The organism is Vibrio gallaecicus (assembly GCF_024347495.1).
GTDB lineage: Bacteria > Pseudomonadota > Gammaproteobacteria > Enterobacterales > Vibrionaceae > Vibrio > Vibrio gallaecicus.
This window is the reverse complement of record NZ_AP025490.1, coordinates 1,845,486-1,960,828: the sequence shown is the minus strand read 5'-3', so window position 1 is coordinate 1,960,828 and position 115,343 is coordinate 1,845,486. Positions and strand designations below refer to the sequence as shown.

The 115,343-nt window shown below is 40.4% G+C and carries 104 protein-coding genes (2 of these 104 cut by a window edge); 55 read left to right on the top strand and 49 right to left on the bottom strand.

The features are described 5' to 3' along the window. Positions 1-2,166: the 3' portion of a trimethylamine-N-oxide reductase TorA gene (gene torA, locus OCU78_RS08440; protein WP_137373001.1), read on the top strand. Its footprint begins 297 nt before the window's first position; the window shows 2,166 of its 2,463 coding nt (coding positions 298-2,463); the start codon falls outside the window, past its left edge; its stop codon occupies positions 2,164-2,166. Positions 2,167-3,001: 835 nt separating this feature from the next. After that, a complete protein-coding gene (locus tag OCU78_RS08435; protein WP_137373002.1) occupies positions 3,002-3,934 on the top strand; it encodes a porin family protein in 933 nt (310 codons plus the stop codon). 160 nt (positions 3,935-4,094) lie between these two features. Here OCU78_RS08435 and OCU78_RS08430 read toward each other — a convergent pair whose 3' ends face one another. Next, positions 4,095-5,216: a putative manganese transporter gene (locus OCU78_RS08430; RefSeq protein WP_446697932.1), complete on the bottom strand. Its 1,122-nt coding sequence runs from the start codon at positions 5,214-5,216 to the stop codon at positions 4,095-4,097. Positions 5,217-5,517: 301 nt separating this feature from the next. On the opposite strand from OCU78_RS08430, the gene OCU78_RS08425 reads away from it, so the two are divergent. Both OCU78_RS08425 and OCU78_RS08420 read left to right on the top strand, forming a co-directional pair. Next, complete coding sequence (locus tag OCU78_RS08425) at positions 5,518-6,423, top strand: manganese-dependent inorganic pyrophosphatase (protein ID WP_137373004.1); 906 nt, start codon at positions 5,518-5,520, stop codon at positions 6,421-6,423. 125 nt (positions 6,424-6,548) lie between these two features. Then, a complete protein-coding gene (locus tag OCU78_RS08420) occupies positions 6,549-6,938 on the top strand; it encodes a DUF2750 domain-containing protein (protein WP_137373005.1) in 390 nt (129 codons plus the stop codon). Between the two features lie 26 nt (positions 6,939-6,964). Here the strand turns inward: OCU78_RS08420 and OCU78_RS08415 are convergent, their stop codons facing one another. From OCU78_RS08415 to pspF, 7 genes are all read right to left on the bottom strand, one after another. Beyond that, a complete protein-coding gene (locus tag OCU78_RS08415) occupies positions 6,965-7,744 on the bottom strand; it encodes a DUF2927 domain-containing protein (protein WP_137373006.1) in 780 nt (259 codons plus the stop codon). Between the two features lie 126 nt (positions 7,745-7,870). Continuing rightward, positions 7,871-8,668, bottom strand: a complete 798-nt coding sequence (locus tag OCU78_RS08410) for a peptide ABC transporter ATP-binding protein (RefSeq protein ID WP_137373007.1) — start codon at positions 8,666-8,668, stop codon at positions 7,871-7,873. Then, on the bottom strand, positions 8,665-9,666 hold the full coding sequence (locus tag OCU78_RS08405) for a peptide ABC transporter ATP-binding protein (RefSeq protein ID WP_137373008.1): 1,002 nt from the start codon (positions 9,664-9,666) through the stop codon (positions 8,665-8,667). Before OCU78_RS08405 ends, OCU78_RS08410 begins: the two co-directional genes overlap by 4 nt. Continuing rightward, positions 9,666-10,553, bottom strand: a complete 888-nt coding sequence (gene sapC, locus OCU78_RS08400; protein ID WP_137373009.1) for a putrescine export ABC transporter permease SapC — start codon at positions 10,551-10,553, stop codon at positions 9,666-9,668. The genes OCU78_RS08405 and sapC overlap by 1 nt, the downstream gene beginning before the upstream one ends. Next, positions 10,540-11,502, bottom strand: a complete 963-nt coding sequence (locus OCU78_RS08395; protein ID WP_137373010.1) for an ABC transporter permease — start codon at positions 11,500-11,502, stop codon at positions 10,540-10,542. The genes sapC and OCU78_RS08395 overlap by 14 nt, the downstream gene beginning before the upstream one ends. After that, on the bottom strand, positions 11,502-13,124 hold the full coding sequence (sapA, locus tag OCU78_RS08390) for an ABC transporter substrate-binding protein SapA (protein WP_137373011.1): 1,623 nt from the start codon (positions 13,122-13,124) through the stop codon (positions 11,502-11,504). Before sapA ends, OCU78_RS08395 begins: the two co-directional genes overlap by 1 nt. A gap of 99 nt (positions 13,125-13,223) precedes the next feature. Beyond that, on the bottom strand, positions 13,224-14,270 hold the full coding sequence (gene pspF, locus OCU78_RS08385) for a phage shock protein operon transcriptional activator (protein WP_137373012.1): 1,047 nt from the start codon (positions 14,268-14,270) through the stop codon (positions 13,224-13,226). Positions 14,271-14,563: 293 nt separating this feature from the next. On the opposite strand from pspF, the gene pspA reads away from it, so the two are divergent. The 7 genes from pspA (at position 14,564) to OCU78_RS08350 (ending at position 21,870) form a co-directional block, all read left to right on the top strand. After that, a complete protein-coding gene (gene pspA / locus OCU78_RS08380) occupies positions 14,564-15,235 on the top strand; it encodes a phage shock protein PspA (RefSeq protein ID WP_137373013.1) in 672 nt (223 codons plus the stop codon). A 14-nt stretch (positions 15,236-15,249) separates the two neighbouring features. Continuing rightward, entirely contained in the window at positions 15,250-15,483 is a 234-nt protein-coding gene (pspB, locus tag OCU78_RS08375) for an envelope stress response membrane protein PspB (protein ID WP_137373014.1), read from the top strand. Continuing rightward, positions 15,476-15,862: an envelope stress response membrane protein PspC gene (pspC, locus tag OCU78_RS08370; RefSeq protein WP_137373015.1), complete on the top strand. Its 387-nt coding sequence runs from the start codon at positions 15,476-15,478 to the stop codon at positions 15,860-15,862. The genes pspB and pspC overlap by 8 nt, the downstream gene beginning before the upstream one ends. 157 nt (positions 15,863-16,019) lie before the next feature. Further along, the gene (locus OCU78_RS08365) at positions 16,020-17,054 is read left to right on the top strand and encodes an efflux RND transporter periplasmic adaptor subunit (RefSeq protein ID WP_137373016.1); all 1,035 of its coding nucleotides are present in this window, start codon (positions 16,020-16,022) and stop codon (positions 17,052-17,054) included. Position 17,055: 1 nt separating this feature from the next. Then, positions 17,056-18,141: an efflux RND transporter periplasmic adaptor subunit gene (locus OCU78_RS08360; RefSeq protein ID WP_137373017.1), complete on the top strand. Its 1,086-nt coding sequence runs from the start codon at positions 17,056-17,058 to the stop codon at positions 18,139-18,141. After that, complete coding sequence (locus tag OCU78_RS08355; RefSeq protein WP_137373018.1) at positions 18,134-21,229, top strand: efflux RND transporter permease subunit; 3,096 nt, start codon at positions 18,134-18,136, stop codon at positions 21,227-21,229. The genes OCU78_RS08360 and OCU78_RS08355 overlap by 8 nt, the downstream gene beginning before the upstream one ends. 47 nt (positions 21,230-21,276) lie before the next feature. Next, positions 21,277-21,870: a DNA-3-methyladenine glycosylase I gene (locus OCU78_RS08350; protein ID WP_137373019.1), complete on the top strand. Its 594-nt coding sequence runs from the start codon at positions 21,277-21,279 to the stop codon at positions 21,868-21,870. A gap of 117 nt (positions 21,871-21,987) precedes the next feature. On the opposite strand, the gene OCU78_RS08345 is transcribed toward OCU78_RS08350, so the two are convergent. Beyond that, a complete protein-coding gene (locus OCU78_RS08345) occupies positions 21,988-23,196 on the bottom strand; it encodes a cystathionine beta-lyase (RefSeq protein ID WP_137373020.1) in 1,209 nt (402 codons plus the stop codon). 360 nt (positions 23,197-23,556) lie between these two features. Continuing rightward, positions 23,557-25,011, bottom strand: coding sequence for a cardiolipin synthase (gene cls, locus OCU78_RS08340; protein ID WP_137373021.1), 1,455 nt, complete (start codon positions 25,009-25,011; stop codon positions 23,557-23,559). A 441-nt stretch (positions 25,012-25,452) separates the two neighbouring features. On the opposite strand from cls, the gene OCU78_RS08335 reads away from it, so the two are divergent. From OCU78_RS08335 to OCU78_RS08320, 4 genes are all read left to right on the top strand, one after another. After that, positions 25,453-26,823 carry a sodium-dependent transporter gene (locus tag OCU78_RS08335; RefSeq protein ID WP_218941007.1) on the top strand — a complete coding sequence of 457 codons (1,371 nt, stop codon included), beginning with the start codon at positions 25,453-25,455 and terminating at the stop codon, positions 26,821-26,823. 234 nt (positions 26,824-27,057) lie between these two features. Beyond that, the gene (locus OCU78_RS08330; protein WP_137373023.1) at positions 27,058-28,671 is read left to right on the top strand and encodes a methyl-accepting chemotaxis protein; all 1,614 of its coding nucleotides are present in this window, start codon (positions 27,058-27,060) and stop codon (positions 28,669-28,671) included. A gap of 185 nt (positions 28,672-28,856) precedes the next feature. Next, a complete protein-coding gene (locus OCU78_RS08325; protein WP_137373024.1) occupies positions 28,857-29,555 on the top strand; it encodes a TIGR01621 family pseudouridine synthase in 699 nt (232 codons plus the stop codon). Between the two features lie 8 nt (positions 29,556-29,563). Then, on the top strand, positions 29,564-30,505 hold the full coding sequence (locus OCU78_RS08320; protein ID WP_137373025.1) for a class I SAM-dependent methyltransferase: 942 nt from the start codon (positions 29,564-29,566) through the stop codon (positions 30,503-30,505). A 56-nt stretch (positions 30,506-30,561) separates the two neighbouring features. Here the strand turns inward: OCU78_RS08320 and OCU78_RS08315 are convergent, their stop codons facing one another. The 5 genes from OCU78_RS08315 to OCU78_RS08295 all read right to left on the bottom strand — a co-directional run bounded on the left by OCU78_RS08315 (position 30,562) and on the right by OCU78_RS08295 (position 35,506). After that, positions 30,562-31,173 carry a CDP-alcohol phosphatidyltransferase family protein gene (locus OCU78_RS08315; protein WP_137373026.1) on the bottom strand — a complete coding sequence of 204 codons (612 nt, stop codon included), beginning with the start codon at positions 31,171-31,173 and terminating at the stop codon, positions 30,562-30,564. Further along, positions 31,166-31,813, bottom strand: coding sequence for an ATP-binding cassette domain-containing protein (locus OCU78_RS08310; RefSeq protein ID WP_137373027.1), 648 nt, complete (start codon positions 31,811-31,813; stop codon positions 31,166-31,168). Before OCU78_RS08310 ends, OCU78_RS08315 begins: the two co-directional genes overlap by 8 nt. Beyond that, positions 31,779-33,485 (bottom strand): ABC transporter permease, encoded by a 1,707-nt coding sequence (locus OCU78_RS08305; protein WP_137373028.1) that lies wholly within the window; start codon positions 33,483-33,485, stop codon positions 31,779-31,781. The genes OCU78_RS08310 and OCU78_RS08305 overlap by 35 nt, the downstream gene beginning before the upstream one ends. Positions 33,486-33,491: 6 nt before the next feature. After that, entirely contained in the window at positions 33,492-34,652 is a 1,161-nt protein-coding gene (locus OCU78_RS08300) for an ABC transporter substrate-binding protein (RefSeq protein WP_137373029.1), read from the bottom strand. A 407-nt stretch (positions 34,653-35,059) separates the two neighbouring features. Beyond that, positions 35,060-35,506, bottom strand: coding sequence for an META domain-containing protein (locus tag OCU78_RS08295; protein WP_137373030.1), 447 nt, complete (start codon positions 35,504-35,506; stop codon positions 35,060-35,062). A 192-nt stretch (positions 35,507-35,698) separates the two neighbouring features. Here OCU78_RS08295 and OCU78_RS08290 point away from each other — a divergent pair, with 192 nt between their 5' ends. Next, complete coding sequence (locus tag OCU78_RS08290) at positions 35,699-35,947, top strand: DUF1289 domain-containing protein (protein WP_137373031.1); 249 nt, start codon at positions 35,699-35,701, stop codon at positions 35,945-35,947. A 126-nt stretch (positions 35,948-36,073) separates the two neighbouring features. Continuing rightward, positions 36,074-36,247, top strand: coding sequence for a hypothetical protein (locus OCU78_RS08285; RefSeq protein ID WP_180033697.1), 174 nt, complete (start codon positions 36,074-36,076; stop codon positions 36,245-36,247). 154 nt (positions 36,248-36,401) lie between these two features. Here the strand turns inward: OCU78_RS08285 and OCU78_RS08280 are convergent, their stop codons facing one another. After that, complete coding sequence (locus OCU78_RS08280) at positions 36,402-36,623, bottom strand: hypothetical protein (protein ID WP_137373032.1); 222 nt, start codon at positions 36,621-36,623, stop codon at positions 36,402-36,404. 227 nt (positions 36,624-36,850) lie between these two features. Further along, complete coding sequence (locus tag OCU78_RS08275; protein ID WP_137373033.1) at positions 36,851-38,122, bottom strand: DEAD/DEAH box helicase; 1,272 nt, start codon at positions 38,120-38,122, stop codon at positions 36,851-36,853. A 271-nt stretch (positions 38,123-38,393) separates the two neighbouring features. Here OCU78_RS08275 and OCU78_RS08270 point away from each other — a divergent pair, with 271 nt between their 5' ends. Together OCU78_RS08270 and OCU78_RS08265 are read left to right on the top strand one after the other, a co-directional pair. Further along, positions 38,394-38,750 carry a PilZ domain-containing protein gene (locus OCU78_RS08270; RefSeq protein WP_137373034.1) on the top strand — a complete coding sequence of 119 codons (357 nt, stop codon included), beginning with the start codon at positions 38,394-38,396 and terminating at the stop codon, positions 38,748-38,750. A 188-nt stretch (positions 38,751-38,938) separates the two neighbouring features. After that, positions 38,939-39,277, top strand: coding sequence for a Fis family transcriptional regulator (locus OCU78_RS08265; protein WP_137373035.1), 339 nt, complete (start codon positions 38,939-38,941; stop codon positions 39,275-39,277). A 127-nt stretch (positions 39,278-39,404) separates the two neighbouring features. Here the strand turns inward: OCU78_RS08265 and OCU78_RS08260 are convergent, their stop codons facing one another. Together OCU78_RS08260 and OCU78_RS08255 are read right to left on the bottom strand one after the other, a co-directional pair. Beyond that, positions 39,405-40,529 carry a M14 family metallopeptidase gene (locus tag OCU78_RS08260; RefSeq protein ID WP_137373036.1) on the bottom strand — a complete coding sequence of 375 codons (1,125 nt, stop codon included), beginning with the start codon at positions 40,527-40,529 and terminating at the stop codon, positions 39,405-39,407. 313 nt (positions 40,530-40,842) lie between these two features. After that, positions 40,843-41,262, bottom strand: a complete 420-nt coding sequence (locus tag OCU78_RS08255) for a BLUF domain-containing protein (protein ID WP_137373037.1) — start codon at positions 41,260-41,262, stop codon at positions 40,843-40,845. Positions 41,263-41,779: 517 nt separating this feature from the next. Here OCU78_RS08255 and proV point away from each other — a divergent pair. From proV to OCU78_RS08235, 4 genes are all read left to right on the top strand, one after another. Then, positions 41,780-42,967 carry a glycine betaine/L-proline ABC transporter ATP-binding protein ProV gene (gene proV, locus OCU78_RS08250; protein WP_137373038.1) on the top strand — a complete coding sequence of 396 codons (1,188 nt, stop codon included), beginning with the start codon at positions 41,780-41,782 and terminating at the stop codon, positions 42,965-42,967. A gap of 4 nt (positions 42,968-42,971) precedes the next feature. Beyond that, positions 42,972-44,057, top strand: a complete 1,086-nt coding sequence (gene proW, locus OCU78_RS08245) for a glycine betaine/L-proline ABC transporter permease ProW (RefSeq protein ID WP_137373039.1) — start codon at positions 42,972-42,974, stop codon at positions 44,055-44,057. Continuing rightward, positions 44,050-45,057, top strand: a complete 1,008-nt coding sequence (gene proX, locus OCU78_RS08240; protein WP_137373040.1) for a glycine betaine/L-proline ABC transporter substrate-binding protein ProX — start codon at positions 44,050-44,052, stop codon at positions 45,055-45,057. The genes proW and proX overlap by 8 nt, the downstream gene beginning before the upstream one ends. A 184-nt stretch (positions 45,058-45,241) precedes the next feature. Further along, entirely contained in the window at positions 45,242-45,757 is a 516-nt protein-coding gene (locus OCU78_RS08235) for a lipocalin family protein (protein WP_137373041.1), read from the top strand. 110 nt (positions 45,758-45,867) lie between these two features. Here the strand turns inward: OCU78_RS08235 and OCU78_RS08230 are convergent, their stop codons facing one another. Further along, a complete protein-coding gene (locus OCU78_RS08230) occupies positions 45,868-47,499 on the bottom strand; it encodes a methyl-accepting chemotaxis protein (RefSeq protein WP_137373042.1) in 1,632 nt (543 codons plus the stop codon). A 405-nt stretch (positions 47,500-47,904) separates the two neighbouring features. Here OCU78_RS08230 and OCU78_RS08225 point away from each other — a divergent pair, with 405 nt between their 5' ends. The 3 genes from OCU78_RS08225 (at position 47,905) to OCU78_RS08215 (ending at position 49,351) form a co-directional block, all read left to right on the top strand. Further along, positions 47,905-48,648 carry a class I SAM-dependent DNA methyltransferase gene (locus tag OCU78_RS08225; protein ID WP_137373043.1) on the top strand — a complete coding sequence of 248 codons (744 nt, stop codon included), beginning with the start codon at positions 47,905-47,907 and terminating at the stop codon, positions 48,646-48,648. 76 nt (positions 48,649-48,724) lie between these two features. Next, positions 48,725-48,898 (top strand): hypothetical protein, encoded by a 174-nt coding sequence (locus tag OCU78_RS08220; protein ID WP_167494017.1) that lies wholly within the window; start codon positions 48,725-48,727, stop codon positions 48,896-48,898. Between the two features lie 51 nt (positions 48,899-48,949). After that, positions 48,950-49,351, top strand: a complete 402-nt coding sequence (locus OCU78_RS08215) for a YkgJ family cysteine cluster protein (protein ID WP_137373044.1) — start codon at positions 48,950-48,952, stop codon at positions 49,349-49,351. A 26-nt stretch (positions 49,352-49,377) separates the two neighbouring features. On the opposite strand, the gene OCU78_RS08210 is transcribed toward OCU78_RS08215, so the two are convergent. The 3 genes from OCU78_RS08210 to OCU78_RS08200 all read right to left on the bottom strand — a co-directional run bounded on the left by OCU78_RS08210 (position 49,378) and on the right by OCU78_RS08200 (position 50,750). Continuing rightward, the gene (locus tag OCU78_RS08210) at positions 49,378-49,707 is read right to left on the bottom strand and encodes a DUF4144 family protein (protein WP_137373045.1); all 330 of its coding nucleotides are present in this window, start codon (positions 49,705-49,707) and stop codon (positions 49,378-49,380) included. Positions 49,708-49,809: 102 nt separating this feature from the next. Continuing rightward, positions 49,810-50,271 carry an NUDIX hydrolase gene (locus OCU78_RS08205; RefSeq protein ID WP_137373046.1) on the bottom strand — a complete coding sequence of 154 codons (462 nt, stop codon included), beginning with the start codon at positions 50,269-50,271 and terminating at the stop codon, positions 49,810-49,812. A 77-nt stretch (positions 50,272-50,348) separates the two neighbouring features. Continuing rightward, the gene (locus OCU78_RS08200; RefSeq protein ID WP_137373047.1) at positions 50,349-50,750 is read right to left on the bottom strand and encodes a hypothetical protein; all 402 of its coding nucleotides are present in this window, start codon (positions 50,748-50,750) and stop codon (positions 50,349-50,351) included. Positions 50,751-50,917: 167 nt separating this feature from the next. On the opposite strand from OCU78_RS08200, the gene OCU78_RS08195 reads away from it, so the two are divergent. Both OCU78_RS08195 and OCU78_RS08190 read left to right on the top strand, forming a co-directional pair. Then, positions 50,918-51,349, top strand: coding sequence for a hypothetical protein (locus tag OCU78_RS08195; protein ID WP_137373048.1), 432 nt, complete (start codon positions 50,918-50,920; stop codon positions 51,347-51,349). A 40-nt stretch (positions 51,350-51,389) separates the two neighbouring features. Beyond that, positions 51,390-51,671, top strand: coding sequence for a putative quinol monooxygenase (locus OCU78_RS08190; RefSeq protein WP_137373049.1), 282 nt, complete (start codon positions 51,390-51,392; stop codon positions 51,669-51,671). Positions 51,672-51,751: 80 nt separating this feature from the next. On the opposite strand, the gene OCU78_RS08185 is transcribed toward OCU78_RS08190, so the two are convergent. Continuing rightward, the gene (locus OCU78_RS08185) at positions 51,752-53,617 is read right to left on the bottom strand and encodes a metallophosphoesterase (protein WP_137373050.1); all 1,866 of its coding nucleotides are present in this window, start codon (positions 53,615-53,617) and stop codon (positions 51,752-51,754) included. Positions 53,618-53,971: 354 nt separating this feature from the next. On the opposite strand from OCU78_RS08185, the gene OCU78_RS08180 reads away from it, so the two are divergent. Next, positions 53,972-55,501, top strand: coding sequence for a phospholipase D family protein (locus OCU78_RS08180; RefSeq protein WP_137373051.1), 1,530 nt, complete (start codon positions 53,972-53,974; stop codon positions 55,499-55,501). 144 nt (positions 55,502-55,645) lie between these two features. Here the strand turns inward: OCU78_RS08180 and OCU78_RS08175 are convergent, their stop codons facing one another. Then, complete coding sequence (locus tag OCU78_RS08175; protein WP_167494018.1) at positions 55,646-56,557, bottom strand: DMT family transporter; 912 nt, start codon at positions 56,555-56,557, stop codon at positions 55,646-55,648. Positions 56,558-56,754: 197 nt separating this feature from the next. Then, positions 56,755-58,692: an amidohydrolase gene (locus OCU78_RS08170; protein WP_137373053.1), complete on the bottom strand. Its 1,938-nt coding sequence runs from the start codon at positions 58,690-58,692 to the stop codon at positions 56,755-56,757. A gap of 382 nt (positions 58,693-59,074) precedes the next feature. Between OCU78_RS08170 and OCU78_RS08165 the strand changes: the two genes are divergently transcribed. Then, complete coding sequence (locus OCU78_RS08165) at positions 59,075-59,965, top strand: LysR family transcriptional regulator (RefSeq protein ID WP_137373054.1); 891 nt, start codon at positions 59,075-59,077, stop codon at positions 59,963-59,965. Between the two features lie 75 nt (positions 59,966-60,040). On the opposite strand, the gene OCU78_RS08160 is transcribed toward OCU78_RS08165, so the two are convergent. Beyond that, complete coding sequence (locus OCU78_RS08160) at positions 60,041-61,078, bottom strand: linear amide C-N hydrolase (protein ID WP_137373055.1); 1,038 nt, start codon at positions 61,076-61,078, stop codon at positions 60,041-60,043. A gap of 382 nt (positions 61,079-61,460) precedes the next feature. On the opposite strand from OCU78_RS08160, the gene OCU78_RS08155 reads away from it, so the two are divergent. The 3 genes from OCU78_RS08155 to OCU78_RS08145 all read left to right on the top strand — a co-directional run bounded on the left by OCU78_RS08155 (position 61,461) and on the right by OCU78_RS08145 (position 65,368). Further along, a complete protein-coding gene (locus OCU78_RS08155; protein ID WP_137373056.1) occupies positions 61,461-63,062 on the top strand; it encodes an amidase in 1,602 nt (533 codons plus the stop codon). Between the two features lie 123 nt (positions 63,063-63,185). Next, positions 63,186-64,184 (top strand): DUF2860 family protein, encoded by a 999-nt coding sequence (locus tag OCU78_RS08150; protein ID WP_137373057.1) that lies wholly within the window; start codon positions 63,186-63,188, stop codon positions 64,182-64,184. Between the two features lie 143 nt (positions 64,185-64,327). After that, positions 64,328-65,368 carry a helix-turn-helix domain-containing protein gene (locus tag OCU78_RS08145; RefSeq protein WP_137373058.1) on the top strand — a complete coding sequence of 347 codons (1,041 nt, stop codon included), beginning with the start codon at positions 64,328-64,330 and terminating at the stop codon, positions 65,366-65,368. Between the two features lie 172 nt (positions 65,369-65,540). Here OCU78_RS08145 and OCU78_RS08140 read toward each other — a convergent pair whose 3' ends face one another. Then, positions 65,541-66,500 (bottom strand): GlxA family transcriptional regulator, encoded by a 960-nt coding sequence (locus OCU78_RS08140; RefSeq protein WP_137373059.1) that lies wholly within the window; start codon positions 66,498-66,500, stop codon positions 65,541-65,543. A gap of 115 nt (positions 66,501-66,615) precedes the next feature. Here OCU78_RS08140 and OCU78_RS08135 point away from each other — a divergent pair, with 115 nt between their 5' ends. Further along, positions 66,616-67,407: an MBL fold metallo-hydrolase gene (locus OCU78_RS08135; RefSeq protein ID WP_137373060.1), complete on the top strand. Its 792-nt coding sequence runs from the start codon at positions 66,616-66,618 to the stop codon at positions 67,405-67,407. A gap of 167 nt (positions 67,408-67,574) precedes the next feature. Here the strand turns inward: OCU78_RS08135 and OCU78_RS08130 are convergent, their stop codons facing one another. Continuing rightward, on the bottom strand, positions 67,575-68,192 hold the full coding sequence (locus OCU78_RS08130) for a hypothetical protein (RefSeq protein ID WP_180033703.1): 618 nt from the start codon (positions 68,190-68,192) through the stop codon (positions 67,575-67,577). Positions 68,193-68,406: 214 nt separating this feature from the next. On the opposite strand from OCU78_RS08130, the gene OCU78_RS08125 reads away from it, so the two are divergent. Both OCU78_RS08125 and OCU78_RS08120 read left to right on the top strand, forming a co-directional pair. Beyond that, entirely contained in the window at positions 68,407-68,952 is a 546-nt protein-coding gene (locus tag OCU78_RS08125) for a TetR/AcrR family transcriptional regulator (RefSeq protein ID WP_137373062.1), read from the top strand. Between the two features lie 41 nt (positions 68,953-68,993). Further along, positions 68,994-69,875, top strand: a complete 882-nt coding sequence (locus OCU78_RS08120; RefSeq protein WP_137373063.1) for an aminoglycoside phosphotransferase family protein — start codon at positions 68,994-68,996, stop codon at positions 69,873-69,875. Positions 69,876-70,039: 164 nt separating this feature from the next. Here OCU78_RS08120 and OCU78_RS08115 read toward each other — a convergent pair whose 3' ends face one another. Beyond that, positions 70,040-70,690, bottom strand: coding sequence for a DsbA family oxidoreductase (locus tag OCU78_RS08115; RefSeq protein ID WP_137373064.1), 651 nt, complete (start codon positions 70,688-70,690; stop codon positions 70,040-70,042). A 360-nt stretch (positions 70,691-71,050) separates the two neighbouring features. Here OCU78_RS08115 and OCU78_RS08110 point away from each other — a divergent pair, with 360 nt between their 5' ends. The 3 genes from OCU78_RS08110 to OCU78_RS08100 all read left to right on the top strand — a co-directional run bounded on the left by OCU78_RS08110 (position 71,051) and on the right by OCU78_RS08100 (position 73,092). Continuing rightward, the gene (locus OCU78_RS08110) at positions 71,051-71,728 is read left to right on the top strand and encodes a glutathione S-transferase family protein (protein ID WP_137373065.1); all 678 of its coding nucleotides are present in this window, start codon (positions 71,051-71,053) and stop codon (positions 71,726-71,728) included. 192 nt (positions 71,729-71,920) lie between these two features. Next, positions 71,921-72,262, top strand: coding sequence for a hypothetical protein (locus tag OCU78_RS08105; RefSeq protein WP_137373066.1), 342 nt, complete (start codon positions 71,921-71,923; stop codon positions 72,260-72,262). Positions 72,263-72,606: 344 nt separating this feature from the next. Then, positions 72,607-73,092, top strand: a complete 486-nt coding sequence (locus tag OCU78_RS08100; RefSeq protein WP_137373067.1) for a VOC family protein — start codon at positions 72,607-72,609, stop codon at positions 73,090-73,092. Positions 73,093-73,269: 177 nt separating this feature from the next. On the opposite strand, the gene OCU78_RS08095 is transcribed toward OCU78_RS08100, so the two are convergent. Then, a complete protein-coding gene (locus OCU78_RS08095) occupies positions 73,270-73,764 on the bottom strand; it encodes a YcxB family protein (RefSeq protein ID WP_137373068.1) in 495 nt (164 codons plus the stop codon). Positions 73,765-74,158: 394 nt separating this feature from the next. Between OCU78_RS08095 and OCU78_RS08090 the strand changes: the two genes are divergently transcribed. After that, complete coding sequence (locus OCU78_RS08090; RefSeq protein WP_137373069.1) at positions 74,159-75,043, top strand: MBL fold metallo-hydrolase; 885 nt, start codon at positions 74,159-74,161, stop codon at positions 75,041-75,043. 677 nt (positions 75,044-75,720) lie between these two features. Here OCU78_RS08090 and rplY read toward each other — a convergent pair. After that, complete coding sequence (gene rplY, locus OCU78_RS08085) at positions 75,721-75,999, bottom strand: 50S ribosomal protein L25 (RefSeq protein ID WP_137373070.1); 279 nt, start codon at positions 75,997-75,999, stop codon at positions 75,721-75,723. A gap of 354 nt (positions 76,000-76,353) precedes the next feature. On the opposite strand from rplY, the gene OCU78_RS08080 reads away from it, so the two are divergent. After that, entirely contained in the window at positions 76,354-77,088 is a 735-nt protein-coding gene (locus tag OCU78_RS08080; RefSeq protein ID WP_137373071.1) for a glycosyltransferase family 2 protein, read from the top strand. Between the two features lie 8 nt (positions 77,089-77,096). Continuing rightward, positions 77,097-78,353 (top strand): LssY C-terminal domain-containing protein, encoded by a 1,257-nt coding sequence (locus OCU78_RS08075; protein WP_137373072.1) that lies wholly within the window; start codon positions 77,097-77,099, stop codon positions 78,351-78,353. A 205-nt stretch (positions 78,354-78,558) separates the two neighbouring features. Here OCU78_RS08075 and OCU78_RS08070 read toward each other — a convergent pair whose 3' ends face one another. The 4 genes from OCU78_RS08070 to OCU78_RS08055 form a co-directional block, all read right to left on the bottom strand. Then, positions 78,559-79,914 (bottom strand): ATP-binding protein, encoded by a 1,356-nt coding sequence (locus tag OCU78_RS08070; RefSeq protein WP_137373073.1) that lies wholly within the window; start codon positions 79,912-79,914, stop codon positions 78,559-78,561. 112 nt (positions 79,915-80,026) lie between these two features. Further along, a complete protein-coding gene (locus OCU78_RS08065) occupies positions 80,027-80,686 on the bottom strand; it encodes a response regulator transcription factor (protein WP_137373074.1) in 660 nt (219 codons plus the stop codon). A gap of 92 nt (positions 80,687-80,778) precedes the next feature. Next, entirely contained in the window at positions 80,779-81,171 is a 393-nt protein-coding gene (locus OCU78_RS08060) for a PepSY domain-containing protein (protein WP_137373075.1), read from the bottom strand. A 73-nt stretch (positions 81,172-81,244) separates the two neighbouring features. Further along, positions 81,245-82,987 carry a DEAD/DEAH box helicase gene (locus OCU78_RS08055; protein WP_137373076.1) on the bottom strand — a complete coding sequence of 581 codons (1,743 nt, stop codon included), beginning with the start codon at positions 82,985-82,987 and terminating at the stop codon, positions 81,245-81,247. 109 nt (positions 82,988-83,096) lie between these two features. On the opposite strand from OCU78_RS08055, the gene rsuA reads away from it, so the two are divergent. The 3 genes from rsuA (at position 83,097) to OCU78_RS08040 (ending at position 86,005) form a co-directional block, all read left to right on the top strand. Next, a complete protein-coding gene (rsuA, locus tag OCU78_RS08050) occupies positions 83,097-83,792 on the top strand; it encodes a 16S rRNA pseudouridine(516) synthase RsuA (protein ID WP_137373077.1) in 696 nt (231 codons plus the stop codon). A gap of 336 nt (positions 83,793-84,128) precedes the next feature. Beyond that, positions 84,129-85,343 carry a Bcr/CflA family multidrug efflux MFS transporter gene (locus OCU78_RS08045; RefSeq protein ID WP_137373078.1) on the top strand — a complete coding sequence of 405 codons (1,215 nt, stop codon included), beginning with the start codon at positions 84,129-84,131 and terminating at the stop codon, positions 85,341-85,343. Then, the gene (locus tag OCU78_RS08040) at positions 85,343-86,005 is read left to right on the top strand and encodes a DUF2913 family protein (RefSeq protein WP_137373079.1); all 663 of its coding nucleotides are present in this window, start codon (positions 85,343-85,345) and stop codon (positions 86,003-86,005) included. The genes OCU78_RS08045 and OCU78_RS08040 overlap by 1 nt, the downstream gene beginning before the upstream one ends. Positions 86,006-86,126: 121 nt before the next feature. Here OCU78_RS08040 and OCU78_RS08035 read toward each other — a convergent pair whose 3' ends face one another. Continuing rightward, positions 86,127-87,566: a DUF2867 domain-containing protein gene (locus OCU78_RS08035; RefSeq protein WP_137373080.1), complete on the bottom strand. Its 1,440-nt coding sequence runs from the start codon at positions 87,564-87,566 to the stop codon at positions 86,127-86,129. Positions 87,567-87,665: 99 nt separating this feature from the next. On the opposite strand from OCU78_RS08035, the gene OCU78_RS08030 reads away from it, so the two are divergent. The 5 genes from OCU78_RS08030 to nhaA all read left to right on the top strand — a co-directional run bounded on the left by OCU78_RS08030 (position 87,666) and on the right by nhaA (position 94,848). Then, positions 87,666-89,039, top strand: coding sequence for an MATE family efflux transporter (locus OCU78_RS08030; protein WP_137373081.1), 1,374 nt, complete (start codon positions 87,666-87,668; stop codon positions 89,037-89,039). A gap of 123 nt (positions 89,040-89,162) precedes the next feature. Further along, positions 89,163-89,834 carry an ABC transporter ATP-binding protein gene (locus OCU78_RS08025; protein ID WP_137373082.1) on the top strand — a complete coding sequence of 224 codons (672 nt, stop codon included), beginning with the start codon at positions 89,163-89,165 and terminating at the stop codon, positions 89,832-89,834. Continuing rightward, complete coding sequence (locus OCU78_RS08020; protein WP_167494019.1) at positions 89,815-92,268, top strand: ABC transporter permease; 2,454 nt, start codon at positions 89,815-89,817, stop codon at positions 92,266-92,268. Before OCU78_RS08025 ends, OCU78_RS08020 begins: the two co-directional genes overlap by 20 nt. 2 nt (positions 92,269-92,270) lie before the next feature. After that, positions 92,271-93,407, top strand: a complete 1,137-nt coding sequence (locus OCU78_RS08015) for a lipocalin-like domain-containing protein (RefSeq protein WP_137373084.1) — start codon at positions 92,271-92,273, stop codon at positions 93,405-93,407. A gap of 268 nt (positions 93,408-93,675) precedes the next feature. Next, on the top strand, positions 93,676-94,848 hold the full coding sequence (gene nhaA / locus OCU78_RS08010; protein ID WP_137373085.1) for a Na+/H+ antiporter NhaA: 1,173 nt from the start codon (positions 93,676-93,678) through the stop codon (positions 94,846-94,848). 76 nt (positions 94,849-94,924) lie between these two features. Here nhaA and OCU78_RS08005 read toward each other — a convergent pair whose 3' ends face one another. Both OCU78_RS08005 and OCU78_RS08000 read right to left on the bottom strand, forming a co-directional pair. Then, on the bottom strand, positions 94,925-95,536 hold the full coding sequence (locus tag OCU78_RS08005) for an OmpA family protein (RefSeq protein ID WP_137373086.1): 612 nt from the start codon (positions 95,534-95,536) through the stop codon (positions 94,925-94,927). After that, on the bottom strand, positions 95,536-96,846 hold the full coding sequence (locus OCU78_RS08000) for a TolC family outer membrane protein (protein ID WP_137373087.1): 1,311 nt from the start codon (positions 96,844-96,846) through the stop codon (positions 95,536-95,538). The genes OCU78_RS08005 and OCU78_RS08000 overlap by 1 nt, the downstream gene beginning before the upstream one ends. An 838-nt stretch (positions 96,847-97,684) precedes the next feature. On the opposite strand from OCU78_RS08000, the gene OCU78_RS07995 reads away from it, so the two are divergent. The 3 genes from OCU78_RS07995 (at position 97,685) to fabV (ending at position 102,132) form a co-directional block, all read left to right on the top strand. Then, complete coding sequence (locus OCU78_RS07995) at positions 97,685-98,314, top strand: TetR/AcrR family transcriptional regulator (protein ID WP_167494020.1); 630 nt, start codon at positions 97,685-97,687, stop codon at positions 98,312-98,314. 80 nt (positions 98,315-98,394) lie between these two features. Then, positions 98,395-100,677, top strand: a complete 2,283-nt coding sequence (locus OCU78_RS07990; RefSeq protein WP_137373089.1) for an acyl-CoA dehydrogenase — start codon at positions 98,395-98,397, stop codon at positions 100,675-100,677. A gap of 252 nt (positions 100,678-100,929) precedes the next feature. Beyond that, positions 100,930-102,132, top strand: coding sequence for an enoyl-ACP reductase FabV (gene fabV / locus OCU78_RS07985; protein WP_137373090.1), 1,203 nt, complete (start codon positions 100,930-100,932; stop codon positions 102,130-102,132). Between the two features lie 86 nt (positions 102,133-102,218). Here the strand turns inward: fabV and OCU78_RS07980 are convergent, their stop codons facing one another. Together OCU78_RS07980 and OCU78_RS07975 are read right to left on the bottom strand one after the other, a co-directional pair. After that, positions 102,219-103,901 (bottom strand): aspartate:alanine antiporter, encoded by a 1,683-nt coding sequence (locus tag OCU78_RS07980; RefSeq protein ID WP_137373091.1) that lies wholly within the window; start codon positions 103,899-103,901, stop codon positions 102,219-102,221. A gap of 203 nt (positions 103,902-104,104) precedes the next feature. Next, positions 104,105-104,368, bottom strand: a complete 264-nt coding sequence (locus OCU78_RS07975; protein WP_137373092.1) for a GrxA family glutaredoxin — start codon at positions 104,366-104,368, stop codon at positions 104,105-104,107. 468 nt (positions 104,369-104,836) lie between these two features. Between OCU78_RS07975 and OCU78_RS07970 the strand changes: the two genes are divergently transcribed. Continuing rightward, positions 104,837-106,096, top strand: a complete 1,260-nt coding sequence (locus OCU78_RS07970; RefSeq protein WP_137373093.1) for an iron-containing alcohol dehydrogenase — start codon at positions 104,837-104,839, stop codon at positions 106,094-106,096. Between the two features lie 196 nt (positions 106,097-106,292). On the opposite strand, the gene OCU78_RS07965 is transcribed toward OCU78_RS07970, so the two are convergent. From OCU78_RS07965 to OCU78_RS07945, 5 genes are all read right to left on the bottom strand, one after another. Then, positions 106,293-107,147: a MurR/RpiR family transcriptional regulator gene (locus OCU78_RS07965; RefSeq protein WP_137373094.1), complete on the bottom strand. Its 855-nt coding sequence runs from the start codon at positions 107,145-107,147 to the stop codon at positions 106,293-106,295. 363 nt (positions 107,148-107,510) lie between these two features. Further along, positions 107,511-109,154 (bottom strand): pyridoxal-dependent aspartate 1-decarboxylase PanP, encoded by a 1,644-nt coding sequence (gene panP / locus OCU78_RS07960; protein ID WP_137373095.1) that lies wholly within the window; start codon positions 109,152-109,154, stop codon positions 107,511-107,513. A gap of 117 nt (positions 109,155-109,271) precedes the next feature. Next, positions 109,272-109,784 (bottom strand): hypothetical protein, encoded by a 513-nt coding sequence (locus OCU78_RS07955; RefSeq protein ID WP_137373096.1) that lies wholly within the window; start codon positions 109,782-109,784, stop codon positions 109,272-109,274. 194 nt (positions 109,785-109,978) lie between these two features. Continuing rightward, entirely contained in the window at positions 109,979-110,884 is a 906-nt protein-coding gene (locus OCU78_RS07950; protein WP_137373097.1) for a lysine exporter LysO family protein, read from the bottom strand. 18 nt (positions 110,885-110,902) lie between these two features. Continuing rightward, positions 110,903-111,823 carry an HDOD domain-containing protein gene (locus tag OCU78_RS07945; RefSeq protein WP_137373098.1) on the bottom strand — a complete coding sequence of 307 codons (921 nt, stop codon included), beginning with the start codon at positions 111,821-111,823 and terminating at the stop codon, positions 110,903-110,905. Between the two features lie 371 nt (positions 111,824-112,194). Here OCU78_RS07945 and OCU78_RS07940 point away from each other — a divergent pair, with 371 nt between their 5' ends. Then, entirely contained in the window at positions 112,195-112,776 is a 582-nt protein-coding gene (locus OCU78_RS07940) for a TfoX/Sxy family DNA transformation protein (RefSeq protein ID WP_137373099.1), read from the top strand. Between the two features lie 95 nt (positions 112,777-112,871). On the opposite strand, the gene OCU78_RS07935 is transcribed toward OCU78_RS07940, so the two are convergent. From OCU78_RS07935 to OCU78_RS07925, 3 genes are all read right to left on the bottom strand, one after another. Further along, entirely contained in the window at positions 112,872-113,423 is a 552-nt protein-coding gene (locus OCU78_RS07935; RefSeq protein WP_137373100.1) for a hypothetical protein, read from the bottom strand. 185 nt (positions 113,424-113,608) lie between these two features. Then, entirely contained in the window at positions 113,609-114,106 is a 498-nt protein-coding gene (locus OCU78_RS07930) for a response regulator (RefSeq protein ID WP_137373101.1), read from the bottom strand. Next, positions 114,099-115,343, bottom strand: partial view of an ATP-binding protein gene (locus OCU78_RS07925; RefSeq protein ID WP_137373102.1) — the 3' portion only. 720 nt of this gene lie beyond the right edge of the window; only the last 1,245 of its 1,965 coding nucleotides appear in the window; the start codon falls outside the window, past its right edge; the stop codon is at positions 114,099-114,101. The genes OCU78_RS07930 and OCU78_RS07925 overlap by 8 nt, the downstream gene beginning before the upstream one ends.

The following is a 115,343-nucleotide window of genomic DNA, read 5'->3' as shown; positions in this document are numbered from 1 at the left end:
AAGCACAAATACAGCGCAGACACACGCGGTAATAACCGTTTCATTCGTGTGACTTGGGATGAGGCACTAGACCTTGTTTACCGCGAGCTAGAGCGCGTACAGAAAGATTACGGTCCATGGGCGCTTCACACTGGTCAAACTGGTTGGAGACAGACAGGTCAGTTCCACAGCTGTACTAACCACATGCAACGTGCAATGGCACTTCACGGTTATTCTGTGAAGAAAATCGGTGACTACTCAACAGGTGCTGGTCAAACGATCATGCCTTATGTACTAGGTTCTACTGAAGTTTATGCACAAGGTACATCTTGGGAACTTATCCTAGAAAACAGTGACAACATTGTCCTTTGGGGTAACGATCCTGTTAAAAACCTTCAAGTAGGTTGGACATGTGAGACTCACGAGTCGTTTGCATACCTAGAACAGCTGAAAGATAAAGTTGCTAAGAAAGAGATCAACGTTGTTTCTGTTGACCCTGTTAAAAACAAAACAGGTCGTTACCTAGAAAACGAGCAAATGTACATTAACCCACAAACTGATGTGGCGTTTATGCTTGGTGTTGCTCACGTTCTTTACAACGAAGACCTATACGACAAGAAATTCATTGAAACGTACTGTCTAGGCTTTGAAGATTTCATCAAATACGTTCAAGGTGAAACGAAAGATAAAGTTGAGAAGACACCTGAGTGGGCTTCTGCTATCTGTGGCGCAAGCGCGGACTCAATCCGTGACTTTGCTAAGATGCTAGTTAACGGTCGTACACAGATTCTTGTTGGTTGGAGTATTCAGCGTCAAGAGCACGGTGAACAGCCTTACTGGATGTGTGCGGTTATCGCAGCAATGATTGGTCAAATAGGTCTACCAGGTGGTGGTATTTCTTACGGTCACCACTATTCAGGTATCGGTGTGTCTTCAACTGGTTTCGCTGCTCCGGGTTCGTTCCCGTTGAACATCGATCAAGGTCAATCACCTAAGCACACGAACACAGATTACAACGGTTACAGCCGCGTAATCCCAGTTGCACGTTGGGTTGATAGCTTGCTAGAACCTGGTAAGAAGATCAAAGCAAATGGTGGAACGGTAACACTGCCTGACATCAAGATGATGGTATTCAGTGGTAATAACCCGTGGCATCACCACCAAGACCGTAACAAGATGCGTAAAGCATTCAAGAGCCTACAAACTGTAGTCGCTGTTGATTTCGCTTGGACTGCAACTTGTCGTCACTCTGACATCGTGCTTCCAGCATGTACACAGTGGGAGCGTAACGATATCGATGGTTACGGCGCGTACTCTGGTCGTGGTTTGATTGCGATGCACAAACTGGTGGATCCTCTGTTCCAATCTAAGACTGACTTCGAAATCATGTCTAGCCTAACTAAACGTTGGGGTCGTTACGACGATTACACGCGTGGTATGGATGAAATGCAGTGGGTTAAATCTCTGTACGATAACTGCCGCGCAGCAAATGAAGGCACTATCGAAATGCCAGAGTTTGCTGAATTCTGGGAAAAAGGTTTCCTAGACTTTGGTAAAGGTAAGCCATGGACTCGTCACGCTTCATTCCGTGAAGATCCAGAGATCAACGCACTAGGTACACCTTCTGGTTTCATCGAAATCACCAGCCGTACTGTTGGTAATATGGGTTACGAGCACTGTCAAGAACACCCAATGTGGTTCGAGAAATCTGAACGCTCACACGGTGGTCCAGGCTCTGACAAACACCCGTACTGGCTACAATCTTGTCACCCGGATAAGCGTCTTCACTCTCAGATGTGTGAATCTGAAGAGTGGCGTGCGACTTACGCGGTACAAGGGCGTGAGCCAATCTACATCAACCCAACGGATGCTAAGAAGAAAGGCATTAAAGATGGCGATGTAGTACGAGTGTTCAACGACCGTGGTCAACTACTAGCAGGTGCTGTTCTTATGGATAGCTACGCTCCTGGTGTTGTACGTATCGAAGAAGGTGCTTGGTACGGTCCAATGAACGAGAAAGTGGGTGCGCTAGATACGTACGGCGATCCAAACACACTAACTCAAGATATTGGCTCATCTGAACTGGCTCAAGCGACATCAGCAAACACATGTTTGGTTGATTTCGAGAAGTTCCAGGGCAAACTGCCTCCAGTAACTTCATTTGGTGGCCCTATTGAAGTAGCGTAGTTTACATATGAACTAGTGCTGTAACGATAGTCTTCAATTTAAGCCCGAGAGTAATATGCTCTTGGGCTTTTTTGTAAGCTCAGGAAAGAATGGAGATTGAAGTACCAAAGTAATTAAGCGAAAGCGTAGTCGCTTGGTTTCTCTGAATCTATCAAGCCGAGATATTGATACATAGCCAAGCTAGCGGCTCAACGTACTCAACTCAACTCAACTTATAGCATTAGACCTGCCTGAAAGCCTCCAGTGTATCAGGCAGACTTATAACCAGTTTGGATGATAATGATTGTGAATGGTCTGATCGTGAGTTGCTTTTGGGCTATTCCTCAGCCTTACATTTTCCTTCTCAATATTATTCCAAGTTAACCAAGTGAAACCTGTAAAGAGTGAAAGGCTTAAATGAGAATAGTGAAGATCAGTTCATACATCAGGTCTTGTTAAAGAGAGGAATGGGAAGAAGGTTAAGTGTAATAAGACCCCTTACTTTATAAAGAATGAACGCTTTAACATGATGCGTGAAAATGAGTAAATCAAATGCCAACCCACTAAATGTGCTTTTTGTTCGTTTTTGTCAAAACACCTAAAATGTAACATTTCAAATAAATATATTTTTACTTTTTATTGAGGCTATATCGACATTTCTTTGAGATCGGGCTCACTGAATTTATAGGGTATTGTGTTTTTATTGTTCGAATTTTATGTTTTTTGATGTTTGTGCTTAATTTTAAATCATTTGGTTTAGGTTTTTTATTTGTATTGATTCATTTTTTTACCTAAATTCTGCCTCAGAAAAGGGTGTGTTAACTCCCTCGCATAAATAATACTTATAGGTATAAAAATGAAAAAAACAGCAGTAGCTATCGCATTATCACTTGTAACGGGTTCGACATTTGCAGCAGAAGCACTAACAGGAGAGCAATTTACTGTATCTGGTGAATTAGCAGCTGGTTTCTATTCTGATTCAAGCCGTACTGAAGATGAAGTTTACAATGGTGGTGTTACTGGTTTCGATATCTTCGCTGATTACGAAAACGGTAAGATTGTAGGTAAATTTGGCGGTGAGTTCGACGTAGAAGACGACTACGCAACAACTGATTCGACTTTCACAATCACTGATACTTGGGTTGGTTACAAAACAGGTTTTGGTATCGCTTCTGTAGGTTATGCAAATGACACTGCTCTAGATGCAGTAGATGGCGCAGCTGACCAAACAATTGAATTCTTATGGTCTCCATCTGATGCTTCAGATGCACGTCAAGTTGTAAAATTTGAAGGCGAGAAAGAAGGCATCAAATACGGTATTTCTTACTTCGGTGACCGTAACTACGAGTCTCTAGACGCTCAAAGTGGTTTCAACGGTTACGTTGGCTACGCAACTGAAACTTTCTCTATCAATGCTGGTTACGAAGATAACGATCAAAAAGAAGGCAGCACTGATAAGCTATACCTAGTAAACGGTACTGTTACTGTTGGTGAAATCGGTCTAGGTGCTACTTTCGCTGAAGAAGAAGATTCTGCTGGTCTTAAAACTCAGTTAGTAAACGCTTCTGCTGGTTACACTATGGCAGAACTATACTTAGCTATGGGTTACGTTAAAGTTGAAGATATTCGTGAAGCAATCAACGTTGGTGGTTCTTACGCAATCACTGAAAACTTCAAAGCTTTAGTTGATATCGCATACCACATCTCTGATGAAGGTTATGTTTCGGCTAATAAAGGTTGGGAAAAAGGTGACGTTGAGTCATTCGTTAAACTTGCTTACGCATTTTAATTAATCGTTTAAATTTATGGTCCGAATAGGACCATTTATCAGCAGGATGCTTAGAAGTTAATCCACTGCCTTTTTGTGCCCTCCGGAGTTGGAGGGCCTTTTTCGTTTTGTACTTCCGTAGCCGCTATTACTTAATAAAAGTTAAGTGCAGAGGTACATCCTACATTTCAAAAATAAACCAGTAACCATAAGCAAACAGTAGGGCAGGGATAGCAGAATAGATTGTCGCAACAAGCGCTGCTTTAGGCGCCATTGCAATAGCAGGGAATAGGGCATCCCCGTCATTAGAAATCGCATTACCAATTTGTGCCGAAAGAGGCAATGCTCCTGATAGATATAGGCTAGTTACAAGTAATTGAGGTCCGCAACCTGGCAATAGCCCCATTAATACGCCAGCTAAGGGAAGAAGCATTCCCCAACTTGAAAATACCGTAGCAAAATCAATTTGAGCTATCTCTGCTCCAAATTCAAAAATTAAGAAGGCTATAACAACCCAAGCGGTAACAAAGTTAGTATCTTGCGCAGTTTTCTGCATCGGATGTGAGCTAACTGATTTTTCATCTTCACTCACTACGGAGCGGTAGTCATCTATTTCTTTTGTCAGTGCCCATAGAGACATAGAAATGAGCAACAGTATTGCTCCACTCCACTCAATAGTCATCTCTGGCAAGGCAAACATCGAATTTACATCAACTTGAAATGAGCCAAGAAGTGCTACAACTGCCCCCGGAATGATCAATAAAGCCCAAAGCATACCTTGGAGGTTAATTGCATTCCTCATTATGTTTTGTTTGCTTTCAGATTCATCATCCTGAGCACAATGAGGGAACATTTTTTGGACAGTTTCATTTGCGTTATCGGGTCTTAAAAAGTCATCTTTATGAAAAGCATTAATGATTAGCCCTGATATTGAACCTACAATAATCCCCATTGCTACCATCGCGAAGCCAGTTTTAGGCTCGCTGGCTAGTAGAAGGAAAGCTGCGTCTCCCATAGTGGAAACTAATACAGCTACGACCGAGCCAAAACCTAGTCGCCCAGAGATAAATTGCGTGGTGACAACAATGGCTCCACCACAGCCAGGCAAGGCACCCATTAAGGCTGAGAAAATGACCTGGTGAGAGCGAGTTTTGTATGCCATCCGTGTGAAAAGGTTATTACTTGAGACGTGCTTACTTAGCCAATGATAAACAGCAAGCGTTAGTGCTACGTAGCATGAAACTGCCCAAAATGCGTCAGAAAGCGTTGCGACAGTCAATTCACGGGTGGCTGGTGCCACCATTAAAGCAAGTAGAAAAACGGGTAAAAGTACACGCTTGAATGAGAAAGAAAACTGACTTTTATCCACAATGTTTCTTGGAAGTTGGGTGACAAATTGGCTCATAAAATACAATCCTAAATGATAACTATTTACAACTATATACCAATGATAATAATTCTCAATTGTATTTGGTGTTTTTTTATAGTCAGTGACTCGAAGAGGGGTAACGAACAAATGATCATTGTAAAAAAATAAGGTAAAGTACCGCCCATATAAAAAAGCTCTTAAATAGAGCGGTACTTGATAGGTAATAGGAAGCAAAATGATTTTAGTTGTTGGTCATAAGAACCCAGATAGCGATAGTATTTGTAGTGCACTTGTTGCGACGGAGCTTTTACAAGCTCGTGGTCTAGAAGCAATGCCAATCCGTCAAGGTGAAATCAATCGCGAAACTCAACACATTTTAGAAGTTGCAGATGCAGAGTCTCCAGAACTTCGCACCTCTGTTGCTGGCGAAAAAATCTGGTTAGTAGACTACTCAGATCTAGCGCAAGCACCTGATGATGTTGCTGATGCTGAAATCTTAGGTATTGTTGACCACCACCGTCTTGGTGATGTAATGACAGTGAATCCAATGGAAGCGTGGATTTGGCCTGTTGGCTGTACTAACACTGTTCTCTTCAATATGTTCAAAATTGAAGGTCACTCTATCTCTCAGAAGATTGCCAAACTTATGATGTCAGCAATTTTATCTGACACCGTTGGTTTTGCTTCTCCAACATGTACTCAAAAAGATAAAGATGCAGTGGCAGAACTTGCTGAAATCGCAGGTGTGACTGACATTGACACTTTCATTAAAGATCTTTTGATTGCTAAAACAAACATTGAAGGTCTGTCTGCTGCTGAACTAGTAGAGAAAGATTTAAAAGGCTACCCATTCAACGGTCGCGACGTGGTTGTTGGTCAAGTTGAACTTGCTACTCTTGAGCAAGTAGATGGCATGATTGAAGCTCTTGAGGCTGACTTAGAAGCTCGTTGTGAAAAAGACGGTCTAGCGTTTGCTGCAGTAATGCTAACGGACATTACAACGGCTCAGACTCAACTTCTTTACAAAGGTGAGTGGGCAGAGAAATTAGTGAAGCATGAAGTAAACGGTCAGTTAATGATGGAAAATACTTTAAGCCGTAAGAAGCAAGGCTGGCCTTGGCTTCAAGGTGAACTAGCTTAAGTTTCACCACGAACATATGTTAAAACGCCTACTGATTTCAGTGGGCGTTTTTATTTTAATCTATCTTTACTTGTTCGCTATCCTTGCTATAAGTAAATGCAGAAAATAAGCCGCAGGAAAATAAAATGACAAAACAGTTAGATGACAAGCAAATAGCTGATATCAATAAACTCGATGGTGAACAGCGTTTGAAATACTGTGTTAAAGAGATCGTTGCAAACCGTGAAGTTTGGATCTTAAAAGATGAACACGGCTGTGTAATGCTGAATACTGAAGAAGAAGATTGCGTACCAGTTTGGCCTAACCAAGAGTTTGCAAAACAATGGGCGACTGGTGAATGGGCTGACTGTACTGCTGAATCTATTTCATTAAACAAATGGCATAGTCGCTGGACAGTGGGCTTAGAAGACGATGAATTGGCTATCGTGGTTTTTCCAAATCAAAATGAAGAGGGTGTTATTCTGTTCCCTGATGAATTCGATTTTGAATTAAAGAAACAAGCTTCTAAGCGTTAACAAAACAAGTAAACGTTACCTGAAGATCAGTATCCCACAAGTTTATATAAAGGTGCTTGTGTGGATACTTTAGACGCATTTTGTAATACACCTTCGGCTTGGTAGCGCTTTAGTATCCTCTGAATTGTCGGCTTTAATTGCGTTTTAGTTAACCCTATCTTTAGTTCCGGCTCATATAATAATTTGAGCAAAACGACATCAAGCGGTGATAAAAGATCATTAGGTGTTTGGTCATTAAAAATTGAAGGGTAGGCGAGTTCAGAGTCATTTGGTAGACCGAGAACTTGGGTTATTTCCTCGACTATACATGCGAGAAGCTTCCCTCTTTCTCGTGCGAGATCTACCGGTATCGCAATTCCCGCTTTAACAATTTCGCCTCTATGATTCATTTGGTAACCAGCTGTACAAATAGCGGTTTTTAGGTGATCCGTAGATTTAATACCTATTGCATTCTTTGCGTCTTGATACCAAGTAGATTCTGAAGTGAACACCCATTTTATATTGGCTTCAGACTTTTGGTTCACAATCGTGATGTTCAGACCCGTAATAGTTGAAAGGTGAGCGAGATGAAGTTCAACTAACTCTTGATGAAGCTCTTTATCTGTAACTTTATGTTGAATCCAAATCTTTAATGGTTGATTCCACTTGGTCAGTGATTTTTGACCTTTTGAATATTCATTTTTTAATGCCACCTCATAAAAGGCAGTCTCGACAAATTTGGGGTCAAGCCAGGTTAGCCCTGTAGCCAAGCTTGGAAAGGACAAAGTCGAAAGCAATAAAGTTAGCATGTATATAAGCCGAATCATCGAAGCTCTAATAACTTAGCAGTTTTTATTTTGTTAGGTTGATTCAAACGTAATACCTCAGACGAGAATTGAAGTGAAAGTGTTCACTTCAATTCGTTACACTACTATCTATTGTTTTTATTTGTTCTATTTACACTTGGACAAATGACTCGGAGCTTTGAAGAAATGGCTTTCTACTAATCTCTGTGTAATTTGATGAGACGGTTCAGTGAGTACTTGCTGTGTATTGCCGGACTCTACAACATTCCCTTCATGCATGACCATGATCTTATCTGTGATGTGTTTTACTACGCCAATATGTTGAGAAACGTAAACAAATGACACCCCCATCTCTTCTTGAAGCTCAAGAAAGAGGTTGATGATTTGAGAACGCATCGCCATATCAAGTCCGTTAAGAGCTTCATCCGCGACGATGATAGACGGCTGCAAGATTAAAGCTCTAGCAAGACAGACCCTTTGCTTTTGACCTGTCGCAAGCATCTGAGGGTAAAAATACGCATGTTCAGGAAGTAGACCAACTCGTAGAAGTGTGTCTTTTACGCGTCTCATGCGAGCTTCAGGTGTCATGTTGGTGTTTCGTTTTAATGGACCTTCAAGTATTCGACCAATCTGAATTCTTGGGTTTAAAGACGTATTGGGATCTTGGAAGATCATTCGAATTAATTTACAGCGAGTAGAATAATCTTTGTGTTCTAATTTCTCACCATTGACTCTTATTTCACCGGAAGTTGGTTCCACCATCCCAGAAAGCATGCGTGCTAAAGTAGATTTCCCCGATCCATTTTGCCCAATAAACCCGATGGTTTGTCCTGCCTCTAAAGTAAAACTTACTGGTTTTACAGCATGGTGGATCTTTTTACGGAAAAGACCAGAGCGTGTTGTAAAGTCTTTTGCTAATCCGTTGACTTCTAATAGTGCACTCATGATTTCTTTTTCTTCTCCATATTTAAAGGGAAGTGGCAGCTAAACTTATGATTTTTTACTCGTTTTGTATATGGAATTTCTACACATTGCCTTTGTGCATATGGGCAGCGAGGACCAAGTCTACACCCTATAGGTAAATGCTGTAGTGGAGGAATAGAGCCAGGTAAAGATTGGAGTTTTTCTTTATGAGGAATCCAATCACTGAAATCAGGCATCGCTTTTAGTAAAGCAACGGTATAAGGGTGTTTCGGAACTGAGAGAATCTTTGCAGTATCTGCAGACTCAACAGACTGACCGCAGTACATTACTGTAATTCGGTTTGCCCACTGAGTGATGGTTGTTAAATCATGCCCAATCAATACAATGGTAGTGTTGTTTACTTGGTTCATACGACTCAAAAGGCGCAATATTTGTGACTGTGTAATAGGGTCTAAGTCATTCGTTGGTTCGTCAGCAATGAGTATTTTTGGTTTAGCGGCAATAGCCATCGCAATCATTACTTTTTGGCACTCTCCATCTGTAAGCTCATAAGAATAGCTATCCATCAGGCGAGAGTGGTCTTTTATACCCACTTTATGCAGTAAACCTATCGCTTGCTTTTTACGCCATTTAAAACGTTCCCACCATTTACCATCAAAAGATCGTGATGGGATGGCTTCGATAAGCTGACGCCCCACTTTTTCTGATGGGTCAAGGCAAGTTGATGGCTCTTGGAAAATCATGGCAATATCACGAGCAATAACACGGCGTCTTTCTTTCGGAGTAAGCTGCAATAAATCTATGCTGCCGAGGCGCATTCTATCAGCCGTTACCTTCCAGTTTTCTTTGCAAACGCCCACAATCGCTTTAGCAACTAAACTTTTTCCTGATCCAGACTCACCTACTAGTCCCCTGATCTCACCTTCATTGAGAGTGATACTCATGCGGTCAACCGCTTTGACTAACCCTTGAGGGGTTTCAATTTCAATCGTTAGGTGTCGGATATCCAGTAATGGCATTATTCGATTCCCGCATTGAGGGCTTGGCGCACGCCTTCACCAACTAAGTTGATAACAATTACTGTAAACATGATGGCGAGTCCGGGTAAAGTAACGGTCCAAGGTGCTAAGTAAATCAATTCTACAGAGTCTCCAAGAATAGAACCCCATTCAGTACTCGGAGCTTGTGCACCTAGACCTAAAAAGCCCAAAGCAGTGATATCCAAAATCGCAACTGAGAGTGCCAATGTCACTTCTAAAGCAACTACTGTAAGTATATTAGGTAAGATGGAATTCCAAAGTAGGTAGAAGTCGTTTGCCCCGTCCAACCTTGAAGCAAGGATATAATCTTTCTCTACTTCAGTATGAACCGCAATATAAACAGAGCGAATAAACCTTGGTATTAAAGCCAAACAAATCGCGAGTAAAATATTGAATTCCCCAAACCCCAGAAAAGCAACGAAAATAATTGCTAGGAGGAGAGATGGAATGGACATTACAGTATCAAGAAGGTGATTAAGGGTGCTTGAAAGTAGCCCACGAGTCATACCTGCGAGCACGCCAATTAAACACCCAACGACAGCCGCAATAGTCGTTATGATGACGGCGGCACCAAAAGTCAGCTGAGAACCAATAATTAAACGGGATAAAATATCTCGCCCAAGATCGTCGGTTCCTAAAAAATACTCAACAGTGCCAGCTGGGTCCCAAGATGGCGGGATCAGTAGATGACCTGTCTGATCTTGTGCATCATGAGGAGCAAGCCAAGGGGAGGTGACTGTAATAATTACGATAAAGGCTAAACACCATAGTCCAAACATCGCGAGGTTATTACCACGAAAGCTGCGCCAAAACCGTTCATATTGGGTTGGTATTTGTTCTTCTTGGTAAACATTATTTGTTAGCATACCATTCCTTCCTTACCAGAGGGTTTATCGCCGCACCCAGCAAATCAGATAAAATGTTAGCAGTGAGTACAAGGGTCGCCACGACCATAACTCCAGCTTGAATTGAGACATAGTCTTGATTGGATAAAGCATCCAGCAACCATCTGCCGATACCTGGCCAGTTAAAAATCGATTCAGTGATTATTGCTAAAGTGAGCATACTGGAAAGCTGTACCCCAACCTTTGGGATAATAGGTGGGATAGCATTTCTTAATACGTGCTGAGTAACAATTTCTCGCGTTGATAAACCCTTAATTCGAGCCGCTCGAATGTAGTTTTCCGTCATGACTTCTGCAACGGAACTTCTCATTAACCGGATAACTTGAGTAGTAGGAGCTAGTGCAAGAACTAAACAAGGTAACACCATATGCTGGATGACACTTTCTAACGCATGCGCTCGATACTTACCTTCAGAAAAGAAAGCATCAATAATAGCAAAACCTGTAACGTGCTGAATTTCATAAAGAAGGTCATAGCGCCCTCCAACAGGAAAGACTTCAAAGTTTAGGGAAAATATCATGATCATCAATAAAGCGACCCAAAAAATAGGAGCGGAGTAGCCTGACATTGAGGTGAATGAGATTACCGTATCAATGAATTTTCCTTGCCTCATTCCAGCAATTGTCCCGAAAGGGATGCCTAATGATAGGGCGAGGACAAATGCAAAAAAACACAGTTCTAATGTGGCTGGAAAGACAATGGCGAGCTCATCAATAATAGGTACACCATGCTTACTGATACCAAAGTTTAGTGTCGATAGCTCACCGATGTAGTTAACCCAACCGGGCCAAAAGTCTTGAATTGCCCATGGGGAAGTCTGGTCTAAACGCAGTAAAGAGAAGCCAACCAAAGTCAGAATAGCGAGTGTAATAACGAAGAGGTTGATTCGTCTTAATGTATACCAAAACATTATTTAGGCTCCCGAACAACTTGATCAAAAGGCTGCGAATTAAATGGGCTCTGTTTAAAACCACTTAGCGAAGTGTCGTGAACTCGGAATTGAACGCCATGCGCTAATGGAATTACAGGGAACTCTTCATTTAGTATGTTTTGAGCTTGGTGATACAAATTCACGCGATGCCTTTGTTGATTGATCTCCAATGCGAGGTCGAGTAGAAAATCAAAATCTGAGTTACACCACATTGCAACATTTAGACCTGCTCTGTCTGAACTGCATGAAAGCAACGGTCGTAAGAAGTTGTCAGGATCACCAGTATTTCCAATCCAACCCGTTAACAGTAGATCTGTTGAGGATATGGAAGACAATTGAGTACGGTCAAAACGGTCATCAGTGAACAGTTTCAATTCAACTCCAATGTCGGCTAAATTTGCCTGAATTAACTCTGCCGTTTTACGCGGACTTGGGTTATAAGCTCTAGGTTCCAAAGGAACCCACATAGTGAGCTTGAGACCTTGCTCTACTCCTGCTTCCCTCAGTAAAGCAATGGCATAGTTGCGATCGTAACGAACATGTACGCTGTCTTTAGGGTAAGCCCAAGAGGTTGGGGGAAGTAAGGTATAAGCTTTAGTTCCTGTGCCGTAGTAGACAGAGTCCAGGATGTTTTGGCGATTGATTGCAAGATTCAGGGCCTTTCGCACTCGAGAATCATTCAGTGCTGGGTGCACTGTATTTAAGGCAATGAAAGAGACATTAACCGCAGGCGTCGCGCTTATTTCAAGTTCTTCTCTCGCTTGAATAATGGGAATCTGACTCGAAATTGGCGAGTTGAGTACGTCACATTCATTACGCAGTAATTTTGCTAATGTGCCAGTCCCGCGCTGTGAGGTATCAAAGACAACTTGGTCCATCTTGACCTCATTTTTCCAATACTTATCGTGCTTTTTAAGCCTGACAAGGTCATTAATTTGATATTCACTTAAATAAAATGGTCCAGTTCCTACTGGGAAAGCATCTAGTTGACCTTTTTCGTCTTCAAGCTCAAGCTGATTAGCATATTCCTTAGAATGAATGACGGCGTAACTTGTCGCGATATTATTCAAAAATGAGTTATTTGGGTGGCTAAGGGTGAACTTGACCGTTAAATCATCAAGGGCAACTACATCGACCAAAGAATTTTGGAAATCAATGCCTGCAAACCAAGGATACAGACCACCACCGACATAATGATATGGGTGAGAAGTGTCGAAAATTCGCTGGAAGCTAAACACTACATCTTGAGCGTTCAAAGATCTTGTTGGTGTGAACCATTCAGTTGTTTGAAACTCGACATTTGGTCTTAAATGAAAGGTATATTCCGTACCCGACTTATCCACTTTCCAGTGAGTCGCTAAGTTTGCGGTAGGTCTGTATGTACCAGAGTCTAACTGCAAAAGCGTGTCGAATATTTGAGGGCTGAGTGACTCAGAAGTTATGCCGCTATCCACTAACTGCGGATTAAAGGTATTTGGGTTACCTTGCCCACAATAGACAAAACCTTTTTCGCGGATCTTCTCATGGTCCACCTCTTTTCCGCAGCCAGCTAAAAGACCAACCGTACAAAGACCGAACACTAATCTGGATAATACTTTCATAGAAAGAAATACTTTTTGAAACGAAGCTTATAAGATGCCTCAAGAGCCGGACAATTTATCATTTTATTTATTTCGCTCCAAATGATTATCTATTTATACCTACGATTTGTCGCCAGTTTGCCCAACAATCGCATATTTTCTTACCATGCCTCTAAGTTGGTGGTAGCTGAGACCTAATAATTCGGCAGCATCCTTCTGATTATATTTACTTTGTTCTAATGCTTGTGTGAGCAGATGAACATCTTGCTGTTCTTGCCACGCTTTATAATTTAATGGAAATGAAAAGCTATTACCTAATGAAGTATGGCTGTTGGTGGCATTATTGTCAGGGTTTTGTGAAAGGCTGTCCGTATGTTCTGAACCTTCATCTTTCTGTCCCCAAGTTTGTTTAAACGGGTCGAAAACTAATGAGTCGATAGGGTAATCGGACTTTCCATTTTGATATATTGCTCGCTCAACTACATTTTTTAATTCTCGAACATTCCCTGGCCAGTGGTAATCAAGTAATGATTGTAGAGCTGCATCTGAAAAACCAATGAATAAATCCAGTTGCAGTTCGCGGCACATCCTAATTGCGTAATGCTCCGCAAGTAAAAGTATGTCTTCTTTTCGTTCACGAAGTGGTGGAATGGAAATGACATCAAAGGCAAGCCTATCGAGTAAATCTGCTCGAAATTCACCTATCTGAGCAAGTTGAGGTAAGTCAGCGTTGGTTGCACATACTAGACGAACATTGGCATTTAATATTTTTTGTCCGCCAACTCGTTCATATTGACCATACTCTATGACTCTAAGTAGCTTCTCTTGTACTGATAACGGTGCGGTTGCGAGTTCATCTAAAAATAATGTGCCGCCTTCTGCTCTTTCAAAACGTCCTTGGTGGCGACCTTTAGACCCTGTGAATGAACCTGATTCATGTCCAAATAGTTCCGAGTCAATCAATCCCTCACTTAAAGTTGAGCAGTTTAAAGTGACTAAAGGTTGATCCCAACGTTTTGACAGGTAGTGTAGACGTTGAGCAATTAACTCTTTACCCGTTCCTCTTTCACCTATTATGAGTACTGGTCTTTCAATAGGGGCAAGCTGAGAAACTTTATCGAGTACAGAAAGAAAAGTGGGTGACTCACCAATAAGGTTCTGCTGCATACTGTGGCCTTTAAATTGGAAATTAAGTGGGATTAAACCTTGGTAGTGCTAATAGTGACTAAGGTAGTTTTTATTAATTTGCTTGGTTAAAATAACCAAAAAATGGTTTATTTCATCATATCATGATTGTGTGAAAAGAGTTGGTAAGTTTATCTTATTGAAAAATAACAAGTTTTAACTTGGCACGCGAATTGATACTAGATAGTAGCTAAACAAGTTTATGAAACACTGATTTAAGCTTAACAATAGCTAAAGTGTTTTAACCAGCGGTCAATTATTTTAAGGAGAACCCCATGGGTATTTTTTCTCGTTTCGCAGACATTGTTAACTCAAACATTAGTGCTTTACTTGATAAAGCCGAAGACCCTGAAAAGATGATTCGTCTTATTATTCAGGAAATGGAAGATACCTTAGTGGAAGTTCGCACTAACTCAGCAAAAGCCATTGCCGACAAAAAAGAATTGGCTCGAAGAGTGGAAGGTATGGATTCTCAAATTGCTGAATGGGCGAATAAAGCGACGCTAGCCTTGACCAGAAATCGTGAAGATCTTGCAAGAGCAGCACTGATTGAAAAGAAAAAGTTAGAAGACTTAATTAAAGGTCTACACACAGAGCAAACGTTAGTTGAAGAAACCATCGAAAAATTAACTGGTGAAATCGGTAAGTTGGAAACAAAAATTGCAGAAACACGCGCCAAACAACAAGCGTTAGCAATTCGTAACCAAGCGGCAACTAACCGACGAGATGTACAGAAGCACCTACACTCAAGCCGTTCACATGAAGCAATGGCTAAGTTTGAACAATACTCTCGTAAAGTTGATGAACTTGAAGCCGAAGCTGATGTGTATGCTAAAACAGGCAATGCAAAATCACTTGATCAAGAATTTGCAGAACTACAAGCACAAGATGCCATTGAGCAAGAGCTAGAAAAACTGAAGCAGCAAGTTGAAAACCGCGATAAATAACTAAGGAGCTTTATATGTCAACATTTCTGATTGCCGGACCGCTGACCGTATTTTTGATATTTGTTGCTCCGCTGTGGCTCTTTTTACACTATCGCAGTAAGCGCAAATCTGGAGACGGTCTATCAACTGAGGATCTAGAGCGCCTAAATGTATTGTCTGAGCGCGCAGAAGCGATGCAAGACAGGGTAAAAACGCTTGAAAAAATTCTAGATGCGGAGTCCCCAAGCTGGAGACGAAATTATGAGTAGAGACTTATATCGAGACCCGATTAATGGGAAGCTTTCAGGTGTTTGTGCTGGCATGGCTAATTACTTTGGTCTCGAAGTGTGGTTAGTTAGGATTTTAGTGATATCAGCGGCTTTATTGGGTGGGAGCTTTTTAGTTATCCTCGCGTATGTAGCTATGACATTTATGCTAGAGAAGCAGCCTACTCAATATGTGAATGAACTCAAGGCGAAACAAGAACACAAACTGAAAAATAAGCCATGGGAACAAGGTCAGTCTGCTGAGTCGTTGCTCACGACTTTAGAAGGTGACTTTGAACATCTTGAGCAGACGGTAAGAAACATGGAAGCCTATGTTACTTCTGATGCATTTAAGGTGAATCGAGAATTTAAAAACATGTAACTGGTTTGCTGGTTGGTATCAAAGTAACGGTTCGGGTGAATATTATCCAAGCCGTTATTTTTTTTGACAATTTTCAGCGTTAAATCATCCTATCAACTGGTAAGTTTCAAATGATTAATCTATGTTATAGAATATTTCTAGATATGGATGATCGCCAATGTATAAAGCCTCCCTAGTCCTTTTGATGACCATAACAGGGTTGTCTGGGTGTGGTAAGGAGCTTCCCCCGGTTCCCGAACCTGAATCTCGCCCCGCTAAAATATTCACTGTCTCCGTTGGTAACAACAATTTTGAACGAGACTTCCCCGCGACAACAGAAGCCGGTGATAAAGCAGTGTTAGCTTTTCGTGTCCCTGGTTTGCTAGAAAGTATTGACGTAACAGCGGGTCAAGCTGTGTCGAAGGGCGATGTTTTAGCTGCATTAAATCCTGATGAGTATCAGCTGCTTGAAAAACAAGCGCGTGCAAATTTCAAATTGGCTGATGTTCAATATCAGCGTTCTAAAAAACTCCGTAAAGATCGTGTTGTCTCAGAACAAGATTTTGACCAAGCTAAAGCGAACCATAACTCAGCGCGAGCTGTTCTTGAACAAGCTAAAGCTAACTTGCGTTATACGCGTCTTGTCGCGCCTTATGACGGCACCGTATCTTTAATTCCGGCCGAAAATCACGAGTACATCAGCGCCAAGAAAGGTGTCATGAATATTCAAACGAATCAGATCCTAAAAGTAGTTTTTCTTCTACCTGACCAACTCTTAAATCGCTTTTCGACAGGTGTTGAAACAACAGCAACAATGGTATTTGATGCTTTTCCACAGAACAGTTACCCGCTTACTTTCCAAGAAGTGGATACCGAAGCGGATCCAAAAACTGGCTCTTATAAAGTTACTATGGTGATGGAACGCCCAACTGATGTGGGGATTTTACCGGGTATGTCTGGAAATGTGACTGTCGTTGCGGAGAAGCAGTCGGCAACTCGTATCCCTAAAACAGCAATTGTTAATGAAAATGGAAAAACGTCCGTTTGGCGAGTAGACAGTGAAGGTATTGTTGAAAAAGCAAATGTGAATTTAGACGAACAGCACCATATTTTATCCGGTTTGAATGATGGCGATAGAATCGTCACTTCTGGTGTTAATGGTATAGAAGCGGGTATTAAAGTTCGCGAGTGGGTTAAGGAAAGGGGGCTATAGTATGAAGCATTTTAAAACGATAGCGTGTTTATCCAGCCTAGCTTTCTTGAGTGCATGTAGTGATAGCAGAACGGAATCAGTGGTTGCCACACCAAAAGTGAAAGCAATAGAGATCCAAAAGTCAGATAAGCATGACAAATTGTATTTCCCTGCGGTGGCGAATGCGGCTGAAAAGTCACACCTTAGTTTCCGTGTGTCTGGTGAAATTAACAAACTTACGATCAAAGAAGGGGCAAGAGTTAACCAAGGTGACATTCTTGCTGAGCTTGATCCTACGGATTATAAGCTAGATGTTGATAACGCTCGCGCTAGATTTACCGTAATTGATAGCCAATATAAACGTTCAAGCCCACTTGTGAAAAAAGGTCTATTAGCTAAATCTCAATTTGATGAGATAGCGGCTCAGCGACAAATTGCTTTTTCAGAGCTAGAACTGGCAAAACTGCGTTTATCATTCACTAAGCTTCGAGCTCCTGTTGATGGGATTATTTCTCGTGTCAGTGTTGATCAGTTTGAAAATATACAAGTCGGTCAGCAAATTGTGAATATTCACAGCGTAGAAGATGTGGAAGTCGTCATCCAATTACCTGATCAAATTTATGTTAACCAACCTAGCCAAGCGAGCACAGCAAAAGTAGATGCTTTAGTTCGTGTGCCAAGTGGCAATGAATATAAAGCGTCTATTAAAGAGTTCACTACAGAGCCAGATCCAACGACAGGAACTTTCACCGTTACTTTGTCACTTCCAATGCCTGAAACTGAATATATTCTTGATGGTATGGCAGTAGAAGTGACTTCGAGTGGTCGTAACATGGGGCTAAAACTCAATCTTGGTGTTCTTATTCCAATTGAAGCTATTTTCAATGCAGATGGCGATACATTAGATAGAAAGCAATCGTATGTATGGGTTGTTAATCAAGATAGTACCGTTTCCAAGCAACAAGTTGAAATAGGGAAAGCGAATCAAAAGACGCTGCAAGTTATCAGTGGATTAGAGTTAGGACAAACCATCGTAACTGCTGGGTTATCAAGGTTAAGAGACGGAATGACAGTGGAAGTATTGTCTCAGGAGACGGGTAATGAGTGATATTAATAATAAGCCTCAAACAGACGATGAAATTACTGGTGTTGCGGCCTATTTCATCCGTAACAAAGTTATTAGTTGGATGCTCGCACTGATCTTTTTAATTGGTGGTGTTTCAGCATTTTTCGGACTGGGACGTTTAGAAGACCCTGCCTTTACCATAAAAGATGCCATGGTAGTCACTTCTTATCCTGGTGCTACGCCTCAGCAAGTTGAAGAAGAGGTGACTTATCCATTAGAGAAAGCGATTCAGCAATTAACGTATGTTGATGAAGTGAACTCTATTTCCAGCCGTGGCTTGTCCCAAATAACGGTGACAATGAAAAACAACTATGGCCCTGATGATTTGCCCCAAATTTGGGATGAACTGCGTCGTAAAGTTAATGATTTGGATGGGCAACTGCCTCCGGGGGTAAATACGCCTCAGGTCATCGATGACTTTGGTGATGTATACGGGATTTTGTTAGCGGTTACAGGTGAAGGTTACAGCTATAAAGAGTTACTTGATTATATTGACTACCTAAGGCGTGAACTTGAATTAGTTGATGGCGTCAGTAAAGTTTCTGTTTCTGGTCAACAGCAAGAGCAGGTGTTCATTGAAATATCGATGAAACGCATCAGTTCGTTGGGCTTATCACCCTCAACAGTATTCAATTTATTATCGACTCAAAATGTTGTATCTGATGCTGGCGCGGTGAGAATCGGTGATGAGTTTATTCGGATCCACCCTACTGGTGAGTTTAAAAATGTTGAACAGTTAGGTGATTTGATCCTGACGGAAGGTGGCGCGCAAGGTCTTATTTATCTAAAAGATGTTGCTGAAGTCACGAGAGGTTATGTTGAAGTACCAAGTAATATTATCGGCTATAACGGAAAGTTGGCTCTAAACCTTGGTGTGTCCTTTGCACAAGGCGTTAACGTTGTAGCGGTTGGTGAAATGTTTGACCGACGCTTAGCAGAGCTTAAGTTCCAACAGCCAATCGGTATCGATATTGCTGAAGTTTATAATCAACCGAAAGAAGTAGACAAATCTGTAAGTGGCTTTGTTGTCAGTCTTGGTCAAGCGGTTGCAATCGTAATTATTGTACTATTGTTCTTCATGGGGCTTCGTTCTGGTCTATTGATCGGATTGATACTTCTACTGACCGTTTTTGGCACCTTTATATTCATGCAATACTTCAAAATCGACCTTCAACGAATCTCGTTAGGGGCGCTGGTTATTGCGTTAGGTATGCTGGTGGATAACGCCATAGTGGTGGTCGAAGGGATACTAATAGGAACACAAAAAGGCAGGACACGTTTACAAGCGGCGACTGATATTGTGACGCAAACTAAATGGCCACTACTGGGTGCGACTGTCATTGCGGTAACGGCTTTTGCTCCAATTGGTCTGTCTCAAGATGCGACCGGTGAGTATTGTGGAACACTATTTACGGTATTGCTCATCTCGTTGATGCTTAGCTGGTTCACCGCTATTTCAATCACGCCATTCTTTGCCAATATGTTCTTTAAGGGACAAAAAGTTGATGGTGGCGGTGAAGACAATGATCCATACAAAGGAATGGTTTTTGTCGTGTACAAAAACTTCCTAGAATTTTGTATGAAACGAGCTTGGTTAACCGTAATTGTATTAATTGTCGGCTTAGCTGTGAGCTTGTATGGTTTTATGTTTGTTAAGCAAGCGTTCTTCCCATCTTCTACTACTCCAATGTTCCAAGTTGATGTTTGGATGCCTGAAGGTACAGACATTCGAGCGACTAATACTAAGCTTAAAGTGCTAGAAGGTTGGTTATCAGAACAAGACGAAGTAGACCATATCACTACAACTGCGGGTAAAGGTTTGCAGCGTTTTATGCTTACTTACGCTCCTGAAAAAAGTTATGCAGGTTATGGCGAAATTACGGTTCGAGTGAAAGATTACGAAGTACTTGATCAGTTAATGATTCGCTTTCGTGAACACGTTAATGCGCAGTTCCCTGAAATTAACTACAAACTTAAGAAGATAGAGTTAGGTCCAGGCGGTGGTGCAAAAATTGAAGCAAGAATCGTAGGTTCTGATCCAACTGTATTACGTTCACTAGCATCACAAGTTATGGATATTATGTACGCCGATGCTGGTGCATATAATGTACGTCATGACTGGCGTGAAAGAACCAAAGTTTTGGAACCTCAATTTAATGAAAGCCAAGCGCGTCGTTATGGTATCAGTAAATCAGATGTCGATGAGTTTCTTGCGATGTCATTCTCTGGAAAATCTGTAGGTGTATACCGTGATGGCACAACATTGATGCCAATTGTGGCTCGTCTACCTGAAGATGAGCGAGTTGATATTCGTAACATCGAAGGTATGAAAATTTGGAGCCCGGCATTAAGTGAATACATTCCATTGCAGCAAGTGACTTTAGGCTACGAGCTAATTTGGGAAGACCCGTTGATTGTTCGTAAGAACAGAAAGCGTATGCTGACGGTAATGGCAGACCCTGACTTGTTGGGAGAAGAAACTGCATCAACGCTTCAAAAACGCTTACAGCCACAAATTGAAGCAATTGAAATGCCTTCTGGCTACTCATTAGAGTGGGGCGGGGAGTATGAATCATCTCGTGACGCGCAAGCATCTTTGTTTACGACAATGCCACTTGGCTACTTATTCATGTTCTTGATTACAGTCTTCCTATTTAACTCCGTCAAAGAGCCTTTGATTGTCTGGCTAACGGTGCCATTAGCAGTAATAGGGGTAACTACAGGGTTGTTAGCCTTAGATACACCATTTGGCTTTATGGCACTGCTTGGGTTCCTAAGTTTGTCGGGTATGTTGCTCAAGAACGGGATTGTGTTACTGGATCAAATTGAAATTGAGATGAAATCTGGTAAAGACCCTTATATTGCCGTTGTTGATGCAGCCCTGAGCCGTGTTCGCCCAGTTTGTATGGCAGCAATTACAACAATTTTAGGTATGATCCCGCTACTACCTGATATTTTCTTTAAACCTATGGCTGTAACCATCATGTTCGGTCTTGGTTTTGCAACAGTGTTAACGTTAATTGTTGTGCCGGTTTTGTACCGAATATTCCACAATATTAAAGTTGCATAAATAGATAACTGAATGCCCCGAATTAGGGGCATTTTTATGGATATTGTATGAGCTTATTAAACGAAGAATTTAACACTGAACAGGAAAGTGGACATCAAACATGTGCTTGGGCTTTGAAGCATGAATTAGAGCGTGAATACCACGATAAAGAATGGGGTATCCCTGTTTATGATGATTACGTGCTATTTGAATTCATAACCCTTGAAGGTGCTCAAGCGGGTCTTAGTTGGATCACTATTTTGAAAAAGCGTGAAGGTTATAGAGCTGCATTTGAAAATTATGATTTACTAAAGTTAGCAGATTTAAATGAAGAGGAAGTACCGCGTATTATCGAAAGCTTTGATGTTGTTAAGCATAAAGGGAAAATTGCATCAGTTTACAATAATGCTCGTGCTGCTATTGAGCTACAGAAAGAGTTCGGTTCGTTATCCAATGCTTTGTGGCAGTTTGTAGACGGAAAGCCAATGGTTAATCACTGGGAAGATATGAGTGATGTTCCAACTTCTACCGAAGAGTCAAAACAAATGAGTAAGTTCCTGAAAAAGCGCGGTTTCAAGTTTGTAGGAGAAACCATATGTTATGCATTCATGCAAGCAATGGGCATGGTGAATGATCATATGGTGAATTGCCCCAAAAGATAAAGTTCGTACTTTGCTAAGCTATAAAGCTATAAAGAAAGCCGCAGATTTGTTAACTGCGGCTTTTCTTATAATCCAATCTCAAAAACTTATTTCGCTAGAGCTCAGTCTTTCAAAAAACTAGCTAGCATTTGATTCGCGTTCCAGTACTAGCGCATTATGTCTTTCTAAGCCGCGTTCTAGATCAGCGATTAGGTCATTAACATCTTCTAGACCAATATGAACACGTATCAAAGTGCCTTCAAATTGCGGATGTGCCACGGTTCTCAAGCTATCAAAGCTTTTTGGTTCATTAGCTAGGATTAGGCTTTCAAACCCTCCCCATGAATAACCCATACTGAAGTGTTTCATACCATCTAGTAGTGCCGTTGTCGCTCTTGGGTAAGAAGACTTTAGTACAAAAGAAAACAGACCGTTACCACCAGTAAAGTCACGATTAAAAAACTGGTGCCCAGGGCAAGTTTCAAGAGCAGGGTGACGAACATGGTCGACTTCAGGTCTACTTTGCAGCCACTTTGCTACTTTAAGGCTGCTTTCTGCATGTTGACGTAATCTTACATCAAGAGTGCGAATGCCTCTTAAACCAAGGTAAGCATCATCAGGAGATACACATTGTCCCATTAGGTAACTTTGCTCGCGTAGCTGTTCCCAACATTTTTCATTAGCAACGGCTGTACCTAGCATGACATCAGAGTGACCGACGATGTATTTGGTCGCCGCTTGAATAGAGATATCAACACCGAACTCAAAAGGAGAGAAGTTCACGCCAGCAGCCCAAGTATTATCAAGCATAACGACAATATCAGTTTCATGAGCAATGCGTGACAAAGTAGGGATATCTTGGACTTCCATGGTTACAGAACCAGGAGATTCCGTGAACAAAACCGTGGTGTTTTCTTGAATAAGGTCACGAATACCTTCTCCAATAGTTGGGGCGTAGTAAGTCGTTTCGACCCCCATTTTCTTCAGCATGGTATCGCAGAAATCACGTGTAGGTTCATAGCAAGTATCAACCATCAAAAGGTGATCACCTGTTTTCACAAAAGACAAAATAGTATTTGAGATGGCAGCGGTACCACATGGGTAAAGTGCACAGCCAGCACCACCTTCGACTTCAACCATTGCATCTTGAAAAGCAAAATGAGTATTCGTACCACGACGACCGTAGAAAAGAGTTTTGTTAGCACGGTTGACGGTTGCTTTATGCTTTTCTTCGACTGTATTAAACACAACTGTTGAAGCACGTTGAACCGGTGGGTTAACCACACCATTTGTCCATTTTTTATCGCGACCAGCAGTTATGAGTTTGGTTGTCTTACTTTCAGACATGCTATGAATTCCTTATCAATCAGTTATGGTCTATTTAAAGCATGTAGGGAGGCGTGAATGCAATAGCTAATAATGACTTTTTCCTATTTAGAACAAAATTTCAGTCCAACACACCAAAAACGATGGTTTAAAGGTGGCAGCCAGTGCTAGTTGTGATTATGAATGAAGATAAAAGATAAAAGATAAAAGATAAAAGATAAAAGATAAAAGATAAAAGATAAGAGATAAGAAACAATTGGACGATTGAAGGGAGGTTTAGAAGCTTTCGTCCTTCAATCGACTAATAGCAGTAGTTAGTTCTTTTGCTCTTAGAGTCAAGTGTAAGAACTTAGATACTGGCTAGAGTGGCGGGTTAAATAGCTAGAGTAGCGGGTTAAAAAGGTAGAATAGCCTTTCAAAAAATCGTGCGGGTAAACCTCGTTTATTCCAATTTTCCAAATCCACGCAATACGAATTATCTATATATGATTGTTGAAGTTGAGACAGTTCAGTAGTGAACTTAACGTCATCAACTGCTAGCGTTACTTCAAAATTCAGCCACAAGCTACGCATATCAATATTGACAGTCCCTACTAAACAAAACTCTTCATCAATGACTACCGATTTTGTATGAAGTAACCCGCCATGAAATTCATAGATTTTCACTCCAGCTTCTAATAATTCAGTATAGAAAGCTTTGGATGCCCATTTAACCATTATAGAGTCATTAATATGAGGAATGATAAGTTCAACATTGACTCCTCGCTGGGCTGTCATCTTCAAGATTTCAAGTAAGTCTGCGCTAGGAACAAAGTAGGGTGTGGTAATGCGTACCGATTTGTTGGATTGATTGATCGCGATACTCAATACCTGCAATATCATATGTTCAGGCATGCCGGGGCCGGAAGGTACAACTTGAACAGGGTGTTGAGCCTCTGAGTCGTCAATTTGGCATTCGGGAAGTTGAGGAAGAATACGGTCACCCGTCTCTACTTCCCAATCCCAGCCATGAATGGCTGATAGTACATTCACCGTTGGTCCTGTTACTCGCACCATTATGTCTACCCATTGCCCAACGCCTGCACATTGTTTGAAATGAGCGGGGTCTACCATATTCATAGAACCGGTATACGCAATGGATTCGTCGATCACAATGATCTTCCTGTGCTGCCTAAGATCTAACCTTCTCAAAAAGATACGCCAAGGGCTTACTTCTAATGCTTGTACTACATGAATACCGGCATCTTTCATCATTGAATTCCAGTGACTCCTAAAAAATCTAGGGCTTCCAGCGGAATCAAGTAACACCTTAACTTCCACACCTCGTTTGGATGCTTGGATTAAAGCAGAGGCGACAGAGTCAGCTAAACCTCCAGGATGCCAGATATAAAAGACCATTTTGATGCTGGTTTGTGCACTTTCTATGTCTTTGATTATGGAGCGGAGTATTTCATCGGGGGATGCTTGTAGGGAAAGTGTATTACCACTTAAAGCAGGAATACCCATTCGATTATTGCAAAGCTCATCAATTTTATGGATAGGTGAGCCGACTTGAGCAGGTAAATGTGCTTGGCAGTGATTCAGCTGTCTGAACCAATCTCCAAAAGGGGTAAACATTTGTTTTGCTCGTTCTGCTCGTTTTCTACCTAAGTTGAGCTCTCCGAACAAAAAATAGCAGGCAACGCCAACGATTGGGACGATGTAAATGACCATCAACCACGCGAGAGACACACTGACAGCTCGTCTTTTAAGAACAACTCGAAGCGTGACACCTGCAACGAGAATCCAATACAGCACCAGTGAAGCGATAGTTAGAAAATGATAAACCTTATCCACATGCAAATACTCGAAAAAAGAGACACTTAGATAGTAATAGTATTTTAAAGCTATTGGAATTTTAGTTGTAACGAATTTATAAAAAGCAACAAACTGTTTACAAGTTAGAGTAAAGGCTGTAAATAGAGGAAAGTTGTTAAGTTTTAGTTAAACTAAGACGAAAACGATTGGTTTGTACGAAAAGTCGGCATTTAAACATATAAATTAACATCTAGGTGGGAATTTATACGGTGCGGGCTTCCAATTTTAATCTGAAACTGTTTTACTTGCTACACAACGAGCGTCAATCATACTTTTATAAAGTGTACTTAAATATTTACACTTCATCTTTTAAGACGCCAAACTCAAGCAAACACAACATAAAATATATCTGGAGAGAGCGTGGCTACTAACCCATCTACAAATTCCCGTGACACATGGGGCTCAAAACTTGGCTTCGTAATGGCCGCAGCAGGTTCTGCTGTTGGTCTAGGTAACATTTGGAAGTTCCCTTACACTGCAGGCGAAAGTGGCGGCGGTGCATTCGTTGCAATTTACCTGTTTTTTGTAATCTTTATTGGTTTCAGCGTTATGCTGACTGAATTTGCTATTGGCCGTCATACACAAAAATCTGCGGTTGGCGCTTTTAAATCGACAGATCGCCGCTGGACATTCGCTGGTGTGATTGGCGTAGTCAGTGGCCTACTTATTATGGGTTTCTACCCTGTAGTAGGTGGCTGGTCTATCGCTTATATCGGTAAAATTGCTGGTGGTCTTCTTGATACACCTGAAGCAATCGGTGACAGCTTTGGTGGTTTCATCTCTGATCCTATCCAACCACTAATGTGGATGGGCGCATACTTACTACTAAACATTATTATCGTAATGAAGGGTATTTCTGGCGGTATTGAGAAAGCAGGTAAGGTATTAATGCCTTTACTGTTCATCATCCTCATCGTTGTATCTATCAAAGGTTTAATGCTTCCAGGTTCAATGGCTGGCTTAGAGTTCCTGTTCAGCCCTGACTTTTCTAAAGTAGATAGCAATGTAATTCTTGCAGCTCTAGGTCAAGCGTTCTTCTCTCTAAGCCTTGGTATGGGTTGTATGATGACATACGGTTCTTACCTTAAGAAAAAAGAGAACCTAGTTCAGACAACTGCAATGGTTACCGCAATGGATACAGGTGTTGCTATCCTGGCTGGTGTTGCAATGTTCCCAGCAATGTTCGCATTCGGTATGGAACCAGCAGCTGGTCCAGGTCTAGTATTCGTAGTGGTACCTCAGTTATTTGCTGAAATGGGTGGCGTAATTGGTCTTCTGTTTGCACTTATGTTCTTTATTGGTCTAAGTGTTGCTGCTTTAACTTCTTCAGTGTCTCTATTAGAAGTAGTGGTTTCTTACCTAATCGATGAAAAAGGCATGAAGCGTGTTACTGCAGTACTTTCGGCAAGTGCTGTAATGGCTATTCTATGTATCTTTGCTTCTCTATCTCTAGGCGGCTTAGGTCCAACATTGTTCGATACTGGTGCATTTGACATCTTCGACCTGCTAACAGATAAAATCTTCCTAGCAGTTGGCGGTATGTTGGTATGTATCTTCGCTGGTTGGAGACTAAACCGTGCAGACCTTGAGAAAGAAATCACTAACGATGGTGAAGTATCTTTCCCACTATTTGGTCTTTGGTACAACCTTGTGAAATACGTAATTCCTGTAGCAATCGCAATCGTTGCATTTATGGGTGTATCTTCAGGCTTTGATAGCGGTAAAGGAGCAATCATGCTTCTGGGCTTAGGTATCATTGCTGGCTCTGCAGTTATTTCTAAGAAGTTCTAATTAGAACTCTCTTATTGAGTTTAACTACGGTTTAAAAGCCATGAACTTAAACGAGAATCTCTATCGAGATTCTCGTTTTTTTATGCGTATAAGAAAATTTAACCTTTATTAAAGAAAACCATCATTTATTTTAAATATTGACTATAAATATGATTAAAGGAAATACATAAAGTGTCGATAAGTTATATGAGGTAGTACACTGTAACTGCTACCATTATTCTAGGAAGGTGCTGTGTGAAATTATCAGTAAGAAAAAAGTTGTATGCAGGTTTTGGAGCAATACTTGCGGTTTTAGTTATCTTAGTGGCTATTGTTTGGATGGAAGTCAGTAAGTCTCACAATATTGCTGATGAAATCAGGACTGATGATGTGCCTGAGGTAGTGACATATCTTATCCTCATTGATGAAGCAGGTGACGTATACCGTGATGCTATGGGGGGCGTTACTCTTGTTAGTGGTTCACTTGATGATTACCGTGCGAATAAAGGTGAGTTTGCCGACGCTATTCGACAAGCTAAGCAACTAGAAAACCAAGGATCTTCAGATTATCGTCGAATTGAAAAAATTGAAGATTTGATGCAACGTTTTACGCAAGAGTTTGAGTCAAAGCTGATTTCGAATATTAGTGAAGACAAACTGTTGTCAAACATAAATCAACTACGAACTTTGTATACTCAATATTTAATGCCTATTGAGGCGTTATTAGATGAAGCATCAGAATTAGAGCGCGCTGCTGCAAATAATTCGCTACTGTCTCTAAATGACTCCTTTAATACCATGGAACGAACGATCCTGATTTTATCAGCGATTGCGATTGTTTTTGGTTGTGCAATTGCTTATATCTTATCTAGTTCAATTACTAACCGCTTAACTAAGCTTGAAAGCGTAGCAAGACGAGTTGCTGAAGGAGATTTAACGGCTGAAGCGATTGTGGATGAATCAGGTGATGAATTAGCGAATCTGGCTCAATCTGTGAACCAAATGCAGAATTCACTGGTGGGTCTAATTGGTTCTATTTCAACAGTTACGAAAGAAGTGCAAACGGCGACTGGTGAACTTTCGTCAATTAGCCAAGACATTGTAAGCGGTGCGACTGCTCAAGCTGATAAAGCTAACCTTATTGCAACAGCTGCTGAAGAGTTGAGCTTGACTATATCAGAAGTAGCGCAGCAAGGAACTTCAACTTATGAAGAAGCACGACGCTCAGAAACCTCTGCAGAAGATGGTCGTAAAGTCATTGTAGAAATGGTTGCAAGCATCCAGCAAGTTTCTAATCAGATGAGTGACATGTCGACTCAAATGAACACACTCGGTTCGCATGGTGAGCAAATCGGTAGTGTTATTAAAGTGATTGAAGATATAGCCGAGCAAACAAACCTACTTGCTCTAAATGCAGCGATTGAAGCGGCTCGTGCAGGTGAATTTGGACGTGGTTTCGCAGTGGTTGCTGATGAAGTGAGAGCTTTAGCTGAAAGAACAACAAAAGCTACTCAAGAAGTGTCAGGTATTATTCAAGCGATTCAATCTGGTACACAAGAAGCGGTGACTTATACTCAAGACAATTGCCGCCTAGTGGAAATCGGTGTTGAGCAAAGTTCTGGAGCGGTTGTGGCGTTAGAGGCTATTGTTACCGGCGCTGGCAACGTACAAAGTATGGTTAACTCTATTGCGACAGCAGCTGAAGAACAAACTGCAGTAACAAAGGAAATTGCTGCGGATATTACTGCAATCAGTGATATCTCTGAGCAATCTCTAAGTCTTGCAAACCAGAGTTCAAACAGTACTCATGGGCTAAATGGTCGAGTTTCTGAACTGGAAGCGTTGATCAGTAAGTTTAAACTTAAGTAACAACACTGAAGTGATATTGGTTGGGCAGCGAAAAAGCGAACTCTCGCTTTTTCGTTATTTATTATTAGCCAATAATCAGTAAATAAGGGGCTAATTTTCAAATCATACTTGTTTATTTAGCCCCGCTCATTACTGGTATCTCAAATTAGAATAGGTATACTCCTCGCTCTACAATGGAGCCTTAAATGTTCAATATCCTATTCACTCATCAAGACTTTCTCGTCATAAATAAACACCCCAATGTATCTGTCCACAAAGATGATGGCGACACTATGCTCCTGCATGAAGTGGCTAAAGAGAGTGGCGATAAACAGTTATTTTTGGTGCATCGATTAGATAAAATGACTTCTGGCATTTTGTTGCTAGCGCGAAACTCAAAAGCAGCTAGCGAACTTTCCCAAAGTTTTGCTAATCGAGACGTTGAAAAGTATTATTTGGCTATTGGTTCCAAGAAGCCTAAAAAGAAACAAGGCTTAATTTCTGGAGATATGGAACGCTCAAGACGCTCTAGCTGGAAGCTATTGAATAGTAAAAATAACCCCGCTGTTACACAGTTTTTATCTGCGTCTGCTGAGCCTGGTGAAAGGCTATTTTTGTGTAAGCCGTACACAGGTAAAACGCATCAAATTCGTGTTGCAATGAAGTCAATTGGCTCTGCCATTATTGGGGATTCAATTTATAACCCTTCTAGCCAGTCTGATAGAGGTTACTTACATGCGTTTGCTATTCGATTTACTTATCAGAATCAAAGCTATGATCTCGTGTGTGACCCTAGAGAGAATGACGTTCTCGGAATGAAATGGCATGTAGACCCTATAAAAACCAATTTAGATTCTTGGCTTAAGCCATGGTTACTAGATTGGCCTAAGTTAAATATTAAGTGAGTAATATAATGCAAGCATCCGCATTACCAGTGTTTTTTAAACATATAGAACAGCAACTTAATGATGTTCCTAATGAATTACGCCGAGTCTTCCATGGTCGAGGTAAATTTTGGCCTGAATTAGATCAGTTAACGTGTGACTGGGTAGACGGGCAACTGTTAGTTAATTTATTCAAAGAAGTAGATGAAGGCTTTATGAAAAGTCTTAAAGAAGGGCTGATTGAATTAACTGAAACGCCGCTTTGGCAAGACAAAAGTGGTCGTTGTATTATGCTGCAACACCGTTACTCAGATGGTGCACCGTCTGAAGTGTTATGGGGAGAATTGGATGCTTCTCCTGTTGTTGTTGAACATGGTTTACAGTACCAGCTAGATATCGGACGTAACCAGAACTTTGGTTTGTTCTTAGATATGCGATATGGGCGACAGTGGGTTCAAGACAACGCAAAAGAAAAGAATGTACTTAACCTATTTGCTTATACCTGTGGTTTTTCTGTTGCTGCCATTGCTGGTGGTGCGAACAAAGTCATGAATGTTGATATGTCACGTGGCTCATTGAATAAAGGTCGTGAAAACCATCGACTAAATGAACATGACATGCGTTCAGTGAGCTTTTTAGGTTACGATATCTTTAAGTCTTGGGGCAAAATCAAGAAAGGTGGACCTTATGAATTGGTGATTATTGATCCGCCATCATTTCAGAAAGGTAGCTTTGCTCTCACTAAAGATTACAAAAAGATCCTTCGCCGTTTACCTGAGTTGTTAACTGAAGGTGGCGAAGTGATTGCGTGTGTAAATTCACCGGCAGTATCGCCTGATTTCTTAGTCGAGACGATGGCAGAAGAAGCGCCGACAGTTATTTATCAAGAGCGATTAGAAAATCCACCAGAATTCATTGACGTCGATTTAGATTCAAGCTTGAAAGTGCTTAGATTCAAGCTGTCGGTCTAAGTACATAACCACATAGCTTTTCAATTTTAAACATGCCGCATTATTTGCGGCATTTTTTATTGATTCTGCAAAGTTTTAAATCCGAAGAAGATTCTCATGAAAGTGGTTATCCAACATGCCGCACCAAACACATAGGCAATAATCGCAAAATGCTGTGGCCAGATACAAAAGGCGATGAAGGAAGCAATGGTTTCTGTTCCTTCAGTTAGACCAGACATGTAATACAACGATTTATGCTTATATTCCGGGTTCTCAATCCCCAATTTTCCTGCCATAACAGCGAAAGCAAGAAAGCTGCTACCAGTGCCGATGAAAGCAAAAATCAAGAATGCACCTGCCACCGCATTTTGTTCAGGGTTTGCCAGCACGAAACCGAAAGGTATCAGGGAATAAAACAAGAAATCTAAACTGATATCTAAAAAGCCACCAGCGTCTGTAATGCCTTGGATCCTCGCAAGTGCCCCGTCTAATCCATCACATATTCGATTTAAAACAACGAATAACAGCGCTAAATCATATTCTTGATTGATTAAAGCAGGAAAAGCTAAACATCCAATAATAAAACCAAACAAAGTAGTTTGGTTAGCTGTGACACCGACTTTATTGAGAGTCGCGGCAGCTTGGTTTAACGGCCATTTAATGACTTGGACAGAATATTTATCAAGCATATTGTTTGCTCCATGGCCATTTTAGTACTTTGGCATTTTTCGGAATGTCTTCATCATCATGGGTGACTATTAAAGCTGGTATGTCGGCTTGCTTGAGTTGTTCGAAAACCCAATCTTTAAATTGCCCTCTTAGTGCTTTATCGAGCTTGCTAAATGGCTCATCAAGCAAGGCTACTTTGGGCTTGGCCAATAACATACGAGTTAAACTAATACGCGCTCGTTGTCCTCCAGAAAGCTGGTCTGGGAATGACTCAGCAAGCATAGATAACTCGATATTTTTAAGAGCAGCCATCGCTTGTGCTTTTCGGTTGCTTCCTTTGATCGAATTAGGCAGTGCAAAAGCGAGGTTTTCCCAAACCATCATGTGTGGGAATAAAAGGTCGTCTTGAAACAAGATTCCTACTTCACGAAGGTGAGCGGGAGTTTGGTCAATACGATTGTCATTTAAATAGACTGAACCACGATAATTAAACTCAGTAGATAAGTGACCAGCGATCACATCAAGTAGCGTCGATTTTCCACAGCCACTAGGCCCCATTATGGCCAGTATTTCACCTGAACCTAAGGTGTAATTTAAAGGCTCAAATAATTGTGAACCATCAGACTTATGGATGGTGAGGTCTTCGAGACAGAGACTCATGGGGTAATAAACCTTTAATTGAAAGACGGCGATATTTAACCTGAAGTCGGCTAACTAAAATTGCGAACGAGAAGAATAGTAAAGGCAGTAGAGCTTGCAATATCGCATAAATAGCAGTAACTCGACGGTCAAAGCCACTCGATAAAGCTACAGCTTCTGTTGTGATAGTACTAATTCTCCCAGCACCTAACATTAGGGTTGGTAAGTATTGCGCTAAGCTCACGCTTATTCCAACTGCCCAAGCAAATACGATAGCGGGGAGAAGAATCGGCGCTTTTATTTTAATCCAACTATAAAGCGGTGATTTACCCAAACTTAAAGAAGCTGTGATAATACGGTTATCAAAGCTTCTCCATGGTCCATCAAGAGAAAGGTAGACAAACGGGAATGCGAAGAATATATGCGACCAAATAACCCATAGCGAATAAGCATTGCTATTGAGGTATAAAGTAGATACTTGTAAACCAAACAAAATAGAGAGCTGCGGTACTAGCATAGGAATAGCAATGATGTAGCCAGGAAATTGCCATTTGTACTTAATGCGATACTCATGAGCGACTAAAGCAAGAAACAAAGCAATCGAAGAGGCGATTAAAGCTATCCATAAACTTTGACTAACAGTGCCGATAATCCCATCCCACTCATATTCCCAAAAACGTAACGTGTAGCGGCTAGGGGCTAGGTCTGGAAATCTCCAGCGCTGAGCAATACTCCAAATGAACATTAATGGAATCATTAGGATCGAGAGAAAGGCAATACCACTAAAAATGGTTCTTCCGGGTAAGCGAATTCCGGATCTTCCAGAAAACTGCCAACCTCGATTTACTTTCAAAATCATCCATTCAATGAAACGTGCTAAAGCAATCATCAATGAAGCAATACCGAATAGTACAATTGCACCAGCTGCCGCTCTTGGAAGTAGGTTTAAATCAGGGTCGCTAAACCATTGCCAAACTAAAACTGCAAAGGTAGGAGGGTTTGTCGGACCAATAATTAAAGCGATGTCCACAACTGAAAGGCTGTAAGCGATGACTGCAAGCATAGGAAAACGAAGCTTGGTAAACCACTGTGGGAGAATGCATTTCCACCAAGTTTGGGCTTTGCTATAGCCTAATGAAGCGCTAACCTTTGAAATTTTCTCCACATTAATTTGTTGAAGAATAGAAATACTCATTAATAACAGAAATGGCACTTCTTTCAGTGCCAGCATTATTATTAGCCCAGCAGAGTAGGGATCTTTGATGAGTAAAGCGAGCTCTGAGGAGTCACTTATATAACTACTTCCAAAAATGCTTTCAAATGTTCTTACACCTAAACCTGTTGGAGCGAAAAGAAAAGCAAATCCAATAGCAAAAGCCACATGAGGCATAGCCAGCAATGGGGATAAGGTCAGCTCTATCTTCTTCCAGAATGGGCTTCCCCATGTTGCGAGCAAAATAGCAAAAGTCAGTGCGCAAGCGAGGTAGCTGCTAATAAGCGCAGAACTGATCGTTAAACCGATTGAATGCCATACACCCTGCCATTGGAATACTTGCTCAAAACCATTAAGGGAAGGAGTATGTAAACCAATGGGAGGAATATAGCTTAGTGAGGAGACTACCACGCCAAGTAAACCTGGAATGGTAGGTAAAATACAAACGGCTATAACAACACAATATAGTACGCGTAGCATTTATGTTTAGCTTCCGTAGCGCTTAAGCCATTCTTTTTCAAGAGCCGCTTGCCAGCTTGGGTGAGGTTCACCGACAGACTTAAATTGCTGAGTATTCTTAGCACTTCCACTTAAGTATTGGCTACTTAAAACAGAAGGATCACCCCAAACATTTAAATCACCTTTACGCGACTGAGCTTCGGGGCTTAATAAGAAGTTAATAGCAACTTGAGCTCCGGCACTTGCATTACTATTCCACGGAATTGCCAGGAAATGAATGTTAGATAATGCACCGCTTTCTAAGGCATATGCTTTAGTGGTGTCCGCTAACTTACCGCTTGCTTGAGCAGAGTAGACTGCATTTGGGTTGAATGAGATTGCGAGATCAATCTGACCGTCATCAAGTAACTGAATCGTTTCTGAAGTACCTGCTGGGAACTGCTTACCACCACGCCAAGCGACTTTATGGAATTTATCTAAATACTGCCAAAGTGGAGCAGTTAATGTTTGAAAGTCATCGGCGTTAACGGGTTTCTGTAAAGTGGCGTCATTCTTAGTTAGCTCAATCAGTAATGACTTTAAGAAACTCGTTCCATGAAATTCTGGTGGACGTGGGTAGCTTAACTTATTAGGAAAAGCTTGAGCATAGCTAAGCATTTCAGAGAAAGACTTTGGTGGGTTATACAATGATTCAGAGTCATGGATAAACACTAACTGGCCCACGCCCCATGGTGCTTCTAAACCTTCTGTTGGTTCAGAGAAATCTACATCAATCGGCAGCGTTTTATCAACAAATTCCCAGCTTGGTAAATTTTGAGTAAAAGGACCAAATAACAACTCATTGTCTTTCATCGACTTGAAGTTTTCGCCGTTTATCCAAACCATATCGACACTGCCGCCAGTGTTTTTGTTTGCCGCTTTTTCAGCAACAAGACGTGTCGTTGTTTCAGCAATGTCCGTTACTTTTACATGCTTCAGCGTTACACCATACTGACTTTGTAATTCCTTACCAGCCCATTGTAAGTAGCGGTTAATTTCTTGGCTTCCGCCCCATGCGTGGAAATAGACGGTTTGACCTTCAGCTTGTTGTTTTATCTGAGTCCAATGATCATTTGTTGATGACTCCGCAAATGTTCCTGATGCATAGGCAGTTGCTAAAATACTTAACGTGCTAACTAATTTGTTCATAAACCTTTCCATTTTTTAGTGAACAGGGTGGGCGGCTAAGTGTGAATGATTCACCGCAGCTATTCTATCTGTTTCTAAGATTAATTTTAATTCAGAGCTAATTTTGATTTGATAATAGTTTCAATCAATTACAAAGAAAGTAGTTCAATAACTTAACATTAGACTAAGACCGGGCTTGAACCGAAATAATTACACAAGTTACTGCTTTTTCTTTGAAGTTTGAGCATTTGGTAGGTGCTGGGTGTTTAACTCAGCATATTGGAGCATGAGAGCCGTAGTTTGTATTGGGCTAAGGCGAGTAGTAAACAAATATGGTTTAACTGCATTTCTTGTTGTTTAGAACATATGAAAAAGGGACCAATTAAGGTCCCTTTAGCATATTAAATATCATTCACTTGAACGCGAAATTAGTTTACCCAGTCGCGTAAGGTGTAGGTCAACGTGTGATTTTCGTTAGAAAGAGTCAGAGTGTCTTGAGTTAAATTGATGTCACTCCACTCACTTAAAGTTGCAGAAACTGTTTGCTCAATATCCATTGCTTCACCAGCACACATCTTCATGGTCATACCCATTTGCTTGATGCGGAATTTACCGTCTTCTAGCTCAGCTTGACCAAAAAAGTTGTTACAACCTGCAAGTCCGTTAGCTGTCATTTTTTCACCAACTTCCAAACGCGGTGCTTGTTGATGCTCACTGATTTCAATTTGGTTCCCATCGATTTTAGCCAACTCCCAATTATGGTGTTGTAGATCTACGGGTGTAACTTGTTGAGCGTTATCTCCATTGCTTGAACAAGCTGCGAGCAAAATTGGCAATGCGGTAATTGCTAGTAATTTTTTTGAACTAAACTTCATATATAAAGACTCCAATGGAATAAACGAAGTCACCTATTTAGCAGGTCACTTAATTAGGAAGAAGTATAGGTTACAAAACTGCATTCTTGTCAGCATACGGTCATAGTTTAGTATGGTTTAATACCAATTCATTAGCCACCTGAGGTTGTTGGTTAAATAGAACTCTAGAACGAAAATTTAATGGGGGTAAAAATGGAGCAGCTAGAATTCTTTCAAGTACCGAGCCCTTGTGTTGGTGTTTGTTTAGCTGACGAGAAAGGTTATTGCAAAGGGTGCATGCGTAAACGCGAAGAGCGCTTTAATTGGATGTCGATGACAACCGCTCAGCAATTACATGTGATTAAACTGTGCCAACAACGCTATAAAAGAAAAGTAGCGAAAGCTAAATTAGCAGCGTCAGCTACAGATAATCCTGAAAGCCCGCAAAGGGAATTATTTTAGTGTAAACATATCGAGTGTAATCATAGGTATAACCGTGAATGAGCGACTGTGTTCACATTATTGCTTTACAGAATGATTAAGGTGTAATAATAATTACAGTCACTATACGGTTTTGGAAGCTTTACTATGAATAGGCATGGCATAAAGGATAAACAAGTGCCAATAAAGGCATTAGATAAAAAAACCGAAGCAGGTGACGTAAGTGAAGATCTTAAGGAACAAGGTCGAGATTGGCATTCTATGAGCGAAGAAGAAAGGTTAGAAATATTGTCACACTTATCTGATATTCCATTTCAATAAACGTTACCTCACCTAAGTCTTTCAGTATTTAATCTTTTGTACTGATATGGTGTCGAATCAGCTTGGTTGCCTTCCATACAAACTCTTTTTGAAAGGCAACTTTATTAGGGCACAAAGAATACTTAATTATTTTTAAAACAGTTTAAATCAGTATCTATTTCATTCCCCAATAATCACTGACCCATCCGCCAACGTGCTCATCAAAATGGCACCCACTGAAACGCTGATTCCGCTCGACTGAACGATCACCGTCATCTTGGTGATCTAATATTGTTTGGATATGACTAGACATAGGGTCATTGGACCGTAAACGATCACGGCGGGTTGCGACTTCTTTTATGAGTTGCAGTCGATATGCAGAGCTAGCACGTTTCATTTCAATGACCTCCTTGGTTTAGACACTAATAAAAAAATCTAGTTGCCGAAACTTAACGCGTCAACGTTATTAAGAAGTATTTTTTTTGCTCAAGATTAAATCAATGACTTGGGAACAAAAACGAGTTTATTGACAAGTTTGTGAGGAAAAGAAGCTTAACAAAGGGTCAAGCTTCGGATTTTTACGGGGCAGAAGATGATAAGCCGAAAGATAGAAAAATTGCGTACTTATTTCATATTATTTGGTTTATCTTTATTCAGCTTCGCTCTGTTAGGTTTAGCCTTAAATTGCGTTATGCTTTTCTTTTTTGCAGTTCTGCGGTTAGCTTGCTTATCTTTAGGTGGACGTTTTCGCTCGGTAGTATCTGATGACGCTGGTTTATCAGTCACTGGAAACCCATCTAAAGAAGTCGTCAGTAGCTCTTTTTGTGTGAGTTTTCTTATTGCTTCTAAATAAGCCGTTTCGCTATGGCTGACTAGTGATAAAGCTCGCCCTGTATTACCGGCTCGTGCAGTACGACCGACTCGATGTACATAAGTCTCAGCATTGGTTGGTAAGTCATAGTTGATAACTGTTGGCAAACTTTCTATGTGGATACCTCTCGCCATTACATCTGTGGCAATGAGAACATCCACATCCTTGCACTTAAACGAGTCTAATGTTTGAGAGCGTTCTTCTTGGCTTTTATTTCCATGAAGTGCCGCAGCTTTTATTTTGGCTTTAACGAGTTTCTTGACTAGTGCATCAGCATTATCTTTCGCTCCGATAAAGACTAATACCTGTTCCCATGTATTTCGTTGAAGTAGAGCAATCAATGCTTGAGCTTTACTGCCTTTGTTAATTAAGAATAGTGTTTCTTGAACCGTAGAGACAACGCTATTTTCTTGATGAGCGATGACCTTTACTGGATTGAAAAGTAACGTGTTGGCGATTTGTTCCAGTTCTTCTGGGAATGTAGCAGAAAACAGTGAAGTTTGGCGCTGGTTCGGCAGCTTGTTAAGGATGGACTGAATATCAGGCCAAAAACCCATATCAAGCAAGCGATCGGCTTCATCGAGAATCAACGACTTTAGATTCGATACATCTAGCGCTTCATCTTTTAATAGATCTAACAGACGACCTGGAGTCGCAATCGCAATATGAGGTTGTGATGCTAACTCTCGCTCCTGTTCTGAACGATCTTGCCCGCCAATCAATGTCACTAGCCGAATGCTTAATGGTTGCGCAATAGGATCTAATGCGTGGCTTACTTGTGTAGCAAGTTCACGAGTAGGGACAATAATTAACGTGTGTAATATAGAGCTATTGGGTTGAATACTGTTAAGAGCTGGTAGTCCGAATGCGTATGTTTTTCCACTGCCTGTTTGAGCCAATGCTAAAATATCTTGATGCTTTAGAGCGGGGGGGATAGTTGATTCTTGAATGTCGGTGGGTGTTTGTAATTGTTGAGGAAGAGCTCTCAGCAATTCAGATTTTAGCTTTAGTGCTTTGAAAGACATACGTTAGACCATGTAGAAATTTGGTGCTAAGTTTACCAGCCAGTTTTAGGATAGAGAACAACAATTACTGTTTGCCAAACTTAGATATGCTTAGCAATTTTTCGATTTAGCTTATCCAAAAGTGCTTTTATGCCTTTTTTTTACTAAAGTTTTTATAGGTAAGGTCGAAAGTCATAGGTAATATTTATGTATATCTAGCGCAGATGGTTTTCTATACATAACCTTTTATGATGGAATCTGCCTCTAAGACTAAAGGAATGGAGTGCTAACTATGAGTGAAGAATCGTTTGCACAAAAACGTCAATATTATCGTTTAAAGTATCCCAAACGAGCTCGTCCTGTTATCCGAATTCAAGATGAACTTTTTCATGTGAGTGAAGTGTCAGAAAAAGGAGTTCGACTTCTTATTCGAAATATTTCTGCTTTTTATCGAGGTTTATCAATGGCCGGAACCTTGAGTTTGCATGATGAAAGCAAAGTTAGTGTGAGTGGATCTGTTTTAAGGTTTGATGGTGATGAAGTGATTTTAAAACTAACGAAAGGACCATCATTCAAAAATATGGTAGCTGAGCAGCGTCATATTAGACAAAAGTACCCTTCGTTTTTTGCGAGTTTAAGAGCGGCATAAACGGCTTACATGCGTAACTAGCTTTTATGCTTAGGAGGGCAATAAAGGTATAGCCTTCCTTCAATGTAAAATAGATAGACAATTTATGAATTGAACTACGGATTTCCGTAGTTTTTTCATTTTTGCGTTGTGTGAATTAAGCAAACGGCTTAATTATCGTGAACTATTTAATTAATCGTAAAAGAATTATGACAAAGACAGAGAAAAAATTAGATAAACAAATCAGAGAAATACTTACAGATGTTTGCGATTCAGCGACAGAAACAATACAAGGATTCGAGTGGTTAACTCATGCTGTTAACTATTCACGTTTTCCTGCTAGTTTAAAGATTACGTGTGTCTTTAATACCATTCAAAACCTAGAACAATACCGAGCTTCTAGCTCACAAAACGATATTCAAAATCTGATTTTTGATTCATTAAAATCAGCAGGAATTATCTTACCTAAAGCTGAAAAACAGATTCAATTTGATACCGAAGAAGCTTGTGAAGTGATGCATGGTGGAAATTGGGCTAGAAGGTTATGAGAATTTGAAAGCTATGACAGATTAAGGTCATGAGCGCTACATTAATCAAATTCAATTAAAACTCATAGGGTGCATCGCGGTTTACTACGTAATCACTACCTAAGAGTCTTATTTATATTCGCTTGATTTATAACTTGTTCACCGTAGCCCAAACTGCAGCAAGCATGTCATGACCAAAATTAACACTTCGTTCTGGAGACCAACCATATAGTTCGTCAGCATGGCTAATATGATCTTTAAATGGCATTTCAACGGTATAAGATAAGCACTTAAACTCTTCTCCAACCCAATTAGAGCCAACAGTCAGGTTAGCTTTGCCAGGTTCGTCTTTGTCGTAGCCAATTTCGTCTTGAAATTCAGGAGTGATGGTCAATAGAGCTTGTTTGAAATGTTTTTCAAGTTCTGAAATCTTATCATTGTAAGATGGAATGCCCTCACTTCCAGCGACAAAATTGTATGGGATAGCCTCATCTCCATGGATATCAAGGAACATATCCACACCCGTTTCAAGCATACGCTGTCTTACATGAAAAACTTCCGGGCTCTTTTCAAGAGAAGGCGACTGCCACTCTCTATTAAGGTTTACACCAATGCCATTAGTACGTAAGTGTCCACGAATACTGCCATCAGGGTTCATGTTTGGAACCACTCGAATAGTCACGGAGTCTAGTAGATCGCGACCAACAGTGTCGGTTTCATCTAGAAGTCGTAGAAGTAGACCTTCAATAAACCATTCAGCCATAGTTTCACCAGGGTGCTGGCGACCAATTACCCAAATGTTTTTCTTCTCGGATGAAGGTTCACCAATAGTGAGTAGGCTAATGTCGTTTCCATCTAGAGTTGATCCTAATGTTTCAAGCTTACAGCTGTGATGCATTTGTGCGTTGTGCAATAGATCTAGATGGCGATCATAAGAATAAGGAGCAAAATATGCAAAGTACATTGAGCCGTATTCTGGAATGATATTGAAGCTTAATGTATCACCATCAAATTCTGCTGGAATACGAAACCATTCTTCTCGGTCATAAGATGCCACTACATCATAACCGTCCCAACCTTCAGGGTACGCTGACTTCGACAGGCCACTAATATTGAATGAGTGCGCCTGCTGAGCTTCACTTTCTAAACGGAAATGAAACCATTGGGAGATATCAGTCTGGTTGTCTGCTGGAATTGATAGTTGAATGTTATCTGCGGAGCTTGCTTGGACAACATTAATGTTGCCACTTTCGAAATTGCTGAATATTTTCATGTTCTTCATTATGTGTTTGTTATTGTGCCCTAAGATTAGCATATAAGAATACGGGCGGGAGAAGGTAAGTATTACTAGTTATTAAGAGAGTTATCATTGAGAGTGAGAAATGGCTTGGGTTTGTTCAAAGTGGCGATTAATGTCTCATAACGTCTATAATGTAAATTGTACAGTCTGAAGCCGCACGTATAGCTAGTGATTGGTATAGTTAGCTACGTTTAAAATTTATAGGCTAGTAAACATCTCCAGAAACCAAGATATTAATGTGAAAATTTGGCAGGTAGGGCAAAGAGGCTTTCTAAGCCCTAAAGATTTAATCTGAAGGTAGGTTTTTCTTAAGTTCTAACAACATCTGAAATGCACTCGCCCCAGACATTTCATAAGGTGTAAAACTGTCAGAACCTGAAAATTGAATGTTTAATAAAGCTGTTAGCTTAGATTTAGGCACATATCCCATAGACCAGTCTCCAAATACACGAGAGCTTATCTCTTCGTAATCTAAAATGATCACATTAGTGTGTCGCTTATCATTATGTATTCTGCTGTAAGCCTCATTTACTTTCGACCTCGACCCTTCCAAACATTGCAGGAAGTATTGTTCATCAAAACTGAGTATCCCTGTTATATGATCTTCTTCATTGTGCTTTCGGGAAGCAATTAAGATCTCGTCTAATGACTCAGGTCTGCACAGTTGCGTGATAGTGCTAACGTATATCAATCTGGTTAAGTACATAATCACCACATTTTTCCACATAAGTATCAATAAATATAAGCCATGAGTTAAGAAAAGCGAATTCCGCAGTTATATTCAGTCGCAGCTATTCCCATGTCACTCATTAAGCTTGCTATTGAGGGAGGCATAATATTTATATTCAAAAACCAATACAGGCTCTCCTTCAACTCTACACAAAGAACATTTCGTGAAAGTGAACGAATAATTAATTTAATTCGTACACGAATAATTAGAGCTTTAATTAATTTTATACCTATCAAATGTCAACTTCGATCTTCTAGTCTTTCCTATTGCATTCCTAATCCTAAAGAGCGGTTGTTAGTGAAGATGTATAAATATTTAACCCTTAATAAACAGTAGTTTGGGCTGGTGTGTTGTAGTGTTTAATAGGATGCCAAATCATTCAATATCTGTATTGATAAGAATATATAGTACTTTGTTCATTGATTGTTTTAGCTTATTTGATTAGAGTACTAAGTGTTTAAAGATGAATTAAACGCAAAAAAGGATTGTTTATATGGATCCCATACTAGAAGTTAAGGGACTGTACAAGGTGTTTGGAGAAGACACTGACCGCGCATTTTCAATGATCGAAAATGGTGCCGATAAAGATGAAGTCTTTGAGAAAACAGGGTTAACGATCGGCGTTAATGATGTCTCTTTAAGTATTCAGGAAGGAGAAATTTTCGTGATCATGGGGCTCTCCGGATCAGGGAAATCAACTCTAGTTCGCCTTCTTAATCGCCTCATTGAACCTACTCGGGGTAATGTACTGCTTAGGGGTAAAGATATTGCCCACATCTCAGAAGAAGAACTTCGCCAAGTTCGTCGTAATAACATTTCAATGGTCTTCCAAAACTTTGCTCTGATGCCACATATGACAGTGATTGAAAATGCTGCATTTGGTCTAGAGCTTGCTGGCGTAGATACCGATAAACGTAAAAAATCCGCATTAAGTGCTTTAGAACGAGTTGGTCTTGACCCTTATGCTGAGTCTTATCCTGATGAGTTATCAGGTGGTATGAAGCAGCGTGTTGGATTAGCAAGAGCATTGGCTTGTGACCCAGATATTCTTCTAATGGATGAAGCATTCTCAGCCCTTGACCCTCTTATCCGAACTGAAATGCAAGATGAGCTTATCAGGCTACAAAATGATGATAAGCGTACTATTGTTTTTATTTCTCATGATTTAGATGAAGCGATGAGAATCGGAGACCGTATCGCTATTATGCAAAATGGCGAGGTAGTTCAAGTCGGTACTCCTGATGATATTCTAAACAACCCAGCTAATGATTACGTAGAAGCTTTCTTCCGTGGTGTAAATGTTGCGAGTGTTTTAACTGCAAAAGATATAGCACGTAAAAAACCTGCTGCCGTATTCAAAAAATCAGAACACGACGGGCCGGCTTCTGCACTCCAGATCCTAATGGATAATGATAGAGAGTATGGGATTGTAGTAGAGAAGAGTAGTCACTTTTCTGGCATTGTTTCTATTGAATCACTTCGCAAAGCACATAAAGAAAATACTTCTTTGATTAGCGCTCAATTACCTGATGGTGTCACCCTCAAACCAAATCAACCAATTAACGATGTACTTGGTTTAGTCGCAAGTGTGCCGTACTCAGTTCCTGTGGTGGATGAAGACGGTAATTACTTTGGTGTTGTGACGAAATCACGACTACTTCAGACGTTAGATAAGGGGTAGGGAAATGTCATCTGAACAAACAAATAATGATCCATGGTCACAACCTGCAGCTGAATCAAGTGACCCATGGGGTCAAAGCGCAAGCTCTACTGCTAACGCTGATTGGTTGAGTAGTGAAGTCGTAGAAACTAAGCAATTCGATATCATGAACCCTTTTGAAGAGGCTGTACTGCCTGTTGATGTTTGGGTTGAATCTGGTTTGAATTGGCTTGTTGAACATGGTCGACCTTTATTTCAAGCGATTCGTGTACCGATTGATTTTATTCTTAGATCGTTCGAAACAGCGTTAGTTTCCACTCCGGCTCCATTTATGCTGATAATTCTATTTTTATTAGCTTGGCAATTCTCTAACTTAAGGTTAGGTCTAGCGACTGGAGTCTCGCTTGTTTTCATCGGTTTAATTGGAGCTTGGTCTGAAGCGATGACCACGTTATCACTAGTAATGACTTCGGTCTTTTTCTGCTTGCTAATTGGACTTCCCATGGGGATCTGGCTAGCCAGAAGTAATACAGCTGCGAAATTCGTAAGACCTATTCTTGATGCAATGCAAACCACACCAGCTTTTGTTTACTTAGTACCAATCGTTATGCTTTTTGGTATAGGTAATGTTCCTGGGGTAGTGGTAACTATTATTTTTGCTTTGCCTCCAGTTGTTCGCTTAACCATTTTAGGTATTCAACAAGTGCCTGAAGAGCTGATCGAAGCTGGTCATTCATTTGGCGCGAGCAAAAAACAAATGCTGTATCGAATTCAACTGCCATTAGCACTTCCGACAATTATGGCTGGTGTTAACCAAACTTTAATGCTGTCGCTTTCGATGGTGGTTATTGCTTCAATGATTGCCGTTGGTGGTTTAGGGCAAATGGTACTGAGAGGTATTGGTCGCTTGGATATGGGGCTTGCCGCTGTTGGTGGTCTTGGCATAGTTATTCTCGCTATCTTGCTAGACCGTATTACTCAAGTATTAGGTGCTAATGCAGGTAATACTAAATTGCGTTGGTACCACATGGGTCCCGTAGCAATAGTACTGCGCGCTTTTAACCGTGGTAATCAATCAGAAATAAAACTAAGGAAAAAAACGAATGAATAATTCATGGAAGAAGACTCTAACGGTAAGTATTGTTTCTGCACTTACTATTTCTAGTAACGTTTGGGCTGAAAAATTACCAGGTGAAGGTGTTTCAATTCAACCGTTGCAGTCAACTGTTGCTGAAGAGACATTTCAAACTTTGATTGTAAACCGAGCTTTAGAAAAGTTGGGTTATGAGGTTCAACCAACGAAAGAAGTAGATTACAACGTTGGTTACACTTCTATCGCAAAGGGTGATGCAACGTTTTTGGCGGTAGGTTGGTTCCCATTACATGCTGATAAGTACAAAATGTCAGGTGGTGATGAGAAGTTTTACCGTGAAGGTCAGTACATCAGTGGCGCAGCTCAAGGTTATCTAATTGATAAGAAAACTGCCGAGCAATATGGCATCACTAATATTGGTCAATTATCTGATCCAAAAATCGCTAAGCTATTTGATGCGGATGGTGATGGTAAAGCAGACTTAACCGGTTGTAACCCAGGCTGGGGTTGTGAGCTTGTGATTGAAGAGCAGTTATCTGCGTACAAACTGCGTGATACGGTTTCACATAATCAAGGTAACTATGCCGCAATTATTGCAGATACAATTTCACGCTATAAAAAAGGTGATCCAGTTCTTTATTACACATGGACACCTTATTGGGTAAGTGGTGTTCTTGTACCAAATGAAGACGTAGTTTGGTTAGAAGTTCCATTCTCTGCGCTACCTGGAGAGCGTAAAAATGTAGATACAACGCTATCGAATGGTAAAAATTACGGGTTTGAAATGAACTCTATGCGTATCATTGCGAACAAAGAATTTGCGGCTCAAAACCCTGCGGCAGCCAAACTATTTGAAATCATCAAACTGAATATTAATGATGTTAGTGCTCAAAATATGATGATGAGCAAAGGTAAAAACAGTACGGCAGATATTGAATCCCACGTTAATGGTTGGATTAAAGCTAACCAAGGCTTATTCAACTCTTGGGTAGCAGAAGCTAAAAAAGCATCAATGTAAATTAAGGGGTCTTTTTAGCCCAATATAGATGTTAGTTTGAAAGCCAGTAGTTAACCTACTGGCTTTTTTGTTTTTCACCAGTGATCTTAACAAGTTATCTAATCGTAAAAACTTGTTGGTGTTACTTTTTAATCGCAATGTATGAGAGTTACGATTGCGATGAATTGAAAATTAGGAGCTCTTGGTGAATAAAATATTACTTACAGTTAGTGTATTACTGCTGAATGGTTGTTTAGGTATGCCTGAATCAGTAAAACCGGTCGCGAATTTTGAGCTCAATAGATACTTGGGGCAGTGGTATGAAGTTGCTCGGCTAGATCATTCATTTGAACGTGGGCTTAGCCAAGTAACAGCTAATTACACTCTTAAAGATGAAGGTGGTGTAAGGGTTATAAACCGTGGCTACTCTCTAGAAGACAATGAATGGAAAGAAGCGGAAGGTAAGGCATATTTTGTGAATGAAAGCGATGAAGGGTATCTAAAAGTATCTTTTTTTGGTCCTTTCTACGGCTCTTATGTCATTTTTGAATTGGAAAGTGATAACTACCAATATGCTTTTATTTCTGGACCAAATAATGACTATTTGTGGTTACTTTCGAGAACAGCTTCAGTAGAACCTGACATTTTAGAGAAATTCGTCAGTTTATCTAAAGAGCGTGGATTTAATACAGACGAGTTAATCTTCGTAGAACAAAATTGATTTGGTACTTGATAAATTGATGATGGGTAAGGGAAGACGAAGTTATAAGTCGTTTTCCCTTACTGCCTGAGAATGTGCACTTGTCTGGCTATCTTAGTGCTGGTGTCCGCTTAAGTTCTAAACTCACTCACTAGCTGATCCAATCGAAGGCACTGACTCGATAATTCCTCTAAAGAAGACTGAGCGTCTTGGACAGTAGAAACTATCGATGCACTGCTATCGGCTATACCTTGAATATTCTCATTCAGTTCATCACTAACAGTACTTTGTTGATGGGAAGCAGTAGCAATATGTGCATTCTTCTCGTTCATTTCTCCAATAACAGAAAGAATCGAGTGTAGAGATTCACGAGCTTCCCCTGCTTTATCAATCGTTTTTACACTGCTTAGTTCGCTTTCTCTCATAACACTTACCGCTTTATCAGCTCCTGATTGAAGCTTTTCAATCATAGTTTGAATTACGCCAGTGCTATCTTGTGTGCGGCTAGCTAATGATCGAACTTCATCAGCTACAACAGCAAAGCCTCTCCCTTGTTCACCCGCTCGAGCTGCTTCTATAGCGGCATTCAGAGCCAGTAGGTTTGTTTGTTCGGCAATGCCTCGGATTACTTCTAGAACAGACGCAATTTGCCCAACATCGGTATTCAACGTATCAATTACTTTCCCCGCAGATTGCACATTTGAGCTTAGCTGGCTAATTGAATCGATGGTTTGATTTAACGATGAATTGGTGATTTCAATCTGACTATTCGCGGATTTTGAAGATTCTGCAGTTTCAGCTGCATGTTGACTTACACTATGGCTGGTTGCTTGCATTTCATGAACAGCAGAAGCAACTAGCTCGCTGTCTTTTTGCTGATTATGTGTTGCATGAGCAATATTACCAGCCAAAGTTTCAATGTTCATCATTTCAGAACGCAGTGTATTCGATGTGTTAATAACCTGGATAACCGTGGACTGTATTTTAGTGACAAATTCATTAAAGGCATTTGCGACTTCACCTAATTCATCTTTTGATTTTACATGCATTCTCTGAGTTAAATCTCCATTGCCTGAAGCGATTTGAGTTAATGCGGTCTTTAATTCAATGATTGGTTTGATGACGCTATTGTTCAGTAAAATGATAATACTAAATGCTGTTAGTATTACGAATAAAACACCACCCTCAAGAATAAGTTCACCTTGATTACGAGCATCACTTATTTCAGATTCTAATTGAGTTTGCTTCAGCTCAAGCGCATCTTTGACGATGTTCAATTTCTTACGCACATCAATAAAATGTGTCTCAAAAAGATCAAGATTGTTTGAGTAGTAGCTAGACCATTCATCTCTCGGTAATGACTTTAAACGATCATATTCGGCTAACCATTGCTTAGTAGAGTCAATCAGCTCACTGACATTCGAAGGGTGATTGCTCGGCATTATTTCAACCAAGTCCATTGATTTTTGCATTCGAGGTATCGCTTTATACGCATTATCATCGAATTCAAAAAGGTGATGCTCGAACTCTTTATCTGAACGGGATAGGGCAATGCCACTCATTGCTGCCGTTGCTTGATATAAATCGCGATAAGCATCGTTTAGATCGTTTTGCACCGGAAGTAACTGAAGATTAAATTGATTGGATAGCTCGGTTTGTTTCCAGGTGGAGCTGACATTAAAAAATGAACTTGCGGAAAAAACCAAGATCATAAAAATAATGGGTAAAATTAACTTCTTTTTGATTGAGGCGTTACTGAACATACCTATCTACCTAAATGAATATTGTTAAACAGTACAACGAAAATTTCACCCACCGTATTTACGTAGGGTTCACATTTCTATCTTAATTTCTTATGGGACATACTAATAGAACACGTATCAATTACTTAATTGATACGAAGTATTATATATTTATGTCATATTTAGTTTTAGATATTAATCGATAAACCTTTAACTATTTGTCACTGATACGACGTAGATCAAGTTATATTTAATAAACACGATGGTTAATTTTTATCGTTTTAATAAAAATATTTAATTGATCATTTTTATAAGTATGGTTGTTAGTTTGTTTATTATTAATATAAATATTTATCTCAGTGCTAATAGTATTTAATTATTATTCGTATATTATGCGTTCCCCGTAATTATGAGTAATTAAAACTAATGGCAACAAACTCTTTATATACCGACCTTTCTCGTTACTATGATTTAATGTGCGAAGATATTGACTACCTATCGCAAAGTCATGCTATCCATAGGTTGCATCAAATGTTTGGTAATGGTGGAAATCATCACCTTGATCTCGCTTGTGGAACAGGACCTCACGTACGTCATTTTCTTAATTATGGATACCAAAGTGCTGGCTTAGATATTAATCAACCAATGCTTGAAATTGCAAAACAACGTTGCCCTGAAGCCAGTTTTGTTAAACAAGATATGAGTATGTTTACCACGCAAAGCCCTATCGATTTGATTACCTGCTTTTTATACTCACTTCACTACAGTGATGGGCTAGAGAGACTGAAACAGTGTATTCAAAGTGCATATCAAGCATTACAAGTTGGTGGTATTTTTTGCTTTAATGTTGTCGATAAATCTAAAATTAAACGGGACTCTTTTGTGCGACATTCAGTCGAACGAGAGGGGGCGAATTTCACGTTTCAATCGGGATGGCGATATAGTGGTTCAGGTGACCAGCAATTCTTAGATCTACAGATTGAAAGGTCAGCAGACAGTTCTACACAGAGTTGGAAAGAATCGCACCCTATGGTGGCTTTCACATTCCTTGAATTGAAGGTGATGCTAGAAGCTTATTTTGAGGTCCATATTTTTGAACATGATTACCAGAAAATTATCCCTTGGGATAAAGAGTCAGGTAATGCCATTTTTGTTTGTATAAAAAATTAGCCAGTTGCTAGTATTCCGTATCAGCAATCTGTATAAGGGCTCCCTAATCAAATTGCAGGTAGAGTGAGGTCGTGCTTTGGATTGTCCATCATGTGAAGAAAATATTGGTTGGGACTGGGTAGAAGAAGAAGAGATTGAACCGAATGTAGAGTTCGATTGCCCAGAGTGTAATGAAACACTTATGTATACAATTGATGAAGGCACTTACTACGGCGCCGAGCATAAAACGGTTGAAGTGATTGATAAATAAAACCCATGAGTTTTAACTTCAATGTGTGTTCCAACTGAGAATTAATCGTTTATGAAAGCATGTAATCAATGTGGTAAATGTTGCATTAAGTATGGTGACGGTGACTTAGCGGCAACACAGGAAGAAATTGATCTGTGGGAGTTATTCAATCCAGACATATTTGAGTACGTTAAAGGTGACGAGATATGGTTTGACCCTGAAACGGGGAAAAGACTCACTTCATGTCCCTTCTTAGGTATCGAGTCAAAGAAAGACGAATCGGCACCTAATAAATATACATGCAGTATTTATCTTGATAGACCGGAAGATTGCCGACATTACCCAAGTCTAATTTCAGAAATGGTTAGAGATGAGTGTGAAATGATTGAAGTTGTCGATCTCCAAAACACCAAGAAAGCCCAGACCAAACTGGATTACTTAATGAGGGACAGTCGCCCCTCTAGTTATTCTTAGTTTAACTCATTTTTATTGTTGATCATTTATCCGTCGCCATATTCAAAAGCTAAAGAATTGATAGCTTCTGCAATGGTTGGGAAGTGAATCTTAATAATACACATCTCTGCCTTGCTGAATTCATGTTCTTGAATAAGTACGGTCACATCTTGAACATTCAACTTCTGTTTAGTGTCAGCCAGTACTGGCTTGTTAGTAGATGAATCTATGAGATAGCAAGCCCCGGTGGAATCAACAATGTAGTCATTATCATCCAAAATTAGATCTTGGCATTCGGAAATAAACACCTGCTCATTCTGGAAGAACATCAACTCATTATCACCGTCGAGTTTTAAAATACATGGCCATGAAATCATAGAAAGCCTTTAAGTTATGATGTGCTGAGTTGTAGTGTGCTGGGTAAGCTGCTCAGAAAAAAGTAATTTTTGGATTAGCTTTAAATCTCAAGTGTACTGTCCTTAGTTTGTAGGTTTAAGCTTAACTCGATATAAATCATTAATTGGTTTCTCAACGAAATACGACCAGACATGATCATAAACAGCATGTTGATTTGGGAAAGGCGCTAAGTGCTTCGCTTCATCTAAAGTACACCACTTATACTCTGAATGTTCATGGTTAATTTCGATGGTTTGATTGGGTGGGCATACTGCTACAAACACAGGGATTAGCTCAATCACGTTAGAATAAGCTTCATAGAATTGCTCAAGAAACTGAGCATTATAGAGGTGTGTGACTTCAATTTGTGTCTCTTCTGAAAACTCACGTACAATCGCTTGCCAACCGGTTTCTTGAGCTTCGATTGAACCTGCCACATGGCACCAAAAGTTGCCCTTTGTACGCTTCATTACTAAGATCTTCATTTCACCATCTATTTCAGAAAGTGCAACACCTGAAACAATAGAAGTATTTACTGGGATCATTTTATTACCTATTAATATTTTGTTGGCTGTTGGCTGTTGGCTGTTGGCTGTTGGCTGTTGGCTGTTGACGTTAAGGCTTATTGGCTGCATGCGCTATTAACAGCAGGTATGTACTCTAATTTATTTGTTTTGAATAAAGAGATACCTGTATTTAGGATGTTTAGTACTTCATCTATTAAATCACTCTCTGTATGCACTTCTTGTGCATGAACTTTATCATCATGGATAGTTTGAGTTTTATTTAACGCATCTTGAAGGGTTGTGATTAATTCTTGTTCAAATATCCACCCGCCACACCCAAATCCAACAAGAGGTAAATCTTGTGCAGTTATGTTTGGGTCTTCAGCTATTTCTAATATCAAGGATTTTGATGTGAATTTTAATAGCCAACTGTAACTATTAATCGTCCCATGCCCAATGAATTTGTCATTAATAGTGATTGTGCCTTTGCAATCTTTATTATTTATTTGAATAGTCATTGATTGAAACCAGTTGAAAGTTAGTAAATATTGCATAACTTTAACATTATCAATACAAAACAACGAATAAATACTAAATAATCAGTTACGTTATTTATGTTTTCTGGATGCATTGGTTCATTTAAGATGCATTAGAAATACCTCCAACACTATTAATGGACAAATTTATGAAAAAATATATACCAGCAGCGATACTTGTGACGCTTTTAGTTGGGTGTGATGACGCATCAAAAGCTATCGACCAAGCTCAAGAAGCGGCAAATAAAGCGGTAGATAGTGTTCAAGACCAGATTGCTTCCATTGATTTGAACGATATTGATATTAATCTAGAACAATTCGGTGATGCCGCCGATTCTGCGACAGAAGTAGCAGCTTCAGTACAAGAAGCTTTAGAAGCTGATTTCAGCGATCCTGAAGCTTTAATTGAGGTAAAGGATCATATAGCTAATGCTTATAGCTGTTTGGTTGATGCCTCATCAGAATCGGTTGCTGAAAAGTTGATAAACAAAGTGACAGCATCGATCAATAATGATGAAGCCATGTCATTAATCGAAGAAGGCATTGCCAAAGCTAATGAAGCAAAAGAGTGTGTGATGTAGCTTCACACATCAAACTAGTTCGTTAATCACAAGGAAGTGTATGAGTAAGGTAGTTTTACGCGGGTTCATTGTTGTACCTGAAGCGGAGTTAAGCCAAGTAAAGGGTGAGCTAGTTAACCACATAACGCTTACTCGGGCAGAGAAAGGGTGTTTAATCTTTAATGTAATTCAAAGTGAAGATAATCCATATCACTTCAGCGTTTATGAAGAATTCACTGATAAGGAATCCTTTGAAGCTCATCAAGCGAGAGTGAAGCAATCCCACTGGGGAAAAGTAACAGCTAATGTTGAGCGGCATTATAAGATTTCAGAAGAAAGTTAAGCTTTACTAGTTAGATAATCAATTCAACATGGTGCTGTCATGAGCAACCAAAGTGTGGGTGGTTAATATTGAAAGAATATCTACTGATTTCTGAAGATATCTATCTGTGGAACGAGAAAATAATCAAAGAAAAATATATGGATGCAGAAGTGATAAATCCATACAGCAATAATAGAAAGCTCCTGATATAGCAGGAGCTTTTTTATATGTTGAAGCTTATTGCCTTGGTTTGTTAAATAGACCGGAAGACGCATCACTCCTAAGTTTTTATCTGCGACGAAGTGGTTGTAGTGATTGTAGTAAAACTCTAAACCTTGTACTCGCCCTTCTTCATTGAAGTTCTGGTTGTGGTCCACATCTGCTGCAATGACGTGGTAATCATATAAGTATGATGGTTGGTCAAAAACGGTATGGCCAATGATCATTTGCGATGAACCAAAAGTTGCGAGTCCACGCTCTAATTCCGCTTGAGTGAGGTCACCATCAGGAACTGAACGATCCCAGTACAGGCGAGAAGGTAAGTAGTAAGCGTCTTTGATAAGCGAACCATTGTCATCATAGCGAACATAACCTTCATCAAGGTGTCTTCTTCCGTAGGTATTAATATCTTCCAGCAATAGCGTTTGGTTCTCTAGTGCTTCTATCACATCAAGGTTAAAACCAGCATGTACAAATAGTGTATCACCAGCAATTTCCATTAGATTTTTCGAACGTAACCATTGACCTAAAACCGTATTTTTACTGTGTAGCTCAAAGAAATCTTTGCCCATTAGGCTTAAGTTTTCAAAATAGCGTTCATGTACGTAGCGGAAATCACCGTAAAAATTCATCATGTCGTGGTTGCCAAGAATGAAGTGTACGTCCCCACCAGCGACTTTTGCTTGGTTCTCTAAATGATAAAATAGCCACAGACTTTCAGTGACATATGCCCCACGGTCGAATAGATCGCCTAGGTGGAAAAGGTGTCCGTTTCCGTATGTCCAGTTGTAGTCTTTATCCATAATGCCAGCTTCAATAAGCATATAAACAAGGGCATTAATTTGACCTTCAAAGTCAGACGTTACAAAAAATTGTTCAGGCTTTTCATACTGGAATTCAGGCGGAGTATAGGAATTTTGCAACTCGACGGAGAAGCTACCTAATTCATCTGGTAATTCAACCGTCACTTGAGCTTCGCTAATATTGGTATAAGTATCAGAATATAGGCCGTTACGGTTTATCCCATCAATGGTTACTTCACCTGTATCTCCTATGGTGACATAAGGACCATCAGGTTCACCTGTGTAGTCAAAAGTAGCGTTTAACGCGACATTAAATTGCACATCATTAGTTCGGTGATTCACTTGATTAAAGAGAGCAACGGCAATGACGTTTTCACCTTGTGAAAAAGATTCAGAAGGTAGAATAAAGGTATGTTCTGCATCTTCTCCATATTTCGAATAGCGCAGAGGTGAAGTCGTGTGAGTGAGCACTTCATATTTAGGCAGTAATGGAGATCGCGCAATTTCCTGACCATTTACATAGATAGCAGCGGCATCATCCATTTTCATGTTTAAGTACACATCGCCTAATGTGCTGATATCCGCGACATTCACTTTCTTTCTAAAATAATAAGCACTTGGCGTAGCATCGACAAAGCCCATCGCTTTATAGTCAGCGAGTATCGTGTTGCCTTCTACGGCATGGTCATACCCATAAAAGAATATCCCTTGTCCATTTTTCCAATCAGAATCATCAAACCCAACTTGGTTCCATTCATTTGATATAGCCAAACCTTGGTCAAGATAGGACCATTGTGAGCCGTAATCAAAAAATAGAGACGGGTTTCTGTCTTGAGGAGTAATACTATTTTTTGATTGTTCATCATTATTACAAGCGGCTAATGCTAATAATGCAGAGAGTGCGATGATGCTTCTGCTTGGAGTGAACCCTAAGCGATTTTTCACTTTAATTATCCTTAAAAGTAGGTGATATAGCGGTGAAAAGATTAGGATTTGAATATTTAATTCATGTGACGAATTTATAGAATGGAATATATATCGAGTTATTTGCGACGCAATGCGTAAATGCCAATAATAACTAATGAAACATTGATGTATAAATTGGTGACTTGAACTTTTGATGCGGGGTAGATCAGAGGGATAAGTGAATTTAAATAATAGAGTGGTGCGAGAAGTTGACTCGTTTGGTGTACTATTTACGGTATATATCGACATTTCCTATCGTATAAAGAGTGCTTTTTGTAAGTCATAGGAATTAAAGTCAAAATTGGCTATTCAAAATAGAAGGAAGTGTTCTAAATGCCCGTGCTGCAACGCATTAGTGTAACTGTATTTTTAATCGCTGTTCTTGCAGGGTGTGCATCACTCCCTGAAGAAGTGAACCATCCAACTGAACCTGTTGAGCAACAGGTGAGCAGTACTTTATCTGAATTATCAGATGCCTTTCGCCTCAATAATGCGAGTAAAGAAACAAGCGCCGTTTTATTACAAGACACAGGTTGGGATGCGCTCGCGCAACGATTAGCATTAATTGAAACCGCAGAGCAGAGTATTGATATTCAATATTACATCTGGAACTCCGATGCCTCTGGGCATTACTTAGCGAACAGGCTACTCGCTGCTGCTGATCGCGGTGTAAAAGTTCGTGTGATGCTAGATGATATTAACTTGAATGAACGCGAAGATCTTCTTGTCACTTTAGATTCCCATCCTCATGTAGAAATCCGCGTATTTAACCCAATCCCAAGTCGAAAAGGTGTGTCTAAATGGCTTAATGTCTTGAGTGACTTCTCTCGTCTGAATCGTCGAATGCACAACAAGTCATTTACGGTTGATGGCGCTTTATCGATTGTAGGTGGGCGTAATATTGGTGATGAATATTTTGACCTGTCTGAAGAAATCAACTTTCGAGATCGAGATGTACTCGTAATGGGTAGCGTTGTGCCTGAAATCCAAAAGAGTTTTATCAATTACTGGGATAGCACCTGGTCATATCCGGTAGAACTTTTGGGAGGGGAACCATCTGATTCTCTCATGCTTGGGGAAATTGCCACGCCAAAGTATAAGCACTACCCGGCGTTACCAGAAGGTAATGAAACCTCGAAGCTATTCATGAAGCAAGCAATGAGCGAAATGACATGGGTAGAAGCGCACTTTATTTCTGATCGCCCAGTTCCATTGGATTCAGACAATACCAGTGAGCCGAAAGCAACGGCACAGCTACTTGGAAAGCTATCCTCGGAATCTGAACAAGAGGTTTTGCTGGAGTCGGCTTATTTAATTTTTGATGATGGTCAATTGGAACAATGGCAAAGTCTTGCGGATTCCGGTGTGCAGATTAAAGCGCTGACGAATTCTATGGCTTCTAATGACCTAGCTACGAACCACTCTGGTTATGCAGCTCGCCGCCAAGATATGTTGGAGCATGGTATACAGCTTTTTGAATTAAAGCCGGAAGCGCAAGTTTGTGAAGAATCGACACAAGATATTTCAAAGTGTGCTCCAACCATGCCTTACGGTCTTCATGCTAAATCAGCGGTTTTTGATAATAAAATTGCTGCGATTGGTTCTTTCAACTTCAACTTACGATCGACATATCTCAATACTGAATCGTTGTTAATCATCAATAGTTCAAGTGTGGCTAGTCAACTCGCATTAGATATTGAGCATGCAATGAATGAAGATAATAGCTGGCGCTTAGGTTTGAATGACGGTGAAGTTCAGTGGTCTTCTGGCTCACAAATATGGGACAGTGAACCTGATACTGGAAATTGGGAGCGTATTAAATCCAGTTTGTTACAGTTGCTACCAATAGAGAAATATTTATAAAGTCGTTTTCTAATAGATCTATACAGTTTAAGTGAACTCTAAAGACTGTTCTTTCAAAGATAAGAGATAATGGGCAAAGTAACGTGTCATCGCTACTTTGCCCATTTTGTTTTCATACCTGCTTATATAAGCAGAAGCATGAGTTTACTTAGATTTAAATGGCGTTAGCATTTGTTTGCCAAACACATTGATCAAAGCGCCTGTCACAATAAGCCCTCCTCCTAAGTAAGTCCAAATGGATGGGATTTCATTAAATATCCACACGCCTAATAAAGCTGAAAATACGATCTGTACGTAAGAGTAGGCAGAGGCTTTACCAGCAGCTTGTGTTTGCATAGCTTTGGTTAATCCGTATTGACCAATTTGGGTAAATATCCCAACTAAAATCAGCATGATGGTCAGAAATACACTCGGCCATACAAAGTCATCCCAAATAAGAAATGTTGAGATAGGCAGTGCAACAAGTGGGAAATAGAAAATAATGACCGAGCTGTCTTCGGTTTGGCTGAGTTTTCGAACAATCACATAAGCAATAGAACTGCCAAGTGCACCACAAAGAGCAACCACAATGCTTAGTAGAGGTAATTCACTGTCGACACTAGAAACAACATCACTGCCTGAATTGGACTGAACCATAACAAAAAGACCAGCTAAGCAGAAGGCGATGCAAATCATTGTCGATTGCTGAATTCGTTCTTTAAGAAATAGCACACCGAGCAACGCCGTAAAAATAGGATGAACATATTGCAAAATAGTGGCTTCCGCCAAAGGTAATGTGGTTACTGCGTAATACACACACATCAAGGCTGCTGTACCCACGGTACCGCGAACGAACAAGAGGGGTTTATTGTGTCCCCAGGGTGAGATACCTTTTCGCTTTACGTCCAAATAGCTAATGATCAAAGAAACTAATGCCCTTGCTGCGACTATTTCAAAAACTGGGATGCCGTATTGACTGACGTACTTTACACACGCCGACATGAGTGCAAACCCAAAAGCAGAAAGAAGCATGAATCTGACCCCTACGGGGATCACTGAAAAAGAAAGTGCAGGCATAAAAGATGTAATTAAAGGGAAAGGTAGGCAATCATAACGCAGTTTGTAGTGACAGCCTTATGCAATTTTCATAGCGGAAATTAATATGGGACAGATTAGAGAAACGAATGTAAGAACAGAGCAGAGAAAAGCCGCTAGCTGTTGATTGTCGAGTTAGCGGCTATTGATTAGATCTTATTGTCAGTTGCTCTGGTATCTTACTTAATCTGAGACATTACATGCTGTAGGTAAAGGCTCGTTGAGCAAACATCATTGTGTTCATGACTATGATTATGTCCATGATGACTGTTACTACCGCTAAATGGTATAGGGTGGCCAGAATGAAAATGGTCGCGATTTAATACTTTAACTATATGCATAGTTTCACTGTTCATAGCAAGACCAGCATTGTGTTTAGCAATAGGCGCAATCGTCCCCTGGTATATCGTCGCCTCCACCTTAATCTTATTAATATCTTCAGGTTTTACTTTGTATGGGCTGCTATCTAGAACAGTGAAATTTGCAGACTTACCGATATCAATGGTACCAATTTCATTTTCAAGCCTTGCGGTATAAGCTGCATCGATGGTGATGGCTCTCATGGCTTCATCAACCGTAATTCGTTCTTCTGCACCCATAATAGTTTTGCCGGATAAGCCAATTCGATTGACGGCTGCCCAGACCATTGCCAAAGGCTGAGCTGGTGCCATTGGTGAATCGGAGTGAAGTGATAACTTACCACCAGCATCAATAAATGAACGACCACGAGCCATCGTTTCTGCACGTTCTTGATCAAGCCCTTCTTTGCTATAGAGTTCTGATAGGATATGCGTGTAATACGGGTTTACACTAAAATTTGCCCCCAACTCTACGGCTTTGGAAATATCATCTTTATCGGTAATACCTAAATGATGGAACCCAGTTCTATGGTCGGTTCTCGGCGTTTCTTTATTGAGTTTATCGACAATGTTAACGGCTGTATCAAAACCTAAATCACCATTTGCATGAACCACAATCGTGTAGTCGTCTTCCCAGTATGGGCGCATGCTGGCTTCAAGGTCGGCTGGCTCTTGCATCCATTCACCTTTATGACCGTCGGTATAGCCATCTTTCATTTGCATTAGTTGACTATACATAGCACCGTCTGAAAAGAGTTTTACAAACTTTGGCAACCATTGTACTTGTTCACCTTGATAGGCTGCATGTTGAGTTTGCCCTTCAGCGATCACTTTGCCTTTTTCTGGGTCGTTATTTGCCATCATGTAAGTAAAATTACCAGCAGGGATTAACCAGTAATCCATAGGGAAGCCGTCTGTTTCAAGAATATCGATCACTTGAGAGAACATTTCAGGCGTAGCTATCACACCGGGGTCAATAGCAGTAGTAATGCCTCCAGAATGTACATAGTCTTTTGAACGTTCCATGCCCGTCGCAAACATACCGCTTTCAACCCAGAATTTAAGTACATCTTCTAGGATAAGTTTCCCGCCCGCTTCAAAGGCATGCCCTTTATTCCAGTCAAGTTGTGTATAAGCGTGTCCTTCACCAGACCAAGACTTCTCATCCCAACCAAACATGGCTAATGCTGCATCGTTAAAATACAATTCATGGAAACTGCGATGCCATACAACAATTGGTCGCTCTGTTGAGATTGCATTCAACGCATCTCTACTCATTTCGCTGCCATGAAAATAATTGTGATAGCCCCATGTCAATAAAGGTTCTCCTTTTGGAGTCTTTGCTTCAATCTCTGCTAGCCTTGCCATGTAGTTATCGTGACCGACAACTCCTTCCACATTTCCCCAAGGCAATTGCCAGTCAGCAGGGGTAATAAACTCTGTGCCAAGTAATATCCCCATTAGCCATAAATGGATATGAGGTTCCACAAAACCGGGAGTTATCACGCTATCTTCAAACGTCGTGTCGACCGTCAAACCTTGGTTTAATTTATATTTGTTGGATAAATCAGACTTATTACCAATATCTAGAATTTTGCCATCTTGTACGGCGATAGCATTGGCTTCACCATAATCGTGGTCCGACATGGTCACAATATCGTTAGAGACGTAAAGAGTAATTGGAGCCTCAGTTGTCGCAAAAACCGAGTGTGTTGAAAGCAAACTGGCAATAGCACTGGTGAGAAAGATTTTTTTCATTGTCATTCCTAATTTCTCTTTCGAAAAATCCGTTTCGGTGAAAGGTTAAATGTAATCATGTTAGATAGTGCATTCATTCCTGATGCATACGTGAAGATGATGTGGTCGACTATCTTCATTCATGAAGTCTTGTGTATTTGAACCTGTAGCAAAGGCTAGAAGGCAATATTGTGTATTGGTTAATATCACTTGCCCGACTCCCTTCACATTATTTTTGTAAAATAGCAGTGTATTTACGTTACTAATAATTCATTATGATGGGTAAATTCCATCATTTTAATGTGCTTAATCGATGAATCGAAAACCAAGCTCGTGGAAAAATGCGCTTGAAAATCTAAGCTCGTAAAAATCTAAGTTCGAAAAAATTAAGTGAGTAATAAATATGTTTTCCTATGAACATTTGAAATCTTTTTGTACAACTTATGATGAACATAGCTACAGCAATGCAGCACGTATATTGGGGAAAGACAGAACGACGATTCGTGAGCAAGTGAAAGCACTCGAAGACAGCTATCGAGTCGAATTATTTACGATTGAAGGAAAAAAAGCGGTACCTACGGAGTTTGCCCGTTCGATCTATAAACAGTCGAAATTACTTGTGCAGAATAGTGACCGGTTGCATTTACGTATGCTGGAAGCTTACCAACAAGAACTTATTCATTTAGATTTCTATCATGATACGTTAATGCCGAATGACCTCGTGGTTGAAATTGAGTCTTATGTATTGAAAGAGCATCCAAATTTAATCATTAACTGGTTGCACCGGAACCGAGATGAAGTTTTTGCTGACATTGTGACTGGTCATAATAAAGTTGCCATTATGCAGCATCGAATGGAAAATATTTCTGAATATCCCATAACGGCTATTAAGCTAGGAGATGGTGACTTTTCTGCTTATGCAAGAGTAGAGAGTCCATTATTTCAAACCCCTCTGGTACAGCTCGAAGATTTACAGTTGGAAACCCAATATATAAGTGAGAACCACACTAAAACTATGCCTGAATGGTTAGGCATTTCTCCTTATTTTCGGACGGTGAGTAATAACGATATGTTATTAGAATTAGTTAAGAAAAACGGTTGGGCATTACTACCCAATAGCTTAGCGGCTGAATTGGTGGCAACAAAGAAAATACGTAAAATTGAGTTTAAAGAACTGCTGAATCATTCGGCGAAATTTGGATTATCGTTCTTCTACCCGATGAGCTTTGAAAGTACCAATGTCTATTCGGGCTTATTAGAAGTGATTCGTTCGTATTCTAGGAAGTATCTTTAGTTAAAAACTGAATCAAGAAGTTTAGCGGTGAGGATCCGATAATTCGGACCCTCAGGAGGGCAATCAGCTTTACGACTATTGACCAGAATGTATGATTTTGTCCGTGATATTGCCAATTAACCCCGGCTGCACTAGCTCAAATTCAATCGATTTTCCTGATTTTTGAATTTCTTGGATATTATATTGAAGCTGTGTGTAGTCGTCTCCCCATTGATAGCGAATTAAGGTTTCACCAGATTGTAAGTGGTAATTCACAGCATACTCGGTCGCATATCCAGCCATGACGCCATCTATAGGCACATTCGGCGCATCATGGGGGATTTTGTATGTTGTTGAGTCTAACTTTATTAATCCATTCATAATGCTCGTAGGCTCTTTCAAGTGACCTAAGAAATACGTTGAGTGAATAAATCGGTCTTCAGGGTTAGCATTTCCTCCAGTACCAAGATTAGTTTGTGAGAACTGCTGATCTAGCTCCCCCCAACCACGTTTAGAACGTTCCACATTCGCTAGGTGCTGACTGTAATCAGGCTGATTGGTCATAATCGCATATTCAGAACCGTGCCAAATCTGTGGTCCTTCAGAGCGAAATTCGATAATGGCTGAATCTCCAGTTATATCTTGCAAGCTGATATGCAAAGCAATACGAACCGGAACGCCTGGGATGAATTCAGTAGTGGCTGGAGTGTTTTTGATAAATTCAACGGCGTCTTCAACCGTTGAGAATTGTGATAATAGGTGCTTGAGATAGCTTAATGCACCGATCTCTCCATCGTTAGTAATATCTTTGGTTTCCATTCCTCGATCATACAAAACATTTCCACTTAGCCCAGCGTTGTTTACGCCGTCAGTGATGGCGCCGTATGTGGTAATCCCTGTTACATCAAATTTTGATATAACCTGATGCTGGCGATCTAGGTGTGTAACATAAGTACTTTCTTTAGGGATATTAACCAGATGTGGATGAGTTTGTTCTGACCAATCTAGAGTGCGTGTAACAAAAGTTCCATTGCTTTCCGTATCCCATAGAATTCGTGTACACGCCTCTGCGGCAGTCACTACGCCGAAAGAAAGAGTCGAGATGATCGCAAGAGAAAGAGATTTTTTGTTCATTATGATAAGCCTCGTTATTGGAAACGAGATCATCATGACACTTTACGTCATAACGAAATATTGCAATGTGATGGGTAAAAACCATCATTTTTAAGGCGGCTCAGTCTACGTTGTCATTTTGCTTTTTTGGTGCTTAAAGAGGGCGGTTTAGATTTTATTGAACCTTCTGAGATATTCGCCGCCATTACTTAAAGTAAAGATAACATAAGCTCTATCTATCAAATTGGCGCAATTTGTATAGATATTGACTGTAATTGCACTGCACCAAATTCTCTTCTTATTTAATCTATACCCATCGATGACAGCAAGGAATACAAGCTGTACGGGACTAATAAGTCGTGAAACAAGGATAGTTGCTAGCCTAAATTAGAGGATAGACACTATGAAAAAAAGCGATAACGAGAGAAGAAGTTTCCTAAAAGTGGTGGGCAAAAGTGTAGTGTCTGCTGCTGCGTTAACCATACCTACTTTGGCTACTGCAGAAGCATTATCTAAGTCAGAGTTAAAATCTAATCCTAAATCTAATTCTAGCCTTCCACCTGACTACAAAGTGACAAACCAAGTTCTAGATGCAACTGAAATGGCTGATCTTGTTAGGCAGAAGAAAGTCAGCCCTAAAGAGCTTGTTCAAGAGTCGATATTTAAAATCAAACAAACGAACCATAAGGTGAATGCGGTGGTGTCCGAGTGCTTTGATATGGCTCTAGAACGTTCAGTTTCAATCAACCCATACTCACCATTTGCTGGTGTTCCTTTCCTAGCAAAAGATTGTGTCGATGTTGAAGGGTTAGAATGCACCATGGGTTCACCTTTGAATAAAGGTAGAAAACCTAAATCGACTTCTTGGTTTATTCAAGCAGCACATAATGCAGGGCTTAATACCATTGGCATGACAAACATCCCAGAGATGATGACATTCGGCTGTACCCAAAATCCGCTATATGGCGCGACTCGTAACCCTTGGGATATCCGTAAAGGTGTTCATGCTTCTACTGGTGGCGGAGCGGCAGCCATTGCTGCTGGGTATGTACCGGTAGCTCATTCGACAGATGGAGGAGGGTCTTCTCGCATGCCTGCATCAGCTACGGGGATTTTTGGTTATAAACCAAGCCGAGAGCAACTGATCACAGGGTTGATAAATGGTTCAACCAATGAAGATTTTACACACCAATCCTTTATGTCACGTACGGTTCGGGATACAGCATTGGCTGTTTCTATAACAGAGAACCACGTTAAAGACAGCTTTAAAACGGCATTCCCCAGAACCCCACTAGGAATGGTACATACTCCTTTGAATCGTCCTATAAAGGTCGGAGTCACTATGATGGACATACATGGAAAGCTGCCGGATGAAGACACTCGTTCTGCAATCCTTTCAACCTGTAAGCTATTAGAAGAGTTAGGGCATATCGTAGTGGAAGTTGGTCAACCCGTCACAAATGGTGAGCAGTTTATGTATGACTACATGGGTGTTTTTGGAAACAAAATGGCGAGCTTTGCTGAGCAGTTCGACAGTATTGGTACGCCTTTGGAGTCTATGTCTCAACTAGTCAGTACAAATGTGACATATTTAGCTCGAACTATGCAGGCCCGTATTAAATCCCATCCGAATTTATATATTGATTCGAAAATAAATTGCCACAAATTTTCGCTTCAGCATAACCATGAGTTTTTTAGAACGATAGATGTTTGGTTGACGCCTTGCTCCAATCATATTCCTCAAGACATTAGCTATTTTGATCAAAAAAAGCATTCCGGAGAGACTATTTGGGATCGTTCCGAAAAGCTTATGTCTTACACCCCGATAGAAAATGTTGCAGGTAACCCTGCAATGTCAGTTCCTCTCTACTGGAATCACCGCAATATGCCAGTTGGAAGCCATTTTTCAGCCGCGAGAGGTAATGACCGGCTGTTATTTGAGTTGGCTTATCAATTGGAGAATGCGAATCCATGGAGTGAAAGAAAGCCATCCATCGCTGTTTGATTCTCAACACAAGATTCACTTATGAATGCAAGCTAGTAGATAAGTGTATCTAAATTAATGCATCCGAATTCGAAACGTAGAAGCCTTCATACAAGTTATCGTCATTTAAAATAGAGCCCAACAATGAAACAAATAATTACGCTAGCCATCACTTTGATGATCTTTGCTCCTCAGGCAGTATCAGCTTTAGCACCAAGCCAAGGTATTACAGGAAATATCACTTTCTTAACAGGGTTCTTGGCAGACTCAAACAACCTAGATGTCAGCCAAAGTTACACCCAAATGCAGTCGGACCTTTCAGTATCAGGCTCGACTGAAACAAGTGGCATGGTAGGGCTTTTAGGTTCTCTAAAGTATACCTTTGGTGACTCGTTGGATAAGCAGCTTTTCTTAGGAACATCGCGAGATGATGTCATTACCGGAACACTTGCATTTGAAGTGGGATACAGGCAGCAATTGACAGACGGAACCGTAGCCGATGTTTCGTTTTTGCCAACTCTTATCTCGGGTGAAGTATGGGATGACCCGTATGCAATTGATCAAAAGAGAAAAGAAACAGACCTTTCAGGTAATGTCGTTCGGATGCAGTTATCGAAGATTATGGGCTCTAATTTTCATATAGATATGGCAGCTGGTGAGTCTGATGTGAAAAATGAGCAATCTGGGCTTAAAGGTTTAGGCTTAGCAGATGAGAAAAGAGCATTAATGAAGCGTGAACGTAAGTACTATTATTTCAAAACTAGATACCAACATATGCTTAATAATGGAGCTGGTTTACTTACCCCGTCTTTAAATGTTTTCTCATCAGATTCAGAAGGTGATGCGCTCTCGTTTTTTAGTGTTGGTGCTGAAGTCAGCTTGGCAAAAAGATTCAATAAACATGGCATTGCTTTAACTGTGAATGCTGATAATCGAGAATATGATGCAGTGAACCCTATCTTTAATAAAAAACGTGAAGACAAAGATTTGGGTATTTTTCTAGCGTACGAATATTCGGGAATATTGGGGTATAAAGATTGGTCTGTAGTATCGTTCATAGGCGCAAGATCGACCGACTCCAACATTGAATATTATGATTACTCACAATATATAGCGTCCGTTGGTTTAGATTATAAGTTTTGATACAGCTAACTAAATGATCCATTATTGCCACTATCTGTAAGCTGGCTTGTAACCCGTCTTGTAACCTGAGCTTAGATACTTTAATTTGGGCTCAGATACTTTAATTTGGGTTCAGATATAAAGGCCCAACACAGCAGGTAGTTATGGCACAAAGCTTTAGTTCTCAGTTACCTATTTTTTGGTTTAACATTTTAGATTCTGCACTAGAAGCTCGAGTGGGCGATACCAGTGAATTCTGGGAAGGAGACGATTCTTATCAAGCTCTATTGTCTGCTGATTCGGTTTCAGCTTACCAACTCCAAGCTGCGATAGCCCATATTTATCAGCAGTTTGGTTATGAACTTATTGATATTTTTAGTGAATCAGCGGAGTACTTTGATGAGCTAGAACTGGGTCCTCCCGTTTTAGCAATGCTCACTGCTCCTACGTTAACTCAGTTTTGTGAATTACTCAGTCGATACTCTATTCATATTCATCCACTTCTGAAAATCTTCAGCCGTGAGACGGATAGCGGTGGACTCGAGTTGTGGGTTGTAACTCCGGAATACGTCGATGAAATCACATTAATGACCCACATGAGTTTAGGGCTGTATTACGGACTGATCCTTAAACTCATCAGGCGTTATCTCAATGCCCCAAATCAATTAGTGGCTATCCACTTCAATCGTCATACTGTCGGTGAGGAGTTTTTACCTATTTTTGAACGTGTGTTTAATGTGCAAATGAAGCAAGGCTACCCTGTACGCTATTTCTATTTTAGTGAAGAAGTGGTGAACATGCGAGGTCGTGAGTATCTAGCTGATTTCCATTTAGGTTTAAAGCAGATGGCAGATAAACAGCTGGAAAGCGTACTTGAATCAAGCATGTTGTTTAAAGTGAATGAAGCGTTTAAAACGGTTCCGGTCAAAGATATTAGCCAAGAAAATATAGCAAGTACTCTTTGTATGAGTACAAGGACATTGAATAGAAAATTGCAGCAAGAAGGCATTAACTTCCGACGTTTGTTTGATAAATACCGTCTTGAACTCAGCCTTACAATGCTCAATCGTAACGAGGCTAACATCACACTTATTGCCCTCGAACTGGGTTTTTCAGATTCCAGTGCTTTTAGCCGAGCATTCAGAAAGTGGACGGGTCAGTCGCCGGGACAAATTCGGCAAAACAAGCTTGAGGGTGGGCAGTAACGATTGAATGCCTAGACACAAAAGAGCTAGCAGACTAGAGAGCGCCTTTACAAGAAAGTATGGATACGATTACGACATTCAATTAAGCATCTAGCTCAATGGAGAACGTGTTTAGCGTACTTAAAGTCGTAGCCCATTTTTAGAAAGATTAGACGTAGATTGAGTCATTACCCTACAAATTCCCTCTGAAAGTTCGCCTCCATTCTGATGGGGAAACATTAAAGCGCTTTTTAAAATGTTTTCGCAGTAAGCTTTCAGCCCCAATACCAGACAGTTCGGCAATTGTGGCGATTGAGTAATCCGTAGATTCGAGCAATTGCTGGGTACACGCTAATCGATGATTCAATAACCACTCACCAAATGTGCACCCATACGATGCCTTAAATTGTCGAGTGAATGTTCGCCTGCTCATGGCGCAACGGGCGGCGAGGGTATCCAAATCATATCTTCCCGATAAATTCTGAATAACCTCATCAAGCACATAGCCAAAGCTGGTTGCAGCTTGAGGTTTATTTGGTATTGGGCTTGGAATGTATTGCTGTTGTCCACCGCTACGAAATGGAGCAGTAACCATTGAACGAGCAATATGAGAAGCGGTTTCATTACCACACAGTTTTCTAACTAAGTGTAAGCAGCAATCTAGGGAAGCGGCTGTGCCTGCGGAAGTCAGCACTTTCCCCTGTTCAATAAATAGATGCTCACAATCCATAGTGACACTGGGAAAGGTTTCTTGGAAAACATCTTTAAAGCCCCAATGTGTCGTCGCTTTCTTGCCATCGAGTAAGCCAGCTTTGGCAATGACATAAACACCAAGACACAGACCAACAATGGTGGCATTTCGTTGATAAGCCTTCTGAAGCTTTTCGAGCAACTCTGTGCTTGGCTCTGGTAGCGTGTTGGGCCAGCTAGGAATCACCACAATATCCGCTCCATCTATCGCTGAAAGGTCAGAATTGATGGACGCATTAAACCCTGAGCTTAATGCCACATCATGCGCACTTTCACTACAAATCGTCAATTCAAAAGCTGGCTCTAGGTCAATGAAAATGTCCTGAAAAACCAAACACGGAACCGATAAATGAAAGGCGCTGATGTTATCAAATGCCACTAAAGCGATAGAATTTTTCTTCATACTATTTGACCCAATTTGAGCGTTAGGTGTCCTTTTGGCTAGTGTCGCATATTCAGGGGATATCGGATACTAGTGATCAGACAGTGATTATTAATTAGAAAGGCAGGAAATAATTATGAAAATTCATCACCTAAGAAGCGCGACGTTTGTTATTGAATCTGGCAAGCACTTTATCTTGATTGACCCAATGCTAGGGGACCAAGGATCTCTGCCTCCATTTTCTGTGTTTCGCTTTAAAGCGGCTAAAAACCCTACCGTTGATTTACCGTCAAATGCACAGGACCTATTAGCTAAGGTGACTCACTGTTTAGTCACTCACAGCCAAACATTTGGTTTCAAGCCTTTGCAGCATGGAGACCATCTTGATTCTGCTGGGGAGGCATTTCTAATTAAACATTCCATTCCAGTTACGACGTTAACTAAAGATAAAGCTTATTTAGAGAAATACGGCATGTCTGTTGAAAGCGGGCTAGAACCATGGATTCCAACTGAGTTTTTGGGTGGAAACATTACCGCAGTACCAGCTCAGCATGGTCATGGTTGGATTCATAAAGTAATGGCGAACGGTTGCGGTTTTTTCCTAGAGCTACCTAATGAACCAAGCATCTACATCAGTGGTGATACTGTTTTAACGCCAGATGTTGAACGTGCATTAAGTGAACTAAAGCCAGATATTACCGTTGTTGCTACTGGACAAGCTCAAATGGATGTAGGGCAGCCATTATTGATGTCGACCAATGAAGCGATGGAGTTTATCCGTTTGTCCCCAGGTAAAGTTATTGCTAATCATATGGAAGCGTTGAACCATTGCCCTGTGGATAGAGCGACGTTAAAACGCTCGCTTGAAGCGCAAAATTTACTGGAGAAAGTCTCTATCCCTGAAGATGGCGAGAGCTTAACGTTTTAAGTTTCTGGATTCAGTAATATCGAGACCGCTTGTTTGAGTTAATTAGTTTGTTTGAGTTAATTAGTTTGTTTGAGTTAGCTAGTTTGAATGAGCTTTGTCGAGCAGCTTCAGCAAAATGCTCGACAATTGTCTTCGCACCATTACAAGCTTGCTTAGTTAACGTGAGTTTAATCCACTAAAGTTGGGCGGTAAGGCTCTTCTCTTACACCGTGCGACAACACTAATTTGATCATGAAGATAGGCGCTATCCATTCAAGACCGGTAGGTGAAGTAATGATGTTAGATAAAATAATCGACAACATAACGATCAGTAACGCAATCGGGCGGTGTAGGTACATAGGCATGAAGTGGATGAATATGATAGATGCCATCATCGCGCCATACCAAAAGAAGGCATAAGACCAAGCAATATCAAAGCAAAGTGGTATAGCGAAAAGCTGGAAATGAATCGCAGGAAATAGGAACCTGCTGCCCACTAATTTACCTAGCCAGGTGAGTTCCAGTGATTGGTCAGTATGTAGAAAGCGTTTCATCGAACCCAGTGAATTACTCAATACGCCGCCAATCATATCTAGAGTTAGCACAGATGCCACTATCACTTGTAACCAACTCCAGCCAAGAGATTCCCAAGCAAAGAAGTAAAGGATCACCGGAGCGATAAACGCAGAATAGCTGGCAATTATGGATTCAGTTTTAGTTGCGCCAAACCCAGTAGTGAAGTTGAATTTTCCTTCGCAATTCCAGTTTAAATGGGCACCTTTAATCGTCGTTTTATCTTGTGACATCATTCTTCCTTTCTCTTTTATGAACGAGCATATTTTCAATATTTTCATTGATTAGTAGTCTTTAGAAAAATTATAAAGACCACCCGGTCCAAAAAGAATATGCGATCATTCAACAAGCTGTCAAATATTTTAGACCGACTGTACTAAAATAATTTTAATTAGACTTAGGGGTGTAAAATTAATATAGTCCACACGGACTTTTAAGGAGGGCGTAATGCCGAAGATTGTTGACCGAGAAGCGTATCGACGTGAACTTGCGATAAAAGCGGTAGATATTTTTACTGAACATGGTGTAAATGGCTTAGGGATGCGGGGTATTGCAGAAGCACTTGGACTTTCCAAAAGTGCTTTATATCATTACTTTACCAGCAAAGAAGAGTTATTTAAGGCGAGCACTGAGGTGTTTTTAGAGCCGACTTCACTTTATGGGCTAGCTGAAGGTGAAGATGTCCCGCAAGACAAAAAAGCAATGCTCATTAAGCTCGTTACTACATTGGATAATCGCTTTCGAGGTGAACTTACCTTAATGCTTGATTACACCAAGGATAGGAGCGCCCAGCAGGTAAGTGAAGATAGCTTACTAGCCATTGCTAACCAGAAGTTTAAGGGGGAGCTCGGCAATATCGTAGGAGACAGTCATGCAGATCAGGCTTATGCGCTATTGTTTGGCGGACTTACTATGCGCCTTTTCAATGGTGAACAAACAAAAATTGAAGACATTGTTCAGTGGGTTTTGAACATCCCGAACTGCAGAGAATAATTGGTTAGAAATAGTAATTGAGATTAAGGATTGAGTGTATTATGGATAACGATCGAAGAAATCCGATTTTGCCTCTGGATGAAGAGAGCCTATCGGAATATTTAGAAGGGCGAACGCTCGTATCTTCTAGCCTATTTCCTCTGGGTAAATGTAATTCAAATTATAAGCTAACACTGAGTGATGGCACGGTGGTCGTTGCAAGGGTATCTAACTCAGGTCCTAACTCAAAAGAGCTTCGAGTTATGGAGCTGGCGCAACAGTGCGTGAAAGTTCCTAAGGTACTTTATGAAAACGCTGCCATTGTTGTATTAGAATTTTTAAATGGTCGGAACCTAGAAAGTGTACCCGAGTATTCACGTCTTGCTGGTGTGGCTATTGCTCAGCTTTCTAGCGTTATTTTTGATGCGTCAGGGTCGATAGAAGAAGATGGTTCTATTTCGGCTTTCGACTTCGGTGGTGTTCAGGGGTTCATTCATAGCTCACTAGAAAATGCAGGTTTAGCAAAACGCCTAGGGGTTGAAAGAAAAGAGAAGCTCTTAACGTTGCTTTGCAACAAAGCTCAACTATTAGAAGAATTGGATTCACATACTTGCTTTGTGCACGGAGATTTTAACCCTACAAATATTCTTATTCATGAAGGGCACTTAAGTGGAGTGATCGATTGGGAATTTGCTTTAGCAGGAACACCTTATATGGATATAGGTAATCTGTTGAGGAACACACCACAAAGCTTCCATTCGGAAATAGCAAATGGGCTTCGAGAAGGTGGAATGGACTTACCTTCTGATTGGAAGGAGCGAGCGGAGCTGGTGGACCTTACCAGCCAACTGGAATTTTTGATGTCTTCTCGTTCTGAAGAATTCAAGCTTACTTGTATCCAAAGAATAGATAATGTAATTGAGCAGTATGGGGATTCGTTCTAGTTAACACATTGAACACTTACTCAGCTTACTATCTTTCCAAGCTTAGTTTATATCCTAAAAACTTAACGGTGCTAATCCATATTCTTTAACTGCTTAACTGCTTAACTGCTTAACTGCTTAGCCGATAGGGTTGAAGCATCAGCTAAGCAAATTATTGTGAACAGTTAGTTCCGCTTGTTCATTAACTCAGTTAAAAACTGTTTGTAGTTCTCAACTGGATGAGCACCAGTGACAGCGGATTCACGGTTAAAAACAACAGTAGGAACGCCAGACACTCCATGTTGTTGCCACTGGGCTTCTTGCATGCGGATCCTTTCTTTAAGCTTAGGTTTGTCTAACCAAGACATACCTTCATCAGCATCTAACCCAACTGCTGTTAATTCATTTCTCAATGTTTCATGGTTCGACACGTCTTTTTGTTCGCTGAAAAATGCAGTGAACAATCTAAGCTTAAGTTCGGTTTGTTTACCCTCAGTTTTCGCATAATCAAGCAGGACGTGAGCCTCTAACGTATTGACCATTTTCATGTCGTCGAAGTAAGTAAACTTGAACCCGTGTTCTGCGCCTGCTTGTGCAATGCGAATACGCGCTTGTGCACTTTCTTCTGGGCTAGAACCGTATTTTCTTTGTATATGAGCTCGTAAGTTTTCACCTTCAACAGGCATGTCTGGGTTTAGTTCGAAGGGTAGCCATTCAATATCAATTTTATCTGCAATGTTGAGCTCTTGGATTGCGGCTTGGAGATTGTTATAGCCAATGATGCACCAAGGGCAGACAACATCAGAGATGATTTCTAGCTTTATCTTATTGTTCATAACACACCACATGTATTTTCATAAATAAATTGAACGACTGTTCATAATTCTAATGATACTGTCACTAATTAACTACCAAGGAAAGCACTTTTTAGTTTCCCCAAAGTTTTTGTTTGTAGCGGTATTAATTAATGACTTTTCATCGCTGTTACTTTACTGCCGTAATTTACGCGTTAGTTATTGGGAGGACTAGGCGAAAATTAATTGTCTTAAGCTAAAAATTAACAACATGAACATATGTTCAATTTAATTATTGAACGGTCGTTCTTGTTGGTGTAGTGTTTCTTTTATCAAAGGGCAGCGTTGCCTCAAATGAGTTCTATATAAAACTGAATGACAGTCCTAAAAAAGGGTCACATTATGCTTAACTTCTATTTCCACCAGACACCCAACCCAATGAAAGTTGCTTTATTTCTAGAAGAGACAGGTTTGGATTTCCAACTTGTTCCTGTTGATACACTTAAAGGTGACCAACATACCGCAGAATATCGGCTGATTAATCCAAACGGAAAAACACCAGCGATTGAAGATGACGGTCAGCGTGTTTTTGATTCAAATGCCATCCTCCTTTACCTTTCAGAAAAAACAGGAAAATTAGGAGGGCAAGCAGAAGACCGTGCAGAATTACTTTCTTGGTTAATGTTTATAGCTTCGGGTCTTGGTCCATTTTCTGGTCAATCTGTTCACTTTCGCCACGCGGCACCTAAAGGTCAAGATTACGCAGTAAACCGTTACTTACGTGAAGCCGAGCGTCACTATGAAGTGCTTGAAGCTCATATGGATGGACGCGAGTTTATCGTGGGCAATGAATTTACTTTGGTTGATGTGGCGGCTTGGGGATGGCTAGATAAAGCTACTGTGGTACTGGGCGAAGAAGGGTTAGCACCTTATCCGAATCTAAACCGTTGGTTTGATGCAGTGAATAGCCGACCAGCAGCACTACGTGCTCGTGATATCGCAAAAGATGTTGAATTTAAGAGTGAATTTGATGAAGAAGCGCGACGTGCATTTTTCCCTTCAAACTACCCAAAAGCATAATTGATAGAGCAAGCCATTCAGCTAAATAGCCCGCATCTTAGCGATGATTAAATCTGTCGTATGATTATAAATAAAGCTGTTAGATCTCCCATCTAACGGCTTTTTAGTAAAAACAGCGGTTGTCGAGGCTAGAATAGTAAGGCTATTTATAGCAAAGTAGAGGACAGTTAATTAAGTCAAAGGGACTAATCTATGTTGGTTGAGTTGGAACAACTTATTGATTCAAAAGATGTCATTGTGCTTAGTACTCCTGAAGAAACCGCTGTAACTTGGTTGCTCGAACCATATAAAAACTGCGCGAATATTCGAGTCATAGAAGATGCGCATAAGCTGGATACAACGATGATTTTGGAAGCCTGCAGCTTAAATCTTAGCGAAAGCAAAAAAGTAATCCTTACCGCCCAGTTTCGGAGTCAGCTACCAGTTATCAATATTGCTTCTTTGTGTAATGAAAAGCGGAAAAAATTGGTAAACATAGAGCTATTAGGCTGGAACGAAGAAAAAGCAGAGCCATCTTCATATAGTTCCTTTTAACTACATGACTATCCCGCAAGTTAAGGCGGTTGGGTTATGTGCTCGTTTCATACTTAGCCACAAGAATTAGGTGGTTAAGATACGAAGCAGCGAACCGTAGTGTCTATTTTGTTTCTGAGTCTCCGCACTGAGAATCGTCAGAATCGAGTAGATTTTTTTCCGACACCTTCCACACCGTATTAGCATTTTTGCAGACTAACGTTCTTCTCAAATTACATTGCTTAAATAACGTAAAATTATCATTAATATAAAATACGATAATTTTATTTAATTTACTTGTGTCCATATACTCTCTTCATCGAAACGAAACATATACAGAATTAAAAACGAATTTGGAGCAAGTTATGAAAATGAACCACGTAGGCATCATGGTTGGCGATATGGATAAAGCGGTAGAGTTCTACACTCAGGCTCTTGGTCTAAAAATCGTAATGAACAACACGAAAGTAATCGAAGAGCGCGAATCAGCAATTGGTCGAATGTGTATTGCCGTATTCGGTGAAGGCTTCAAAGGCTTTAACATTGCCCACTTAGTGACTTCTGATGGTATTGGTGTTGAGCTGTTTGAAATGAAAGAACGCCAAGAACGCCACGAAGTTGATTTTTCTCGCTTAGGCATCTTCCACTTCTGTCTACAAACAGATGACTTTGAAGGCGTGATGGAGAAAGTAGAAAAATTCGGCGGAAAAGTACGCATGGACGTAATGCGCTACCATCCAGAAGACGACAGTAAGCAAGCGAAAATGGTTTATTTAGAAGACCCGTTTGGCAACCTATTCGAACTTTACTCGCACACATACGAAGAAACATACGCGACTGATTACGAGTAATAGCGTTTACCTACCTAACGTAAGGTAGAAAAACTGAAGCACCCCCTAAAGAGGATTGGTAGAAATATCAATCCTCTTTTTGTTTAGGGATATTTAAACTGTGTTTGTATGAAACCTTCTAATCTCCGACTAAGTCATGACTAATTTCACTTAGTCACGACATTGAAAGCAGTAATGTTAGTCCGTTTTCGATGCTGCGTGCTGATCGAGAATGAATTCAATTACTTCATCATTTAAACAAGATTTACTGACATATTGGCGCTGCTTACCCATGTGAAGGATAAGCCCTAAATCGGTTTGTTGAAGTTGGTCGATTTCACTCCAGGTGATGTTACGGGTATTTTTCCCGTTTTTATAACTTACACCGTCAGAATCAACCTGAAAAACTACTTTGCTTCCTGAACTCGAACTGATGGTTTGTCGCCATAACCACCAGGTTCTTTTGCAGTAAACACTGAACGCCTCAATCACACTTAAAACAATAAAGAACCAGCCAACGTAGCCATTGGGTAATAGCTCAAATTCTAATAGAACCACACCAAACACAAGGAAAAGGATGCCTTTTAAATAGGCTTTTGGAAATTTAGCTGGAAGGCTAGTTTGATCATAACACTCTGCAAAAAAGGGCTTATCGAGGGTGTATTCTGTAGTGAAATCGAAATCTTTGGACATATGTGACTGCTTTAAGGTTTTCTGTGAATGAGTATTCTACGCTGCGATCTCGCAACTCAAGTATTGTATAGCTTCTCGGAACTTTCCTTTAACTATTTTGCTTCTCTTTTGTAAATCAATGATACCGACGGGCTCTATTTACACCGAGCTAATTTGTTACCTCAATGAGTATTAAGCCGTACATATAAAGCTAAAAACCAACCCATTAAAAGTTATGTGCTCTGTAAATTTCTATGAAGCTTATGGCTTGATTAGGCATATAAAGCACGAATGGTCTGCATTTAAGGACATGATTTGTTCGAATAGTGAAACAATGTTGTTCAGTTTTCTGTGTTTATTGGGGTGAATAGTAAACATATACTTTTTACGAATTCACTTTTTGGAGAACAATTCAATGTCTATTTCATTTAAGCAACTTACTAAGGTCATAGCGTTAGTCGCGTCCACGGTACTTTCGGTTAACGCAGCACAAGCCGCAGAGTTAAAAATTCAAGTGTTCAACCCCGGAGAGAAAAGTCTATTCCCGGTTTCCTCGACACTCGTTACTGGTCCCAAAGAAGCGGTACTAATTGATGCACAATTTCAGCGTGATGATGCACAAAGCGTATTGAAAATGATCAAAGACAGCGGCAAAGAGCTTAAAACTATTTATATAAGTCATGGAGATCCCGATTTCTACTTCGGTTTAGACGTCATTACTGCTGCATATCCCAAGGCTAAGGTTGTTACTTCTCCTTTGTCGTATAAGCATATTGAAGAAACTATTGAAGGGAAGCTAGCATATTGGGGACCAATTCTTGGTGAGAATGCTCCTAAAGAAACCATTATGCCGGATATCCTTTCTGGAGATACTCTTACTCTTGATGGGGAAAGCATAAAAATAATAGGGCTTGATGGTATAGACCCTAAACATACTTTTGTTTGGATACCATCGCTTAAGACTGTTGCTGGTGGGGTCATTCTCTATGAAAATGTTCACGTTTGGATGGCGGATAATCAAACTGCATCTTCTCGCGACAATTGGTTAACTACACTAGACGGCTTAGCTTCACTCAATCCAAAACAGATCATTCCGGGTCATTATATTGGAAAAAGCACTCAAGATTTGAGTTCTGTTAAGTTCACTCAATCTTATATTCGTGAGTTTGAAGATGCAGCGATTAAAGCGGCTAATTCTGCAGAATTAGCTGAATCAATGAAAGAAGCGTACCCTAAATTCAAAAATATAAGTGATTTAGAGCTCAGTGCAAAAGTAATAAAAGGTGAAATGCAGTGGTAACATGCCGCCAGCTCATTTCTTATTAAACTATTCAGTACTATAGGATGAGTGTTTATGATAGCCGACTCTGATTCGTTGTAAGAGTCGGTTTACTCTGGCGTAAATAGAACCAGCGGCAGATTTTTAACCAGAGCCGCATGACCCTTATTCAGCTCCCACTGAGCATCAAAATTATCAAGCCTGGGAAAGTGGTGGTTAAAGGCTCTTCTGTTAACCCCCGCACCTAGACAACCGCTACTTGCCTTACCGTGATAATAATTATGTACGATGGTTCGGTCGTTTCAGCTCTTCTTAAGCGATAAGGGCATTACAAACGGTTCGAAAGTACAATGAAATATTTCATCGCTCTGCTTCCCTTGAACTCGAATTTATTACAACACTTTGAATCTTGCGCCGTGAAGTGACTTGCATTCAAAGTATAGTCATGCAGCAATCGTCCTAAGTAGGGTAGAACCTTGTCATGCAGAGTCAAATAATGATTGAGCGGATCACTCTGGTGAGTGTAGACCAATTGTATTGCGAGAAGTTGTGGACGTTTTTGAGGGCTCAAAAACGGTGAAACCCCGATGTTGGTAGCATCGGGGTTTCGAATTTCTTAGATTTCACGACTGGTAAGATCGTTTATCTTTTCTATGCAGAAGGCTGGATTAATCCAATCTTTATTCCTTGGTAGGGAATTAGATACGGATGAAGTCCATGTGCTCAACTTTAGGCTTGAACGCGTGACGTTGAACGTCTTGCGGCTTAACCTTAACTTCAGCGCCGTCAATCACAAGAGTGATTACTTCGTAGAACTCAGGCTTATCCATTTGGTTGATCACGTCAGTGTGAACAAGTTCGATAGATACTGCTGCTTCTTCACCACCGTAGATTACAGCTGGGAATTTACCAGCGTGACGTAGGCGGCGGCTCGCACCTTTACCTAGTTCAGTACGTACTACTGCTTCAAATTTCATAGTTTTACTCTCAAATTAGTAAAATTTTAATTTCACACGACAATGCGACCTTGTCAGTGTAGTAAAACTCACACAAGAAGTTCCTGTCTGAGCGAGCGCGGATACTAACACTCTCAGATAAATGGAGCAAGAGTGAGAGGGCGTTTAATCACTAAGTACACATTATTAAAGTTTACCTGCTGTCATTTTATCCAACATTAGACCAATTTAGGCTCTTTACCGATTCAAGCTATTTATCGAAATTCATTATTCGCCTGTTCGGTGAATGGAATATGAACATTCCGCTAAGCATTCATTAAGGCGAGTGCCGCTAATCTACACCTACATTAAATGAACAGAAAGATAGGTGAAGTTATGGAACCGGTAAGCATTGTAGTCATTACATTAAATGAAGAAAAACGGATTGGTCGATTGATGGAAGAGCTTAGCCAACAAACACACCAAGACTTTGAAGTGATAGTGGTCGATTCAAACAGCGAAGATAATACTAGGGAAGTCGCGCTGGCTTATGAAAATGCTCTGCCATCTTTGACGGTACACAAAATGGAAACGCGTGGTGTCAGTTTAGGTCGTAACACCGGGGCGTCACTAGCTAAGTACTCAAGAATTTTGTTTCTTGATGCAGATGTTAGCTTAAATAAGAATTTCTTAGCGAGAGCTTTGGGTGAGCTAGAAGAGAGAAAGTTAGAAGTAGCAGGCGTATATATGAGCTCTAAAGACTTACCTTTGGTTCATAAAATGGGATACGGGCTATTTAATATTGGTCTGTTCACTACGCAATTTGTATTTCCAACCGCAATAGGGGCCTGCATTTTTTCAACGAAACGTGTACATGATGAAATTGGTGGCTTTGATGAAGAAATCGTTTTATGTGAAGACTGTGACTATGTAAAACGAGCAAGCAAAACCTGGCGTTTCCGTTTCTTAAATATGACGTTTGGTTTTGACCCACGAAGGCTTGATCAAGATGGCGTGTTTAAAACGGGTAGTACCTATTTAAAAGCGAATGTGAGACGCATGTTTTTTGGTGAAATGCGTAATAACGAAATGGACTACAAGTTCGGTCATTACAACGAACAGCAACAATAGGGCGAACTATGTTTGAGGGGTTCAGTTTATTTCTGGGGGCGTTGGCAGATGCGCTGATTGGACCCAACCTGTTTGTTCCTGGTGAGCCATTTTTTATAGCCGCAGGCTATCAGTTGTATCAAGGTGCTTGGTCTGCTGTGCTATTTGTCATGATAGGTGGTTTAGTCGGTGACCAATTAAGTTATTTTATCGGCTTACATTGCGGGCAAAGAGTTCAACGTAAAATTATCTTAGTTCAGCCGAAAACAAAGCGTCTTATTGCTCGCTGCCGATACTTAATGTCAAAGCGAGGAAGCTACATCATCATGTTTGCCAGATTATTAGGTCCGATTGCTTGGATTGTGCCTTTTATCGCGGGTTCGCATAAAGTGAAGTGGCGAAGCTTTAGTGTGTTTTCCATTGTGGGCTTAATACTTGGCGGTGGGCAATTTATAATATGGGGTTTAATTCTAGCGCATGGTGTTGAACATTTTCCTCTATTGAATGAAGCAAAGATCTTTGTTGTCGAGCATCAAATTACTTTACTCGCATTAGTGCTTGTGACGTTGATGGGCATTATTGGCTATAGATATCGTTGGCGTTATCTATTTGCAAAGGTAAGTGTCTTGTTAGTGACATTACTTGTTTACTGCAATTATGCTCATTTTTTTTGGTACTCGGATGACTTTAATACCGAAGTAAATAATAGGATTAAAGCATCTGAAAGTAGCTCAGAATTAAGCTATAAAGCGTTCCCTGGGAAGTCAGCATATTATGATGCTCAAGCGATTAATATTCAGTATATCGGCGAAACTCCAAGACCTTTAATGAATACTCTTGGCTGGATAGAAAATAAAACATTCTCTAGACATGAAATTGAATTTGCTGGCTATGTTTCATTATTGCGCAGTCAAACTCCACCTGTTTCGGATTTATATTGGCAGAAAAAACCGCAAGATATGGCTTTCCAGTTGCCTGGAACTTTAATGAAAAGAAGCCATATTCGCTGGTGGAAAGTGGGTGTGCAACCCGAAACTAAACAACCACTGTGGTTAGGTGCAATTAGCTATGATGATGGATTAAAACTTACGTCATATTCTGGAATTATGACGATTCTGCATAGTATCGATCCTAACGTAGATAAAGAACGAGACAAGCTGGAAGAACAAATTAAGCAACAACGTCCAGACATCCGCATCGAGAAGCAGCAGCTAGTACAGCAAGAAGTTATGGATGAAGAGCATGATTACTATACAGATGGCAATATTCTGATAATAAGTGGATGAATGATCGGTCCGTAGTAAACAACTTTAATAAGTGATTATAAAAATGGCAGCGATTATTCGCTGCCATTTTTTGGTAAATGCTTCCTTGGATTATGTTTTGCTGGAATCTATTTTGTAGGCTTTATGCTTGTGAGCTCTGAACCGTAAGCTCATATAGTTGACCTACGCTTTGAGATTTACTTTTCCAAACAAGAAAAGCAAAAGCTTAGCCTTTAAATTGATTCAGTATCAACGTTGCTTTTAAGCCGCCCATCGAGCTTTCAGCCAATTCGAGGCTACCGCGATAACTGTGTGCCATTTCATTCACGATATTCAAGCCTAAACCAGTTCCAGGAGTGGTCTCATCGAGTCTTACACCTCGCTTAATGACTTGTTCAAGCTGCTCTGGAGGTATGCCTGTTCCGTCATCTTCAATAATGAGTTCAATGTTGCCATTTTCAAGCTCAGTTGAATGAACTCTTATAATGCTGCTTGCCCATTTATAGGCATTCTCTAATAAATTACCGACCATTTCGTCGAGATCGGTCTGATCAACCGCGACTTCCAGTTCAGAATCAAGCTCATTGATTAATGTGATCTCATTGGCTGCGTACACTTTATCAAATGCCATAGAAATAGCGTCTATACGCTCAGAAGGTGAAGACTTTACCGATAGGATATTCATAGCACCAGCCATGCGCGCTCGACCTAAATGATAGTCGATATGATCTTGTAATTGATTAGCGGGCTGAGCGAGTTTTTCTTGCTGCTCTTGTGGTAGCGATGCAATTTCATTTTTTAAAACAGAAAGAGGTGTTTTTAACGCATGTGATAAGTTGCCAGCATGGTTTCGTGCTCGTTCTAGTAACTCTTGATAATGAAAGAGAAGGGCGTTTAGGTCAGAAACTAATGGCGAAACTTCCCTAGGGTAATTGTTGCTTAAAACTTGCTGATCTCCTTTTCGGAGCATCGCAAGTTCGCGCTGCATTTTATTTAAAGGTAGTAGGGACCAACTCACCTGTATTCCGATTAAAAGCAGTACGCCAATAAAGAGCAAGCCTAAGATTATCCAAACCTGACCGGTGAGTTTATGCAGTGTTGACTCTAGAGGGTCTTCATCTAAACCGACAATTATAGTGACAGGGTCACCTAATTCGGGGAGGTAAATGTTTTGTTCTACGTAGATTAACGACTCACCCTTTGCCCCTTTGATCACTTTGCGAATAGGTTTGTCAGTGATAGAGAGATTCTTATCCCATAAGGATCGAGATCTGAGTGTTTGATCTTGTGTGGCTGCTCGCCAGTACACGCCGCTATAAGGTTGGTAAAATCTTGGGTCTGAAAGACGTTCAAGCATGACAAGCTGATTGTTTTTATCAACTTCAATATTGGCGGTTAATTCATCTAGGGTAAGATTCAGCTGCTGTTTCACATCATCAATAAGATAATCATTAACGAGTTTAGGTATTCCAATACCTGCCGCTAAGATCATTGCCCCAAGCCAAAAAGCCGCTGCGAGAAGCAAGCGGCTTTTTAAGCTGATATTTTTTAAGTTTGGTTTACTGAGCGCGGCTTTCGGCACGGTGAATCCTTTTAATCAGCGCAGGAAAATAGTGGTTGTTTAGGGTAATGAGCGTATTTATTACTACGCTCATTGGCATTATCAAAACTGTACTCGTTGACTTTACTCGGTATTAATCAACGTTAAGTTGATAACCAAGACCACGAACGGTTTTAATCACCTTCGGGGCAATTTTTTTACGGATACGACCAATAAAAACTTCGACGGTATTAGAATCGCGATCAAAATCTTGTTTATAGATATGCTCGACTAATTCGGTTCTAGAAATGACTTTGTCAGCATTATGCATAAAGTACGCAACTACTTTATATTCTAAAGCCGTTAAGCTTACTGCTTGACCTTGCCATAATACTTTTGAGCTTCTTGTATCTAAGCTTAAGTCACCCATTTGTAGTATAGGAGAGGCGTTACCTGAAGCTCGGCGTAATTGAGCTCGGATACGAGCAATAAGCTCAACCATTTCAAAAGGTTTAGTTAGGTAGTCGTCTGCTCCGGCATTGAGACCTTCAACACGTTGAGTCAAGGTGTCACGTGCACTTAAAATGACTACCGGTGTATTGATGTTTTCGTCTCGAATACCTTTAAGTACGGTAAGACCGTCAAGTTTTGGAAGACCAAGATCAAGAACAATCGCGTCCCATTCTTCTGAAGTCGCACGGTAAAGTGCATCAATACCATCTTGCGAAAGCTCTGGTACCCAGTCAGCTCCTTCAAGCGTTTTTATAATTTGTTGACCTAAACTTGGATCGTCTTCAACCACTAAGATTTTCATATTAATACCATTAATTATTTCTGCTTGAGCTTATTGTTCTTGAGGTTATTGTTACTGCAGCTTTAGCTTTATTGTTATCACTGATGGTCACGTTATTTTTTAATTACATCTTGTAAATTTCGACCTTTGATTTCGAGCATTTCTAACGTTGTCGCGTTGTATTCGACTTTAATCACGTTGTTGTCATGGACTAATTTGAGTTCATATACCCATTCATCGTCATCTTCTTCCAGTTCAACTCTGATCACTCGCCCGTTCAATTGAGATTCAATCGTTTCATAAAGCTCAGAAAAAGGTTTGATTAAGCCATCTTTGACTGCGTCATAGACTTCATCTTGATCTTCATCGAACTCAATACGTGTGCCTTCTTTATATACATCCTGGACGAGTTCATGACCATTATTATGGTCTTTAGCCATTGCTAGGTTAGGCAACAGCAAGGCACAAAGCAAAGGTAAGGTTGCAATCATTAGTTTACTTAACATAGCTGATCCAAGGTTAGGTCGATATTCATTAGTATAAAAGAGCGAAGATGAATAGAAAGTGAATCTAGTCAGCTTAGCGATCTTGAAGCTCGTCTTCAAAAATTTTGTCGCGCATTTTCCAAAAACGTCCTGCTTTTCGTGCAATCACAAATTGAGGTGGGCGGAACCTGTGTTGGTTTGATACCACTTTACTTGGAGAAGCCTCTTCAAAAGGTCGATGCCTGTCAGCTAAATGTGGTCGAACGAATTGATCTTTGAAGTTCTGTTTTTGTTTTTTGGTTGTGAGTGACCAAAACTCATGAACTTGAGCTTGGTTCTCGCCACGGTAGGTCACTTTAAGTTGTGACTTTCCTTTATCATCTTTGAAGACATTTAAATCCATCTCTAAACATTCGAAAACTAATGCGTCTTTTAGATTTAAGGCTTCTTTCAGCTTTTTATCAGGATCTACTAAAGTTGCATCGCACTCGTGACATATTCTTGCGGCAATGTCGTTATCGGCACCGCACTCATTACAGTATTTAGCTCGAAATCGGTAGCCGCAGTGCTCTCGTTCGCCTGTTTCTTCATCAGTGAAATAGCCTTGGCACTTACGACCAAAGTGTTCTAACAAAAAGCCATTGCTGTCTAGTTTTCCCCAGAAGTTATTGTTGAATCCGCATGCCGGGCAGGGAATGGTGATTATCTCGCTGTCTGAATCTGGTTTTGGATCCCCAACTTCTGGCTGATATAAGTCGTAACTGTTACCAGCATAATCGAGCACCAAACACTCTTTTTTACCTTCAGAAAGTCTTAAGCCCCGACCAACAATCTGCTGGTATAAACTTATTGACTCAGTTGGTCTTAAAATGGCGATAAGGTCAACGTGCGGAGCATCAAAGCCGGTCGTTAATACGGATACGTTCACTAAAAACTTGATTTTACGTTGCTTAAAATCGTTAATGATTTGGTCGCGTTCCAGCGTCGGTGTATCGCCTATAACAATTGATGCTTCACCTTCAGGCAATAAACTCAGGATTTCTTGTGCATGTCGGACTGTGGCTGCAAATACCATAATGCCGAGTTTGTCTTGAGCAAGATGAACGATTTGATCGACGATTTGAGGGGTAGCTCGTTTAGACTGCTCAATCACCATATCCAGTTCAGCTTCTTTGTATCGCCCAGTACTGGCAGGTTTTAACTGAGAGAAGTCATAGCTTAAAACTGGTGCATCAATCATACGTGCAGGGGTAAGAAACCCTTCATCTAGAAGGTAGCGAATGGGTAGTTCAAAAATGCAGTCTTTGAAAAAACGAGGTTCTTCACTGCGCACTTGCCCACGAGTGTGGTACTGATAAATCCAACCCATGCCAAGTCTATAAGGGGTGGCGGTTAACCCAAGCACTTTGATTCCGGGGTTATTTTCCCTTAAGTGACTTATGACTTTTTGATAGCTACTGCCTTTTTCATCTGGCACGCGGTGGCATTCATCAATAACAAGTAATGAAAACTGGTTTGAAAAGGAATCTAAATTTCTGACTACGGATTGAACAGAAGCAAACACCACTTGTTGATCCGTTTCTTTCCGTCCCAAACCGGCCGAAAAAATAGCCCCTTTTAAGTCATACCCTTCGTACTTTGCGTGGTTTTGCTCAACCAGTTCTTTAACGTGAGCAAGAACTAATACTCGCCCTTTGGCTAGACGGGCAAGTTCAGCGATTACCAAGCTTTTTCCTGCTCCTGTTGGTAAGACTAAAACAGCAGGAGTTTGGTGTTTTCTGAAGTAGTGAATAACCGATTTAACAGAGTCAGCTTGGTAAGGTCGAAGAGTGTACATACAGTATCTTGTAATGTTATTGGCAAGGCGATAAACAAATAATGTGAAATCGCTCAACTATTTCGATAAAGGTGACTATAATACCTGACTTAAATCAGATGAGGTATTCATGCGTTTAGATAAATTTTTGTGTGATGCACTAGGTGCAACCCGAAGAGAAGCAACAAAAACATTACACACCAAGACAGTAACGGTTAACGGCGTCATGGTGAAAAGTGGTGCAACTAAGATCACTGAAGAGTGTGTAGTAGAGTGGCAGGGTAACGAGCTACGAGTCCATGGACCGCGTTACATCATGCTTTATAAGCCAGAAGGTTTTGTGTGTTCACATGAAGATGGTTCAAACCAAACTGCATTTGAGTTGCTCGATGAAATCAAAATGGACAAATTACATTTTGCTGGTCGACTTGATGTAGATACCACCGGTTTAGTTTTAATTACAGATGATGGTCAGTGGTCGCATCGTATAACTTCGCCTAAGCATAAATGTCAGAAGACATATCGCGTATGGTTGGTTGAACCCGTTGAAGATGATTATGTTGAAAAGTTCAAAGAAGGCATTCAACTTAAAAGTGAAACAGGTTTAACATTGCCAGCTCATTTAGATGTTAGGGCTGAGAAAGAAGTCTTGCTGACTATCCATGAAGGTAAATACCATCAAGTAAAACGCATGTTTGCTGCACTAGGTAACAAAGTGGAAGCATTACACCGTGAGAAGATTGGTGAGATTGAAATGGATGAAGAATTAGAGCTGGGTGAATATCGCTATCTCACTCAAGAAGAAGTCGATTCTATCTGGAAGTAAATGCTTTAAGTCTAAATCTTAAACGCCAATGATAAGTTGGATGAACAATCGCAAGTTGGATGCGACTGTCAGTTAGGTGTCATTGCTAGCTAGATGCCATTGTTGGTCCGATGCCATTATCAGCTAGGTTCAACTGTAAGTTTATTTATAGTGATGCTCCAACTTTTCGATCAGAATTTCCAACTGAAAGAATCTTGTTTTATTAAGATACCTCTGCGCCTTACCAAGCCGACCAAGGACAGCGTCGGCTCGTGTTATTTGACTGGTACTAGGAAAGTCTCAGCCATTATGAATACCTGATGCTGCCATCAGGTTCTAGTATTTAGTCGGAGCTATATGCAAACATCAAATCAGAACGTTGCTTCCCAGCCTCAGCAGCCCCAATTGGGTTTGTTGCTATTCTTGATCTTAGGTGCTATCGGTGCACTGACTCCACTTGCAATTGACATGTATTTACCTGCAATGCCAACGATTGCAAAAGATCTCGGTGTAACAGCTGGTGAAGTTCAAATTACCTTAACTGCTTACACGGCTGGTTTTGCGCTTGGGCAATTATTGCATGGTCCACTGGCCGATAGTTATGGGCGTAAACCAGTATTAATGATCGGTGTTGTGCTGTTTGGCATTGCATCAGTTGTGAGTGCGACAACTGAAGGTATCGACGCGTTAACCTATGTTCGTGCTGCTCAAGGTTTTGCGGGTGCGGCGGCTGCTGTGATTATTCAGGCTGTTGTGCGAGATATGTTCGACCGTGAAGATTTTGCTCGAACCATGTCATTCGTAACGCTAGTTATGACTGTTGCCCCTTTGATTGCTCCAATGATTGGTGGCTACCTTGCACTATGGTTTGGCTGGCGTTCTATTTTTTGGGTTCTGGCTATTTTTGCTGTGCTTGTGATTGCCGCGGTTGTTTGGAAGATTCCTGAAACGTTACCTGTAGAAAATAGGCAGCCATTACGCTTTAAAACGACAATGCGTAATTACTTCCGTTTGTGCCGTAATCCGGTGGCCATGGGGCTGATTTTTTCTGGCGCCTTTTCCTTTGCTGGTATGTTTGCATTCTTAACTGCGGGCTCGTTTGTTTATATTGACGTCTATGGAGTAAGACCTGATCTTTTCGGTTATCTATTTGGCTTGAACATCGTGGCAATGATTTTGATGACAAGCATTAATGGTCGTATCGTTAAAAAGGTAGGCTCACATGCGATGCTTAAGGCGAGCTTGACGATTCAATTGCTCGCGGGGTTGGGTTTATTTGCTGGTTGGTATTTAGATTTAGGCTTATGGGGAATAGTACCTTTCGTCATGCTATTCATAGGTACTCTTTCGACTATAGGCAGTAACTCGATGGGGTTATTATTAAGTGGCTACCCAAATATGGCAGGAACAGCGTCGTCTTTGGCGGGGACATTAAGATTTGGCACGGGTTCTGTTATTGGCGCGGTGGTTGCTATGCTGCCAAGTGATAGTGCAGGGCCTATGGCTATTGTGATGGCGATATGTTCTATATTGTCAGCATTGTTATATTGGACATTAGGAAAGAAGGCATAATGTCGAACTACTATATTGAAATTCAAAGGTTAGTGAACTCTGCTCTGGGTGAATTATCGGAGCTCCACAAATCTAAAAAAGCGGTCGATGCACCTATTGCAAACAACCATTATTTAGTGCGGTGGGTAACGAAAGCAATGAAATCTCAAAGCTTCGATCGTTGCATCGTTGCTGATTTGACTCGCTGGCAAAAACAGGGTCGTTCTAAAGGGAACAAAGCTGATTTGATGTTCACCTTTAAGCGTATTTCTGCGTTTTATGCGCGCTTTTTCCCTGTAGGTGAAGAGCCTAAAGCGTTGAAAGACAGTGATGTTGAAGCCTTCATGGATAAGATGTATGAAAAAGGCTGGAGTGTTTCAAGCGAAGATGAGTTAACAACTGGTGGGAAAATACAATTTTTCACTGATGGCGATCATTCTTTTGCTCTTTGTGCAAAGCAATGTGATGACTCATTTGATGGCGAAATTATGGCAAGACCAATGAATTGGTTTGTGCGTGGTAACCATCAAGAGTTTATTGAATCTGCTATGGAAGCTGGCTTTATACTTCACAAAGTGACGGATTATAAATCAGCGGTTAAATACCATGGCGAGTACATTGTTTACCCTGAAAATCGCGGAAGCCAATTAGCTGAAATGCCTATCAGTTTAGCTGTGGATTAGATTAAAAATGCCGTTCGTTTTGAACGGCATTTTTTATTGAAAGTTGAAATTTTGATGAGAAACCGAAAGCTTAGATTTTTAGTATAGACTCTGTAATCTATTGGAATCTGAGTCTTTAAAACTAAAGTCGTTCTTCAATTGCTTTGGCTTGTTTTTCGATGGCTCTAACCATGCCTTTAAAAATGAATAAATGTGCAGGCATCATTGCGAACCAATACATTAAACCCATGAACCCTTTTGGGTGCCACCAAGCGGTAATCGTTAACTCTCTGTGTTCCCCATGTTCAGTAATCGCAAGTTCTAATCGCCCAAGCCCTGGTCCTTTCATCCCAAAGAAAAGCGAAAGGAAAGCGTTGTCTTCACATCGAATGACTTTCCAAGAGTCAATATAGTCACCAACTTTAAGGCTAGGTCCTTCAGGAGTTTGTCTGATTGGTCGTCCTCCACCAAAAAAGATATCTAACCATTCTCTTGTACGCCACAAAGCGTTAGCAAAAAAGTAACCTTGTTTTGGGCTACCGATTTGCTGAGCGATCTTCCATAAATTTTCTTGTGAGACTGAAGTTTTGATCGTAGCACCCGTTTTTTTAGGGTAGTAGCCAAAGCCTGCTTGCCAACGAGAGAAAGCAGAGGTATCGAACCCCCAAACATTACTCTTAACGAAAGTACCTTCAGCGTTGATGGCTTTCTCAACCATGCTTTCAAAGCTGATTAAGGGCTGTGGGTACTTCTCTTGTATTGCTGTGGAATTGGCAATGAAATCATGCTCTAAGCCTGCTAATAAGGCTCTACCAATACTTGAAGGTACTGAAGTTACAACACCTAACCAGTATGAAGCCATTTTCGGGGTGAGCAATGATGTAGACCACAAGCGTAATGGTCGCTGTGCAATTTTCGCTATATGTTTGAATTGGTTACGGTATGAGACAATGTTTGGTCCACCGACTTCGTAAGTTTGGTGCTTTAAAGGCGCATCATCAGCCAAACGGAGCAAATAGTGGTTTAGGTTTGAAAGTGCAATAGGGTTGGCTTTCGAATCTACCCATTTAGGTGCGACCATTATTGGTAAGTTGTAAACAAAATCTCGCATTATTTCAAAAGCGGCTGAACCTGGTCCAATGATAACTCCTGCTCTTAACTCTGTTATCGGAACGTCTTTCGACCTCAGTACTTCGCCTGTTTTTAAGCGAGCTTGTAAATGTTCAGAGTGCCCGGTTTGTGGTTGGAGAGAACTTAAATAAATGACATGTTTATTTTTTGAACCTAGCGCAGCTGCGAAATTGTTGGCTAATGTCAGTTCGTAATCAATAAAGTCATGTCCTTCTGCCATGCCGTGTACAAGGAAAAAGATAAGATCATAATTTGGGACTACATCATTTGTGGCAGTTTTATCTTCAAGATCAAGATAGATAAGCTTTAGGTTTTTATGCTGGGAGGTTCGAGCTTTTAGATAGTCGATATGTCTGGCTGCAGCTGTTACTTGGTAGCCTTGCTCAAGTAGTAATGGAAGCAACTGCGAGCCGACATAACCTGAAGCCCCTAATACAAGAACTTTCTTCATATTTGCCCCATTTAGTAATGTGGTTAAAAAGCATTCGTTGGTATAATAGCTTGAAAATTTCCTTTTATCATCAATGTCTTCCGTTAGGGTGATGCGCTCATGCTGCTTTCCAATATTCTTTATCATACAAGAGGCGATTTCCTGCGCCGCCTTATCGCAATTGCTCTGCCTATTACCCTTCAAAGTATTATGTTTTCCAGCCGAGGTTTGGTTGATGTATTAATGCTTGGTCAGCTAGGTGAAGCTGATATTGCAGCTGTTGGTGTGGCAAGCCGAGCAATGTTTGTTACAACAATTATGCTCGTTGGAGTGACCACTGGTGGCGCTTTACTTACCGCTCAGTATTGGGGGGCAGGAGATAAGCAAGGCGTGAGAGAAAGTACGGCACTAACTTGGATTGTTGCTATGTTTTTTGCAGCATTAACGGTCGCGTTTTTTGTTTCTTTTCCTGAACAAGTCATGTCTTTAACAACCGATTCTACTGAAGTGATCAGTTTAGGTGTTGAATACATGGTGATTACGTCTTTGAGTATGTTTGCCGTTGCATGTGTGAGCAGTATGGCTGTTGGCTTACGAGCAATGCACAGACCTGGCTTAAGCACCTTCTTCAGTGGTATAGGGATTCTTTCTAATGTTCTACTTAACTGGGTGCTCATTTTCGGTAACTTAGGTGCGCCTGCACTTGGAATAAAAGGGGCTGCGATTGCTACTGTACTAAGTGGGGCAATCGAAGTTGCAAGTTTATTCGGCTATTTATACTTTAAGAAGCACTTACTCGCTTTTCGTTTGTGTGATATTAACGCCGCTGCAACGATAGAAAAGGTGACGAGGTTTTTAAAGTTATCGCTGCCCACAACATTTAACTTTTTGGCATGGGCTGGTGGTTTGTTTGCTTACCACGCAATAATGGGTCAGTCAGGTGTCCAAGGTTTGGCAGCTTTGTCAGTGATGACACCGGTTGAATCTATTTCTTTAAGCTTATTGATCGGAATGTCTAATGCTGGAGCAGTTCTAATCGGGAACCAACTTGGTGCTAAACAAAACGAAGCGGTCTATTACCAAGCCTTAGGCATCAGTATTATTAGTTTCTTAACCGCTATTATGGTTGCCGTCGCTCTGTATTTTATTCAAATTCCAATTTTGAATGCGTTCAGTGCATTAACAGCAGAAACGAGAGCGCTTTCAGAAAAATTTATTGTTGTACTTAGTATCGGTATTGTTATCCGTTCTATACCAATGACGGTGATTGTTGGTGTACTAAGAGCCGGTGGGGATGTGAAATTTTGCTTGTACCAAGATTTGGTCGCGCAGTGGCTCATCGGTATCCCATTAGCGGCAGTTGCAGCTATGTACTTTGGTTTCAAGCCTGAATGGATTTACTTGTTGTTTTTAACTGAAGAAGTGATCAAATGGTTTGGCTCTTTGTACCGTATGAAAAGTAAGCGATGGATTAAAAACTTAATTGAAAATTAGAAGGAAAGCGTATAAATGATGCAACATTATGCTTATGGTGTGATCTATATGCCAAATTACTTCCTACTAACAGTGAATTAGTGTAGATTCTCACTCCAAATTCTAACTAATGTGAGCTGTTTAATGTTAAAGCTGTCAGACCTATGTAAAGGCTATGTAGATGGGGGAGAATTCCACCCAGTTTTACAAGGTGCTGAACTGACATTAAACCAAGGTGATCAAATTGCATTAATGGGTGAGAGCGGCTCTGGTAAGAGTACGCTATTGAACCTTATTGCTGGGTTAGACATGCCAGATTCCGGTGAAATCTCTTTTCCTCGTTTTGAGATGCATAGTTCATCTGAAACAAAGCGTACGGCTTATCGAAGAAACAACATTGGTCATATCTTTCAGCAATTTAACTTGCTACCAACTCTCAATGTCGCAGATAACATTCGATTTTGTCGTCAGTTAAAAGGTTTACCTGAAGACAAGGGGCTATGGCGCCAAATATTGTCGGCTTTAGATTTAATGCCATTATTAGGGCGTTATCCTGAAGAAGTGTCGGGTGGACAACAACAACGAGCTGCTATAGCTAGAGCGCTTTACATGGAGCCTAAATTGTTACTTGCGGATGAACCGACAGGTAGCTTGGATGAACGCAACGCTGAAGCGGTAATGCGCTTACTTACTTCGCTGGCTCGAGAGCTAGAATGTACACTTTTTTTAGTGACTCATAGTGAAAAAGTGGCTCAACACATGGATGGTAAAATTCGTCTTCAAGGAGGGCAACTGCATGTTATGGCCCGTAGTTAAAGCGCTATTAGGTCATTACCGCCGTCACCCTTTACAAATTATCCTTGTGTGGCTTGGTCTTACTCTAGGTGTTTCTTTACTTGTTGGTGTAACGGCTATAAACCACCACGCTAAGCAAAGTTATACCCATGGCGAAAAACTCTTTTCAAACCCTCTTCCTTATCGAATTCGCCCAAAACACAATGCAAATAAGATCCCTCAAGGCTTTTATATTCAGTTAAGAAGAGAAGGCTTCCAACAGTGCGCACCATTTGATAACCACCGTGTTACTGCTGAAAATGGAACAAATTTGATGCTTGTTGGGTTAGACCCAGTAGCCATGCTTCAACTTCAACCTGGCATTGCACTTAAAGAACTAACGACTTTACGTTTAATGCGTCCACCTTATCCAATTCTTGTAAGTGGTGATCTTGCCGAATATATGGATTGGAGCGATGGGAGCTATATTGATTTAGCTGATGGCTCTCAACTTGGTCCACTCGTCGTCGATCAGAAAAATTTAATTAATGGCACTCGCTTAATTGCTGATATTTCTTTATTAAGAATGTTGCAGAGAAGTTCTGGTTTATCTGTTATCGCGTGCGGGCATATGTCTGCAGAAAAGTATGAATTGTTGAAAAACATGCTGCCTAATGGGCTTACGATTACGCGAAACTCTAAAGCTGAACTTGAATCATTGACGAGCGCATTCCATATGAATTTGACCGCGATGGGAATGCTTTCATTTGTGGTTGGTCTGTTTATTTTCTATCAGGCCATGTCTCTATCATTCATTCAAAGGCAGCCGCTAGTTGGAATACTACGTCAAACTGGCGTGTCTGGCTGGCAATTAGCGAAAGCATTATGCTTTGAACTTCTACTTTTAGTTCTCATGAGCTGGATTTTCGGCAATGTCTTCGGTCTGATGCTAGCCAACCAACTTTTGCCTGCCGTGTCGGCAAGTTTAGGTGACTTATATGACGCGAACGTAGGTTTATCGATTGAGTGGAGTTGGATCTGGAGTGGCTATAGCTTACTTATGGCTTTAAGTGGTGCTTTCTTAGCATGTGTATGGCCGTTAATTCGTCTTCTGCAATCACAGCCTATCCGTTTGTCTTCTCGGTTATCAATACTGCGTTTTGCTGGTTCAGAATTCATTTGGCAAGCGCTTATCGGTTGTGCATTTTGTGTAGCTGCCGTTGCGGTGTATCAAGCTCCTCAAACCCAAGAGTCGGGTTTTGCAATTATTGCACTTATGCTTGTAAGTGTGGCGTTATTTACTCCATTTATTATGTGGAAATTATTTAATAGCCTTTCCTATTCACTACGCTGGGTTCGCGCTCGCTGGTTCTTTGCTGATGCTGCAGCCAGTATGAGTTACCGCGGTGTGGCCACGATGGCATTCATGCTTGCTCTTACGGCAAATATAGGTGTGGAAACCATGGTCGGGAGCTTCCGCGATACGACTGATAAGTGGCTTACGCAGCGATTAGCGGCAGACTTGTATATTTATCCAACGAACAATGCTGCAGCTCGAATGAGTAATTGGTTATCTGATCAACCTGAAGTTGATTCGGTATGGTGGCGTTGGGAGAAAGACATAGCAACTCCTAAAGGCAGTGTTCAAATTGTAAGCACGGGTCCTTCAGAAGGCGAACTTGACGCTCTGACGATTAAACTTGGTATTCCTAATTACTGGTATCACTTACACCACTCGAAAGGTGTTTTAATCAGTGAATCTATGTCCCTTAAGTTGAATATTCGCCCCGGTGACTATATCGATCTGTATGACAATTTAGGGAATGGCTGGCAAGTAGTTGGTGTTTATTATGATTATGGTAACCCTTACCATCAAGTCATGATGTCCCACCGAAATTGGTTGTATGGTTTTGCCGGGCGAGGGAATGTTGGTCTTGGTGTTGTTATTAAAGATGGAATAAACCCTCAAGGTTTACGAGATCGTCTTGAAAATGTATTTAGGTTGAGTTCTGAACGGGTTTTCGATAACAACAATATTCATAATCAAGCTATGAGAGTGTTCGATAGAACCTTCGCTATTGCAGATACTCTAGGTAACATTACTCTGATTATCGCTGTTTTTGGCATTTTCTTTGCGACAGTTGCAGGTGAGGTTTCGAGGCAGCGCCATATTTCACTGTTACGCTGTCTAGGCATGTCTGGTAAAGAGCTTGTCTTAGTCGGCAGTCTACAGCTACTCGTTTTTGGACTCATTGCATCATTAATTGCTGTGCCGTTAGGCTTGGCTTTAGCGACCTTGATTGTTGATATTGTTATTAAGCAATCTTTTGGTTGGTCGTTGGGTATTCAAGTGATTCCTTGGGACTATTTTGTGACTTTCGCGTGGGCGATGGCCGCTTTAATGCTGGCAGGGGCTTTACCCGTTATTAAGATGGTAAGAAATACGCCGATGAAATCATTGAGGGATGCACTTTAATTATGTCTCAACGATCTAAGTCTCAACGACCAAAACTTCGTGTTTTATCGTACCTACTTGTTATTACTTTCTTCGGCATAATTCTAAGTGTTGGCACTTATTACTCATATTATGCTCAAGTTGGAGAAAGAGGCGTTAATGAAGTCAATGCAGTCTTAATGAGTGAGAATAAAAAAGTATTTGAACCAGTGCTGCCAGATCGCAACATATCGTTACCGCAAGACTTCCAATTTCATCCTGATTTTCAACACGAATGGTGGCATTACTTTGCTAACGTTGAAGATGAAAGTGGAGAAAAGTTTTCTATACAATGGAGCTTCTTTCGTATAGCAACCGATGAAAGGGAAACAACCGGTTGGCAAAGTCCTCAGCTATTTATATCGAATGTTGTTATTACATCTAAATCTCAAGTGTGGAAAGAGCAAAGGCTAGCTCGCGGTGGTATTGGGCAAGCGGGGATGAACAATCGGCCGTTTAGAATTTGGATTGATAATTGGAATTGGCGTTCATTAGGCACAACTCCTTTTCCTGGTCGCTTGAGCATTAGCACAGATACTTTTGGAATAGAGCTAAACAGCATAACTAAAGGTCCCTATGTACTGAACGGAGAGAACGGATACCAAGAAAAGCATGACTTGTTGCCTGTTGCTTCTTATAGCTTCAGTGCGCCATTTTTATCGCTGAATGGTTCACTCACATTAGAAGGTGAAACTAAAGTTGTATCTGGCACGGCTTGGTTGCAAAAGGAGTGGGGCAGTGGCTTGCTGGGAGAAGGGCAGCAAGGCTGGGATTGGTTTGTCTTTAACCTAGAAGATGGATCTTCTTTAAGTATCAATCGTTACCGCCACAATCAACAACTACCTTATGTATTTGGTACCTTAGCGACACGTTCCGGCAGAGTCTTCCAGTTAACGGAAGCGGATATTGAGATTACTCCGTTGAACAATACTACTCTTCTTAATGGGCGACGCTTACCGTTACAGTGGATAATCAATGTACCAGAGCATCAAATTAACCTGACGACTCGAATACAGCGGCGAGATATGTGGTTGCCTTTTGTTATTCCATATTGGGAAGGACCGATAATGGCTAGTGGTAGCCATGAAGCGGTGGGTTTCATGCAACTTACTGGTTACTGATTTTTAAAGGCCTTAATTAAAGGCCTTTTTTGTATCTATTTGAAACGGATACTTACAGTCTTCTGGATCTCACGGCTACATTTCTCTTCTATACTTAGTTTATCAGTTGAACAAAGCATTGGTAAAAACGTTGTATTGTTTAGTATTTGTAGGAAAAACCGAAGTTAAACCTCTGAAGAAATGATTATTTCTTGGTTTGAGTTAGCTATAAACTCTAGGCTATTCTTTGTTATTCGTTTATTTAAATAATAAATATAAGGGCGAAATCATGAGCGATGTCATTCGTGACTTCTTTAAAATGGAATCTGCAGGCGGTATTTTACTCGTTATAGCAGCAGCAGTTGCGATGTTTGTTGCAAACTCTCCGATGAATGGTATGTATCAGGAATTTCTTCATACATACGTGTTTGGTATGTCAGTTTCCCATTGGATTAATGACGGCCTCATGGCAGTCTTCTTTTTGTTGATTGGTCTTGAGGTGAAACGTGAGCTTTTAGAAGGCGCACTTAAATCAAAAGAAACAGCAATTTTCCCTGCGATTGCAGCTGTTGGTGGTATGTTAGCGCCTGCTCTCATTTACGTTTTATTTAACTTAGGTGATCCAGCAGCAATTCAAGGTTGGGCTATTCCAGCTGCAACCGATATTGCCTTCGCACTTGGTATTATGGCGTTACTCGGTAACCGTGTTCCAGTGAGCTTGAAAGTATTCTTACTTGCTCTAGCGATCATTGATGATCTAGGTGTTGTTGTCATTATTGCGTTGTTCTATTCAGGTGACTTATCAACTCTAGCTCTTACCGTTGGCTTTATCGCAACTGGTGTGCTGTTCATGCTTAATGCTAAGCATGTGACTAAGTTGAGCGTGTTCTTATTTGTTGGTGCGATCCTTTGGTTTGCCGTATTAAAATCAGGAGTTCACGCAACTCTAGCGGGTGTTGTTATAGGTTTTGCTATCCCATTGAAAGGGAACAAAGGCGAACGTTCACCTCTGAAACATCTTGAACATGCTCTGCATCCATATGTTGCGTTTGCGATACTTCCAATATTTGCGTTTGCTAATGCAGGTATTTCACTTGAAGGTATCTCTATTGCAAGTTTAACGGGTATGTTACCGCTTGGTATTGCGTTAGGTCTGCTTGTTGGTAAGCCTCTAGGAATCTTTACATTTAGCTGGGCTGCAGTGAAATTAGGTTGGGCTAAACTACCTGAAGGGGTGAATTTTATTCATATCTTCGCTGTTTCAGTGCTATGTGGTATCGGCTTTACGATGTCTATCTTCATCTCGTCACTTGCATTCGGTTCTGCCAATGTTGAGTACGACACGCTTGCACGATTAGGTATCTTAATGGGCTCTACAACAGCCGCAATAATTGGTTACGCGCTATTGAGTGTGTCATTACCGAAAACTGGTACTGCATCAACTGCAAAAACAACGTCGTAAATTAAGCTTTAGTTAATTACTACAATGTTTAAAAACCGTGATGAGATTTATTCTTGTCACGGTTTTTTGTATCCAGTTATTTCTCTAATGTTGTAAAAATTGTCCACTCTTCAGCGACTTCTTGACTAAGACCGATTACTGTAGCGGTGACTTTTCGGTTTAATGCTTGTGTTATTGAACTGTTGTCTGAATCGGTCTGCTTAGTATCACCATAACCAACGACTCGCACTCTTTTAGGGTTAATACCATAATAAACTAGGCGATCTTGGACGTTAAAAGCTCTCTCCTTCGATAGTGTTAAGTTATGTCGAGAAGACCCCGTCTTACTTGCATACCCTTGAATTTCAATTGATGCTGCTTGGTAGGTGTTCAGAAAGTTTGCCATTGTTTTTATCTGTTCTACGAATATCGGATTAATTTCAGCCGAATTATTTGAAAATAAAACATTCAATTGCCTAATTTCTTCTGACTTTAAAATTTCCCCACATCCATCGTTGTCAACTTTGGATGATCTTGGTGTATTCGGGCAGGCATCTCTCGCGTTTATTACGCCATCCAAATCTTCGTCTTGGAGATCAAAAGTTTGTTTGGATTCTGGTGTTGCTATATAAGGTTGTTCTGAGTAAGCAAAAGTTTGGTTAAGGAAAAGAGTGAACATTGATATTAATAAAAATAGCTTTTTCATCATTAATACTCCATTTCTTGAGTCCATTCTTCAGGGATCTCGACAAGTAGGGCATTAAGTAAAGAGCCAGTTGCGTTGAGGACTCGATACTTAGCGTATTGCTCAGAATAATGGGCATCTAAATAATCTTTCCGAGCTTCAAATAGCTCATTTTCAGTATTTAATAAATCGAGTAATGTCCGTTGACCAATCCTATATTGCTTTGCATAAGCAATGACTGTTTCTGAAGCGGAATCAACGTGATCAGATAAGAATTGTTTCTGTTGCAGTGTAAGATCTAAAGCATTCCAAGATAATCTGAGCCCTTCTTCTACTTGTCTATAAGCACGGTCACGTAGATCTTTCGACTTGTTTAATTGGTAAACTGCGCTGTCAGATCGAGCGTTGTCAGCACCACCGTTGTAAAGGTTGTACTTCAGGCGAAGCATAGCTAATGTTTCTTGGCTAGAGCCTTCATTTCCTGCGGCGTCTTCTCGCCAAGTTTGAGAAGCCTCAATTGAGATGGTGGGATAATTAACGCCTTTGGATTGTTTATATTGAAAGTGAGCTGAATCTACATCAGCGATAGATATTTTTATCACCGGGTGATTATTGAATGCATACAGCACTGCGTCGTCAACGGTCAGTGGGATTTTGGTTATATCGGCTCTTGGATATACAAGCCCTAGAGGTGACTGACCTACTAGGCGCTTAAATTGAATGTGTGTGTCAAACAGGTTGTTTTGCGCCGCAAGAAGGTTACCGTGCGCTTTTGCTATCCTAGCCTCTACTTGTGAAAGATCTGCTATTGAACCGATACCTGATTCAGCTTTACGTTTGATATCTTTAAAGATTTTCTTATGTACGGATAAATTGCTTTCTGAAAGAGCAAGAATTTCATTGGCTTTGACAGCATTTAAGTATACTTCAGTCACTTCTAACGCTTTATCTTCTGCATCAGCAATTAATTGAAGCCGAACAGACTCAGCTTCGGCAGCAGTTCGATCTATATCATAGAGAGTAGAAGAACCATCCCAAAGTAATTGAGTTAAAGATATTGTGGCTTCTTTTCGAGTCAGCTCGGTATTTGAACCATTACCAGGTGTTGGGTTAATTCCTTCGTACCCGATCCCAGCATCAAGGTCGATACTGGGCTTGTAAGCCCCCCCGGAAGCCTCATGTTGATTCTTTTGGCTCATGAACTCATTGAAAATACTTTTGATTTCAGGGTTTGAGGAAAGTGTAGCTGCAACAGATTGCTCAAGTGTTTGAGACATGACCGTCGTGCTAGCTGCAATGACATAGCTAATGATAGATACGTTAAATAACCTCATAGCAGTACTCCTTTCCGTTTATTTTACAAGCGTACTTAGCTCCACTGCTGTTTGTGATGCCATTCTTAATGATGGTTTAGTTAGTTAGTAAGAAGAGTAGGTCATTAAACAAAAAGTGAGAATGAAATTAAAGAGTCTAAATACTGATTGGGGAGACCACTGCAGAGATAAATCGAATAGGTGAGAACTTCTTTTTTGGCCCAATACTTTGGGAGAGGGAGTGAACAAATTAGCTTATTACCTGCTGTTTTTTATAGAAATAACTAAGTTTTTATTCTAACCATAAGCGCATTAATTGAAAAAATTGAAGAGGAATGATTATGAGAATATGGATTTTAAATAGGTGTTCTTCAGGAATTGATATTGCATTGGCGTCTCAAAAATGAGACTAGTTCAGGGGTGTGGTTCAAACATTTGTAAAATGCACTTCATCGACTAAAGAGGTGAGTGCATATGAGCGGTAGGTGTGAGATCTTCTGGAATTCTTGCTATTCATTTGACGCAAAAAAAAGCCCAAACCAAAACGGTTTGGGCGGATACAAATATAGGAGTTAATAAGGAAAAAGCATTAAACAAAAAACAGATAGAAACAAGTTTAACGACCTGTAAAACTTCTAAATACTCTGTTTTCTATAGTAAGTATGACCCTCCAATCAGTATTCAGTTCCATCAAAAAGATTATTTTTTCAAACTTTTCAACAATACCTTCTAATTCATAAGGTTGAGAATTCTCTATTTCAACTGGTACGACCAATTTCTTAAAGTGTGATGTTGCTTGCTTGTTAATTAAATGTTTCGTGCGTATATTTCAAACAGTTGTTTAATACGAGTGATTAGAATGGCACCAAGAAATAATACTAAAGAAAAAATCTTAGATGTCGCCGAGGCTTTGTTCGCAGAACATGGTTTCAACGACACTTCGCTAAGAACAATCACGAGTAAAGCGAACGTAAATTTAGCGTCAGTAAATTATCACTTTGGTGACAAGAAAACGCTGGTCCGTGCGGTATTAGATCGGTATTTAGAGGCTTTCATGCCTGCATTACATGACGCATTGATTACTTTGAATTTGAATGAAACTTACAAAATGGAAGATGTGTTTGAGTCTTTACGCATGCCTTTAAGATCGTTAAATGACGTAAGACCAAATGGAACAAGCCGCTTTATGTTGCTAATAGGGCGTGGTTATACCGATGTTCAAGGTCATTTACGTTGGTTCATTACGACTCGCTACAGTGAAGTACTCACTCTTTTTACGGATTCAACGTTAAAGGCAAACCCAAATTTAACACCTGAGCTTTTATTTTGGAGGCTGCACTTTACGTTAGGTACTTGTGTTTTCACCATGGCTTCAAGTCAAGCTTTGGCTGAAATTGCAGAGAATGATCACGGGAAGCAAGTAGACGCGAAAGCTGTGGTCGATCTACTTATCCCATATTTGTCGGCTGGTATGTCGGCAGGTGAATAAAATTAGTAATTAAAAAAAACCGAATAATTAGAATAAATAAAAATAATCACACCAAAATAGTGAACAAAAGGATCTGAACTATGAGCTCTCTAAGACAAAAATATGTAAGTGACCCAGCTTTTAAATTCTTCAAAAAAGTACTGCCACCACTTTCAAGTACTGAAAAAGAAGCAATGGAAGCTGGCAGCGTATGGTGGGATGGAGAGCTGTTTTCAGGTAAGCCTGATTTTAAAAAGCTTCATCAGTACCCTAAACCACAACTAACTAGTGAAGAGCAATCGTTCATCGATAACGAACTTGAAACTCTTCTGGCTATGCTAGATGACCATAAGATCGTAAAAGAAGATCGCGATCTTCCTGAAGAGGTTTGGTCATTTCTTCGTAAAGAGCGTTTTTTCTCACTGATTATTTCTAAAGAGTTTGGCGGTCGAAACTTTTCTTCTTTAGCTAACTCAACCATCGTAACTAAAATTGCGACTCGCAGTATAAGTACGGCGGTGAGTGTAATGGTGCCAAACTCGCTGGGTCCTGGTGAATTACTTTCTCACTATGGTACACAAGAACAAAAAGATTACTGGTTGCCGCGTCTAGCGGATGGTACAGAAATCCCTTGTTTTGCTTTAACTGGTCCTGAGGCTGGTTCTGATGCTGGTGGTATTCCAGATGTTGGAACAGTATGTATGGGCATGCATGAAGGTGAAGAAGTACTTGGTATCAAACTGAATTGGAACAAGCGATACATTACTTTGGCTCCTGTCGCTACAGTATTGGGTCTAGCATTTAAACTTCATGATCCGGAAAAGCTACTTGGTGATAAGGAAGATGTCGGTATTACTTGTGCACTTATTCCAGCTGATCACGAAGGTGTCGTGATTGGTGAAAGACATGACCCACTGGGTCTTGCATTCATGAACGGTCCAACCCGAGGTCATGATGTGTTCATTCCGATGGAGTGGCTAATTGGTGGTGCAGACTATGCGGGTAAAGGCTGGCGCATGTTGGTTGAGTGTCTTTCTGCGGGACGTGGCATCTCATTACCTGCATTAGGTACAGCTATGGGGCATTTAACAGCACGTACAACAGGTGCTTATGCGTATGTACGTAAACAATTTGGCATGTCGATTGGTAAGTTTGAAGGCGTAGCCGAAAGCCTAGGTCGAATTGGTGGTCTGACGTATTTATTGGAAGCCACTCGAACTTTAACGACTACATCATTAGATATGAAAGAGAAGCCAGGAATTGTAACGGCTATCGCTAAATATCATATGACAGAAATGGCACGAACAATTCTTAATGATTCAATGGATATCCACTCAGGTCGTGCAATTCAAGACGGCCCGATGAACTACCTTGTTGCGCCATACCTTGGCATTCCTGTTGCGATTACAGTAGAAGGTGCGAATATCCTAACTCGTAACTTGATGATCTTCGGCCAGGGTGCAACTCGCTGTCATCCATATGTTTTAAAAGAAATGGAAGCGGCAGCTAATCCAGATGAGAAGCAAGGCGCGAAAGAGTTTGATGAACTTTTGTTTAAACATATTGGTCATGCAACGAAAAATACATTTGGCGCATTTGGTGCTGCAATAACAGGCTCTCGCTTTATTAAAGCTGATATGAGTGGACCAACTAAGCACTATTACCAAGATCTAACTCGATTGAGCCGAGCTTTGGCTGTGAGTGCCGATTTCGCAATGTTGAGCCTTGGTGGTGAACTGAAACGTAAAGAACTTATCTCTGCTCGTTTAGGTGATGGTCTTAGCTATCTATACATGGCTTCGGCAGCGCTTAAAAAATACGAAGATGAAGGTCGTCAGCAGTCTGATTTAAACTATGTGCATTATGCGGTTCAACACTGTTTCTATCATGCAGCTAAATCTTTGCAAGAAGCGTACAGAAACTTTCCAAGCAAGTTGGTTGGTCGTACATTAAAAGCGCTTATCTTCCCATTAGGGAATAAGTTTGAACAACCAAATGATGATCTTACGGTTGCTCTAGCGGAAAGTTTGATGACTCCTGGAGCACACCGTGAACGTCTAACTCACCTTTGTTACATTGGTAAAGAAGAAGATGATAGCGTAGGTCTGATGGAAGATGCCTTTAACGCAATGTATAACGTGAAAGGACTTGAAAGAAAGCTAGTACGAGCGGCAAAAGAAGGTAAAGTGGCGAGAAAAGGGCTACTTGCTGATAAACTTGCTCAAGCATTGGAAGCCGATGTGTTAACTCAGGCTGAAGTTGACCAAATAGTTGCAGCTGATAAGTTGAGATATACCGCTATCCAAGTGGATCACTTTAGTCATGACTTTAGTGAAACACTGACGAGAAAAGAGCTTAAACCAAAGCTAAATAGTGTGGCTTAGGCACTTATAAACGGCTTAACTAGAGAAAGGTAAATACTTAGCTCTCATATGTTCGCCGTTGAAATGACAAATACATTAAAGGCTCCTACTAAGGAGCCTTTTCATTTTTAATTGAGAGTAATTCTCTTTTTTAACGATAAATTATCTGATAGTGCTCCAACCACTTGCATTTTCACGACAAATTTAAAGAAATTAGATGCCTTTCGCTTACGAAACTTTTATCCTACGGAAGATTTTTTAAGGAAGTTGAATATGATCATCAAACCTCGAATTCGCGGATTCATCTGTACTACAACACACCCTGTTGGTTGTGAAGCGAACGTAAAAGAACAAATTGCTTACACTAAAGCTCAAGGTCCAATTGTTAACGCACCTAAGCGCGTGCTTGTTGTTGGTTCTTCAAGTGGCTACGGCTTGTCTTCTCGTATTGCGGCTGCATTTGGTGGCGGTGCTTCGACTATCGGTGTTTTCTTTGAAAAGGCTGGTACTGAGAAAAAACCGGGCACAGCTGGTTTTTACAATTCAGCAGCTTTCGATAAGCTAGCTAAAGAAGAAGGCCTGTATTCAAAGAGCTTGAATGGTGATGCCTTCTCAAATGAAGCTAAGCAAAAAACCATTGACCTGATTAAAGAAGATCTTGGTCAAATTGATATGGTTGTTTACTCACTGGCATCTCCAGTTCGTAAAATGCCAGAAAGCGGCGAAGTGATTCGTTCTTCTCTTAAGCCAATTGGTGATACTTACACATCAACAGCCGTTGATACTAATAAAGACGCCATCATTGAAGCTAGTGTAGAACCTGCTACTCAAGAAGAGATCAATGACACTGTTACAGTAATGGGCGGTGAAGATTGGGAACTTTGGATCAATGCGCTTTCTGAAGCAGGCGTTTTAGCTGACGGCTGTAAGACGGTTGCATACAGCTACATTGGTACTGAGCTAACATGGCCTATCTACTGGGATGGCGCTCTAGGTAAAGCTAAAATGGATTTAGACCGTGCTGCAACAGCTCTAAATGACCAGCTAAGCCAAACTGGTGGTTCAGCGAATGTTGCCGTTCTTAAGTCAGTTGTGACTCAAGCAAGCTCGGCAATTCCTGTTATGCCTCTTTACATCGCAATGGTATTCAAAAAAATGCGTGAAGAAGGCATCCACGAAGGTTGTATGGAACAAATCTTCCGTATGTTCAGCCAACGCTTGTACAAAGAAGATGGCAGCGCAGCAGAAGTAGATGAAGTAAATCGTTTACGCCTAGATGACCTAGAGTTACGTGATGATATTCAAGATCATTGCCGTAACTTGTGGCCTCAAATCACGACTGAAAACCTGAAAGAACTAACGGATTACGTTGAGTATAAAGAAGAGTTCTTGAAACTGTTTGGTTTCGGTGTTGAAGGTGTTGATTATGAAGCGGACGTTGAAACTCTAGTTGAGTTTGATGTAGCGGATATCTAAATCAGTTCATCTGAAATGTATTTAAAAAGGCGCTCATTGAGCGCCTTTTTTTTTGCCAAACTGAACTGACCTTAATTAATCAGCAATCAGTTAATGATTATGATAAACGTACCAGCAAGGGTCATCAAAATATTGGCTATGGCATAAGTACCGGCATAACCTAGTGCTGGAATCGTTGACTTAGCGTAGTCGTTTACAATGTCCATTGCTGGGGCACAGGTTCTTGCACCAATAATTGCACCAAATAAGAGTGCGCGGTTCATTTTTAGAATATAGGCGCCAACTAGGTAAGCGAAGATTACTGGTACAACACTGACCACTAGAGCAATTCCTAGTACTTGGGGACCAACCTGAGTCAGGTGCTCAAAAATTTTCCCACCAGCGCTTAATCCAATTCCGACCATAAAGAACATCAAGCCAAGATCTTTCACCATATTCAAGGCGCCCTGAGGCACATAACCGAAAGTAGGGTGGTTTGCTCTGAGGAAGCCTAAAGTGATCCCTGAAAGTAGTAACCCGACAGCGTTACCAAGCCCAAAAGAAACTTGACCAAATGTCATAGTGATCAGACCAAATAAAATACCTAGGATGAAAAAGCTACAAAACGCCATAAGGTCAGCCATTTGGCTATGAATCGAAATGAAACCAATTTTTTCAGCTAAGCCATGAACTCGGCTTTTTTCACCACTAACTTGTAGAACGTCACCTTTGGCTAGAACGATATTCAAGTCCATCGGCATTTCAATTTGAGCACGGACTACTCGGTTTAAGAAACAGCCATATTCCGACATGTTTAGGTCTGATAAACGCTTGCCTGCAATGTTGTCACTTTTAACGACAATTTCTTCCTCGACAATGCGTAAATCAAGTAGATTACGGTCAAATACTTCCTTTCCGTTTCTAAAACTCGGGTCTAAGCGTGCGTGGCTATCAGGGAAGCCAACCAGTGCAATTTCATCACCTTCTTGCAAAATAGCATCACCATCTGGGTGGGCTAGAATGCCATTTCTGCGAATTCGCTCAATATAGCAACCTGTCTGACGATAAATACCTAGCTCACGAAGGTTCTTACCATCAGTCCACGAAATCAGCTCTTGTCCTACTCGATAAGCTCGAATGATAGGTAAATAAACTTTACGCTGCCCCGAAGTTCCCAGCCCACGCTCTTGCGCGATTTGCTCTGCTGAATCGTGAAGGTTTACTTTCTGCAGTTTAGGTATAAGACGAGCAAATAGAATCATGCTAATTAAGCCGACTAAGTAAGCCATGGCATAACCAACGGAAAGGTTCTCAATCACCAGTCCTAAATCCATATTTCTAGGCACTTCGGCTAAACCAGAATTCAAGGCGTCTTGAGCGCCCACAAGAATAGGTGTCGCGGTTAAGGCGCCAGCCATCATTCCTGCTGAAAGACCAAAATCTAAACCAAGGTAGTGGCTGCTGAAGTAAGTAAGAGCCAATGCAGTGGAAAGTACCACTAAGCTTAAAATGAGGTAGTGCTTACCATCTCTAAAGAAGATGCCAAAGAAGTTAGGGCCGGCTTCAATCCCCACACAATAGATAAAGAGCATAAAACCAATGGTTAAAGCATCGGCGTTAAAAGAAAAGCCTAAGTGCCCCATAACGAGTGATGTAATGAGGACACCAATTGAGTTACCAAGCTGTAAACTGCCAAAGCGGATTTTACCAATGGCAAGCCCTATCGCTAAGACAACAAAAATAAGAAGAATGGGGTTTTGTTCAAGCAAATAAACGACGTCGATATTCACAACTGTGGCTCAATTTAATCTGAGAAGGTAGAAAGGATGAGTGGTGAATTGTATCGGAATATTTCGAAAAGATAAGTGTTATTTCGATATTTTACTTTGAATTAACTTTTAGTATTTTTACTTAAAAAAACAGCCCGCATTTACTAATGCAGGCTGTAAGAAATACATTTAAATCTAGCTCAATCAAATAAGCCTAATCGGGCTTAATCAAAAAGACCTAGGTTTTCTTTTGCATATGCTTCAAATTCATCACAACCACCGATGTGGTCTTGGTCGATGAAAATTTGTGGAACCGTTTCAACTGGTTTACCAACGGTTTTTTCTAGGTCAGCTTTGCTGATACCTTCTGCGTGAATATCTACATAGCGGTAGTTGAAATCATCACGCTTAGCTTTAAGAGTTTCAGCATGCTCTTTCGCACGAACACAGAATGGGCAAGCAGGACGACCAAAGATAACTACAAACATTTAATTTCTCCTAAATACGGAATGAGGCGCCAATAAATATTCTTCATGAATATGGCCTAATAATTCTTGAAACTAACTATGCCTTAATGTATTCGGGAAATAAAGGTGGAATTGCCTCTTAATGTAATAGGTAAAACCTATCAGATTAATTTGTAACCATAGCTTGGATTAATCAATTAAAATTGCCTAAGAAGATTAAGAAGATTAAGAAGATTAAGAAGATTAAGAAGTTTAAGAAGATCGAGAGAGTTATATCTTTCAGTACTTAACAGAGCATTGTGAGGTAACACTAAGATTCTGTAAGAAGTGCATACTTTTATGTCACAAGTTGCACCGAGTCAAAACATCAAATGGAAGTTGGTGCCATGTTTGAATGTAGTATGAATTTGAGGCTCGCATCCTCGATTTTAAGCTGTATCGGTAGGGTCAGTAGTATCGTTTGTTCTGTAGGGTAAGGGAGAGGCTCCAATGTTTCAATTCATGACATCAACAAGGATTATATTTGGTGAGGGTGCACTTGCATCCTCGCTTTCCGTAATTAATCAATATGGTTACAGTGTTTTGCTTGTAACTGGCAGTACATATACTCGAGCTTTACCTATTATTAATCACCTTGAATCTCGGAGCATGCGTTATCAGCATATGGCTGTAACAGGGGAACCTAATATAAAAATGGTCGAAGAAGCCGCATTATCAGCTAGGCGTTTTAAACCTGATATGGTTATCGCCATTGGAGGAGGCAGCGCTATTGATTTAGGCAAGGCACTTGCTGCGGTTATTCCAAATCAAGGTGACCTTTATGATTATGTTGAAGTGGTGGGGCGGAATGTACCTTTAAAAACTAAACCACTTCCTTTCATTGCAATTCCAACAACGGCAAGTACAGGCGCGGAAGTGACAAAAAATGCAGTGCTTAAATCCGGTCAAGACCAAGTAAAAATCAGTTTACGCAGTCCTGAGATGCTAGCTGATGTTGCGATTGTAGATCCAACATTGACGTATAAAACAGATCTATATACATCAGGTAGAGGGGCAATGGATGCCTTTACGCACTTGATGGAAGCTTATGTTTGCGGTGAACCTAACCCTTTAACTGATATGATTTGTGAAGAAGGGCTTAGGCGTTTGAGTAGCTCTGTATTAGCTGCTTGTTTAGATGACGACAAAATAGCACGCTCAGATATATCTTTTGCTGCAATGCTTGGTGGGATGGCGATTACCAATGCAAAACTAGGAGCTGCCCATGGCTTGGCTTCTGCATTAGGAGGGAAGCTTAATGCGCCCCATAGCGTTATTACTGCAAGGTTAGCGCCTCTTGTTATGCAGGAAAACATAGATGTCGCTACAGAATCCAATAGAACCGATATATTAGCTCGGTACGAAAAAATCGCGCAAATTGTCACTGGTAATATGGATGCCAAGCATGAAGACGGGGTTGTATGGCTACTCCAGGTTTTAGATAACTTATCAATACCTTCATTATGTGCGTTTAAATTCAATGAAGTGAATCAGCAAGAAGTCGTGAGTGATGCTCTGAAATCTGTTGCGATAAAAGGTAATCCACTCCCATTAAATGAAGAAAGACTCTTCCATATTCTTTCTCAGGTAGGAGACGATTTGCACGAACCACGCACTCAAGATGAAGCGGTAGAGCCTTGTTTATCCATTATCAATTCTTATGCGTCGGAGAATAGTGTGTCTGAAAAAGGGAACAGTTGGACAATCTAACTTTGACTGTAGTCACTTGAATGTAGCAATTTCAAATATGGCTACTTTGGATATAGTGACGTTGAAAATGATCTCTTGGGATAGAGTCACTTTGGATGCATTGGCTTTGGATGTCTGCATTCCTTATACAAAAAACGGAGCGCTTAGGCTCCGTTTCTAGTTAGTGTACTCACTTATAGTTAACGATTACGAATAACTAAAACTGAGAATACTTTTCATACCTTGAATCTTTAATTGATTCTTTCACTCGCTTCAAATTCTCTCTGAAACCAGTACCGCGGCGCAGGGTAAAACCTGTTGCTAAAACATCGATAACCGTCATTTGAACAACACGGCTCGCCATTGGCATATAAACGTCGGTATCTTCTGGAACATCCAAAGAAATAGACAGAGAACTTGCTTTATCCAGTGGTGAATCTTTCGCTGTAATCGCAATAACGGTCGCGCCATTTTCACGAGCTAAGTTAGCAATCTCAACTTGGCTTTTTGTCCTACCAGTATGAGAAATCAAAACGATTACGTCGTTATCACTACAGTTAATGCAGCTCATTCGTTGCATCACAATATCTTCAAAACAAGTAATTGGTATATTAAAGCGAATGAACTTGTTTTGTGCATCTTTAGCAACGGCTGATGAAGCACCTAAGCCAAAGAATGAAATTCGTTTAGCTTGGGTAAGTAGATCGACAGCACGATTAACTTGCATTGCATCTAAGCTGTTTTTCGCTACATCTAAACACGCCATAGTGGATTCGAAAATCTTATGAGTGTAAGCGTCTGGTCCATCATCCTCTTCAACATTACGGTTCACATAAGGTGTTCCGTTTGCCAAGCTTTGAGCAAGGTGAAGTTTAAAATCCGGAAAGCCTTTCGTATCTAAACGGCGGCAAAAGCGGTTAACAGTAGGCTCACTTACATCCGCCATTTTAGCTAATGTAGCAATGCTAGAGTGAATAGCTGTTTGAGGAGATGCCATAATGACTTCGGCAACTTTACGCTCAGACTTGCTGAAATTTTCTAGATTTTTTTGTATTTTTTCTAATGTATTCATAGTGTTCACAAGGGTATAGAGAACAACTTGCTAATCAATATCTAATGACTTCGGGGGAATGTCTGAAAGAACAAAAACAGATAAATTTAAGTTCCTATTTGATTAGGATACTCAAATAAATACTGCAGCTCTAAATAGATATAAGCTAACTAGCACCATAGACTTAGTATAAACCCATCGGACGCTATGCTTACACTAAAAGCAGGGATGAATGCTTAAGAATTTGACAAGCCTCAACAAATTTTTAGAAAACTACAAAAATGGAAGTGTTTAGAGGCGGAAATAGCCAATATTGAAGAAAAATTGATAGGGGAATTACACCAAAACGAAATTAATTTTCATTTTGGTGCGATTTTTATTCATTCATGAGGTGATTGAATCTGCTAACGTGTTTATTGCTCGCATTAAATTTGGAGCAAGTTTAGAGATTTCACGTTGCTCATCAATAATAGCGCTGAGTATATCATGCCCTGTAAGAGGGTTCGCTAGTACAACTCTAAATACGATAATTGGCTGGTGGTTCCATTTCTCAGGTGTAAGCTGAGTTCTGGATACAAAAGACTTACCAGTCTCACGTTGTTTTTTCTGAATGAACTTAGTGAGCTCGTTGAGTAACTCGTTTAATTTTACTTTATCACTTGAGTTTGCTTGTTTGAGAGCTTCTTGAACATGCTTTGGTATATAGCGATAAGTCAGTAAACAAAGCTCAGGTTCAGACACCAACTCAAAATCATTTTGCTCGGTGATCAAATCAGCGAAATAACGTGCTTTATTAATACTTTGATCGATCAATAATTCATAGCCTGGTCTGCTAATGATATGCATACTTGCGTACACTAACATAGCCATGCCAGAACGAGAGCCTTCTAAAGTGTGGCTACCTAAATCTTTAGAACCTTTGCGCAATATGTATTGAGCATGGTGTTCAATGGCAGTCATGGCATCTGGGTTTTTGAAAAGCACCATACCAGCCCCCATTGGCACGTAGAGTTGTTTATGTGCATCAATAGTGACAGAGTCGGCAAGCTCAATACCATCTAGAAGGTGGCGATGATTATTCGACATTAAAGTTGCACCACCCCAAGCCGCATCGACATGGAAGTGACAATCTGTTTTCTGGCACACTTCGGCAATTTCTCTCAATGGATCAATATTGCCCGTTTCAGTTGTGCCAGCAACACCAATTACTGCAAAAGGTTTAATGTTTGCTTGCTTAAGTTGCTCAATCTTTAATATGAGGTCATCAGTACATATGCGGTTATTGTTGTCGGTTTTTACTGCGACAAGGCTTTCTTGACCAATTCCAAGTACATCAGCGGCTTTTTTCAAAGAGTAGTGACCACGTTCAGAAACAAGAATCGCTAAACCTTCGTAGCCATAATGCTTCATGGCTTTGAACAGCCCTTCTTTCTCTACACCCTTGAATGAACCTTGCGCTTTAAGAGCGTTATTCCTAGCAACCCAAAGCGCTGTAATATTGGCAATGGTTCCACCAGAACAAAAAGCACCCAAAGAGTGATTAGCACTGTGCATCCAGCGAGAATAAAACTGGCTATCATCTTGATAGATAAGACGATGAAGCATACCTAATACTTGGCGTTCAAGAGGCGTAAAAGCTTTTGAAGTTTCAATTTTCACTAAGTTTTGATTGAGAGCAATCATAATCTTAGAAAGAGGCATTAGAAAGTAAGGTAGGGCCGACGTCATATGACCAATGAAACTTGGTGATGATGTATGCACTGAGTGTGATACCAGAGAATCAAGTAGATGCTCTGTATGTTCAGATACAAACTCTGGTTGCTCGGGAATTTGAGCATTAGAGAAGTCTTTTTCAATCTCACGAAGCGGCTTTTCTTCAGCCACAATATGTTCGCGCAAGAATTGATTTAAGTTCTGAGAGAGTTTGTCTTCGATTTGAGTCAGGGTTGAATCAGGACCTTCAGGTACCGTAAAGATACGTAGTAGGCTTTCAAAGCTGACATCTACTGTTTTTTGTTCCGTAACCATAGCAAGCGAGTTGTTTTTCTAATATTAACGCGAGCCGGATAATTTAAATGAAAACGGGCACAAAGTCCCGTCTTAATTATGAAATCCAACTTTGCAAAAAGGGCACAAATAACAGGGTTATTTGCATTTAATAGTCTCAAGTTGGGAAATTGATTGGTTATAACGCTGAAGTGCGGTGTCGATTTCTTTTGGATGACTAAGCAGTTCAGCTAAAGCCGAACGTAATTCATAGTTCTGTTTGTGAGGTGTTGATTGACGATCTTCAAACGTTGTTCTTGCGGCTAATCCTAGTTCGTCATCACGGGTTGATAGCTCTTTAACGTCATGCTGCTCTAACTGCAACCAAGCTTCTACAGGCTGTGAAGTCGCAACTTTGCTTGAATCATTCTCTAAATAGTAATGAACAGCAGCACGGTTAAGCTCAAAGTGGTGCTTACGACCTTCAAGAAACCAAGCACTTACTTCAGTCAGGTCTGGGTATTGTTCAGAAGTTAAGGCTGCTAAGTCTGAATACCAAGTTAATGAAGCGTCAACATACGCATCATATTTCCCTGATAAACATTGGTTGTCAGCAGCTAGAGACACGGTCGACGTAGAAGCTAGCAGTAAAGCGACACAAAGGCGTTTCATAAAGGTTCCTTTTAGATATTATTCTTGTTAGAGCACTTCTCTTTTTAGAAGCTTACCGTGGTTTCTGTTTATTGAGCAATAACAGATAATCTATTTTTAATACGGTAATTGTATGGGCATGCATTCTAGACTATGTGATTTACTAATCCTGCGATCTAGCTAGCTAATTCAATGAAATCTAATATACCCAAGTGTTAATTGGTGAGTGATACAAAGAAAAGCATTAACACGGGAACTAAGATGCTCAAAATAAAGCCACTTACGATTGCTACGGGGACACAACGTACCCCGCCTGTAGTCTGAATTACAGGCAAGGTGAAATCCATTGCAGTTGCTCCTGCATAGCCAATAGAAGTCGCGGGGTGAGTTCTAATTAATAGTGGGATCACAACAAGTGCGACGAGTTCACGTAATAATTCCAACATAAAAGAAGCGCCACCGTAAACGGGTCCAAAAGCATCACCCATCAATATCCCTGCCAAGGAATACCAACCAAATCCAGATGACATTGCCAATGCATTGAATAGGGGGATATCAAGAATGAAAGAGGCGAACACCCCTCCAATTAAGGACGTTATGATGATTGTTGTCGCGATCACCATGCCGTGCTTATTCAGAAGAATTTGCTTAAGTGTTAACCCACTATTTCTTAATTGGATACCGATAAAAAACAATAAGATGAATAAAATCCATTCACTTGCTGAATCGACCCAATGTAATTCGAAAGGTAGTAATAAGCCGATGATAAGACCTGAGCCGACTACTAAGATCAATTTCGCGGATTCTAACGCCATGGAAGACAAAGGCAGTTTATTTTGACTGCCATCTGTTTTTAAAGGCATGGCTTTGTCAATCAGAGGTAAAGCCAATAAGTTGCAAGTACTTAGGCAAATAAAAAATGTAAAAGTGTAAAGAAGGATCGTTTGAAGGTTGCTTCCTAAATTATCTAACGCAGCAAGGCTAAGACCCATTAAACCTAAGATGACATAGATAAGTTGAGATGTAGCGCGGTTAACAGTCTCAAGAACTTTAGCTTTAGATATAGAAAACAAATACCCCACAATTAGTGGAGCAAAAATAAAAATCATCCCTGTAAACATGAATCCCTCATTATTCCTTTATAAACCGCTGGTATTGATTACGTCATTAATCTGCGATTGAAATTCCACATCACTTAAGTTGCTGAGTTTATACAATACTTCAGCCCCAGTTGCATTAAATTCCACCTCATGCTCGTCAATTCTTTCATCCTGATTTCTGAACATTAATAGATGGTTAGCAATACGTGCAATGGCTAAATAACTTAGTACGTCTTCATCTGAGGGTTTTGCTTCATTGCTACAAACTTCAAGGAAGTCATCATCAAAGCCCCAATGCCCAAGAACAAGTTTGCTGGTTGCAGAGCACTGACCTTGGAATATTTGTAGGGCGATATCTTGGTCGAGGTAATTCCCTTTTTCTAGATAAAGGTGGTACTCGCTTACCAAGCAAAATAACCCTATATCCGCTAATAAACCCACAAGTAACGACTTTTCATGTTCAAGGTACTTATATTCATCAGGACGTAAGTGTTTAAACTCATTCGTCACTAGTACCATTGCTGCACCTAATTCTCTAGAGACTGCGGCACTTTGAACTAAAATATCATTACATACTTTATTCAAATTTACGGAATGCTTGAGCTGTTCGATAGCTTGAGCGGTGACAATATCCCGAACTCGTAATATCCCCAGGCGTGATACAGCTGTGACAAGGTCCATACAGGTAATATTACGTCGGTTAAAGACAACAGAGTTTGCGACTCTTATGACAATCGCGGTTAAACCGGGGTCTTCTAATAGACAATCTGCGACATCGACAATGCCTGTTGAATCTTGAGTACACAGCTGCTGAATTCTTAAAACGACATCTGGAATTGGGGGAAGGCTGATTTTTCCTGTCGCAATAGAGTTACCGACTAACTGTGAAAATTCGGTTTCAATACCTTGAAGAAGGAGAGCTTTGTTCTGTGGTAGCCAAAAAAAAGATAAATGATTCATATAAATACTAGAGAGTATGCAAGTCTTAGCATTTTACTAGTAGGGGTATTGAGAGGCAATATACTTTATGTAAAACCTTATACTGCACGAATAAAGTAACTTGTTGCATATTTTTGCAAGCTTATTGACGTCAAAAAAATACCGAAATTAGGATATAATGTGAACCTCATCATTAAAACGTTTATTAATTCATCAATTGATGTGAGGTAAATCCAGACTTATTTTTCTTTTCAAAGTATGATTTATTTAACGGTGAGACACACAAATAATATTCGCCGACTTAAATAATTAAAGTTTCATTTTTCGCGTAAATATAGCTGCTTATCTGGTGATCATACTAATCGGGGTAATAAGATTAAGGATCAATGGATATGACGGATCAAGCATTTTATAACTACATGGGTACATTCGGAGAATACCAAAATCGTTCTATGTTTGGCGGTATAGGTTTATTTCAAAACGAAGCCATGTTTGCACTTGTCAGTGAAGGTTGTTTATATATTCGAGGTGGTAATACTCTAGATAAAAAATTGACGGATTTAAATTGCGAAAAGTACAGACACGTTAAGAAGCAAACGACAGCAACAGTTAACTATTACGATATTACTCAATTATTTTCTAATGATCATCCTGGCTTAGATGAAATCATCAGAATGTCTATTGATAACTCTATTCAGCAACGCAGCTTTCAAAAATCAACGGCAAGCAGACGCTTACGTGATTTACCGAATATGCAATTAACGCTGGAGCGTATGGTTAAAAAAGCGGGTGTTGATGATGTATCTACTTTTATGCAGTTGGGGGCTTCAGAAGTCTTTGTAAAAGTTCGCAAAGCGTATGGTAATGATGTTGATGTTAAACTGCTTTGGAAATTTGCAGGGGCAATCGACGGAATTCATTGGAAACTACTTCAAGAGCCTCGCAAACAACAGCTACTTGAAAGTTGTCAGTAAAACTAAAAAATATTCATTAAAAAACCGAGGATATCCTCGGTTTTTTTGTATTTGATATTTCTAACAAATGCTTTGTTTGTATACGTTGCAGTTAATTAGAACTTAAAGCGAGTAGTGAACATAACTTGATCACCGTAGAAGTCATTAATGCGCGCTTCAGCACCTAAAGAAAACAGCTCAGTTGAATGGAAACGAGCATAAACAGAACCAATCCATTCCTCATTATCATCAATAGATACGAATCCGCCTTTACCACCAACCTCTAGTTGTGGACCTAACCATTGACGTACACCTACATTCAGTTCCATACCAATTTCAGTTGAAGTACTTGAACCTTGCCCATCAACAATGCGCATTAGCATTTCACCGGTAAGGTCTGCCCAGTTATTAATTGGAGAATGGAAACCAAGACCAACTGCTGAATCGTAGTCACCTTCAAATTCAGAATCGATACGAGCTACTGCATGAGCGTTAGGGTGAATAGACTTACTCATAGCACCACCGAACGTTACTGGGCTTGCACCAATACGAGCTTCAAAATAGTCATAGCTGAAGTTGCTCATCACTTCTGGTTGATTCGGGTCTGTAGCTGCTAGAGTTTGGCTAGATGCCAATAAAATAGCAGTTGTAAGTAGTATTTTACGCATAATGACAGTAAACCTTAATTGATGTTAATTCCTTTGGTTTGAACATGATGGCAAACCATAAACTTTAGACAGTTTAATATAACTAGAGAAAAAGTAATCCATTTTAATGTCATTACTTTGTCGCTTAGTCAAAATATAAGCAAATTGAATGCCATATTCATAAAGGTTTACATACTAAATAGAAATTACTCTCCAAACTTACCTCTTCGATCGGACATTGCGCTTAAAATACGCTCTGTATCCAAGATAGATGTCCAATTGAGTAATTGTTTATCGTTCTCGATGACATAATCGGTCAGTTGCTGGATAAGCGTGTCTCTGAGCTCGTTACCACGCCAAGGTTTAGAAATATAAAAATCCAAAGCTGCGTGATTAATGGCATTAACGGTATCTTCGAGCCCAGCTTGACCTGTTAATAGTAGTTTTCGAGTTGCCACTGTTGAGGGGCGTTGATTGAGTTCGATTAAGAAATCAATCCCCGTCTTACTTGGCATGATGTGATCGCATAGAATTAATGCAAGCGGCGTGTTTTCGTCTTCCATATCTTGGATCACGTCCATTGCTTCATCTACAGATTCGGCCCCTTCAACGACAAAGTGCTCTTCAAATGGGGATAAATCTTGTAGTACGCTATTGAGTACTTCGGGTTCATCATCAACACAGAGTATTAAATACTTATTCATAAGAAGTTCCTTGAGGGTGTAAAGGGAGCCAAACTTGGATTTTTGTATAGCCGTCTTGTTCATTTTCTGATGTTGCAGGTGTGGATTCAGCTTTGATGAACCCTTGATGTGCCGCTACGATTTGCTGAGATATAGATAACCCAATACCAAGCCCGAAATTACCTTCTTTTTTGGTTGTAAAATTGGGTTCAAATATCATTGCCAAATTTCCGGCTTGTATTCCATGCCCATTATCTTCAATTTCAATAACGACAAACGGTGTATCATCAAATTGAGTTTGGGAGGTTGAAATGACAACTCGACCATTTTCAGACAAGGCATCTAGAGTATTCGAAATTAAATTTGTCCAGACTTGTTGTAGAGCTAATGATTGGCAGAACATTGTTGGGATCGTATGGTCGTAATATTTTTCTATATGGTGGCGTTTTAATCGGTTTTCAAAAATGACTAAAGTGTCTTCAATTCCTTCATGTATATCCACAAGGTTGAGCTTTTCATCATCTTCTCGCGCATAACTTTTTAAGCTTTTAACCATATCTGCAATACGAGCACTGCATACTTGAATCGAACGAATTGAGTTTCCAACTAAATGATACTGTTCTAAATCGGTAAGTAACTCTTTGCCAGCTTTTGGTGAGTTTTTTAAGGTTTCAAGGGTCGTTTTATCATTTGCTAGTTGCAGCTTAACGACCTTTTTAGCTAAAGAACGGTTACCGATTATCTCAATAACAGAATTTACTTGTTCACGTTCTTGGCTGGTGGATAAAGGCTGAATATTTTTTGCAGAGGCGAAGGTGTTCAATTGTTTTGAATAGTTTTCATGACCTGCATTTTCCAAGATGTTTTCAATGTTGACTGATAAAGTTTCGATACTGCGTAATATCGCGGCTATAGGATTGTTTAGCTCATGAGCCACACCTGCGATAAGTTGACCTAACATCGCCATTTTTTCTTTATCAAGCAGTTGCTCGTGGGCTGACTCAAGTGACTCAAGTGTTTCTTGTAAGGTTATCTTGGTGTTGATACTACGCTGTAACCGGCGGTTAAAATGACGTAAAAGCAAATTAGTGAACAATGGCAATAAGCTGCTATTTGAATGCATAACTTGGCTAAAAACATCTTTATCAAGTTTAATGACATCGGTTGGAGTGAGGGTTATGGCGGTTGAAAATGAAGGCTCTCCGGTAACAAAAGACATCCCCCCAACGAGGTTACCTTTGGTGTGTCTTACCACTTC

What these genes read in the sequence shown, in the direction of transcription:
- OCU78_RS08040 (WP_137373079.1), top strand. Translation starts at nt 85,343, where the DNA reads ATGTCGAACTACTATATTGAAATTCAAAGGTTAGTGAACTCTGCTCTG.
- OCU78_RS08015 (WP_137373084.1), top strand. Translation starts at nt 92,271, where the DNA reads ATGTCTCAACGATCTAAGTCTCAACGACCAAAACTTCGTGTTTTATCG.
- OCU78_RS08255 (WP_137373037.1), bottom strand. Translation starts at nt 41,262, where the DNA reads ATGTACTTAACCAGATTGATATACGTTAGCACTATCACGCAACTGTGC.
- pspC (WP_137373015.1), top strand. Translation starts at nt 15,476, where the DNA reads ATGAGTAGAGACTTATATCGAGACCCGATTAATGGGAAGCTTTCAGGT.
- OCU78_RS08310 (WP_137373027.1), bottom strand. Translation starts at nt 31,813, where the DNA reads ATGAGTCTCTGTCTCGAAGACCTCACCATCCATAAGTCTGATGGTTCA.
- OCU78_RS08285 (WP_180033697.1), top strand. Translation starts at nt 36,074, where the DNA reads ATGAATAGGCATGGCATAAAGGATAAACAAGTGCCAATAAAGGCATTA.
- OCU78_RS08025 (WP_137373082.1), top strand. Translation starts at nt 89,163, where the DNA reads ATGTTAAAGCTGTCAGACCTATGTAAAGGCTATGTAGATGGGGGAGAA.
- OCU78_RS08180 (WP_137373051.1), top strand. Translation starts at nt 53,972, where the DNA reads ATGCCCGTGCTGCAACGCATTAGTGTAACTGTATTTTTAATCGCTGTT.
- OCU78_RS07975 (WP_137373092.1), bottom strand. Translation starts at nt 104,368, where the DNA reads ATGTTTGTAGTTATCTTTGGTCGTCCTGCTTGCCCATTCTGTGTTCGT.
- proW (WP_137373039.1), top strand. Translation starts at nt 42,972, where the DNA reads ATGTCATCTGAACAAACAAATAATGATCCATGGTCACAACCTGCAGCT.
- OCU78_RS08095 (WP_137373068.1), bottom strand. Translation starts at nt 73,764, where the DNA reads ATGTCCAAAGATTTCGATTTCACTACAGAATACACCCTCGATAAGCCC.
- OCU78_RS07965 (WP_137373094.1), bottom strand. Translation starts at nt 107,147, where the DNA reads ATGAATACATTAGAAAAAATACAAAAAAATCTAGAAAATTTCAGCAAG.
- OCU78_RS08110 (WP_137373065.1), top strand. Translation starts at nt 71,051, where the DNA reads ATGCTTAACTTCTATTTCCACCAGACACCCAACCCAATGAAAGTTGCT.
- pspB (WP_137373014.1), top strand. Translation starts at nt 15,250, where the DNA reads ATGTCAACATTTCTGATTGCCGGACCGCTGACCGTATTTTTGATATTT.
- OCU78_RS07945 (WP_137373098.1), bottom strand. Translation starts at nt 111,823, where the DNA reads ATGAATCATTTATCTTTTTTTTGGCTACCACAGAACAAAGCTCTCCTT.
- OCU78_RS07950 (WP_137373097.1), bottom strand. Translation starts at nt 110,884, where the DNA reads ATGTTTACAGGGATGATTTTTATTTTTGCTCCACTAATTGTGGGGTAT.
- OCU78_RS08420 (WP_137373005.1), top strand. Translation starts at nt 6,549, where the DNA reads ATGACAAAACAGTTAGATGACAAGCAAATAGCTGATATCAATAAACTC.
- OCU78_RS08425 (WP_137373004.1), top strand. Translation starts at nt 5,518, where the DNA reads ATGATTTTAGTTGTTGGTCATAAGAACCCAGATAGCGATAGTATTTGT.
- OCU78_RS08145 (WP_137373058.1), top strand. Translation starts at nt 64,328, where the DNA reads ATGGCACAAAGCTTTAGTTCTCAGTTACCTATTTTTTGGTTTAACATT.
- OCU78_RS07955 (WP_137373096.1), bottom strand. Translation starts at nt 109,784, where the DNA reads ATGAAACGCCTTTGTGTCGCTTTACTGCTAGCTTCTACGTCGACCGTG.
- OCU78_RS08090 (WP_137373069.1), top strand. Translation starts at nt 74,159, where the DNA reads ATGTCTATTTCATTTAAGCAACTTACTAAGGTCATAGCGTTAGTCGCG.
- OCU78_RS08350 (WP_137373019.1), top strand. Translation starts at nt 21,277, where the DNA reads ATGAGCTTATTAAACGAAGAATTTAACACTGAACAGGAAAGTGGACAT.
- OCU78_RS08365 (WP_137373016.1), top strand. Translation starts at nt 16,020, where the DNA reads ATGTATAAAGCCTCCCTAGTCCTTTTGATGACCATAACAGGGTTGTCT.
- OCU78_RS08035 (WP_137373080.1), bottom strand. Translation starts at nt 87,566, where the DNA reads ATGAAGAAAGTTCTTGTATTAGGGGCTTCAGGTTATGTCGGCTCGCAG.
- OCU78_RS08055 (WP_137373076.1), bottom strand. Translation starts at nt 82,987, where the DNA reads ATGTACACTCTTCGACCTTACCAAGCTGACTCTGTTAAATCGGTTATT.
- OCU78_RS08430 (WP_446697932.1), bottom strand. Translation starts at nt 5,216, where the DNA reads ATGGTGGCACCAGCCACCCGTGAATTGACTGTCGCAACGCTTTCTGAC.
- OCU78_RS08065 (WP_137373074.1), bottom strand. Translation starts at nt 80,686, where the DNA reads ATGAAAATCTTAGTGGTTGAAGACGATCCAAGTTTAGGTCAACAAATT.
- OCU78_RS08215 (WP_137373044.1), top strand. Translation starts at nt 48,950, where the DNA reads ATGAAAGCATGTAATCAATGTGGTAAATGTTGCATTAAGTATGGTGAC.
- OCU78_RS07995 (WP_167494020.1), top strand. Translation starts at nt 97,685, where the DNA reads ATGGCACCAAGAAATAATACTAAAGAAAAAATCTTAGATGTCGCCGAG.
- OCU78_RS08155 (WP_137373056.1), top strand. Translation starts at nt 61,461, where the DNA reads ATGAAAAAAAGCGATAACGAGAGAAGAAGTTTCCTAAAAGTGGTGGGC.
- OCU78_RS08230 (WP_137373042.1), bottom strand. Translation starts at nt 47,499, where the DNA reads ATGTTCAGTAACGCCTCAATCAAAAAGAAGTTAATTTTACCCATTATT.
- OCU78_RS08345 (WP_137373020.1), bottom strand. Translation starts at nt 23,196, where the DNA reads ATGTCTGAAAGTAAGACAACCAAACTCATAACTGCTGGTCGCGATAAA.
- OCU78_RS08410 (WP_137373007.1), bottom strand. Translation starts at nt 8,668, where the DNA reads ATGAGTGCACTATTAGAAGTCAACGGATTAGCAAAAGACTTTACAACA.
- OCU78_RS08130 (WP_180033703.1), bottom strand. Translation starts at nt 68,192, where the DNA reads ATGTCACAAGATAAAACGACGATTAAAGGTGCCCATTTAAACTGGAAT.
- OCU78_RS08060 (WP_137373075.1), bottom strand. Translation starts at nt 81,171, where the DNA reads ATGTTAAGTAAACTAATGATTGCAACCTTACCTTTGCTTTGTGCCTTG.
- OCU78_RS08005 (WP_137373086.1), bottom strand. Translation starts at nt 95,536, where the DNA reads ATGATGAAAAAGCTATTTTTATTAATATCAATGTTCACTCTTTTCCTT.
- panP (WP_137373095.1), bottom strand. Translation starts at nt 109,154, where the DNA reads ATGGTTACGGAACAAAAAACAGTAGATGTCAGCTTTGAAAGCCTACTA.
- OCU78_RS08355 (WP_137373018.1), top strand. Translation starts at nt 18,134, where the DNA reads ATGAGTGATATTAATAATAAGCCTCAAACAGACGATGAAATTACTGGT.
- pspA (WP_137373013.1), top strand. Translation starts at nt 14,564, where the DNA reads ATGGGTATTTTTTCTCGTTTCGCAGACATTGTTAACTCAAACATTAGT.
- OCU78_RS08435 (WP_137373002.1), top strand. Translation starts at nt 3,002, where the DNA reads ATGAAAAAAACAGCAGTAGCTATCGCATTATCACTTGTAACGGGTTCG.
- sapA (WP_137373011.1), bottom strand. Translation starts at nt 13,124, where the DNA reads ATGAAAGTATTATCCAGATTAGTGTTCGGTCTTTGTACGGTTGGTCTT.
- OCU78_RS08115 (WP_137373064.1), bottom strand. Translation starts at nt 70,690, where the DNA reads ATGAACAATAAGATAAAGCTAGAAATCATCTCTGATGTTGTCTGCCCT.
- OCU78_RS08320 (WP_137373025.1), top strand. Translation starts at nt 29,564, where the DNA reads ATGCAAGCATCCGCATTACCAGTGTTTTTTAAACATATAGAACAGCAA.
- OCU78_RS08160 (WP_137373055.1), bottom strand. Translation starts at nt 61,078, where the DNA reads ATGAACAAAAAATCTCTTTCTCTTGCGATCATCTCGACTCTTTCTTTC.
- OCU78_RS08210 (WP_137373045.1), bottom strand. Translation starts at nt 49,707, where the DNA reads ATGATTTCATGGCCATGTATTTTAAAACTCGACGGTGATAATGAGTTG.
- OCU78_RS08140 (WP_137373059.1), bottom strand. Translation starts at nt 66,500, where the DNA reads ATGAAGAAAAATTCTATCGCTTTAGTGGCATTTGATAACATCAGCGCC.
- OCU78_RS07930 (WP_137373101.1), bottom strand. Translation starts at nt 114,106, where the DNA reads ATGAATAAGTATTTAATACTCTGTGTTGATGATGAACCCGAAGTACTC.
- OCU78_RS08080 (WP_137373071.1), top strand. Translation starts at nt 76,354, where the DNA reads ATGGAACCGGTAAGCATTGTAGTCATTACATTAAATGAAGAAAAACGG.
- OCU78_RS08200 (WP_137373047.1), bottom strand. Translation starts at nt 50,750, where the DNA reads ATGACTATTCAAATAAATAATAAAGATTGCAAAGGCACAATCACTATT.
- OCU78_RS08030 (WP_137373081.1), top strand. Translation starts at nt 87,666, where the DNA reads ATGCTGCTTTCCAATATTCTTTATCATACAAGAGGCGATTTCCTGCGC.
- rplY (WP_137373070.1), bottom strand. Translation starts at nt 75,999, where the DNA reads ATGAAATTTGAAGCAGTAGTACGTACTGAACTAGGTAAAGGTGCGAGC.
- OCU78_RS08315 (WP_137373026.1), bottom strand. Translation starts at nt 31,173, where the DNA reads ATGCTTGATAAATATTCTGTCCAAGTCATTAAATGGCCGTTAAACCAA.
- OCU78_RS08415 (WP_137373006.1), bottom strand. Translation starts at nt 7,744, where the DNA reads ATGATTCGGCTTATATACATGCTAACTTTATTGCTTTCGACTTTGTCC.
- OCU78_RS08150 (WP_137373057.1), top strand. Translation starts at nt 63,186, where the DNA reads ATGAAACAAATAATTACGCTAGCCATCACTTTGATGATCTTTGCTCCT.
- OCU78_RS08000 (WP_137373087.1), bottom strand. Translation starts at nt 96,846, where the DNA reads ATGAGGTTATTTAACGTATCTATCATTAGCTATGTCATTGCAGCTAGC.
- OCU78_RS08395 (WP_137373010.1), bottom strand. Translation starts at nt 11,502, where the DNA reads ATGTTTTGGTATACATTAAGACGAATCAACCTCTTCGTTATTACACTC.
- fabV (WP_137373090.1), top strand. Translation starts at nt 100,930, where the DNA reads ATGATCATCAAACCTCGAATTCGCGGATTCATCTGTACTACAACACAC.
- rsuA (WP_137373077.1), top strand. Translation starts at nt 83,097, where the DNA reads ATGCGTTTAGATAAATTTTTGTGTGATGCACTAGGTGCAACCCGAAGA.
- sapC (WP_137373009.1), bottom strand. Translation starts at nt 10,553, where the DNA reads ATGCTAACAAATAATGTTTACCAAGAAGAACAAATACCAACCCAATAT.
- OCU78_RS08260 (WP_137373036.1), bottom strand. Translation starts at nt 40,529, where the DNA reads ATGAAAATATTCAGCAATTTCGAAAGTGGCAACATTAATGTTGTCCAA.
- OCU78_RS08175 (WP_167494018.1), bottom strand. Translation starts at nt 56,557, where the DNA reads ATGCCTGCACTTTCTTTTTCAGTGATCCCCGTAGGGGTCAGATTCATG.
- OCU78_RS07935 (WP_137373100.1), bottom strand. Translation starts at nt 113,423, where the DNA reads ATGCGTAAAATACTACTTACAACTGCTATTTTATTGGCATCTAGCCAA.
- OCU78_RS07970 (WP_137373093.1), top strand. Translation starts at nt 104,837, where the DNA reads ATGTTTCAATTCATGACATCAACAAGGATTATATTTGGTGAGGGTGCA.
- OCU78_RS08195 (WP_137373048.1), top strand. Translation starts at nt 50,918, where the DNA reads ATGAAAAAATATATACCAGCAGCGATACTTGTGACGCTTTTAGTTGGG.
- OCU78_RS08170 (WP_137373053.1), bottom strand. Translation starts at nt 58,692, where the DNA reads ATGAAAAAAATCTTTCTCACCAGTGCTATTGCCAGTTTGCTTTCAACA.
- OCU78_RS08295 (WP_137373030.1), bottom strand. Translation starts at nt 35,506, where the DNA reads ATGAAGTTTAGTTCAAAAAAATTACTAGCAATTACCGCATTGCCAATT.
- OCU78_RS08280 (WP_137373032.1), bottom strand. Translation starts at nt 36,623, where the DNA reads ATGAAACGTGCTAGCTCTGCATATCGACTGCAACTCATAAAAGAAGTC.
- OCU78_RS08190 (WP_137373049.1), top strand. Translation starts at nt 51,390, where the DNA reads ATGAGTAAGGTAGTTTTACGCGGGTTCATTGTTGTACCTGAAGCGGAG.
- OCU78_RS08265 (WP_137373035.1), top strand. Translation starts at nt 38,939, where the DNA reads ATGACAAAGACAGAGAAAAAATTAGATAAACAAATCAGAGAAATACTT.
- OCU78_RS08165 (WP_137373054.1), top strand. Translation starts at nt 59,075, where the DNA reads ATGTTTTCCTATGAACATTTGAAATCTTTTTGTACAACTTATGATGAA.
- OCU78_RS08325 (WP_137373024.1), top strand. Translation starts at nt 28,857, where the DNA reads ATGTTCAATATCCTATTCACTCATCAAGACTTTCTCGTCATAAATAAA.
- OCU78_RS07940 (WP_137373099.1), top strand. Translation starts at nt 112,195, where the DNA reads ATGACGGATCAAGCATTTTATAACTACATGGGTACATTCGGAGAATAC.
- OCU78_RS08045 (WP_137373078.1), top strand. Translation starts at nt 84,129, where the DNA reads ATGCAAACATCAAATCAGAACGTTGCTTCCCAGCCTCAGCAGCCCCAA.
- pspF (WP_137373012.1), bottom strand. Translation starts at nt 14,270, where the DNA reads ATGCAGCAGAACCTTATTGGTGAGTCACCCACTTTTCTTTCTGTACTC.
- OCU78_RS08290 (WP_137373031.1), top strand. Translation starts at nt 35,699, where the DNA reads ATGGAGCAGCTAGAATTCTTTCAAGTACCGAGCCCTTGTGTTGGTGTT.
- OCU78_RS08120 (WP_137373063.1), top strand. Translation starts at nt 68,994, where the DNA reads ATGGATAACGATCGAAGAAATCCGATTTTGCCTCTGGATGAAGAGAGC.
- OCU78_RS08360 (WP_137373017.1), top strand. Translation starts at nt 17,056, where the DNA reads ATGAAGCATTTTAAAACGATAGCGTGTTTATCCAGCCTAGCTTTCTTG.
- OCU78_RS08105 (WP_137373066.1), top strand. Translation starts at nt 71,921, where the DNA reads ATGTTGGTTGAGTTGGAACAACTTATTGATTCAAAAGATGTCATTGTG.
- nhaA (WP_137373085.1), top strand. Translation starts at nt 93,676, where the DNA reads ATGAGCGATGTCATTCGTGACTTCTTTAAAATGGAATCTGCAGGCGGT.
- OCU78_RS08300 (WP_137373029.1), bottom strand. Translation starts at nt 34,652, where the DNA reads ATGAACAAATTAGTTAGCACGTTAAGTATTTTAGCAACTGCCTATGCA.
- OCU78_RS08020 (WP_167494019.1), top strand. Translation starts at nt 89,815, where the DNA reads ATGTTATGGCCCGTAGTTAAAGCGCTATTAGGTCATTACCGCCGTCAC.
- OCU78_RS08125 (WP_137373062.1), top strand. Translation starts at nt 68,407, where the DNA reads ATGCCGAAGATTGTTGACCGAGAAGCGTATCGACGTGAACTTGCGATA.
- proV (WP_137373038.1), top strand. Translation starts at nt 41,780, where the DNA reads ATGGATCCCATACTAGAAGTTAAGGGACTGTACAAGGTGTTTGGAGAA.
- OCU78_RS08305 (WP_137373028.1), bottom strand. Translation starts at nt 33,485, where the DNA reads ATGCTACGCGTACTATATTGTGTTGTTATAGCCGTTTGTATTTTACCT.
- OCU78_RS08270 (WP_137373034.1), top strand. Translation starts at nt 38,394, where the DNA reads ATGAGTGAAGAATCGTTTGCACAAAAACGTCAATATTATCGTTTAAAG.
- OCU78_RS08135 (WP_137373060.1), top strand. Translation starts at nt 66,616, where the DNA reads ATGAAAATTCATCACCTAAGAAGCGCGACGTTTGTTATTGAATCTGGC.
- OCU78_RS08205 (WP_137373046.1), bottom strand. Translation starts at nt 50,271, where the DNA reads ATGATCCCAGTAAATACTTCTATTGTTTCAGGTGTTGCACTTTCTGAA.
- OCU78_RS08335 (WP_218941007.1), top strand. Translation starts at nt 25,453, where the DNA reads ATGGCCGCAGCAGGTTCTGCTGTTGGTCTAGGTAACATTTGGAAGTTC.
- OCU78_RS07990 (WP_137373089.1), top strand. Translation starts at nt 98,395, where the DNA reads ATGAGCTCTCTAAGACAAAAATATGTAAGTGACCCAGCTTTTAAATTC.
- OCU78_RS08225 (WP_137373043.1), top strand. Translation starts at nt 47,905, where the DNA reads ATGGCAACAAACTCTTTATATACCGACCTTTCTCGTTACTATGATTTA.
- proX (WP_137373040.1), top strand. Translation starts at nt 44,050, where the DNA reads ATGAATAATTCATGGAAGAAGACTCTAACGGTAAGTATTGTTTCTGCA.
- OCU78_RS08100 (WP_137373067.1), top strand. Translation starts at nt 72,607, where the DNA reads ATGAAAATGAACCACGTAGGCATCATGGTTGGCGATATGGATAAAGCG.
- OCU78_RS08075 (WP_137373072.1), top strand. Translation starts at nt 77,097, where the DNA reads ATGTTTGAGGGGTTCAGTTTATTTCTGGGGGCGTTGGCAGATGCGCTG.
- OCU78_RS08405 (WP_137373008.1), bottom strand. Translation starts at nt 9,666, where the DNA reads ATGCCATTACTGGATATCCGACACCTAACGATTGAAATTGAAACCCCT.
- OCU78_RS08275 (WP_137373033.1), bottom strand. Translation starts at nt 38,122, where the DNA reads ATGTCTTTCAAAGCACTAAAGCTAAAATCTGAATTGCTGAGAGCTCTT.